Origin of the sequence: Leifsonia sp. 563 (genome assembly GCF_040545055.1) — a bacterium.
In the GTDB taxonomy this organism is placed as follows: domain Bacteria; phylum Actinomycetota; class Actinomycetes; order Actinomycetales; family Microbacteriaceae; genus Leifsonia.
In genome coordinates this window covers 279163-391647 of record NZ_JBEPLE010000003.1, presented here as the reverse complement: position 1 = coordinate 391647, position 112485 = coordinate 279163, and the positions used below count along the sequence as shown (strand labels likewise).

Here is a 112485-nt window from a genome sequence, read left to right as displayed (position 1 = left end):
GCCGGGGTCGCACCGACCGACGAGACGACGGACCAGCCGCCGCGGTCGAGGGAGGTGCCGCTCGAGATCGCGACCTCCGCCACCGACCACCATTGCGTGGACGTCCCGTTCGAGACGATCCGGAGGTAGCGGCCGTTCTTGCTGCCCTGGAAGTCCGCCTGCGTGACCCGGTTCGAGCCGTATCCACTCGCCACCTGGGTCCAGGTGGTGTTGTCGTAGGACGTGAACACGTCGTAGATGCGCGGGTAGTCGTTGGCCGTGGCCGCGCCGGCGTCGAAGAGCACCTTGTCCATGTCGACGTTGCGGCCGAGGTCGATCGTCAGACTCTGCCCGGGCGCCTGAGCGGCTCCCGTCTGCCACACCGTCGAGGTGTTCCCGTCGAGGACCATCTGCGCGGTGGTGCCGGGCGCGCTCGCCGAGGCGGTGGCGGTGTGCGTGCCGTTGAAGAGCACCGGGTCGCTGTAGAGGTTGATCTCCCCGACCGACCACGGCGTCGCCGCCGTGCCGGTCTGAGTAGCGCGCACGTACCGGGCGACCTGCGGAGTGAACTTGACGGTGGTCAGGCCGTCCGTCCCCGCCTGGGTCGCGACGCTCGTCCAGGTGGTGCCGTTGGTGGACGTCTCGATGTTCAGGGCGCGCGGCCACTGGCCGGCGTTGGCCGTGTTGTCGACGGTGAGCCGGTTGAAGAGCGTGTTGGCGCCCAGGTCGAGCCGGATCCACTCCCCGCCGGCCTGGTTGGCCCCGGTCGTCCAGCGGCTGGTGCCGGAGCCGTCCAGGGCGTTCGCGGCGGTGCCGGCCGACGCGGTCACGGTCCATCCGGTCCGGTCGGCCGCGAACGCGCCGAGCGGGGACATCCAGTCCTCTTGCGTGAGCCAGCCGCCGATGTTCGTCCCGCGGAGGTTGACGGTGGATCCGGTCCCCGACGCCTTCTTCAGGACGTTCCCGTTGGCCTTCAGGAAGTCGGTGGCGGTGAGAGCCGCGGCGTTGGCCGCGGTGACGGGCAGGACGGCTGTCGCCGCCACGGCCGCGGCTGTCACCAGCGCGGCCACTACGTATCGTTTCACGATCCTCCTTGATCGGTACGCGGAACGTCTGGTCGTTCCGTCGCACGTAGCATCGCGAGGACCGCGCCACTTTGTCAAGAGCTTAAATTAAGTCAAACCCTAAGCGGCGACGTCACGCCGAGCCTCCGGGAAAGGCCCGGAGCGCGCGCTCCGCGACCGCCATCAGCGCACGGCGGGATGCGCCGGCGGCGGCCTGCACCGCGAGGCCGGCGCTCACGGTCGAGAGGTAGCGCGCGAGCTCGGTCGGGCTCTCCCCCGGCGGAAGGTCGCCCTCCGACCGCGCGCGCCGGAAACGCTCGGCGAACCTCCGCTCGCCTGCTGCTCTGCTGTCGGCGAGGAAGCGCACGATCCGCTCGTCCTCCGGACTGCCCGCGAGGCCGCCCTGCACCGAGAGGCACCCCGCCGGCTTGCCGGGCCGGGTGATCGCCACGACGTTGCTGCGGAGGTAGTGCTCGGCGACGGCCCGTGCCGTCGGCTGGGCCAGCGCCTCGGAGACATACGCCATGTCCACCGCTGAGTAGCGCTCGACCGCGCGACGGAACGTGGCCTCCTTGTTGCCGAAGGCCGCATAGAGGCTGGGCCGTTTGATGCCCATGGCATCCGTCAGATCGTCGAGCGTCGTCCCCTCATACCCCTGGCGCCAGAACACCTCGATCGCGCGGTCGAGCGCGTCATCGGTGTCGAATCCCCGGGGGCGCCCGCGCGTCGCCGTCATCTGCGACCCCTTTCTGTACTGAGCTGGAAAAAATTATCGCTCAGACGGAATACTCGGGCAAGCCCGTGGTTTTCTGTACCAACTGGAACAGAATCCAGGACAGAGAACCGGAGGACATCATGAGCACCGCATCCACCACCGCAGCACCGACCACGCCCCTCACCCTCGCCGGCAAGCGAGCCCTCGTCACCGGGGGCTCCCGCGGCATCGGCGCCGGCATCGCCCGCTCGCTCGCCGCCCACGGCGCCGAGGTCGCGATCACCTATTGGTCGTCGCCCGAGCGCGCGACGGCTCTGGTCGATGAGATCACCGCTGCGGGGGGCACGGCTGTCGCCATCCGCGCGAACAACGGAGACGCCGCGGCGGCCCGGGAGGGCGTCCGCGACGCCGTCCAGGCGCTGGGCGGCCTGGACATCCTGGTCAACAACGCGGGAGGCGGATGGTTCGAGCCGTTCACCGAGACGCCGGACGAGCACATCGAGCACACCATCGACCTCAACGTGCGCGGCACCGTGTACACGACGCAGGCGGCGCTCGAGAGCCTCCCCGACGGCGGGCGCATCATCACGATCGGCAGCGTCAACGCCGAGCGGATCCCCTTCACCGGCGGTGCGGTCTATGGGCTCACGAAGGCCGCGATGGTCGGCTTCACCAAGGGGCTCGCGCGCGACCTCGCCGCGCGCGGCATCACCGCCAATGTGGTCCAGCCGGGCCCGATCGACACCGACGGCAACCCGGCCTCGGGCGAGGCCGGCGACTACCTCGCCGGGTTCACGGCGTTCGGCCGCTTCGGCCACAGCTCCGACGTCGGCGAGCTGGTGTCGTGGATCGCCTCCGACGCCGCGGGTTACATGACCGGCTCCGCGGTGACGATCGACGGCGGCTGGACGGCCTGAGCCGATCGGCCCGCGGCCGAAGTCGGACATCGATCGACTTCGGCCGCAGGCCTGGCGCGGGGTAGACCGCTCGGTACGATGGGGGCATGGTCGTCGACGCGGACTCGGTACAGCAGGCGGAGTTCCGGCGACAGCGGGCGCTCGCAGGCCTCGGCATCCTCGATTCGGGGCCGGAGGCACGGTTCGATCGCATCACGCGGTTGGCCCAGCAGCTCTTCGACGTGCCCATGGTGAGCATCACGCTCATCGACCAGAACCGCCAGTGGCGCAAGTCGCAGCTGGGCCTCACCACCGAGGCACCACGCGAAGGCGCGTTCTGCGATGTCACCGTGCGGCAGGATGCCGCCCTCATCGTGAGCGATGCCTCCGTCGACGATCGGTTCAGCGACAACCCGTTCGTCCTCGGCGACCCCCACCTCCGCTTCTACGCGGGCGAGCCGCTGCACGCCCCCGGCGGCGACGCCGTCGGCACGCTGTGCGTGCTGGACACCGTCCCCCGCGAGCTGAGCCCGGAGCAGGAGCGCGTGCTGCGCGACCTGGCGGACTGGGTGCAGGCCGAGCTCGACCGCGACGACGAGCTGGACCGCGCGGCCATCGCGCAGAAGGGGCTCCTCCCCCGGCGCCAGCCGCGCGCTCCCGGCTTCGACGTCGCTGCAGCATGCGAGCCGTCCCGCGGCGTCTCCGGCGACTTCTACGACTGGTACGACGTCGACGACGACTTCTGCGTCTCGGTCGCCGACGTCATGGGCAAGGGTATGGCCGCCGCGATCGTCGCCGCCTCCGTGCGCACCGCTCTCCGCAGCGCGATGGACCTCGCCGACCTTCAGGCGTCCGTCGAGGCAGCCTCGCGCGTCGTCGAGGAGGACCTCGACCAGCTGGCGACGTTCGTCACCCTGTTCCACGCCCGCGTGCATCCGGACGGAACCATCGACTACCTCGACGCCGGTCACGGGCTGGCGATCATCGTGCGGCACACCGGGCGGTTCGAGCGGCTTCCCGCCGGATCCCTGCCGCTCGGCCTGCCGGTGTTCGAGCCGCGGACGCCCGGACGCATCCAGCTCGGCCCGCGCGACGCCCTCCTGTGCGTCAGCGACGGCATCCTGGATGCACTCGGCGGCGACCACGCCCTGACCCGGCTGGAGGCCATCGTGCGCGGCTCGGCGACAGCGGCGGGTGCGGTGTCCCGCATCCTCAGCGCTGCCCGGCAAGGCATCCCGATCGACGACATGACGGCCGTGGTCGTGCGACGGAGCGATCGGTGAGGCCCGTGCTGCTGCGCGTCGTCGCGCTGCTCGCCGTCCTCGCGGGCGTGAACTACGTGGTCTGGCGGTGGCTCGCGTCGGTCAACTGGGAGGCGTGGTGGATCGCCGTCCCGCTCGTCATCGCCGAGACGTACAGCCTCGTCGACACCTTCTTCTTCGCCCTCACCATGTGGCGCATCCGCATCCGCAACGGTCCGGACGCCCCGGCCGCCGGCACCGTCGACGTGTTCATCACGACCTACGACGAGCCGGTCGACCTGGTCATGACGACGGCGGCCGCGGCTCGCCGCATCCCGTACCCGCACACCACCTGGGTGCTCGACGACGGCGACCGGCCCGAGATGCGCGCCGCTGCCTCCCGGGAGGGCGTCGGCTACATCACGCGCACCGAGGACTGGACCGACAAGCCCCGGCACGCCAAGGCCGGCAACCTCAACAACGCCCTGCTGCAGACGGACGGCGAGTTCCTGCTCATCCTCGACGCCGACCAGATCCCCGAGCCGGAGATCCTCGAGCGGACGCTCGGCTACTTCGCCGACCCGAAGGTCGCGCTGGTGCAGACACCCCAGTACTTCTCGAACGTCGACGACGCCGACCTGCTCGGCAACCAGGCGCCTCTGTTCTACGGACCCATCCAGCAGGGCAAGGACGGCTGGAACGCGGCCTTCTTCTGCGGGTCCAACGCCGTGCTGCGCCGCGACGCCCTGATGCAGCTCGGCATCTCCGGCTACGTCCGGGACGTCGAGCGGACCGTGCGCACGTCCCTGCGCGCCGCCGAGCGGATGCTCACCAAGACCGAGCGCGCCTCCCACCTCGACCCGGAAGCAGCCGCCCTCGTCGGCGAGCTGCGCGGACACGTCCACGAGGCGAGCGAGAGCCTGCGCGCCGGACAGAGCGTCGGCGAGGTGACCTTCCGGCTCCGGGAGCAGGTGGATGCGATCTCGCGCGCGGCCGTGCGCGGCCACCTGACCTCGGTCGAGGCGGACCTCGCTGCGATCGCGCAGCTGCCCGTCCAGGCCGACTCCGAGCTGCCGGCGTTCGTCGTCGACGAGGTCGCCCTCGACCGCCTGGCGGAGCGCGACTGGTCGCCCCTCGGGGCCATCGAGTCGGTGCAGAGCATCACCGAGGCCCTCGCCGTCGACCGTCCGGACCAGGCGCAGCCGGTCATGCCGATGGCGACGATCTCCGTCACCGAGGACATGGCGACGGCGATGCAGCTGCACGCCAACGGCTGGCGGAGCGTCTACCACCACGAGCTGCTCGCGACCGGGCTCGCCCCGGAAGACCTCGGGACGATGCTGAAGCAGCGCCTGCGCTGGGCGCAGGGAACGCTCCAGGTCATGCTCAAGGACAATCCGCTCCTCAAGCGCGGACTCGACGCCGGGCAGCGGCTCATGTACTTCGCGACGATGTGGAGCTACCTGGCCGGCTTCGCCGCGATCGTCTACCTGGCGGCTCCCGCGATCTACCTGCTGGCGGGCGTCATGCCGGTGACCGCCTGGAGCGTCGACTTCTTCGCCCGCTTCATCCCGTACTTCGTGCTGAGCCAGCTGATGTTCCTGATCGGCGCGCACGGCATCCGCACGTGGCGCGGCCAGCAGTACGCGCTCGCCCTGTTCCCGCTGTGGATCAAGGCGTGCTGGACCTCCGCGGCCAACGTCTGGTTCAAGCGTCCCCTCGGCTTCGTCGTGACACCGAAGGAGCGCAACGGCCGTGCGCCCGTCCCATGGCGCGAGATCTGGCCGCAGCTGACCGCGATGGCACTGCTCGTCATCGCCGCGATCGTCGGAATCCTGCGCGTCATCGCGGGGACGGCCGACGGCGTCGGGACACTGGTCAACACGGTGTGGGTCGTCTACGACCTGGTGGTGCTCAGCATCATCCCCCGCGCCGCCCTGTACCGAGGCCCCGCCGCTCACGCGGCGAGGAAGGAGAACCCCCCGCGATGAACATCACGACGACACTCCGCGACGACGGCGTCGCCGTCCTCGCGGTGGAGGGGCGGATCAACCTCGTCAGCGCCCCGGACCTCCGGCGCGCCGTTCAGAGCGTCGTGGACGAGGGCAGCGCGCGCGTCGCCGTCGATCTCAGTGCCGTCGAGTTCATCGACTCCTCCGGCCTGGGCGCTCTCATCAGCGGCCTGAAGACCGCCCGCACGGCCGGTGGCGATCTGCGGCTCGCCGCTGCGACCGAGCAGGTCACCAGCGTGCTGCAGCTGACCAACCTCGACCGCATCCTGCGCGTCTACCCGTCGCCGGACGACGCCTACCGTGACTGAGCCGTTCCGGGATGCGTTCCGGGCGCCGGCCGACCTGGAGACGATCGGTCGCGTCCACGAGAGCTTCGAGCGGCTCGCGGAGCAGCGGCCCGACCTCCCCGCGCAGGTCCGCGGGGCGTTCGAGCTGGCCGTCGTCGAGGTGGTGACGAACGTCGTCACGCACAGCGAGGACGACCGTCCGGTCCGCGTCGAACTCGTCATCCGGACCACGACCGGTGGCCTGGAGGCGATCATCACGGATGACGCACCTCCCGCCGATGTGGATGTGGTCGACCCGGCCATGCCGGAGGCGGAGGACCTCGCCGAATCCGGCCGCGGCCTGGCGCTGGTGACCATGCTCGTGGACCGCTTCGAGCACGACACTCTCGACGGGACCGGCAACCGCTGGCTGCTGGCTCTCGGCTAGGCCGCGTTCGACCGTCGCGCGGGACTCACCCTCGCGCCGGTCTCACCATCGCTGGTCTCACCGTGCGCGGGCGAGGAACGGGTCGATGACGGCCCAGGTCGCGTCCGGCGCCTCGAGGTGCGGGAGGTGCCCGGCGGCGGGAACTTCGGCGAACTCCGCACCGGGGATCGCGGCGGCGACCGCACGGCCGTAGGCGGGCGTGACGATGCGGTCGCTCTCGCCGAACACGACGAGGGTCGGAATGTCGATCGTCGCGAGCCGATCGAGGAGCGTCGGGTCGCTCATGCTCGCCCCGGCGACGGCGGCCATGGTCCGGCCGTTGGACAGCTGCACGGCACGCTGCTCGTCCGTGAGCTGGGCCGGGTCGCGGTATCCGCGGTCCGGGTCGTGCCACGCGGCCTCGGCCAGCCCGCGGGCGTCGAGGGCGAAGAAGTCGGCGACCGGCTCCCCCTCGACGACCGCGCCGACGCCGTCGATGTCGATCACCGCGCCGATCACCCCGGCACACCGTTCGTCGGCAGCGGCCTGAACGGCCATCTCGAGGGCGATCCACCCGCCGATCGACGATCCGATCAGGACGACGCCGTGCTCGCCGTCATCGAGGAGACGCGCCAGGTACGCAGCGGCGAGGTCGCGGATCGACGCGATGTCCTCCGGGCGGGCGGTTCCCTCCCAGCCCGGATGGGTCGGCGCAGAGGCGTGCATGGTGGCGCCGAGATGGCCGACGATCGGGGCGACGGTCTGCGGGCCGCCTCCGCCGTGGAGCACCAACGCGGTGCGGCCGCTCGGGTCGCCGGCCTGGAGGGTGGGCAGATCTTCGGGAAGTGAGGGGTTCATGATGCGCCTATCTAAACATGTTTATCTACGAATGTTGATACAGTAGCACCATGACCACGGATCTGGAACAGCTCGGCCTGGCGATCAAGCGCGCGCAGTACCGCAACCACCGGACGATGGACGCCGCTCTGCGCGACGTCGGCGTGAGCCTGGTGCAGTGGGACGCGTTACGGGCGATCGAACGGATGCCCGGCGCGTCCGGCCACGACCTCGCGGTGACGACCTTCCAGAGCGATCAGGCGTTCGGCACGCTGGCGAACCGCCTGGTCGAACGGGGTCTCATCTCGCGCACCGCCGGCCGCGGGCGACGCATCGAGCACTCGCTCACGGAAGCCGGGAGGGATGCGCTGCGCGCGGGGCACCGCGTCGCCGCGGACGTGCTCGAGGATCTCTTCGCACCCCTCGACGAGAGCCAACGTGCCGCGCTTGCCACCGGACTCCGGCTCCTCACGGACGAGCAGGAGGCCTCGGGGCTCGGCTAGGCGCCCATCGCCCGTCGGGCGATGGCCGTGATGACGCGGGCAGGAAGCAGCCGGATGGCGGCAACGGTCACGGCGTTCGCGGCGCCATCCACCACCGCGGGGCCGGTGCCCTCCAGCGCCCGCAAGACGGTGCGCGCCACCTGGGCGGGCTGCCGCATCCCCTTCCTCTGCGAGGTGTTCATCGGGGTCCGTGTCGGTCCCGGGCTGACGGCGACCACCCGCACCCCGGCACCCCTCGTCTCCGCCCACAGCGCCTGGGTGAACGAGAGGACGTACGCCTTGGACGCGGCGTATGCGGCCAGGATGGGCGCGGGAGCGTAGGCGCCCGTGCTGGCGACGTTCACGATCGCGCCGTGCCCGCGCTCCACCATTCCGGCCACGACGGATGCGGTGAGTTCGGTCAGCGCACCGACGTTGAGCTCGACGAGGCGGCGGAGGACCGTGGGATCCGAGTCCGCCACGAACCCCCGCGAGCTCATCCCCGCGCTGTTGACCAGGAGCTCGATCTCGATGCCGGCGTCTTCGACGGCCTCGAGCACGTGGGCGACCGCTCCCGGCTCGGCGAGGTCGACGGCGATCGTGAGCACGGCGACGCCGAACCGCGTTTCCAGGTCGGCGGCCGTGACCTCCAGCTGACGCGCATCCCGGGCGACGAGGACCAGGTGGGTTCCGTTGCGCGCGAGCTCCGAGGCGACGGCCGCGCCGATCCCGGTCGAGCCGCCCGTGACCAGGGCATGGCGATCCTTCAGCTGCATCAGTGATGTCATGACGGCTAACCTAAACATTGACGTCAATGTCAAGGTCAAGCGGAGGTGGATCGTGCGGATCGGCGAGTTGAGCACGCAGACCGGTGTCAGCACGCGAGCCCTCCGTTACTACGAGCAGCAGGGCCTCATCCACAGTCGCCGCCTCCCGAACGGCTACCGGGACTATGGCCCGCAGACCGTGGACGTCGTGCTGTTCGTCCAGGACCTCTTCGCCGTCGGCCTCCCGTCACGGCTGCTTCGCGACATCATCCCGTGCGTCGCCGGGGGCGGCACGTCCTCCCCGCCCGAGGATCTCCTCGCCCGCGTGATGGCGGTCCGCGACGACCTCCTCCGGCAGGAGCGTCGCCTCCGCGAGCGCCGGAAGACGCTCGACGACTATCTCGCCGGCCGGTTGCTCCCGTCCGGGGCCGCCGCCGTGCACGAGTCCCAGTCTGTGTAATCGTTCAGAAACACGTTCGCCCGCTCCGCGAAACAGCGGCCCCCTAGCGTCGACCCTGTCGATGGCGCCGCTCTCTCAGCCGCTGGCCCACCCCCGGGGCCGGTACTGGACCGTTCGCCGGTCGTGCTCCTCGACGCCGCGAGTCTCCCCTTCCTGCCGCTGACGGCGGTCGCATCGGCGACCCCACCCGCCCGCGAGCCCCCTCGCCCGCTCAGGAAGGCACTACCCGATGCATCACACCCCCAGGCGACTCGTGCGCCTCCTCGCCGCCGCGGCGGCCGCGCTCGCCGGCCTCGGCCTCGCGGTCGGCGCAGCGGCGCCCGCTGTCGCGGCGCCCGCGGTGACCGGCACCACGGTCTCCGCGCCGTCCGCCGTCACCGCCGGCGACTCGTTCACCGTGACCGTGACCCTGACCGGCGCGACCGACGTCTTCGGCTACGAAGCGGTACTCGCATTCGACCCGGCCGTCGTGGCGTATGTCGACGGCAGCGCGGTCGTGCCCGCCGGAGGATACGACGCCGTCACCACCTCCTCCGGCACCGTGGACGTCATCTACACGCGGCTCGGCACCTCCCCCGCGCTCTCCGGCACCATCGCGTACACCCTGACGTTCACCGCGAAGGCCGCGGGCTCGACGGCGTTCACGCTCCGCTCGCTCTCGCTGGTGGACCCCGCATCGGCCGTGACGCCGCTGTCGAACGCCGCAGTGAGCCCGGCCGTCGTGGTCTCGCCCGCCTCGGTCCCCGGCCCGCCCACCGGCAGCGGTCCGTCCACCGGGTCCTCGCCTGGCTCGGGCTCCGGCTCGGGCGCGGCGACGAGCTCGTCCGCATCCACCTCCGATGATGACCTGGCCTCGACCGGCTCCGATGTCGCTCCGTACCTGATCGCCGGCGCCGTGCTGGTCGTACTCGGCGCGGCCGTCGTCCTGATCGCAGTCCGCCGCCGCCGTGCAGGAGAAGCCCGATGACCGCCCGCCGACCCGCCCAGAGGAGCGCCACCGCCATGCACACCCGAACAACTGCCCGCCGCGCCACGACCACCGTCGGCGCGGTCGCAGCCCTTGCCGCACTCGTCGCCACCGGCGCCGTCGTCGCTCCCGCCGCAGCCGCCCCCGCGGCGAGCGCCGCCGAGCCGTTCCTCGCGCCGTATTACACGGCTCTCGACCTGACCGGGGACAAGCAGGTCACGAAGGCCGACCTCGACGTGCTGACCGATCACCTGGGCGCCACCCCTGCATCGGCGGGCTGGTCCACCGTCGCGGCTGCCGACTCCGACACGGACGGCGTCATCACCGTCAAGGACGTCGTCGCGCTGTCGCAGCGGATGATCTACGACGACGGACCGTTCGAGCTGGTCGAAGCCTCTGCTCTGGACATGCAGGCCGCCATGAACGCCGGCGTCACCACGTCCGTGAAGATCACGCAGGAGTACCTCGACCGGATCGCCGCGCTCGACCGGACCGTGGTCGACCCGGGGGCCGGCGGCCGCGCGCTCAATTCGATCATCTCGACGAACGCCCAGGCGCTGACGATCGCGGCGCAGGCCGACGCCACCCGCGCGCAGAAGGGGATGACGAGCATGCTGCTGGGCGTCCCGATCGCCGTCAAGGACAACTACGACACCGCCGACATGCCCACGACCGGTGGATGCGGCTGCTGGGACGCAAACCAGACGAGCGATGACGCGACCATGGTGAAGAACCTCCGTGCGGCGGGGGCCGTCATCCTCGCGAAGGCCAGCCTGGACGAGTTCGCGTACGGGTTCGTCTCCGAGTTCTCCTCGTTCCAGGACCCGGGCAAGACGCTGCTCGTCGCCAGCCCCCTGAACACCACCAAGACCGCCGGAGGCTCCAGCGGCGGGACGGGCGCGGCCATCGCGGCGAACCTGGCGGGCATCGGCTTCGGCACCGACACGGGAGGCTCGATCCGTGTGCCGTCGACCTACAACTCGCTGGTCGGCATCCGCCCCACCGTCGGCCTCACCAGCCGCGACGGCATCATCCCGCTCGCCCTCACCCAGGACACCGGCGGCCCGATCGCCCGCAGCGTCACCGACGCGGCGGTCGCGCTCGACGCCGTCACCGGAGTGGATGCAGCCGACCCGATCACGGCGGAGCAGCAGGGCCACGTCCCGGCCTCGTACACCGCAGCACTCGACCCGACGGCGCTGAAGGGCAAGCGGATCGGCATCGTCACCACCATGCTCGGCAGCAATGCGACGGTCCTCCGACTGTGGGCGGACGCGAAGGCGAAGCTGGAAGCGAAGGGGGCGACGGTCGTCGAGATCACCACCGTTCCCGCCGCCTTCACGGCGACGCTGAACGAGGGAAGCGGCAGCACCAACGAGTTCAAGCACGACCTGAACATCTACATCCAGAACCACCTGGCCCCGAACGTCACCGCCCGGTCGATCGACGACATCCTGGCCAGCGGGCGCAACGTCACCTCCCGCAACAGCATCTACACCTCGCGCAACAACGTGACCGACGCGCAGTACCAGGCGTGGGCGGGCCCGAGCGGAACGCACACGGCGGCGATCGCCACCGGCAACGCGACCGTGACGCAGCTGATGAACGACAACGCGCTGGACTCGCTGGTGTATCCGAGCGGATCCCCGTACAGCACCATCAGCACGAACATGCGTCTCAGCCCCAACACCGGGATGCCCGCCATCACGGTGCCGATGGGGCAGGCCGTCGCCACCGACGGAACGAACCCCGTCGTCGGCGCCAACGTCAACCTCGAGTTCCTCGGGCGCGACTACGACGAGAGCGGCATCATCGGCCTGGCCTACGCGTTCGAGCAGGCGACGCACGCGCGGGCGACCGCGCCGCTCTACGGCCCGCTGAAGTAGGGCGACCGCCCGTCCGAGACGAGCGTCCCGGCCATCCCGCCGGGGCGCTCGTCTCCCCTGGCCATCGCGGACGCCACGAGCCATAGTGAGCGCATGCGCGAAGTGATCAGCACCTCGGATGCACCGAGCTCCCCGTTCTACAGCCAGGGTGTGAAGGCGGGGGACTTCATCCATATCTCCGGCCTGGTGGGGGTCGACGTGAACACGGGGAGACCCGCCGGCCCCACGATCCAGGAGCAGACGCGGCAGGCACTCGCGAACTGTCGCGCTGTTCTCGCGGCGGCGGATGCCACGTTGGACGACGTCGTCGAGGTCGGGATCCTCCTCAGCGACCCGGCCGACTTCGCCGGGATGAACGAGGAGTACCGATCGTGGTTCCCGAGCGAGCCGCCCGCTCGGTATGCGGCGAAACTCGGCGCCGTGATCCCCGACGTGCTGATCTCCATCCGCATGACCGCGTACGTCGGCGACCGCCGGAGCGGCTCCTGATTCGTTTCTCTGCGACGCCACCTCGATAGGCTCGATCGCAGCAGCCGACCGTGAGCAGAGAGGAAGAGACGCATGCATGCCGTGCTCGAGTACACCTACGGCGACGACTACCTGACCGCTCGGGAGGCGCACCGCTCGGCCCATCTCACGGCAGCGTGGGCTGCCGTCGAGCGCGGGGAGCTCGTGCTCGGAGGCGCTGCCGGGGACGGCCCGTTCACCGGCCTCCTGATCTTCACCGGCGAGGACGCGCTCGAGACCGCGCGTTCCTTCGCCGCCGTCGATCCGTACGTCACGGAGGGCGTCGTCAGATCCTGGACCGCCCGCCCCTGGCGCACCGTCGTCGGAAACGACGCAGCCACGCCGGTGCGCCCGTAGGCGCAGCTCGGCTCTCAGCTCACCAGCTCTGATCGGCCGCGCGGACGAAGACCTCGTTGACGGCCACGCGCCGGTCGCTCGTCACGATGTACGCCACGGCGTCCGCGATGTCCTCCGGCTTCAGCCGTTCGATGGCGCCGGTCTGCGCCTCGACACCGGCCCGGAGTTCCTCTCGCGTATGTGATGCGAGTTCGGTGTCGACGTTCCCGGGCTCGACGACACTGACGCGGACCCGCTGTGCCTGCATCTCCTGCCGAAGGGCTTCGGTGAAACCGTTGACGCCGAACTTGGTGAGGTTGTAGACCGCCGTCCCCGGACGGGCGACGCGCCCGGCCGAGGAGCTGATGTTCACGAGATCCGCGGTTCGCCGCGGTGCATCGGAGGCCGCCTTCACCAGATGGGGCAATGCCGCTCGCGACATGTACAGGAGCCCGAGGATGTTGACGTCGACCATCCGCTCCCACTCGCCTTCCGGCGCATCCGCGAAAGGCCCGACGAGCATCGCGCCGGCGTTGTTGACGAGCGCATCCAGCCGCCCGAACGCTGCGACGGCCTGCTCCACGGCGCTGTCTGCGCCCGCGCGAGTGGTGATGTCCGCGACGACCGCTCTCGCCACACCACCGTTCGACTCGATCTGCTCGACCACCTGATCCAGGCGCTCGCCTCGGCGCGCGACGAGCACGACCGCGGCGCCCTCGGCCGCGAGCTTACGAGCCGTAGCGGCGCCGATACCGCTGCTAGCGCCGGTGACCAGCGCGACTGTCCCTGTGAGTGCGTTCGACATCTTCCCTCTCCTGACTGACGGCATGCGGAGCCGACTCCGGTTAATGTAGCACAAACGGAGCCGACTCCGTATACGGAGCAAAACGAGTCAGGGTCGCTGCGCCACCAGCCCGTCGATCAGGAGGGAGACGAGGCGCGAAGCGAGTTCACGCTGACGCTCGTGCTCCGCGATGAGGGTGATGCCGCCGAGCGCCATCAGCACATCGTGGGGAACGATGTCAGGACGGAGCACCCCGTCTCGCCGGCCGGCGTCGACGAGCGCGCTCACCGCACCCTCGAGGGCCTCCCGGCTCTGCGCCCTCAGCCCGTCGCGAGCGGCGAGGATCATCGGGAGGGCGTCCGACATCCCCTGTTTCGTGAGCATGTAGTCGACGAAGCGCTCCATCCACGCCCGCAGCGCATCGATCGGCGCCTGCTGTTCCAGCAGTTCTCCGGCTGCTGCGGCCAGCCGAGCGTTCTCACTCCGGTACACGGCCTCGATCAGGTCCTCGCGCGTGGGGAAGCGACGGTACAGCGTGCCGATCCCCACGCCCGCTTCCGCGGCGATCGCCTTCAGCGAGGCGTCCGCGCCCTCCCGCGTGAAGGCCGCCGCGGCGACCTCCAGCAGTCGTTCGTGATTGGCCTGCGCATCGGCCCTCAGGGGTCGAGCCACGGTGTCCTCCTTGCCGGATGGACGATGTCGTCTCATCCTCCGCCGTAAGCGGATCTAGCTCCGCTTAGATCCTAAGCGACCGACGCGGAGCTACTGCAGGCAGAACTCGTTGCCCTCCGGGTCGCGCATCATGATCACGAACTCCTCGTAGGGGCCCCAGTACCCGAGAAGGGTCTTCTCCTCGGTGGCACCGAGGGCGATCAGGCGGTCGCGCTCCGCTTCCAACTCCTCACGCGAGGCGCGGCGGTCGTCGAACGGCGTGATGTCGAGGTGCACGCGGTTGCGCTGCCGTCGCTCGCGCCGGTACCGACTGAAGTAGAACCGTTGATGCGCCGGGTTCTGATCCCACGCTTCGGCGCGATCCGCGATCTCCTCGTCCGTCATCCCGGAGGCCTTGAGCTCTGCCACATCCTCCGGGTCCCAGCCAGTCGGTTCCGGGTAGCCCATCACGGCGCTCCAGAAGCGCGCCAGCTCGGTGGGATTCTCGGCGAAGAACGTCACGTTCGCAATCCGGGCGGTCATGCGTCGAGGATAGCGATCCGCGGTCTCAGCCGCCGCGTCGTTGCAAACTGCTCGGCGACCTGATCGGCCGCAATACGAATGGAAACCGTTGCACGGCAAGCAGGGCCCGGAAGGGCTGCTCCCCGACGTCCGAGCGCAACGAGGGCCGCCGCGGAAGCGGTTCGGCGACTACTTCGCTGTGGCGTTCAACACAGCGTGAAAGAGGTAGTACAGGCGCATGGCCATCGCGAACTTGGCTTCCCACGACACCGAATCGGGATCATCGAAAAACGCTTCCAGCTCCTCCATCTCGATTCGGGCGAGCCGTGCAATGTTCTCGTGAGTCAGCTCGAACTGTGCCGTCAGCGTCTCGACGATCGCACGGAGGCGCTCATAGTCGCCGATTTCTGCCCCGCACGTCAGCTGCCCGGCAAGCCCGGAGACGCGCAGAATCTCATCCTCGGAGAATTCGTTTGCGGCTGCAGAAAGACCCGGCTCCAGATCCAAGAGCCTTTTTAGGCGTGCAGGTGCAATGCCGGTGATTGCCGTGAGGGCTTGCATAGAGATGCTTCCCTCCGCAATGAGCCGTTCCAACTCGTCCCCGACGTTCAATCCCTGCACTGTCATGGCGGTTACCCTCGCGATCTTTAGAGCAATGTGGTTCCTCGGATGCAGGGCCGACGCTACCCGAGCGCCGCCCCTGCATCGACAGCGAATCAGCGATTGGGCTACGTCTGCAGTGGAGCAGACCTGAAGGCGCCCCGCCACATCACGCCGCGGCGATCACCTCCTCGATGAGCGACGCGGTCTCCGTCCAGTCCCTTACGGCACGCGTCGGGATGCCGAGCGCGAGCACCGGGTAGTCGTTGCCGTCCGGGTCGAGACGGTCCCCGACGAAGAGCATGTCCGAGAGCGGGATGTGCGTGATCGCCGCGAGCCTCCTCATCCCGTAGGCCTTGTCCACGCCACGGCGCGTGATGTCGATGCTGGTCGAACCGCCCGCACGCACCTCCAGCCCGGGCAGCCGGGACTGCACCGCCGTGCGGAGGCTGCTGCGCCGCGTTCCGGCCGGATCCCAGGCGGACTTCTCGGCGACGGGTGCGAACTGGCCCAGCGCGGAGAACGTGATCTGCGAGCCGCGGTCCTCCATGACCGGCCCCCACGTGCCCGCCTCCCACAATCCCAGGCGGGACGCCTCCTCCTCGACGACGGCGAGCGCCTCCTCCCGCTCGGCGTCGCTCAGGTTCTCGGCGTACCTGAGGCGCCAGCGGGCTCCGTCCCAGTTCAGGTAGCGCGTCCCGCAGGTCGGCATGAGGTGGAGGCGTTCCAGCGGCGCAGACGCGGGCAGACGGGACAGCAGCTGGTCCCGGAACTGCTCGAACCGGCCTCCCGAGATCACGCACACCTCCTTCACCTCGAGGAGGAGTCCGAGCAGCGCGGCCATCCGGGGGTGGACGGGCGACTTCGACGGAGCGAGGGTGTCATCGAGATCGAAGGCGACGAGACGGGGCATCAGCGGGACCTTTCGTGGTCGAGTGGATGGGGTGGCGGGCCGGTACTGCCCCGCGCGACGAGTTCCGAGGGAGCAAGCGCGAATTCGCCGGGTTCTCCACCGCCGATGCGGTCGGCCAGGAGGCGTCCGCATGCCCGACCCCAGGCGTCGGCGTCGCTGCGTACGGCCGAGAGGGAGGGCGTGGTCGCGAGGGCAATCGGCCCGTCGTCGAGAGCGACGACCGACAGTTCCTCCGGGACGGCCATGCCCCGACGCTGTGCGGCCTGCATCCCGGTGGCCGCGAGGACGTCGCACTCATAGAGGATCGCGGTCGGCGGGACGGTTCCATCGAGGAGACCTACACTGGCGGCCGCGACGGAGGGCGAAGACGAGTCGGCACGGAACACGCGGGCGTCCACGTCGAGGAGGCGCGACTCCTCGACGAACACGGCGATCCGCCGGGCCGACCGGACGAGCGATCCGTCGGCGACCAGCGCGACCCGCCGGTGGCCGAGCGCGTGCAGGTGACGGATCGCCAGCCGCATCCCCTCCGCGTCGGCGCCGGACGCCCCCGCGTCGTCGGCCACCACGAACGGCAGACCGAGAGCCGTCAGAACGTCCGGACGCTCGTCGCCGATCCGCATGCCGAGGAGAAGGACGACGTCGACCTGGGACTCGCGGACGAATCCGGAGTAGACCTCCTGCTCCTCCACGCCCGTCGTGACGACGCGGACGACGAGGACGGCGCCCGTCGTGGCGAGCGCATCCCCGAGTCCGTGGAGGAACCCGCCCAGATCGGAGTCCGCTCCCGAACCGTCGCTGCGGATCACCACGCCCGCACTCCGCGGCCGGCGCGCCGAGAGCGCCCGGGCGCGGGAGTTCGGCCGCCAGCCGAGCTCCCGCGCCGCCCGCACGATGCGGTCGGTCGTCACCTGGCTGAGGCCGCGACGACCGTTGAAAACGAACGAGACGGCGCTCTTGGAGACACCCGCTCGCGCGGCGACGTCCGCGATGGTGATGCGCCGCTCCCCCGGCTGCTGGGCGGCGCCGAAGGCGGGATCCGGACCCGAACCGGCTCCCACCTCGGCGCCCCGTCCCCTACCGCGCCACGGCCCACGGGCCGTTGACGTCACCCGGAGCCTGGTTGCGGGTCCACCACTTCGCGACGTAGACGACTCCCTTGTAGCTGGCCCGGTCGCCCGCGGTGAAGATGCGCGACGGCGTCCACAACGCGGTGCCGTCCGGTGCGGTGGCCATCTCCTGCCACGGTCCCGTCACCGACCCCGGGACATCGCCACGGCTGTACCAGCCGGCCAGGAAGGTCTTGCCCTGGTACACGACGGCGTCACCCGCAGCGAAGACGCGGGACGGCGTCCACACGGCGGCACCGCTCTCGGTCATCGCCAGTTCCTGCCAGGCTCCGGTGTTGCTGAGCCCGGGCTGCTCGCCCTTCGTGGACCACCCCGCCTTGTAGACGGAACCCTTGTAGCTGACGATGTCGCCCGTCTTGTAGGACGTCGTCTTGCTCCAGGCGGCAGGCAGCACCACGGTGACGGTCAGCGTCGTGCTGGCACCGGCGACCGTGTCGCTGCCGCTGTAGGTCGCGGTCAGCACGTGGTCGCCCGCTGCGAGACCAGGCGGCAGGGTGAACGTGGCGACACCGCCCGTCAGGGATGCGACCCCGCGGTCCTTGTCCCCCTCGGTGAGAGCGACCTTCCCGGAGACCGGGAGCGGTGAGGTGACCGTGACGGTGACCGTCGCCGCCGTCCCCCACTTCGTGCTGACAGCGGGCGCGCTGACGACGGCGGTGGCGCGCAGACCGTCGAGAGCCGCCTTCAGCGCAGCGGTGCTCGCGTCGATCGCGGGCTGTGTGGCGTCGGCCGCCGTGAGCGTCGCCTTCGCGGCCTCCAGCGCGGGCAGCACGGGCGACCAGGTGGCCGGCGTGTACACCGTGCTGTCGAGACCGTTGGCCCGATCCACCTGTGCCTGCAGAGCGCTCGTGTCGACCGCCACCGTGACCGGGCAGCGGACGAACTCGTCCCCTGCACTGTGCACGAGCACGACGGACGTGCTGCCGGGCGCCCCGGTCTTCAGGCCGACGGAGACCGTCCCATCGGCGGCCGCCTGGGGTGCGGACGCCACCGCCGCGACGGACGGGTCGAGCGAGTACGCCGTGAAGGAGTCGCCGTCGACGAGCGGGGTGACGGTCGCGGCGAGGGTGGCCGTGCTGTCCCTGTCCGCGTTCACCGGCGCCGGGCACGCCAGGCTGTATCCGCCGTAGACCTCGAACTCCCAGATGTTGAGTCCGTACTTGGTCGCCGGCGACCCGATGACGCGGACGTACCGCACTTCCGCGGTCGGGAACGAGGTGGTGTCGCGACGGTGGTCGGCGGTGCCGGTGTTCTGCACGCGGGCCAGCGGCGTCCAGTCGCTTCCGTTCACCGATCCCTCGAGCTGGTAGTCGGTCGAGTTGCCGCTCTCCCACTCGACGACCGCCTGAGACACCGGACGGACCGTGCCCAGGTCGACCTGCAGCCAGTTGCGGTTGGTGTACGGCGCCGTGCCGGAGGGTCGGGCGGAAGACCACTTGGTGGTCTTCGAGCCGTCCGTCGCCGCCGGAGCCTGCACGTTCGCGAGGTTGTTGTACACGCTGTCCGCTGTGGTGGGCTTCCCGAGAGCGAGGTTCACCCGCCCGGCCGATGCGGGCGCAGTGGTGATGGCGCTGTCGCCGAACACCTCGAACTCCCACACCGAGACGCCGTAGGTGGTGAGCGCCCGCTTCACGGTCTGCATCCGGACGTAGCGTCCTGTCGCGTTGAGCGCGACGAGGTCGGTGCCGCCATCGCTTCCGGCGGCGGGCGTCGTGTAGGCGTCGCGCCAGGTGCTGCCGTCATCCGAGACCTGGATCTTGTACTGGCTGGCGTAGGACGCCTCCCAGAACAGCCTCGCGGCGCCGATCTTCCGCACGCTGCCGAGGTCGACCTGGAGCCACGAGGTATCCGGCGATCCGGTCCTGTCGGCGATCCAGCGGGTGGTCGCGTTCCCGTCGGTCGCGCTCGCCGGGCTCGTCCCGTCGGAGGCGGTGGTCGGCGCGCCGAGCGCGAGGTTCGCGCGGGCGAACGCCGCGAACTCGGTCACCGAGTAGGAGCCGCCTCCCGGGCCGTCCAGGGGCAGGATGCGGACGAAGTTCGCCGCGACCGCCGGGAAGTCGACGTGCTGGTGTCCTCCCGTGCCGTTCTGGACCAGCGACTGATCGGTCCAGGTCGTCCCGTCGAGAGAGGTCTGGATGAGGAAGCGCGTGGCGTAGTCGGCGCCCCAGTCGATGTCCGCGCCCATGGCGTAGGTGCCGGCGGCGAGCCGCTGGCTCAGCCATGGCGCCGCACCGGACGACTGCCATGCGGTCGTCTGGTCGGCGTCACCCGCACGCGCGGGGCCGTGGCCCGCGACCGAACCGCTTGCCGTGTAGGGCGAGCCGTCCGAGTCGTCCGCCACCAGCGGCTCCGTGACGGTCTTCCCGAGGTTCGCACCGGTGCCGAGCACGAAGGTGCCGCGCGACGCCGACGCGCCTCCGCTCAGCGCCACATCCACGAGCAGGCCGGGCTGGCTGGGGTTCGACAGACTCACGACCGGGGTGCCGGAGGACTCGTCGAGCATCACGATGCTCGGCTGGCTCACCGAGAGCGTGCGGCCGTCGCCGAGGTCGAGCGAGCCGGCGCGGTAGAAGGTCGCCATCGTCCGCTTGAGGCCGGGATGCTGCACCGCCTGCACCGAGGTGTCGTTGCGGAGGATCTTCACGGCGGGGTTCGCCGCGTAGGCCTGGGTCTGCGCTGCCGACTTCGCCGGCAGCACGATGTACTGGTATCCGGCGCCGCTGGGCGTCGTCCCGTGATCGAAGTACAGCGTGAACGCGTCGTGGCTCTCCGGCTGGTCGCCGTAGTAGCTGCCCGTCTGCGTCTTGTCGGACACCGTCACCGCCTGGTCGGACGGGAACACGTACCCGACCTTGTCGTTGTACGCCCACGACGGATCGGCGACGACCTTCCCGTCGGTGCCGGGCGCGACCTTCTGACCGTCGACCGAGGCGTTGTCCTTCGCGGCGACCTGGTTGACGGTGGTGTGGATGGGCGCGGTCGAGGACGACTGGATGCCCGCGCCGAGCGCCACCATCTCGTCGTCGAAGTAGTAGTAGCTCTTCTGCGCCTGCGTGCCCGCGCGGTCGAGGCTCTCCACGCTCGCACCGTAGGTGCCGTCCGAGACGCCGCCGGTGAACGCGCCGCCATTGGCGGAGCGGCCGTCCTTGCCGAGCGTGGTCTCCTTCACGTAGGGCACGGTCGTGCCGGGGTAGTGGTACCAGTCGAACGCCGGTCCGAGGTCGGTGTACTCCTTGTTCGTCACCTGGATCGCCGTCGTGCCTGTGCGGTTCCAGACGATCTCGTTGCCGACGTCCTTGCGGAGGGTGGAGCGGTACTCGCTTCCCACGGTCCGGCTCGAGTTCAGACCGGTCACGATGCCGTAGTCGGCCCGCTGGTGCGAGGAGAACTCGGAGCGCCAGAAGTACTTGTCACCGGTGACGCCGTTGCCGGCCGTCTTCCCACGGATGTTGTCGGCCATCTGCCGGTAGGCCGTCGCGTAGAGCGGGTCGGTGCGCGCCATCCGGTCGAGCGGGTCCAGGAAGACGGCGCCGTAGCTCGTGATCCCGTCGACCGTGGTCGCCGGCCGGTAGAGGAGGTACAGCATCTCGATCTCGCCGCGGATCAGCCAGCGGGTGCCGTCGACGATGTAGAACGCGATCGTGTCCAGCTGGTCGCGGGTGAAGGCCAGGCTCGTGCCGCGGGCGGAGTCCGCCCACATCGCCACCATGGTGAACAGGGCCATCCCGTAGCCCTCGCTGTAGAGCTGCGCGCCGTGCGCCCAGAACGTCGAGTCCGGCTGCACCGCCTCCTGCACGGTGCCCGAGTCGTCGACCGCCACCGTCTGCACCATCGTGGCGAATCCCGCCGTGATCGCGGCGGCGTCGCGGGTGGCGAGCGCCTTGTACAGGTAGTCGGAGGTGCGCCAGGCGCCGTTCGCGCCGGCCGGGTCCAGCTTGCCCTGGTTGTGCTTGATCGCCAGAGCTGCGGCATCGGCGCTCAGCTCGTCGCCGACGAAGATCGAGATGCGACCCATCGCGATCGACTCGCCGATCTCGGTCTCCCACCAGTTCGTGTTCCCCGGGTTCACCTGATCCCAGTACGCGAGCGCGCGTTCCTCCGCGGCGATCAGCGCGGGGTCGTGGTAGCCCTTCGCCGACGTCTCGCGGTAGGCCTGCGCGATGGCGACCATCCGGTAGAGCGCCTTGTAGGCATCCCACGTCTTGCCGTTCGCCGAGCTCGTCGTGTCCTGGTAGTTCACGTCCGACCACGAGCCGTCAGCGTTCTGCGAGGCGACGTAATCGAGCGCGTTGCTGGTCTGCGCCAGGTAGATGCCGTTGGCGATCTGCACCTCATCCCCCTGGCTCAGGTAGTAGTCCTGCAGCCGGGTGACGATCGTGGAGACGTCTGTCTGCAGGTCCGCCGCCTGGGCGGGCGCTGCGAGACCGGCCGCGCTCAGGAGGGCCGCGACGAGGAAGGCCACGAACGCCGAGAGGCGCGAGCGGCGGAGGAGCGTTGGACGTGGAGCGTTCGGGTCTTCGGGATGACGCGTCATTGCGTTGGACTCCTTGTTCGCTGGAGGTGGGTCAGGGGATGCGGACGAGCCGGGCGACGCAGATCCGCGTGTCGGCTGCGCCGTAGAAGACGACATGCTCTCCGTCGATCTTCTCGATCGCCGTGGGGAAGAGCACGTTCGCCACGGTTCCCGCGGTCTCGTCCGCGGTCTCCGGGGCCATCAGGGGCTCGCTCGTGCGGGCGAGCACGCGCGAGGGGTCGTCGGCGTCGAGGAGCATGGCGCCGACCACGTAGCGGACGGTGAACGCCTGGGGCACGAACGATCCGCCCGGCAGGCTGCCGGTGACGCCGTGGTGGAGAAGCAGCCAGCCCTCCGGCACGCGGAGAGGCGCGGGGCCGGCGCCGATCTTCAGGGCCTCCCACTCGTATTCGGGGCCTGCGACGAAGCGGTGGCCTCCGGGGCGGGTGAGCGCGGTGATGTCCTGCACGGCGTCGTCCACCGGCACGTAGGAGATCCAGATGCTCGCGCGGTCGTCCGTCACGCCCGCGGGAAGCGGCGGTCGCTCGTCCGGCCGGACGAACCCGAAGTCCCACATGGGCCGGTGCAGCATGGCGAAGCTCGGGCGGCCCTCCGGGTCGGGCACGACCTCCGGGAAGAACACGACGTCCTTGTTCGGAAAGAGGTTGAGGTCGGTGTCGAGGGCGTCGTCGTAGGCGAACTGGATGGGGCCGAGCCGCCTCCACTCGCGGCCGTCGGTCGACACGGCGAGAGCGGGCTTCGGTCCGAGCGGCCCGAACGCGACGTAGCTCATCACGTGGATGCCGAGGTCGTTGAGCGGGGTGATGCGCGGGTCCTCCACCCCGCCGTGGGCCGTACCGTGCTCCCATCCCCGCTGCGCCTGGAGGGCGATCTCGAGGTCCGCGACGCCGGTCGGCACACCGTCGGTCACGACGACACGCGCCCGACCGATCCGCGACACGTTCTGCTCGGCGACCAGCCGCGGGAACAGGTGCACCGTGCCGTCCGGGTCCTGCACGGTCGCGGGGTTCAGCACACCCTCGACCTGGCGCGGGTCGGCCGGGTCGGGCTCCATGACGATGCCGATGCGCTCCAGCGCGTACGGGATGGCGACGGCGGTGGTGCGGGCGGGGATGGTGGTGGACAACAGGACCTCTCTAGCGGATGGGGTGATGCGTGGACGGGGTCAGCCCTTGACGGCGCCGACGACGCCGTTGACCAGGTAGCGCTGGATGAAGATGTAGCCGACGATCAGCGGGGCGGCGACGATGAACGTCGCGGCCGCGAGCAGCGGCCACTGGTTGCCGTACGTCCCCTTGAAGGCGTAGAGCCCGACGGTCACCGGAAACTTGGTGGGGTCGGCGAGCAGGACGGTCGCGAGGATGATCTCGTTCCAGATCCACACGGCCTGCAGGATGAACACGGTCACCAGCGCCGGCCGGGCCAGCGGCAGGATGAACGTGAAGAGGTAGCGCCAATAGCCGACGCCGTCCATCGCGGCGGCTTCGTCGAGTTCGCGCGGGATGGACTTCACGAACCCGCTCAGCAGCAGGGGCCCGACGCCGACCCCGACACCGACCAGCAGGATGTAGCCGAGCTGCGTGTCGTAGAGCCCGAGCCGCAGCAGCAGCTGGAACTGGGTGATCAAGGCGTTCGGAAGGAACAGCACCAGCACGAAGACGATGGACCAGTACTTCGCGCCGCGGATGTAACCGCGTGCGACGGGGAACGCCAGCACCAGGGTGAGGAGGGTGCCGATCGCCGACCCGGCCGCCGTGTAGAGGACGCTGTTCAGGATGTACGCGCCGAAGTCGCCCTTCTCCCACGCCGTCGCGAAGTTGCCCCACTGCGGGTTGGAGACGATCCCGACCGGGTTCGCGACGAACTCGGCCTGGGACTTCAGCGCGGTGTTGAGCAGGTAGAGCAGGGGGAAGAGGAACACGACCATGAGGATGAGCGCGCAGATGTACGCGCCGATCGGCAGGCGCCGGCGACGGCGCGACACCGTGACGCGGTGTGGGCCGGATGCCTCCGGCAGCGACTCGGTCGTCGGCGTCGTCACCTGTTCGGTGGTGGTCGTCACAGTCTCGCCTCCCGTCGGCGGAGAATCAGCAGAGCGATGATCGAGACGATGGCCACCAGAAAGAATTGGACCATCGATACGGCCGCCGCATAGCCCTGCGACTGCGACAGCGTCGTCCCCGAGGCGCCGCCGAAGCCCTGCACGTAGACGAGCAGGGAGAGCACCTGGGTGGAGCGGTTGTTCGGACCGCTGAGCACGTAGATGAGCTGGTAACTCTGGAGCGCGTTGACGATGCCCAGCAGGACGTTCGCGGTGATGGACGGCGCCAGCAGGGGGATGGTGATGCTGCGGAAGCGCTGCCAGCCGCTCGCCCCGTCGATCTCCGCCGCCTCGTTGAGCTCCTCCGGAACGGCCTGGAGGCCGGACAGGAAGATGATGACCGAGACGCCGAGCACCATCCACACCTGGACGAGGATCACCAGGGCAAGCGCCAGCTTCGGGTCGCCGAAGAACGCGGAGTGCCCGCCGAAGAGGCCGAGCAGGGATGCGGCCGGTCCGCCGCTCACATTGAAGATCAGCGACCAGACCAGCCCAGTGACCGTCACGCCCAGGATCGTGGGCATGAACACCACGGCCCGGTAGAAGTCGCGGCCCTTCAGCCGGCGGTTGAGGAGCACCGCGACGGCCAGGGCGACGACGATCTGCAGCACCGTGCTCACCACGGCGAAGATGATCGTGTTGCGCAGGGCGTTCGCGCTGTCCGCCCACTTGGCGGGCGAGAAGAAGTCGATGTAGTTCTGCAGGCCGACGAAGTTGATCGGGAGGCCGGGGAGGCCGCGCAGGTCGGTGAGCGAGGCGATCAGCACGCCGACCGCCGGAACGAAGCCGAAGATGCCCAATAGCAGCATCCCGAGCCCGAAGGTGACGCGGACCGGCGTGCGGCGGGGGAAGGGGAACGATTCAGTCATGTGTCTCTCGACTCCCGGGAGGGTGGCCGGCCCGTGGTCGGCCACCCTCCCGACGGAGGGTCAGCCGGCGGCCGACCACGCCTTCTGCGCGGCCTCGGCGGCCTGCTCGGGCGTTGCGGAGCCGAGCGGGCTCAGCGCCGGGTAGTTGAACGGGAAGACCGCGTCCTGGCCCGCCTTGTTGTTGGCGAACCAGACCTGGTCCCAGGCGGGCTCGTACGACTTGGTGTAGTCGCCGATCGACTGGAGGAACGCGCTGGTGGAGATTCCGGGCTGAGCCGACGAGAAGCCGGACTTCTGCAGGAACAGCTCGTAGTTCTTCTTGTCGGAGAAGAACTTCAGCCACGCGAGCGCCGCCGTCTTGTTCTTCGCCGAGGTCGGGACGGCGAGCTGGAGCTCCGTCTTGCCGTTGAGCAGGGCGTTGTCCGCCGCGTTGTCGGAACCCGGGAACGGGAAGTACCCGTAGTCGAACTTCTTGGCGACGGCAGCGTCGATCGTCGGCTGGTCCCAGGTGCCGTCGACCGTCATCGCGAAGTCGCCCGCAGCGAAGCCCGACGGGATGGACGTGTAGTCGGCTCCCGCAGCTCCCTCCTGCGAGTTCTGCAGCACGTACTCGGTCTGCTTCAGCACCTTGACCTCGGTCGGGTCCGTGAGCTTGGCCTTGTTCGTCCAGAGGTCCTTGGCCAGCTGCTGCTTGTCGGCGAGCGTCGGATAGTTCGCCGTGACGGAGGCGAGCATCGGCAATCCGGCTGGCCAGCTGTCCTTTCCACCCATGCCGAACGGCGTGACGCCCTTGGCCTTGAGGGCGTCGACCACAGCGGTGAACTCGCTCCAGGTCGTCGGGATCGTGAGCCCGTTGTCGGCGAAGATCTTCTTGTTGTAGAAGACGCCCGTGTAGTAGCTGACGCCGGTCGGGACCGCGTACTGCTTGCCGTCGATCGCCTGCGTTTCGAGCAGGGTCGGCGTGTACTGCTTGAGGAACGACTCGCCCGTGAGGTCGACCAGGCCGCCCGCCTTGGCGAGACGCGCGTCGTCGGTGGCCGCGTCCTTCGCGTACGACGGCGTCTCCATGAGGCCCTTCACGACGAAGAGGTCGAGGTTGCCCGCCGTGAGGCGCGACGACTTTGTCGCGGGGTAGTTGTCGTTCGAGACGGTGGAGAAGACGACGTCCACCTTCGGGTACTGCTTCTCGAAGGCCTCGTTGATCGCCCGGAAGCCGGCGTCCGTGGCGTCGCTGCTCGAGACGAGAAGCTGCAGCTTCCCGCTCGGCTCTCCATCTGTCGATCCGCCGCCGCTGGAGCAGGCGGCGAGTGCGCCGATCGTGGCTGCGGCGACCGCGCCGGCGATCAGCCGCCGGCCCAGGGTCGCGCCGCGCAACCTCTTCGTTGCCATGTGTTGTCTCCTCGTCGAGTTTCGGGATGTGTGCAGGTGTATCGGGTACAAAAACGTTTCGGTTCTGCAAGCGCAGGTTACCGAAACGTTTCGGTGACGACATGGTGGCACGCCTCGGCATGCAAATGCAAGCCCGACCGAGCTCGCCGCCCGACCGCGATCAGCGCTGCGCGCGCGCCGGCCCCGTCGAATCGCGGACGATCATCTCGGCGTCGGGGATCCGGACGTCGTCGACGACGCCCTCCTCGATCAGGTCGACGAGCATCCTGCCCGACTCCCTCCCCAGCGTCCGCGGCGAGGTGTGCACCGTGGTGAGGGACGGCCGAACGTAGGTGCCGAGCCGGATGTCGTCGAAGCCGGCGACCGACAGCTGGCCCGGCACATCCACGCCGAGGTGCTGCGCCTGGGCGATGAGGCCGATGGCCGACAGGTCGTTCGCGCACATCACCGCGGTCGGCGGGTCGGCCGAGTCGAGCAGGATGGATGCGGCAGCCGCGCCGCCGAGGTAGGTGAACTCGCCGGGGACCACCGGTCCGGGCTCCAGCCCCAGCTCGCGCAACCCCGCACGCCAGGAGTTCTCGCGCTCCACCGAGTGCGTCATGTTGGGGCGGCCGCTGACGTAGGCGATGCGCCGGTGCCCGAGGTCGACCAGGTGCCGGAGGGTGGCCCGGATCCCGGCGTCAGGGTCCTCGCGCACCGCGGGGATCGGGAAGCCGCTGCCCGGGTTGATGGCGACGGCGGGCAGCCCGAGCCGCTGGACCAACGCGATGCGCGGGTCGTCGACCTCCAGGTCGTTGATGAACACGCCGTCGACGCGACGGTCGGCCGCGAGCTTCTCGTACCGCTGGAGCACCTTGTCGGATTCGGCGCTGATCTGGAGGACGAGCGCGTACCCGCGGGGATCGATCGCATCCTCGATGCCGCCGATGAACCCGCCGAAGAACGGGTCGAGCTCGAGCACATCCGGATCCCGGTGCAGGACGAGGCCGACCGTGAACGCGCGCCGCCCGGACAGGCTCTTGGCCCGGAGCGAGGGGACGAAGCCGAGTTCCGACGCGATCCGGATGATGCGCTCGCGCGTGACGTCCGAGACCCCGGGCCGCCCGTTGAGCGCGCTCGAGACGGAGCTGATCGCGACGCCGGCCTTGTTCGCGACGTCGACGATCGTCACCCGCTCATCGCCCACCGACCCGCCTCGCCTTCCGCCCTGCATCGAGCGACGGACATCCTATGCCGAAGAGGGCGGCGGGCGCTCCTCAGCCGCCGGAGGCGACGGTCATCCCTCGTGGTTGTAGTACGGCCAGGGGAGGAAGCGTCGCTCGCCTCGACGGTCCGGGCCGTTCAGCGTGACATCGCCCGTCGCGGCCCACTCGACACCACGGGGGAACATCCGTATGAACTCGATCCGGCGGAAGGTGTCGATGTCGTGGCCGATCGTGATCGTGAACGAGCGGCCCGCGCCGTACTCGTTGATCCAGGCGATCGGCTGATCGGTGTTCATGCCGGGAAGCGCGGCGACGCCCTCCGGAGGGATGGCGACCGGGTAGTGCGACATGGGCCAGACCGGCGCCTTCTCGTACGACTCGAGGTCGTCGAACGTCGTCAGCAGGACCTGCGCGCCGTCGAGGATCTCGACACCCGTGAGGATGTCGTCGCCCGTGACGGTCCAGCGAGCGCTGATGCCCTCGGTGATCGCGTGCCGTGGCTCCGTCGTGTCGAGCTGCGCCTCTCCCCAGGGACGCGGGCGTAGACCACCGCCCACCGTCAGCCGTGAGCCGCGCATCACGTTGTACTCGTCCGGGTAGCCCCAGTCGTCCTCCTGCGCGGCCGAACCGTGGAACCACACGATGCCCTTGCCGTCGTCGTGGACGAACTTCAGGAGGGCGGCATCGGTCTCCGGGCCGAAACCGGTCGCCTTCTCGTGGTAGCCGTCGCGCCCCTCGAAGACGACGATCACCACGTCGTACTTGTCGATGATCTCGGGCCCGAGTCCTCGGGGGTCCTCGACGACCCGGACCCGGAAGCGCCCGGTGTCCTCGAGCAGGGTGGTGAGCCAGACGTTGTGCTGCCGGAAGCTGCGGAACTCGTTGTCGTGCTCCCGGGTCATGTGACCCGAGAGGATGAGCGCGTCGAGCGTTTCAGACATGTTCGGGGCCGTGCCTTTCTTCATTGACGGGCGTAGCGGGAGCGACGAACGCGAGATAAGTCTGTTTCATTTTGACTTACGTCTGATTTCAGCATAACTTATCGCTCAGTCCTACCGCACGATGTCGAGTCGGTACGCTCGATGTCGCACACGATGAAGTGTTCGGAGAACCATGGCAACCACGACCGACCAGTCGAGCGCTCCCGCCGCCGTCACCGCGGCGACCGGCACGATCACCGCCGGCCCGGCGCTTCCCCTGCGCACCCGCGTCATCTACGGCTTCGGCGACATCGCCAGCCAATTCATCTGGACGATCACGAGTTCCTTCCTCGCGGTCTTCTACACGGACATGGTCGGGATCGCCGCAGGAACAGTGGCTGTGCTGATCCTCGTCGCCCGCGTCTTCGACGCCGTGATCGACCCGTTCATCGGCGCACTCGCCGAGCGCACCCGCAGCCGCTTCGGGCGCTTCCGCCCGTGGATCCTCTACGGGATGGTGCCTCTCTCGATCATGGTCGTGCTCACCTTCACGGCCCCGTTCGACGGCAAGAGCATCGGCGCGGTGATCTGGGCCGTCCTCACGTACGGGCTGCTCGGAGCCCTCTACTCCAGCGTCAATGTGCCGTACGGCGCGCTGAGCACCGTGATGTCGGAGCGGACGGCCGACCGTGTCTCGCTCAACTCGTGGCGCATGATCGGCACGAACATCGGCGGCGTGGTCCTGGGTGTCGCGATCCTCCCGATCATCCTCGCCTTCAGCGGTGGTGACGGGAGCCACCCGACGGCGCAGGGATACACCATCGCCGCTGCGGTCTTCGCCGTCGCCGCGCTCCCGCTGTTCTTCCTGGTGTTCGCGACGTCCAGGGAGGTCGTGAAGCCGGTACGCAGGGATCATGTCCCGTTCTCGACGACGTTCCGGCTCGTCCTCGGCAACGGACAGCTCATGCTGCTCTTCGTCGTGCTCCTGCTGTCGCTGACCTCCCTGTTCGGCCGTCTCAGCGTCGTGCTGTTCTACTACCTCAACAACGTGGGGAACTACGCCCTCGTCTCGCTGCTCATGGCGCTGGCACCGCTCTCGACCGTGGTCGGCATCCTGGTGTTCTCGCGGCTCGGCCGCCGCTTCGGCAAGCGGAACATGCTGATGATCTCGTTCGCCGCGCAGGCCGTCGTCCTGACCGCGCTGTTCCTCACCGGCTGGGAGGACATCGGCGTGGTGATCGGGCTCACCGCCCTCTACGGCCTGAGCTCGTACGGCATCCCCCTGGTTCTCGCGATGGTCTCCGATGCCATCGACTACGCGGAGGACAAGACGGGCATCCGTACGGACGGCACCTCCTACGCACTGACGAGCCTGGCGACGAAGATCGCGAGCGCGGTCGGCGGCGCCGTGGGCATCGCGCTCCTCGGCGCGATCGGGTACGTCGCCTCGGCGCACCAGCAGCCCGCCGAGGTGCTCCACGGCATCAACCTCGTCGTCAACATCGGCCCGGCGATCGCCGCCGCGCTCGCCATCGTCCCCCTGCTCTTCTACCGGATCAGCGAGGCGCGCTATGCGGAGATCCGTGAGCGGCTGGACACCAAGGCGCTGGCTGCGATCAAGCTCCAGCAGGAGGGCTGAGCTCCGTTCAGAGACGCTCGAAGACGGCGGCGAGGGCCTGGCCGCCGCCGATGCACATCGTCTCGACGGCCAGCGATCCGTCGAGGGCCGAGAGCTCGTGCGCGAGCGTCGCGAGCATGCGCAGGCCGGTGGCCCCGATGGGATGACCGAGGGAGATACCGCTGCCGCGCGGATTGAGCCGCGGGTCCTCGGCGTCGATGCCCCAGTCTTCGAGGCAGGCCAACACCTGGACCGCGAAAGCTTCGTTGAGCTCGATGACGTCGATGTCCGACCAGGTGAGGCCGGCGCGCTGGAGGGCGCGGTTCGCCGCGGGAACGGGCGCGACCCCGAACACGCGGGGGTCGTTGCCGGCGACCGCCCACGAACGGAGCCGGAGCAGAGGCACGAGCCCCAACTCCCCGGCGCGCTCGGGGGTGGTGACGATCGCCGCGGCGGCCGCGTCGTTCTGGCCACTCGAGTTGCCCGCGGTCACGGTCGCATCCGGGTCGTCGCGGCCCAGGATGGGGCGCAGTCCGGCCAGTGCCTCCAGCGTCGTGTCCGCCCGGGGATGCTCGTCCCGGTCGACGACGCTGTCTCCGCGCCTGCCGCGGACCGTCACGGGCACGAGTTCGGCGTCGAAGGCGCCGGACTTTTGGGCGGCGACGGCACGCTGGTGCGATCGCAGAGAGAACGCGTCCTGCGCCTCCCTCGGGATGCCGTACTCACGCCGGAGCTCCTCCGCCGACCCGACGTTGCCCTCCGGGGTCGGGAAGTTCCGGCCGCCGACCGTCTCCCGTCCCCGCGCCAGCGCGTCGTGCAGCAGGAGGCCGCCCGCCGGAACGCCGCGGCGCCCCTGCTCGGTGTACAGCGGCGCGTTCGACATGGACTCGGCGCCGAGGGCGATGAGCACCTCGCTGGCGCCGGTCTGGATCTCCATCGCCGCGTTGATCACGGCCTGGAGGCCCGAGCCGCAGCGGCGGTCCAGCTGGTAGCCCGTCGTCGTCACCGGGAAGCCGGCATCGAGGGCGGCGACCCGTCCGAACGCGGGCGCCTCCATCGTCGGGTACCCCTGCGCGCCGATGACCCCCTCGACCGCGGACGGATCGATGCCGGTGCGCTCGAGAAGCGCGCGCAGCACGGTCTCGGCGAGGTCGACGGCGGCAACACCGGCGAGCGCTCCGCCCAACCTCCCCACCGGGGTGCGGAGCGGCGAGCAGATCACGGCCTCACGCAGCTCAGGCATCGACCGCCTCCAGCGCGACGACGATCGGGGCACCGGTCGCATCGATCACCTGCTGCTCGGTCACGCCGGGCGCGAGCTCTCGGAGCACCAGCCCATCGTCGGTGACGTCGATGACCGCAAGGTCGGTGATGATGCGGTCGACGCACCCGCGCCCCGTGAGCGGGAGGGTGCACTGCTCGACGAGCTTGGGCGAACCGTCCTTGGCGACGTGCTCCATCACCACGATCACCCGCTCGGCGCCGTTCACGAGGTCCATGGCCCCGCCCATCCCCTTGACCATCTTCCCGGGCACAGCCCAGTTCGCGATGTCGCCGCTCGCCGACACCTGCATGGCTCCGAGCACCGCGGTGGCGATGCGGCCACCGCGGATCATCCCGAACGAGGTGGCCGAGTCGAAGTAGCTGGCGCCCGGCAGGACCGTGACCGTCTCCTTGCCCGCGTTGATCAGCTTCGGATCCTCTTCGCCCTCCCACGGATAGGGCCCGACGCCGAGTATGCCGTTCTCGGAATGCAACACGACATGCACGTCTTCCGGCAGGTGGTTCGGGATGAGCGTGGGCAGGCCGATGCCCAGGTTGACGTACGTGCCGTCCTCCAGCTCCCGTGCGGCCCGGGCGGCCATCTCGTCGCGGCTGCGTGCCATGTCAGGCTCCTTCGGATCGTGGGCGGACAGTGACCTTCTCGATCGGAAGGTCCGCGGACTGCTCCGGGGTGAGGGCGATGACGCGGTCCACGTAGATGCCCGGAAGGTGGATGTCATCCGGGCCGAGCACTCCCGGCTCGACCAGTTCGTCCACCTCGGCGATGGTCACCCGACCGGCCATCCCGGCCAGCGGGTTGAAATTGCGGGTCGACTTCTCGAAGCGGAGGTTGCCATGGCGGTCGCCGACCGCGGCGCGCACGAGCCCGAAATCGGTGCGGATGGCGGTCTCCAGCACGTATTCGCGCACCGATCCGAAGACGTCGAACGGTCGCAGTTCCTTGGGCGCGCTCTCCTCCGCGACGGAGCGGTCCGGAGCGTACCGGATGGGCATTCCACCGTCCGACACGGCCGTGCCCGCGCCGGTGGCCGTGAAGAACGCGGGGATGCCGACGCCGCCCGCCCTCAAACGCTCGGCGAGTGTTCCCTGCGGCGTGAGCTCCACCTCCACCTCGCCACCGAGGTACTGGCGAGCGAACTCCTTGTTCTCGCCGATGTAGCTCGCGATGACGCGGCGGATGCGTCCGGCGGCGAGCAGTTCACCCAGGCCCCAGCCATCCACGCCGCAGTTGTTGCTGACCACCTCGAGACCGCTCACGCCGCGTTCGAGCAGCGCCCGGATCGTCACGATCGGCACGCCCGACAGGCCGAAGCCGCCGACCGCGAGCGATGCGCGGTCCGCGATGTCGGCGACCGCCTCGGCAGCCGACGCATACGTCTTATCCATGAGACTCCTCTGTCTGGTCGGATTCGTCGAGCACCTCGCGCAGGACGGCCATCGCGCTGTTCGCCGCCGGGAGACCGGCGTAGAGCGCGGTGTGATGGACGACCTCCGCGATCTCCGCCCGGGTCAGTCCGTTGCGCAACGCCGCGTGCACGTGCATGCGGAACTCGTTCTCGTGCCCGCCCGTGACCAGGCTCGCGAGGGTCGCGATCGAGCGCTGCTGACGCGTCAGCTGCGGGCGCGCCCAGACCTCGCCCCAGGCGTACCGCGTGATGAAGTCCTGGAAGGCGGCCGTCTCCGGGGTGATGTTCGCGTTCGCGCGGTCGACGTGCGCGTCCCCGAGCACGGCGCGGCGCACGCGCATCCCCCTGTCGCCCGCATCCGACAGAACGACGGCGGCCACCAGCAGGTCGGCGGATGCGTCCGGGTCCTCCAGCGGGATGAGATGGGCCGCGTCGGGAAGTTCGACGAACCGTGCGCCCGGGATCCCGTAGGCGAGCTCGCGCATGAGCGTGGGGGTGGTGACGGCGTCGTGGGCGCCGGCCACGACGACGGCGGGCGCGGCGACCGCACCGAGGTCCGCGCGCCGGTCGAAGGCGGCGAGCGCCTCACAGCACAGGGCGTACGACTCGTCGTCGACATCGACAAGGGTGCGCAGAGCGCGACCGCCCGGTCCGTCCGGGTGGCGGTCGAGGTATCCCGGCGCGAACCAGCGCTCGGCGCTTCCGGCCACGACCGACGCGGTCCCTGCGGCGCGGACCTGCGCGGCGCGGTCCGCCCAGCCCTCCGGGGTACCGATCGCCGCTCCGGAGCAGAACATCGTCAGAGAGCGCACGCGCTCGGACGCCGCGATGGCCAGCTCGAGGGCGATGGCACCGCCCAGGGAGTCGCCGGCGATGTGGAACGCACCGCCGCCGACCTCGTCGACCACGTCGAGGACTCCGCGAGCGAGGTCCGCGACCGTGAAGCGGGACCGCGCCGCCGGTGACGCTCCGTGACCGGGAAGATCGATGCGCAGGATGCGCGGCCGGTCGTCCCGAGCGGCCAGCCGTTCGACCACCCCGTCCCACAGCTCTGTTGTCGTCCCCAGTGACGGCAAGAGGACGAGGAGCGGCGCCTCGACCGCTGTCGGTGCGGCCGGCGCCATGGACCCTCGCAACCGGATCGGAGTCATGAGCGGTCCCCTTCCCTCAGGCGCTCGAATCGGGCGATGGCCGCATCGACCTCGCGTGCTCCGCGCGGAGCGGTCGTCGTCGTCGCAGGGGCGCGCCGCGCCTGGATCACGAGATCGTCCGCGGCGTTCTGGAGCAGCGATGCGCTCTCAGCGGCCAGCCGGAGCGTCTCCCGCCAGGCCTGCCACTCGGCGTGCCACTCGCCGGCCGGCCGGGCGTCGTAGCTGAGCGAGGCGACCTGGAGGACCGCGACCGGTCCGCTCACGCGGAGCCCGTTCGCGACCAGGAGGACCGCATCCACCGGGTTCTTCTTGTGCGGCATGGCGGACGATGCACCGCCGTGCAGCGGCGTGGCCACTCCGTCGCGTGCCAGCAGCGCGAGGTCGCGCCCGACGCGCCCCCCGGCCGAGCAGATGCTCGCCGCCGCGCGCGCCACGGCGAGCACCGGGGAACGATCGGTATGCCAGGCGCGACCGGGGTCGGCGAGACCGAGGGCGGCGGAGATCCGACGGCGCAGGATCGCGGCGGCGTCCGGACGGCCCGCGAGCCGCGCGAACGCCTCGCCGTCGCCGACAGCGCCTCCCAGCTGGAGCGGGAACTCCGCGACATCGACGGTCTCGACGGCCGACGAGACGACGTCGAGCCAGCCCCCGATCACCGCGCCGAGCGTCGTGGTCTCGGCCTCCTGGCTGAGCGTCCGGACGGCGAAGGGGGTGCCACGGTGTTCGCGGGCGAGGGCAGCGAACACCCGCCCGGCCGCCCGCAGGGCATCGCGCGCGCCGGTCAGCGCATCCCGCGACACCATCATCAGCGCGGAATCCACGACGTCCTGGCTCGTCATCCCCTGGTGGACCAGGGTCCCGCCCTGCTGCCGCAGCGCCTGCGCGAGGCCGACGACGGGCACGCCGGAACGCCGCGACTCGCGCAGCAGTGCGTCGCGGTCGAGCGCCGTGGCGTCCAGCGTTGCGGTGTTCTCCACGTCGATCAGGCTGCTCCAGGCGGCCAGGTGCGCGCTCTCCAGCTCCACCATCGCATCCAGGATGCGGTCGTCGGACACCACCGAGCCCGCCCGGCCCGCCGGCTCGAGCAGCCCCCAGTCGAACGCGTCAGCCACGGCCGTCACCGATGAAGTCGAGGAACACCGTCTCGCCGTCGCCCTGCAGCCGGATGTCGAACCGGAAGCTCCGCTCGCCGTCCTGCTCCACGATCAGAGTGTGACGGCGGTCGGCGGGAAGGCTCGCCAGGAAGGGGTCGTCGTCCGCGAAGTACGCGCGGGTGAAGAGGTGGTGCAGCAGGCCGCGGGCGAACACCGTCACGAGGAGGTACGGTGCCCGCCCGTCCCCGGGGGCACCCGGACGCACGGTGGTGAACGTGTAGTGTCCAGCGCGGTCGACGGCCGCGCGGCCGAAGCCGGTCACCGTGTACCCGTCGCGATGGAGGCTGCCGCGTTCGCGGATAGGTCGGCCGGAGGCATCCGGACCCCAGATCTCGAGGATCGCGTCGGGCACCGGCTCGCCCGCGCCGTCGTAGACCGTGCCGTGCAGACGGATGGATGCGGGATCCGCGCGCGGAGTCACCTCCGGTCCGCCTTCGTAGGGCAGCGCGTAGCCGAAGAAGGGTCCGACCGTCTGGGAGGGGGTCTGGCCGAAGTGGGCAGCGCTTTCGATGTCGTCAGGCATGCTCGCCCTCCTCCGGCTCAATCCAGGTCGCCGTGCTGCCCGTCAGCACGATGTCCCAGCGATAGCCCATCGCCCACTCCGGCACGCTCAGGTCGTGATCGTAGCGGGCTTTGAGCCGTTCGCGCGCGGCCGGGTCGACGATGGACTGATAGATCGGGTCCAGTGCGAAGAGCGGGTCGGTCGGGAAGTACATCTGGGTGACCAGCCGTTGCGTGAAGGCCGACCCGAACACGGAGAAGTGGATGTGCGCCGGGCGCCAAGCGTTCCGGTGGTTCTTCCACGGATAGGGGCCCGGCTTGATCGTGACGAACCGGTAGGAGCCGTCGTCGCCGGTGATGGCCCGCCCGACCCCGGTGAAGTTCGGGTCGAGCGGCGCCGGGTGCTGGTCTCGCTTGTGCACGTAGCGGCCGGACGCGTTCGCCTGCCACACCTCGATCAGCTGACCCCGCACCGGCCGACCCTCGCCGTCGAGCACCCGGCCGGCGACGATGATGCGCTCCCCCAGGGGTTCTCCGCTGTGCTGGATCGTCAGATCGCTCTCCTCGGGCGCCACATCGGAGTGTCCGAACGCGGGCGAGACGAGCTCGATCTCCTCGGGGTCCGCCCGGACCAGCTCGTGCGTCGGGTGGCGCAACGTGGAGCTCCGGTACGGAGCGAAGTCGCGCAGCGGGTGGACGGGAAGCGGCCCGGCCGCCGCGGCCGCCGCGTGGGCCTCGGCGATCTCCCGTGTGATCTGGTCCTGGCTGATCTCTGGCATCGTTCCCCCTCAGAAAGGAAGGCCGGCGTACTGCTCGGCGAGCGCCGCCTGAGCATGACGGGAACCGGTCGTGTACTCGAGCTGTCCGACCTGACTGCGGTAGCGGAAGGCCCGTGCGGATTCGTCGGTGATCTCCCGGTGCACGTGAAGCATCTCGGTCATCCACTGCGAGAACTGCTGCACCTTCCACTGCCGCGACAGCGCGGACGCGCTGTAGTGGGTCAGCGGGGAGTCATCGCCGCGGTACCGCGCGGAGATCGAGCGCCCCAGCAGGGCGACGTCGGCGATGGCGGAGTTGAGCCCCTTCGCACCGGTGGGCGGCACGATGTGCCCGGCATCGCCCGCGAGGAACAGCCGGCCGTGCTGCAGCGTCGATGCCACGAAGCTGCGCATCGGGGTGATCGACTTCTCCGTGATCGTCCCCTCCTGCAGCGTCCACCCGTCGACGCCGAGGCGCCTCTGGAGCTGCTCCCAGATCCGTTCGTCGGACCACTCGTCGATGGACTCGGACGGATCCACCTGCAGGTAGAGCCGGGAGACCTCCAGGGACCGCATGGAATGCATCGCAAAACCGTCGGGGTGGAGCGCGTAGATCAGGTCGTCCGTGGAGGGCGGGACATCGGCGAGGATTCCGAGCCACGCGTACGGATAGCCGCGCTCGAGGGCGGTCACGCCGGGGATCGCCGCGCGGCAGACGCCGTGATAGCCGTCCGCTCCGACGACGAAGTCGCACTCGATGCGTTCGCCCTCGCCGGTCAGCACGGAAGGGGTGGTCGAGTCGACGTCATGAGGTGCCACTCCCTCCACATCGAAACGGACATCGGAGCCGAGCCTGTCGTGCTCGGCGAGCAGGTGCGCGACGAGCGCCTGCTGGCCGTAGACCGTGACGGTGCGTCCGATGAGGTCGACGAAGTCGATGTGGTGGCGCCGCCCCTCGTACTGCAGGTAGATGCCGTGATGCGTGAGGCCGCGCGCCGCGAGGTCCGAGTCGAGGCCCAGCTCGCCGAGGATGTCGACGGAGCCCTGCTCGAGCACGCCGGCCCGGATCCGGCTCAGGACGTACTCGCGGCTCTTCTGCTCGAGGATGACGAAGCCGATCCCGGCACGCTGCAGGATGTGGCCGAGGAGGAGACCCGCGGGGCCCGCTCCGATGATGGCGACCTGGGTGCGCATGCTCCGCCTCTCACGACGTCGGGAAGGTCTGTTCATGCTCGCCCTCATCGCGCCCCCGCGGGGCCGGTCTTCCACTCAGCGGAAAACAATCACGGAGAGTCAGGCTCCGCCCGGACCGAGCGCATCCGAGATGCCGCGCGCGGCCATCCGGACGCCCAGGGCGAACTGCGGCTCGTCCTTCCTTTCGGCCTTCGCGATGATCGAGACGGCGGCGATCACCTCCCCTCCGGGCTCCCGGATCGGGGCCGCGACCGAGAAGGCGCCGCGGGTCAGCTCTTCGACGGTCACCGAGATCCCGGTGGCGCGGATGGTGGCCAGCCGGGCGCGCAGTTCCCGCTCCTCGGTCAGCGTGTTGGGCAGGAACTTGCGCGGATGCGCGGCCAGGACCGCGTCGAAGACCTCGGGGCCCGAGTGCGCGAGCAGCACGAGTCCCACCCCGGTCGCATGCAGGGGCAGCTCAGATCCCACATCGCTGATGACCGGCACGGCGCCTTTCCCCGAGAGCCGCTCCAGGTAGACGGCGCCGAGGCCGTCCCGGATGGCGAGATGGACATGCTCTCCCGTCGACTCCAAGAGGTCGTCGAGGTAGGGGCGGGCGACGTCGCGGAGCCGCCGGGCGGTCGGCTGCCGCGCTCCGAGCCGCCACATCCGGATCCCGACGCGGTAGCGACCGTCGTCGCCCCGGACCAGGCCGCCCCACTCGACCCACTCGGACAGCAGCCGATGGGTGGTGGAGAGAGGGAGTCGCGCGCGCCGGGCCACCTCGCTCAGCGTGAGCTCGTCGCCGCGCTCGAAGGCGTCGGCGACCGCGAACACCCGGGCGGCGACGCTCCGGTGATCCGCCGCGCCTCCCGCCATGGCGTCAGCCTAGACTCAGGCGCCCAGATCGGCGATCGCCTGCCGTGCCCCGCGGACGGCGATGGCGACGCTCATCAGCGTCGGGTTCATGGTGGTCGCCGTGGGGATCAGCGCGTTGCCGCCGACGATGAGGTTCTCGTGACCCCAGACCCGCGAGTACGGGTCGGCGACCGACGTCCCGTCATCCGCCTGCCCCATGCGCATCGTGCCCTGGTAGTGCAGGCTCGACCCGTTGGGGAGCAGTCTCGGCTCGGCGACGAAGGTGCCGAGCGCCGTACCGGCACGCCGCAGGTGCTCTGTGCCGTCGGCGATCTCCGCGTTCTCGCTCTCGGTCAGCTCGTACGCGATGGTCATGTTCGGGAAGCCGCGGTAGTCCAACTCCGCGTCGTCGAACGTGACCGCGTCCTCGAACCGGGGGCTCTTGCGCATCCCGTAGCCCATGTTCACGTACCCCCAGCGGTTGCCCGCGGCGGGGTGGGCGGGCTCGAGCTGGAACGGCGGGTTCTCCGCGTACATCACCTGCAACGAGAACGGATGGTCGGGCTCCGAGAAGGGGATGCGGTTGACGGCAGCGACGGGATCGGCGGGGTTGGTCGCCCGTCGGGCCAGCTCGGCGTCCAGCTGCTCCTCGGTGGCGTGCCGGCTCATCCGCTCGCCGTCGAGTGCGACGGTCGAGATGACCACCGGGTGCTCGGTCAGGTAGTGGCCGAGGGCCGTCGGGCGGATTCCGGACGCCCAGAGGAGCTGCGGCGAGCGGAACGCATCCGCCGCGACAACGACCAGGTCGGCCGCGACGAAGGAGGTCTCGTGCGTGCGGAGGTCCTCGACCGTCACGCCGGACACGCGCGAGCCCTCGTGCTCCACGCGGCGCACGAGCGTCAGGTCGCGCAGCTCGAACCGTTCCGCGAGCTCGCTGGAGGGATCGGCGAGCGGGCCGAGGACGACATCCGCGCCCGCCCAGCGCATCGAGCCGTCGGGCTGCGGGTCGCCGGAGACGGGGAGAGTGCTCGGGCCGTATCCGTCGGGGAGCTCGGAGCCGAACTCCTCGGCGAGGATCTCCCGGATCGCCGCCCCGACGCCCGAGTCGCCGAAGGCCGACCGCTGCACGTGGAGCAGGTCCTCGGCTTTCGCGATCAGGCCGTCCCACTCGTCGTCGGGGATGAACGGGATGCGCTCGGAGAACGCCGGCGCCGGGGTCGCGCACGTCCAGTGCGCTCCCATGCCGCCGACGTTCGTCGAGGCGGCGGCCGCGGGGAAGGTCTCGGCATGCGCCGATCCCGGGCCGCCGAAGTCGAGGAGGTGTGTGCCGCCGCGCGCCGTGAACATGCCTTCGACGACCGCGGACTCGGGGATGCCCAGGGACTGGCGGAACGAGCCCGCCTGCGGCCCCTGCGAGCGCTCGCGGGCGCGCTCCTTCTCGTCCGGATCGGGGATGTTGCGCACGCTCTCGCCCGGGATCTCGGTCAGCTGCGGGCCCGCCTCGAACATGATGACGTTCGCGTCGGGGAGGTCCTCCAGGAGCAGCCGGGCGTACGTGGAGCCGATCGGCCCGCTGCCGACGATGGCGATGGTCGGTGAAGTGGTCATGGTGGATCTCCGGTGATTCAGGCGGTCAGGGATTCGGTAGCGGGGGCGACAGCGGGTTCCGGCTCGTCCGCGAGGGTGCCGGCCGGCAGCAGCAGCGCGGCGACGAAACCGACCGCGTAGGTCGCGGCCAGGGCGACGAACACCGGCACGAACACGTCGCGGTAGATGTGCGCGACGGAGTCCTGGACGCCCGGATCGGCGCCGTGGACGATGGCCGGGGTCAGCGTCGCGGGGTCGAGCCCGCTGGGCAGCAGGACCGCGACGCCGGCACCGACGACTCCGCCGATGACCGCGGTCATCACGGTGGAGCCGATCTGGCGCACCAGGTTGACCGTCGCGGTGACCGTGCCGGTCTCGCTCCTGGGAGCGCCGGACTGCACCACGGCCACGATCAGGCTCATGAAGGCTCCCGTGCCGAGGCCGACGACGGCCATCACGGCCATCGGCGCCCAGAGCGGGAGTCCGACCGGGAGGGTGGCCATGGTGGCGAGCCCGGCGGCGCCGAGGGCCGTTCCGACGATCGGGTAGACCCGGTAGTGACCCGTGCGACTCGACAACCAGCCGGTGAGGAGGTTGCTCACGAGCATCCCGAACACGGTGGCGATCGGCACGAGACCCGACACGGTCGCGCTGGTGCGGTACGCCATCTGGAAGTACGTCGGCAGATACGAGGTGATCGAGAACAGGCCGACGCCGACGACGGCCGACACGACCATTCCGGCGGCGATGGTCCTGCTGCGGAAGAGCCCGAGGGGCACGAGCGGATGAGGGGCACGCAATTCGAAGAGCACGAACGCCGAGAAGAACAGGGCCGCGATCACGAAGGCGACGGCGGCACTCGACCGACCGCCCGCCTCGCCCGCCCAGGTGACGCCGAGCACGATGGCGACCAGCGTCACGGTCAGCGTCACCGTTCCTCCGACATCGAAGCGTCCAGGTCGGCGGTCCGAGACGTGCGGGACGGCGAAGATGGCGAGGGCCAGGGCCACGACGCCGACGGGGCCGTTCACCCAGAAGACCCACGGCCATCCCCAGTAGTCCGTGATCAGACCGCCGAGCACCGGACCGAGGAGGATCGCGATCGGGAAGGCCGCGCCGATGATCGCGAGGTACTTGGGCCGCTGACGGGGTGTTGTCGCGTGAGCGATGATCGTCTGCGACATCAGCTGCAGACCGGCGGAACTCATCCCCTGGACTACCCGGGCGGCGATCAGCCAGGCCATGCTCGTCGCGAAGCCGCACGCGATCGAGGCGAGGATGAAGACCACCAGCGAGACCAGGAAGATGGCGCGGGGGCCGACCACATCCCCCAGCTTCCCCAGGACGGGGAGCAGGACCGTACTGGCCAGCGTGTAGCCGACGACGATCCAGCCCATGTGCTCGAGTGCGCCGAGCTGACCGGCCACGGTCGCGAGCGCGGTGCTGACGATGGTGTTGTCGAGCGCCCCGAGGAACGAGACCGTGAGGAGGGAGGCCACCAGGAGGCGGAGCCGGAGAGGAGAGAGCTGCATAGTCGGGTCACCCGAACGATCGGGCGGTCGACGCGACCTTGTGTGCCCCCGTTCGCTGCTTCGCGACGAGGATCGGACCATGGGCCCCAGCGTCATGTCGATTTTAGTCATACTTCAGCCGAAAATCAACATAAGCCTAGAGGCGCACTACGCGCTACGCGCTGCGGGCTGTCCGCTCCCGCGTGCGGGGACGGACCCGGGCCGCGGGAAGCGCGGGCGCCGGGACGGCAGGTCCGATCGTGTTCTCCAGCACCCCGATCCCCTCGACGCTCATCAGCACGACATCTCCCGTCTGAAGCGGAGCCGGGTCCAGTGAACCGCGGCGCCCCCACAGCTCGGCGAGACATCCGCCGTTGCCGGTGGTCCCCGACCCGAGGACATCGCCGGCGACCACCCGTGAGTTCCGCGATGCATAGGCGACCAGCTCGGGGAACGGCCATCCCATGTTCGACACCAGGTCGTGGCCGACGCTGTCGCCATTGACCTCGACCTCGGCGCGGATCGCGAGGAAGCCGTCGTCGTCGACGAAGGCGTCCAGTTCGTCCGCGGTCACGATCCACGGTCCGAGGCTCGTGCCGAAGTCCTTGCCCTTCGCCGGCCCCAGCCGCACCTTCATCTCGCGGGACTGCAGATCGCGCGCCGACCAGTCGTTCATGATCGTGTAGCCGAAGATCGCCTGCGCCGCCGCCTCGGCCGTGAAGTTCGAGCCGCCCTCTCCCCCGATGACGGCGGCGACTTCGAGCTCGAAGTCGAGCCGCTGGGTCTCCGGCGGCGCCAGTGTCTCCCCCGGACCGAGGACGGTGTGCGGGTTCGTGAAGTAGAACGTCGGCGCTTGATACCACTCGGGGACGACCTCGCTCTTGCCGTCGACCGACGCGCTCACCCCCTCCACGTGCTCCTCGAAGGCGACGAAATCCCGGATGGATGCGGGCACCAGCGGCGCGAGCAGGCGCACGGCGGCGAGCGCCTCGCCGCCCGCAACGGACGCGCGCTCGTGCAGTTCCGCGGCCGCGGCGAGGCCGCCGGCCAGCACGTCCGCGACGGCGAGCCCGTCTGGAAACGGGACGACCCGGTCGCCGATGACGAACCCTTCGCCGACGGCCCCCGCGCTCGTCCAGCGCGCCAACCTCACGACCGCACCGCCTGGGCGAGCAGTGCTGAGGCGTTCCCGCCGAGCACCGCGGCCTCGACCTGCTCCTCCAGTCGCGCGGAACGGACGAAGCCCACGGGGTCGTCCGGACCCATGTCGAACGGGAAGTCGCTGCCGAGCAGCACGCGCTCCGCTCCGACGACCTCGATCAGGTGGCGCAGACCGGCCGGATCGTGGACGACGGTGTCGAACCAGAGCCGGCGCAGATAGCTGGAGGGTGCGTCCACGCAGCCGTGCGCCTCCGGACGGACGCGCCACGCGTGGTCGGAGCGTCCGATCGCCGTCGGCAGGTAGCCTCCGCCGTGCGCGGCGACGAGCCGCAGACCGGGGTGTCGATCGAGAACCCCCGCGAAGATGAGGTGCGAGAGCGCCACCGCGTTCTCGACCGGCTGCCCGACGGTGTTGGAGAGGTAGAACCGGTCGAGCCGCTCATCCAGGCTGCATCCGAACGGGTGCAGGAAGACGATCGCTCCCAGCTCCTCCACCCGGGTCCAGAGCGGTTCGAGGCGGGGGTCCGAGAGCTCGACATCGCCGGCGAATGACGAGATCTCGATCCCGGCGAGGCCGCGCCCCAGCACGGCGTCGTCGACGAGCTCGAGGATCCGGGAGGGATGCTGGAGCGGGACGAGGCCGAGTCCGCTCAACCGGTCCGGCGCGCCGGCGACATGCTCGGCGATCAGGCGGTTGGCCTCCGACGCGATCCAGACCGCCAGCTGCTCCTCCGCCCATGGATAGAAGTGGCTCGGCGACGGGCTGACCCACTGCCGCTCGACCCCCTGCTCGTCCATGGCGGCGAGCCGCGCGCCCAGATCGGTGAGCCGCGGGAACCGCTCTCCGATCATCCGGCCGGACGCGGCCATACTCTCCGGCCCGTTGCGACGCGCTTCCAGCGCCTGGGCCTGGGCGAACGCCTCCGGTGCTCGACGCTCGACCTCCGCCTGCAGTGCGGGGAGCAGGAGGTGGGCGTGCACGTCCGTGATCGGCGCCCGCTGCTCGCCGCTCATGCCGGCTCCGCCATCCGGTGCGCGATACCGAAGATCAGGCCGGCGGCGTCCGCATCCCTGTCGCCGTCGATCTGCCATTGCCCGAGCTGGACGGATGCGTCGACGACGGCCTTGGCGCGTGGGAGTCGCCGGGCATGGAATTCGTCCCACAGCGCCTGGTCGAGGTGGTCGCGTTCGGTGAGCAGCTCGGTCAGCACGAGCGCATCCTCGAGGGCCTGCGCGGCCCCCTGCGCGATCGTGGGAGGGCAGCTGTGCGCGGCGTCGCCGATGATGACAGCGCGCCCGCGATTCCAGGGCGCGTCGACCAGGTGGGAGGTGAACCACGTGTAGTTGACCCGGGCGCCCGCCTCGAGGTCGCGACGGATCGCCTCCCACGGCCCCTGGTACGCCTGCGACTCGGCGATCATGATCCGGTTCGCCTCGGCGTCGTCCACGCCGAAGCGGTCCTCGGCCTTCTCGACCAGGAAGGCGTACATGGAGTCCTCGCCGGTGGGCGTGTAGCCCGCGATGTAGACCGGGCCTCCGTAGTACAGCTCGCTCCGGGTGACGTCGGCCGGCCGCGAGACCGAGGAGCGCCAGATACCCATTCCCGTCGGCCGGGGAGCAGTGTCGATCCCGATCAGCCCGCGCACGGTCGAGTTGAGGCCGTCGGCGCCGATCAGCAGGTCGAATCGGCCGGCCGATTCGCCGTCGACCAGCACCTCGACGGCCTGGCCGTCGTCCGACAGCCCGGTCACCTTCGACGCCCAGTGGATGCGGACGCCCACCTCTTCGGCGCGGTCCACCAGGATCCGCGCGAGATCCGGGCGGTACATGCCCATCCCGGCGGGGTAGTCCGGGCCGCCGGTCTTCACGTCGGGGAGTTCCGCGACGATCGGCGCCCCAGGGCCGGGTGCGCGAAGGTTCAGCCCCTCGAAGGGATACCCGGCGTCACGCACCGCCTCCCAGACGCCGAGCCTGTCGAACACCCGCAGGGCGTTGCCCTGGAGAGTGATCCCCGAGCCGAGAGCACTCAGCTCGGGCTTGGCCTCGAAGACGTCGACCTCTACGCCGGCCTTCGCCAGCTGGATGGCGGCCGCGAGTGCCGCGACGCCGCTCCCCGCTATGGCGACCTTGTTGACTGCGGTCATGTCAGAACCTCACTGTTCTCGTTCTCGTACCGGGCTCTGCGGAGATCAGAGCACCGCGATCGGGTTGATCGGCGACCCCACGGCGCCGGTGATGCGCAGCGGGGCAGCCGTGAGCAGGAATTCCCAGCGACCGCGCTCCGCGCACGCGGTGCTGAGACGCTCCAGATCCCAGAGCTCGCCGATCGTCAGTCCCATGTTGGGGATGGCGACCTGGTGCAGCGGCTGGAACGCGGGAACGTCGAACTCGTTCGGGCGCACTTCGAAGCCCCAGGTGTCGGTCGCGACGGCGGCGATCTCGGTCCTGTGCAGCCACCCTGCGGTCGTCAGGGAGAGGCCGGGAGCCGCGCCGCCCGCGTAGTCGCCCCAGCCGTCCCGCCGGGCGCGGGCGAGGTGGCCGGTGCGGACCAGGACGATGTCTCCGCGCCCGACGCGCGCCGTACCGCCCTGAGCGTCGATGCAGGACCGGAGGTCGGCGGCTGTGATCGCGTAGCCGTCCTCCAGCTCCCCCGTCTCCGGGCGCAGATGCCGGCCGACATCGAGCAGCACGCCGCGGGAGACGACGACGTCGGCCGCATGCTCGATGCCCGTGACCAGGTCTCCGTCACTCGTCACCACATCGCCCGCACGGCGTCCGTTCCACGCGAAGCCGTGGTCGAAGATGTGGCCGAGCCCGTCCCATTGCGTCGAGCACTGCAGGGGCATCGCGATCACGTCGTCCGCCCCGCCGAGACCGTGCGGGAACCCCTGGGTGCCGCGTTCCGCGTCCGTGCCGGTGTCGAGCATCGTGTGGACCGGGTTGGTCCGGCGGCGCCACCCCTTCTGCGGTCCATCCATGTCGAACGACTGGCTCAGCGACAGAGCGAGGCCGTCGCGCACGAGGCCGGCGGCCTCCCGTCGCTTGGACTCGTCGATGTAGTTGAGCGTGCCGAGCACGTCGTCGTCGCCCCAGCGCCCCCAGTTGCGGAACGCTTGTGCGCGCGCCGCGATCTCCGTCTCCGGGTCGTTCCGGTCGAGCAGGGCCGGGTCCTCCGCCGGCGCATCGGCGCGAACGTCGCTCATCGTGCTTCTCCTTCCGCGACACAGCGGACGACCTGCGTGCCCAGACCCTCGATACTGCCGGTCATCACGTCCCCGTCGCGCAGGAATCGCTTCCAGTGCTGCCCGTTGCCGGCAGGGCTGCCGGTGAGCAGCAGATCGCCGGGGAGCAGCGGCATGGTCTGTGAGGCGCCCGAGATGAGCGCTGGGATGTCGAACAGCAGATCGCTGGTGGAGGCGTCCTGCATCACCTGACCGTTCAAGTCGAGCCGCAGGTTCAGATCGGCCGGCTCGACGAACGGCGAGGGGACGAGGAAGGGACCGGTGGGGAGGAAGCCGGGCGCGTTCTTCGCCCGGTACCAGTCCGTCCCGATCTCCTTCATGTCCTTTCGGAAGACGAGGTCGCGGGTCGTGATGTCGTTGGCGATCGTGTATCCGGCGACGTGGGACAGGGCGTCCTCCCGGCTCACCCGGAAGGCGGGGGCGCCGATCACGACGACGAGTTCGAGCTCCCAGTCGTGCACCTCGCTGTATCCGGGGAGGACGAGCGGCACGTCGTCGCCGACGACGCACGCGGGCAGCCCGATGAAGAAGTACGGCTCGCCGTTCGCCTTGCGCTTGTCCATGAGGTCGGCGGCGAACGCTCGCGCCTCCTCCGGGGTGCGGGAGCCGTCCTGAGTCAAGCCTGCCGCCACGAGCTGGATGACGTGCTCACGGTAGTTGGCGCCGGTCTGCAGCACCTGGCGCGGCTCGACCGGCGCTCCGAGCGTGACCTCCTCGATGGGGCGCCACGGCCCGTCCGACGCCGCGAGCGCGCCGAGGCGATCCCAGTCGGGCGCCGCGAGGAAGTCGTTCAGCCCAGGTGCACCCAGGTCGTCCGCGTCGAGCGGGCGGATCCGCTCACCGGCGACCAGACCGAGACGCAGGGAATCCCCGTCGCGGAATCGTGCGAGCGCGAACGGGGCGGTGAGTCGGTTCGTCGTCATTGAGGTCCTTCTCCGATGGTGCAGATGGTGCGGGGCTGGTATCGGGGGCGGCCGCGTGGATGGAGTGGAGCGGCCGCCCCCGGGTGGGGGTCGCGTCAGCCGCGTCCTTCCTTGGCGTACGGGTTGAGCAGCGCGTCCTTGATCTCGTCCGGAACGCCCTCCTCCGTCGCGCTGGGGCCGTCGGCGGGCGGGAACGATTCGGTCATCGACATGGGCATGGCGCCGTTGCGGTAAAAGTTGTTTGATCCGAGCGACGGCTTCCAGGTGTTCGGCTCCCAGTCGGGGACGTAGTTGCGGTAGCCGCCGGTGTTCAGCTCGATGCGGAGGGTGGACGGCTCGCGGTAGTAGAGGAAGTTCTGCTCGCCGATGCCGTGGATGGAGGGACCGTACTCGATCGGGATGCCGTTCTCCATGAGGACGTCTGCCGCGATGAGCAGCTCCTCACGGGTGTCCACCCAGAACGCATAGTGGTTGACGCGGCCGGCGCGGCTGGAGCCGTCGAGCACGACGCCCAGGTCGTGCGACTTCTCGTTCGTAGTGAGGACGGAGAACACCGAGATCGGCGCCTCGTCCAGCACGGTGCGGGCCATGATGCGGAAGCCGAGCACGTCGTTGTACCACTTCGCGAACGCGTCGACGTCGCTGGTGGCGATCGTCACGTGGTCGAGCTGCCGAGGAGCACCTGCCACCGGGCTGCGCTTCTCCGGGCGGTCGGGATAGATGGAGGCAACGTGTCCAGGCGCCTGGTGGCGCATGACGTCCCAGTGCAGGGTCATGCTGTGACCCCACGGCCCCGTGAAGCGGTAGGCGCGACCGATCTGGTGCACGTCGACCCATTCGCCGTCGATGCCGGCCGCCTCGATGCGACGTGCGGCCTCCTCGAGCGCCTCGGCGCTGGAGGTCCGCCAGGCCATGGTCTCGAGCGACGGCTCGTCGCCGGGCACCACCACGACGGAGTACGCGTAGTAATCGCCCCAGCAGCGGAGGTACACGCGGCCATCGACCCGGTCGACGACGGTGAGACCCACCTGGTTGACGTAGAACTCCACCGATGCTTCGACGTCCGGCGTCGTGATCGCCACGTACGAGAGATGGGAGAGAAGCTTGATCATCTTCGATCCTTTCCGAGAGGGCGACTGTTCAGCCCTGGCTCTCTACTATTCGTGGACGGGTGGGTATCAGGGAAGCGCATATTGCCTATCCCCGGGATCGGACTGATTTATGTCCTCGCGTCGACCGCTCGCCCGGCGAGGAGCGCCCCCGCGAGCGCCGCATCGGCCCTCAGTGCGTCGAGTTCGTCTCGGGGGACGCCGCTCTCGACGGCATCGACGGCACGTCGCAGAGCGACACGCTCGGCGCGTTCGAAGCGCTCCGGCGCGCGGAGCCGGCCTTCGCGCGTGAGCGTGTCGACGGTGATCCGGCTCGCCGCGAGATCGACCCCGATCTCGCTGCGCACGACCCCCAGCACGGTGATGCGCAGCATCCCGCCGTCCGCGGCTCCGCGCTGCGCGACCCACCCGATGCTGACCGGCGAGTCGTCGGCCGCGCGTAGCGAGGCGAGGCCGGCGCCGGCGGTCGCGTGAGATTCGTCGAGCCGGATGTCGCTCGCAGCGAGGGCACGCACCCACCCGATGGCGTCGACCAGCATCGCCGGTAGTTCGGTCGCCGCTGCGACGCATTCCACGACGATGGCGGTGTGGGGCGAACCGCCGCGTCCTGCGAGGACGTCCTCCAGCACGTCGGGACGGAGCCAGCGGCGCTGCACGATGACCGAGCGGCCTGCGCCGCCTTCGATGCCCTCTGTCTCGGCACTCCCGAGGATCACGGCCTCGGCCCGTGGCGCCGCGGAGCGGGTCGACGGGGGCGCGCCGTCGCCCACGACCACGATGCGGGCGTTGTCCGCAGAATGCGCGTGCCGGGTCCGCGCGGGCAGTTCGGCGATCGCGGCACGGTAGCCGCGGTCCGCAGCGAAGACCGCGATCCTGGAGTCGCTCATGCCGCCCCTCCCGACCGAACGAGGTCGCTGGCCGCGTCGGCGAGTTCGATCGCATAGTGCGCGTCGGCGCGGATGTCGTCGTATTCCACCGGATCCGTCCCGTCGACCAGCCGCGCGAACGCCTGCCACTCGGCCACGTAGCCGTCCTGATCGTCGTGCCGGTACTCCGTCAGGCGGCCGTTGTGGTCCCGGACGGTGACGGCGGCACTGCCGGCGTGGACGAAGGCGGGCGGGAAGTCGACGTCGACGCGGTCGCCGTCTGTCGTGATGGTCAACCGCCACAGCGCGTCGTGGCCGTCGGGCAGCATCGTCAGCACGAGCTGCACGATGACACCGCTGGCCACGAACCCCACCGAGTAGCCGATGGGAGGAGCGAGTCGGGCGTACAGCACGCGCTCGATCCGAGGCGCGAGGTCCCGAACGGCCGGCATGTCGTGGACCGCGAGGCCGGTGAGCAACTGGCGGAGGACGGCGGCCGCGACCACCGGGTCGGCCAGGTCCGGGCGTCCGCGGTCGGGAGACGGGAACGGTCCGGCGTCCGACACCACGTCGTGGTACCGGTAGTTGGGCGGAAGGGCCAGCGTGAGCGCGACGCTCTGCACCGCACCGGAGCCGGCGGTCAGATGATGGGTGGCCCGGCCCCACGCGGCGTCGTGCAGGTGGTTCGTCCCCACCAACAAGGGGATGCCCGCACTGCGGCACGCGTCGACCACGATGTCCACATCCGCGTGTTGCGTGGCGAGCGGCTTCTCGCAGAAGATTCCCCTGACGCCTGCGGCGACCGCCGCGCGGATCTGGCGCGCATGCTGATCGGGGGGCGACACCAGTGCGACGACCTCCACCGCCGGGTCGGCGAGCGCCTTCTCGATGTCCACGGAACTGCGGGCGCCCCAGAGGGCGGCCAGTTCGGCTGCACGGCCGCTTCCGCTGTCGGTGATGTGGACCAGCGTGAACAGGTCCTCGAGCGCACCCAGTGTCGGGATGTGCAGAGCGCCCGCTCCCGGGCCTGCGCCGATGACGGCGACCCCGTATGGCATCATTGCCTCCATTTTGTCGTTATTATGCCAAAGTCCGAGGCTTCTCGTCCATAGTGGGCGCCGGTCGCCGCTTTTCGCTGTGCCTTGTGTCAGAATTAACCATGGCCACAGGATCAGCGCTGCGCTTCGGCGCACAGACGGACGAGGTCACGAGCCTCCTGCGGATCGTCAATCTCGTCCGCACGGGCGAGGCGGACACCCGCCCCGAGATCGGCCGCGTCACCGGCCTCGGCCGCGGCGTGGTGACCCAGCGCGTCGAAGCCGCGATCGACATGGGGTTCCTGGCGGAGGGGGACGTCGGCCCCTCCTCGGGAGGGCGGGCACCGCGCACGCTGCGGTTCCGCTCCGACCAGGCCGTCATCCTCGTCTGCGCCCTGGGCGCGCTCCACATCCGGGTCGGCCTGTCCGATCTCGACGGCAACATCCTCGCCTCCGACCACCGCCCCTGGGACATCGCGAAGGGCCCGGAGGCCACGCTCGCCGCCGCGACGGCGATGCTCGACACCCTGCTGGCCAACGGGGGCGACCCCGAGATCTGGGCCGCCAGCGTCGGCGTACCCGGCCCCGTCGACTTCGAGACGGGCACGCCCGTCGCCCCGCCGATCATGCCCGGCTGGAACGGCTTCGACCTCCGAGGGGTCTTCCAGGAGAAGTACGCCGTGCCCACCTGGGTGGATAACGACGTCAACCTGCTGGCCCTCACCGAGCGGCGGCATCGGAAGGACGAGACCGTCGACCTGATCTACTGCAAGGTCGGCACGGGGATCGGCGCCGGGCTGGTGTCGAAGGGCCGCATCCATCGGGGGGCCAATGGGGCCGCGGGTGACATCGGCCATGTGCGCGTCCACGACTCGGTGACGGTGTGCCGCTGCGGCAAGGTCGGGTGCCTGGAGGCGGAGGCCGGCGGCTGGGCCGTCGTCCGCGACGCGCAGCAGGCGATCGACGACGGCGCCTCCGGCATCCTCGCTTCGCGCGTCCGGGAGGGCGCCGACCTCACTCCCGAGGAGATCTCGATCGCAGCCATGGACGGCGACGCTCTCGCCATCTCGCTCGTCCAGAAGTCCGCGCGACTGGTGGGCGAGTCCATCGCCGCACTGGTCAACATGTTCAATCCCAGCGTGATCGTCATCGGCGGCGCCATGTCGTCGGCGGGAGAGGTCTTCCTCGCCGAGGTGCGCCAGCGGGTCTACGAGCTGTCCCTCCCGCTGGCCACGCGCGATCTCAGCATCGTCCGCTCCATCGGCGATGAGGACGAGCCGCTGCTCGGCGGCGCCGAGCTCGCGATCGAGCAGTTGTTCGAGACGACCTTCCCGCGCTGGTTCGCGGACGGACGCCCGACGGTCGAGGGCATCCACCTCGCGGCCTGATTACTTCTTCCGCTTTTCTGCTTAAGTCGGTAGCTTTAGCGCTTATGACCCTTCACATCCTTCGGGATGATGCGCTCACCGTCGACGCAGACCGGTTCGAGCTCCGCATCTCGCTGCCCTGGATCCGCTCCCTGCCCGTCTCGAGCCTGCACGACGTCTCGGTGACGATCGACGGAGAGCACACTCCTTCCGCACCACGGTTGGGCGACTCCACGTCCTGGTGGTTCATCCAGGACCGGGTCGTGGTCGACGGCGCGCATTCCCTCGACGACGGCGCGCACGACGTCGAGGTCTCCTTCGACCTCGTCATCCCCTACCTCCCCGCGGGCCCGGACCGGCCGTTGACGCTGCCGTTCCGGGAACGTCGCGAGCTCCGCCCAGGAACCCGGGTCGCCTCCGTCTCGAAGGACGTCGCATGAACGCCGCGCTGCCGACGGGATGGACGCTGAGCGCGAGCGTCTTCAACTGGACGCCGGAGATCATCGACGCAGAGCGCGATGCCGCCGAGATCGCCCTGGACGTCGTCCGCAGCGGCGTCGCCGACACGATCGAGCTCGAACTCGGGCAGCTGTGGCGCTCCTTCCCCGTCCTGGCCGGCGAGGAACTCGACGCGTTCCGCTCCGAACTGGAGAGCGCAGGCGGCCGGGTCAGCATCGTCGGCGCCAACATCGACGACTGGGCCTCACCGACGCGGCGCCGGGATGACGACGAACGCTACGGCTTCCTGCTGCCGCAGCTGCAGGCTGCTGCCAGGCTGGGAGCGACCGGAGCCCGGCTTCCGATCGGTCAGGCGGGCACGGCGCTGCTCCAGCGCATCCGGCCGGTCCTCGATGACCTCGACCTCACCCTCTACGAGGAGATCCAGGGGCAGCAGCATCCCGGATCGGCCTCCGCCCCCGCCATCGATGCCATCGCGGAGTTCGACGACCCCCGCATCCGCCTCCTCATCGACATCAGCATGCTGATGCCGAGCCTGCCGCCCAGCTACCTGCGCCGACTCGCGGTCGCGGGGGTTCCCTCGCAACTCCTCGACGCGCTCGCAAAGAACTGGCGCGAACCGGAGACGGCCGACGAGGTCGTCGCATACCTGCGGTCCGGCGCGGTGCCGCCCGACGTGCATACCCTCTACATGAACCTGCTCATCCGGTTCGGCCGCTCCACCGTCGACGACCTACGGCCGGTGCTCCCGCTGACCGGAGGCTTCCACCTCAAGTTCTGGGATCTCGACGACGGCGACTCCCGAGTCTCCGCGCCGATCCGTCAGCTCGGCACCGCGCTCGCGGGCACCGGGTTCACCGGGACGTTCTGCAGCGAATGGGGCGGCCACGAGTGGCTCGACGACGAATCGCCGAGCGACATCACCCGCCGCCAGCTCGCGCTGGCGGACCGCGCCCTGCAGGCCGGGGTCGCGGCCGCCTGAACCGCGCCCCTACCTGGTCGAGAAGGCCGCGTCGAAAGCGGCCTCGGACGGCTCGTAGGTCGACAGGCGACGGACGAACTCGAGCGCCTCCGGAGCACCGACGAGCCGGTTCATCCCCGCGTCCTCCCACTCGACCGAGAGCGGACCCGCGTAGCCGATCGCGTTGAGCATGCGGAACGCGTTCTCCCAGGGCACGTCGCCGTGACCGGTCGAGATGAAGTCCCAGCCGCGGCGCGGATCGGCCCACGGCAGGTGCGACGACAGCCGGCCGTTTCGGCCGTTGCCGAGGCGCTTCTTCGTGTCCTTGCAGTGCACGTGGTAGATCCGATCCTGGAAGTCCCAGAGGAAGGCGACAGGGTCGATGTCCTGCCACACCATGTGGGACGGGTCCCAGTTCAGCCCGAACGACTCGCGGTGGCCGATCGCCTCGAGTGCCCGGACGGTCGTCCAGTAGTCGTAGGCGATCTCGGACGGATGCACCTCATGAGCGAAGCGGACGCCCTCCTCCTCGAACACGTCGAGGATCGGGTTCCACCGGTCGGCGAAGTCCTGGTACCCGCGTTCGACCATCGCGTCGGACGCCGGCGGGAACATCGCCACGTACTTCCAGATGGACGATCCGGTGAAGCCGGTGACCGTCTTCACGCCGAGCTTCGCTGCGAGGCGGGCGGTGTTCTTCAGCTCCTCGGCCGCACGCTGCCGCACGCCCTCCGGTTCGCCGTCGCCCCAGACCGAATCCGGAAGGATGTCGCGGTGCCGCTCGTCGATGGGGTCGTCGCAGACGGCCTGCCCCTTCAGGTGATTGGAGATCGTCCAGACCTTCAGGCCGTTGCGCTCCAGCACATCCAACTTGCCCTGCACGTAGGCGTCGTCGTCCCAGCGCGCCGGGTCGAGGTGATCGCCCCAGCAGGCGATCTCCAGTCCGTCGTATCCCCATTCGCCGGCGAGCCGGGCGACCTCCTCGAACGGAAGGTCGGCCCACTGGCCCGTGAAGAGTGTGATCGGTCGTGCCATCGTCGTTCCTCTCTTATGCGCGTGCCGGGACGGCGTCGTCCACCCGCACCCATGCCGAATCGTTCGCCGCGCTGTCCTCGACCGCGGCCAGCACCCGTTGTACCCGCAGACCCTCCGCGAAGCTCGGGTCCGGATCGGTGCCCTGCACGATCGCCGTGACGAAGTCGACCACCTGGTGCGAGAACCCGTGCTCATAGCCGAGCATGTGGCCGGCGGGCCACCACGCCGACACGTACGGATGCTCGGGCTCGGTCACGAGGATGTCGGTGAAGCCCTGCAGCTCCGCCGGGGCCGTGCGGTCGTAGTGCCGGAGCTCGTTGAGACGCTCCAGGTCGAACGCCAGGGCGCCCCTCTCCCCCGAGACCTCGATCGTCAGGGAGTTCTTGCGCCCGGTGGCGAACCGCGTCGCCTCGAACGATGTCAGCGCGCCATTGGCGAGCCGGCCGGTGAAGACGGCGACGTCGTCCACGGTCACCTCCCCGTACTCGTGGGACGCCGTCCCGCCCAGGCCCGCGCGCTCGGCCAGGATGGGCCGCTGCTTCACGATCGTGTCCACCGTTCCCGAGATGGCCGTGACGTCGAGGCCGGTGACGAACTGGGTCATGTCGATGATGTGTGCGCCGATGTCCCCGAGCGCGCCCGACCCGGCGTGCTCCTTCTGCAGCCGCCAGGCCAGCGGAACGTCCGGGTCGACGAGCCAGTCCTGGCGGTACGCGGCGCGCACCTGGCGGACCTCGCCGATGAGCCCCCGCGCGATGAGGTCGTGCATGAGGGTGACCGCCGGGACGCGACGATAGGTGAACCCGACCATCGACCGGATGCCGTCCGCGACGGCCCGTTCGGCAGCCTCGGCCATCGCCTCGGCCTCGTCGACCGTGTTCGCGAGCGGCTTCTCGCACAGCACGTGCTTGCCCTCCCCGAGCGCGGCGATCGCGATCTCGGCGTGCGAGTCGCCGGGGGTCACGATGTCGACGATGTCGATGTCGTCGCGGGCGATCACCTCGCGCCAGTCGGTGGCCGCCTCCGCCCATCCCCACCGGGCTGCGGCGTCGGCGACCGCGTCCGCGTTGCGCCCGACGACGACGGCCATCTCCACGTCGTCCGGGAGGTCGAACACCCGGGGCGCCTGCCGCCAGCCGACCGAATGGGCGGCCCCCATGAAGCCGTATCCGATCATGGCGACGCGCAGGGTCACGACAGCACGACCTCTCGCTCCACCGGAACGCGGTTCGTGACGTAGCGGCCGGGGCCGCCGTCCGTGCCGGGCATGATCTGCATGTAGAGGAGACGCATCGTCAGCACGACCTCGACCGTGAGCTCCTCGCCCGCCTGCGGGTCGTGGCCGAGCCGGATCACCACGTCGGGCCGATCGGCGACGAACCACAAGGTCTCGGACTGCTCGGGCAGCTCCTCGATGCGGTAGCTGCGGCCGTTCAGCTCGAAGCGCAGATCGTCCCGAGGGATCGGGACGCCGTTCACGGTCGCGGCGACATCGTCGACGGCCGACAGCCACAGGCTGCGGTACCAGGGGAGCTGCACCGAGACGGCGATGCCGTCGTCCGTACGGCGGACATCCTTCTCAGAGAAGAGGGAGTTGTGCGTTGCCATGTTCTGAATCCCTTACTTGAACGTGTCGGTGAAGGTCGGGTGCGCGACCGGGGGCACCGGCTCGAGCGTCTGAACGGTGCTCGGGCTGTACGGGTGGTTCTCGGTCGGCACGGGTTCGTCGGCCGGCGGCATGAACACCGGCTTGCCGTCGTCGCCGAAGTACATGAGATCGAGATCGAAGGCGGCCTGGTTCTTCTCGCCGAAGCTCACCCAGTTCTCCTCGAAAGGCGCCCGTGCGAGCTCGTAGCAGCGGAACTTCCAGATCTTCCACTCGCCGTCCTGGCGGAGGAAGTCGATCGCGTACTTGCACCAGACCCAGTGGGCCCACACCTTCTTGCCCTGTACCTCGCCGGGCGAGTACATGAAATCCGGGCTGTTCTTGGCGACCTCCGGGTCGGTGAGACCCGACTCCGTCCCCGCCATCAACCAGACGCCCTTGGCGGTCTCGCCATCCGCGGCCACTTCGATCACCGGCGTGGTGGTGGCGTGCAGGATGAGCTTGCCGACGGGCGCCGGCCGGCCCCGGTGGTAGCGGATGACACTCTCGTACGTCGTGTACTGGCCGGCGTTGGTGTACCGGGCACGGATTCCTTCCGTCCCCTCCTTCACCCAGAGCGGGATGATCTGCTCGTCCTGGAACGCGTTGTGCAGGTACATGTAACGGCTGAACAGGTTCTCGATCTCGCCGCGGTCGGCGGCACGACGGGCGAGGTCCTGCGCAGCAGCGACCTCGCCGCGGAGGCGCGCGACCTCCGCGACGAGGTCCGACAGGGTGGCTTCGGCGGTGGTGTCTGACATCTTCTGGACTCCGTCCGTATCAGGCCGAGGGCACGCCGCTGGTCACGGCGTCCTCGATGGTCCGGCGCATCAGGGCGTGCTGCTTCTTGACGAGGTCGATCGGGTCGGACTCCCCCAGGTCGGAGAAGGCGTGGCCCTCCCACTCGCTGGAGAGGTACCCCGTGTAGCCGCCCTCGACGAACTGCCGCACGATGCGCGGGATGTCCATCGCCGGCTCCTGACCCTCCGCGTCGATGTCGTAGAACTTGGCGTGCACGTGGAAGATCTGCGGCATGATGTCCAGCCACTCCTCCGGTGGCACCAGCCCGTGCATGTTGAAGGCGAGCCGCGTGAACGGTCCGAACCGGGTCGGGTCGACTCCCTCGCCGCGCAGGTAGTCCTCGAACTTCTGGTTGCGCACATGCATCGGCGTCGGCTCATGCCAGATCTCGTCCATGACGGGGAAGTGCTTCTCGTCGAGTCCCATCTGGCCGAGGGTGCGCAGCAGGGTCGGCGAAAGGCTGTGCATGGTGGAACTGAAGTCGGCGGTGAAGCCGAGCCGGTCGCTCCCCAGCTCCTCATACACCTCGCGGATGCCGACGACGGTCGGGTCGTTGGGGCCGGAGGGCGCGTGGATCTCGTAGCCGAGCTTCTGGTCGTACTTCTCCGCGAGGGGCAACAGCCGCCGCAGCAGCTCCTTGCCGGCCGAGCGGATGACGATCTTCCGGAAGCCCAGGGCGTTGGCCGTCGCGAGCTGCCGGGCGAGGAAGTCGAACTCCTCGTCCGGTGTCATGTCACGATCCTTGCGGCGCCCCATGTCGAGGTTCGTACCCACGGCGCTCGGCTCCAGCCCGTACTTCTCGGTGCTGTCGCGCCAGAGGCGGACGAAGTCCTCGTCCACGTCCGGGTAGGTGCGCAGCATCTGGGCGATGTTGAACTCGATCCCCGGGCCGAGGCCCTCGTCGTGGACCGCCTTGATGAGTGTCTCGGGTGTGTAGAGCCCGGCCGCGAATTCCGAGGTCAGGGAGTAGAGGGTGATGCCGAGCTTGATGCCCGTTCCGGCGATGCCGTTCTCTTCGGTCATGGGGTGGCTCCTTTCAGGCCTGTACGGGCTGGGCGAGGTGGGCGGCGAGCTGGGCGCGCGCCTCATCGGCATCCACGATCATCCGGGAGCCGGCGGACTCTGCGGCCGAACGCTGCACGGCCTGCTCGCCGGCGATGATGTCGAACGGGCTCTGCCAGTAGTTCCAGTGCCAGCCCTCGTACTCGCTGGAGATCGCGCCGTCGTAACCGTTCTCCACCAGAAGTCGGATGAGGTCGCGGACGGGCACGGACGGCTCCTCGCCGTTCTCGTCGATGCCGAAGAACTTGCCGTGCACGTGGCGGATCCACGGCATGATCTCGAGCCAGTCGTCCACCCGGGCGGGCCCGAACAGGCCGGTGCCGTTGATGGCCATGTCCACACCCAGATCGGGCCGGCCGTTCTGCGCGGCCAGCGCGATGAACGCTCCGAACCGCTGGCCGTGATCGGCCTGATCGGCCGGCGGGCCGGCCCGGTAGAAGTCGTTCCACAGGTCCACGACGCGGGTGAGCAGCTCCTCGGAGGCGCCCCGACGGCGGTACGCCTCGATCAGCGATGGCGCGAAGCCGGACGTCGTCGCACCCCAGTCCGCGGTGAAGCCGAGGTACGGCGATCCGACCTTCTCGTAGCGGTCGCGCAGGGCGAGGATCCGCGGGTGAGACGCGTACTGGTCGGCGTGGACCTCGAGCGCGAGCGTGACGCCGAACTTCTCCGCGATGGGCGCCAGCCGCTCCATCGAGTCCGGCTCGATCGAGATCTGCACGCGTGCGATCGGGAAGCCCAGTCGGGCGGCCGCCTCGATCTGCAGGGTCATGTAGTCGACGAGCTCGTCCTGGTTCAGCAGCCGGTCGCGGTGGATGCCGATGTCGGCGTTGATCGCGAGCGAGGTCTGCACCAGCCCGGTCTCGGCGACGAGGTCGCGGAACCAGCCGACGTACGAGTCGTCGAGGGCCGGGAACCCTCGGAAGCTGGAGAACCCGATGATCTCGAGTCCGGGGCCGTAGCCGTCGGAAGCGACCTTTCGGATCAGCTGCTCGAGGTCGTACTCCCGCCCGTGGAACGCGCGGGTGAAGCTGTAGAGGGTGACCCCCTGGATCGGCTTGCCGAGCTCGCTCATGCCGCCACCGCCTTCATGGTCTTGCTGTCGTGCTCCTCGATGCGGAGCACCTGGTCGTTGTCGATGATGATGTAGGGGATGTAGAGCTTGAGCTCCACCTCCACCGTGTGCTCGGCTCCCGGTTCGTCGACCGGGATGTCGCCGGAGACGACGGCGGAGTCGAGGGGGAACCACCACTCCTCGGTGTCGTCCGCCAGGTCCGGCAGACGGAACGTCTTGCCGTTCATCTCCCAGCGGATCGAGTCGGCCGGCGCCGGGATGCCGTCGACCGCGAGCGACACGTCCGAGATGCACGAGGCGGGCAGGGCCCGATACCAGGGGATGCGCACCTCCACGGCGGCGCGGGCGCCCTGCGTCTTCAGCGTTCCCTGCTCGATGATGCGATCCGGGATCATGCGTGAACCTCCTTGTCGTGGGTGCGCTCGCGCGCATCCGTGTTCTCAGTGATGTCTTTCGCGATGCTGCGAGCACCGCGCACGGCCAGGGCCACGCTCGTCAACGTCGGATTGCAGGCCATCGGCGTCGGGATGACTCCGTTGCCTGCGACGAAGACGCGGGGCGCGATCCACACCTCGCTGTCCGGGCTGCACACGCTCGTGCCATCGTCGGTCGCGCCCATCCGCACGCTGCCCTGGTAGTGCAGCGACGAGCCGAGCGGGAGGGTGAACGGTTCGGAGCCGATGGGGTCTCCGACGGCCTCGGCGAGGCGGACGATCTCGGCGCGCGCGCCCGCGATGGCCCGGCGGTCGGCGTCGGTGAGCCGATAGTGGATGCGCATGGCCGGCATCCCGTAGGAGTCGACTTCGTCGTCGGCGAAGGCGACGCGGTCGTCCCACTGCAGGTCCTTCGCGCAGAACAGCCCGAGTCCGACGATGGACCCGGGGACGACGGGATCGTCGTCGGCCAGCGGGATCGGGGACGCATCGAGCTGCATGACCTGTCCGTGGTACGGCACATCGTCGGTGTACGGCACCCAGCTGACACCGCTCTGCTCGCGCAGCGTGCCGGACTCGGCGACGTCGACCCCGGGCGGAGGAGCGACATCGCGGAGCCGGGAGGCGTAGACCACCTGGGTCTGATCGTTGAGCATCCGGCCGAGCGCGTCCGGACGGATGCCGGAGGCGTAGAGCACCTGCGGCGTGCGCAGCGCGTCGGCCGCCACGACGACGTAGCGGGCGGCGACGCTGTGCACCTCTCCGGTCCGCAGGTCCTTCACCTCGACGCCTGCAGCCTCGCCGCCCTCCAGGAGCACGCAGGTGACGAGCGACTCGTCGAACAGCGTGAAGTTGCGGTTGGCGCGGGTCTCGTCGCCGAAGACGACGTCCGAGCCGGACCACACCAGGCGGCCGTCCTCCCGGCGGTGGACGGCGAGCGGCATCCGCTGGACGCGCTCTGCCGCGCTCCGGCCGTGGTCGACCACGGCGGCGAGGAGGTCGCGCACCAGCTGCGAGTAGGGCGCGCCGTCGAAGGCGTCGGTGGTGACGCCGAGCACACGGCGGGAGTCCTCGAGGAGGTCGTCGAATCCGGGCACGAAGTCGGGGCGCTCCTTGCCGCCCGGCGCGGGGCAGGCGCCCGTCCAGTGCACGCCCATCCCTCCGACGTTGCTGGAGAAAGCCGCGACGGGCAGGCCGTCCTCGCCCTCCGCCTGGTAGCCGTCCTGCAACAGATACGTGCCGGGCCTGCCCGCGCGCGTGCCGGCCGTGACGGCCCCCGGGGAGTCCACGGTGGCCGCTCCGGCGCCCGGTCCCTCCGAGCGCTCCTGCGCGAGGGCACGCTGCCGCACGTCCTCGATGTTCTTCACGTGCGCACCGGGCGGGTTGGAGACCGTCGGGCCCACCTCGAACATGGCGATCGTCGCCTCGGGCGCCTCCTCGGAGAGGATGCGCGCGTAGGCGGCGCCGGTGGGTCCGCTGCCGACGATCACGACGTCGACGGCGTCCGGGTAGCGGCGATCGTCGGTCATGCCGAGACCAGCCTGCGGATGTACTCGACGGAGGCGGCGGACTCGGTCGTCGGGTAGTACTCGAGCCCGATCGGGCCGTCGTATCCCGACTCGCGGAGGATCCCGAGGGCCTCCTCCCAGTCGATGGCGCCCGTCCCCGGTTCGCCGCGGCCGGGGGCGTCCGCGATCTGGACGTACCGCACGAGGTCGCCCGCGTTGGCGAGCTCCGCCCGGACGTCCTCACCCTCGACCGTCGAGTGGTACAGGTCGTACAGGATGCCGAAGAAGGGCGAGTCGACGGCGCGCGCGACGTACGCGGACTCGGCCGTCCGGTCCAGCAGGGAGCCGGGGTGGTCGACGCGGATGTTGACCGCCTCCAGCACCAGGGTGATGCCTGACCCCTCGATCTGGGCGACGGCCTTCTGGTAGATCTCGACCAGCTTGTCGAGCTGGACCTGCCGCTTCCACCCGCCGAACCCGGTGCCGCTGCCCACGACGATGCGCGGGCAGTCCAGTTCGTTCGCGATGGCGACGCCCTCGTCGAGCTTGCGGTAGAACTCCGAGTGGTCCCACGGCGGGATCATGAACTGGGTGCGCGGTTCGGCCAGCTGTGCGGTGAGCACCGTGTCGGTCTCCTGCAGCGCCGCCTTCAGCGCCGGAAGGTCCTTCGGCTTCGCTGGGGCGTCGACACCGGTCGGCCCCCACATCTCGACCGCGGTGAATCCCGCCGCGGCGGCAGCGCGCACGCGGTCCTGGTAGTCGCCCGCCTCGGTGAAGAGCAGTTCGATGTTGGGTGCGAGTTGGTACATGGCTTCCTCCGGATCGGGGACGGGCGGTATGGTGCGGGCGTCGGCGGCGCTCATCCTTTGAGTCCGCCGGCGAAGCCCTGGATGAAGCGCTTCTGCGCGAACAGGTAGAAGAGCAGGATCGGGACCATCGAGATGATGACGATGGCGAAGATGGAGTTCCACTTCGAGACCAGTGCGCCGATGAAGAAGTACATCGACACCGGAAGCGTCTGGTTCGCGGAGCCGCCCAGGAAGATCAGCGCGGTGAAGAAGTCGTTCCAGACGATCAGCCCGGCGAGGATGGCGACGGTGCCGGTGGCAGGCGACATCAGCGGGAGCACGATCCGGAAGAAGATCTGCGTCCGGCTCGCGCCGTCGATCGCGGCCGCCTCCTCGTACTCCGTGCCGAGGCCGCGGAAGAAGCCGGCGTACAGGAAGATCGCGAGCGGCAGCAGCATCCCCGAGTAGAGGATGATCATGCCCCAGATCGTGCCGGTGAGGCCGATCGAACGGGCGCCGATGTAGAGGGGGACCGTTCCCAGCTGGGTCGGCAGCACGATCGCGATGAGGAAGAGATAGTAGATCCCGCGGCTCCACCGCCGGGTGCTGCGCGAGATGACGTACCCGGTGAGCGATCCGAGCAGCACCAGGATGAGCACGGCGCCGGCCGTCATGATGACGCTGTTCATCAGGCCGACCAGGATGTTCGACGGGCCCTGCCCGGAGAGCGCGGCCCCGAAGCTGTCGAACGTCGGACTCTTCGGCCAGGCCAGCGGCGAGGTCGAGTAGAGCTCGCCGTCCGGCTTGAGAGAGGTGGCGACCAAGAAGTAGAAGGGCAGCAGGAAGACGATCGCGACGATCCAGAGGCCGATCTCGCGGAACAGGGTGAGCTTGGTGTACCGGAACACGTCAGGACTCCTCGGGCCGGGCGTTCGTCAGACGCTGCTGGATGATGGCGAAAATTAGGATGATGACGGTCAGCAGGAGCGCGAGCGCGGCGCCGTAGCCGAAATTGCCGAGCGAGAAGGCCTGCTTGTAGACCTGGGTGGCCAGGGTCTCCGTGGCGCCGGAGGGCCCGCCGGCGGTGAGCGCCATGATCTGATCGAAGATCCTCAACCCGTTCACGAGCCCGAGCGTGGTGGCGATGGCGACCGATGGGCGGATGGCAGGGAGCACGATGCTGCGGAACCGCTGCCACAGGCCGGCTCCGTCGATGGCCGCCGCCTCCTCGACCTCGATCGGGACGGACGCCAGGCCGGCCAGGTAGATGACCATCGCGAAGCCGGTCTGCTGCCAGACGATCACGATGAGGATGGCCCAGATGGCGAAGTTCGGATCGCCGAGCCACGCCTTTGCCATCGAGCCGAGCCCGGCGGACTTCAGCACCGCGTTGATCGGCCCGTTGAAGTCGAAGATGAACTTCCAGATGTAGGCCGTCGCCAGCGGGCTCAGCACGACCGGCATGAAGAAGAGGACGCGGAGGGTGTAGCGGGTCTTGACCAGCCGGTTCACGCCGAGAGCCAGCACGAGGCCGGCGACGTTCGAGAGGATGACGGACGCGAAGGCGAGGAACAGCGTGTTCCAGAGAGCGCCGATCTTGCTCGGGTCCTGGAAGATCTTGACGAAGTTGTCGAGTCCGATCCACTGGAACGCGCCGATGCCGGTCCAATTCGTGAAGGCGAAGAAGCCGCCGACCGTCGTCGCGACGTAGTGGATGGCGAGGACGAGGAGGACGCCGGGGATCGCCCACCACCAGTAGCCGAAGCTGAGATTGCCGCCCTTGCGCGGCTGGGCGTCGGTCCGTCGCCCGCGCCTGGTGCGCTTGGGGACGATCAGCTCCTCGGATTCCGAGTAGAGGGTGGTGGTGCTCATGGTGTCCTCGAGTTCTCACATCGTCGTCATCGTCGTGCGGAGAGGGCGGGCCGCCCGTGCCGCGCGGGCACGGGCGGCCGCTCGATCACTGGCCCCAGGCCGAATCCATCGACTTCAGGACGTCGTCGACCGTCTTCTGACCGGTCAGCAGGCCCTGCACGCCCGAGCCGAGTGCGTCATAGACGTTCGAGTTCGGCCAGGACGAGTTCGGCAGCGGGATGTAGCTCTTGTCCTTGACGATCTGGGAGACCGGCTCGAACACCGTGCCGGCGAAGTCGCTCGAGGTCGGCGGCATCCCCCCGCCCGCCTTCGCGAAGGTCGACTGACCCTTCTCGGTGGCGGTCCAATCGACGAACTTCTTGGCCGCGTCGGCGTTCTTCGTGTTCTTCGCGATCGAGATGGCGTAGTCGGCTCCGGCGATGCCGTAAGCCTTGCCGCCGGACGCCGGGGGCACCGGCTGGATCAGGAAGTCCTGGTCCTTGGCGTTCTGCTTCAGGTCGGCCGCCGCGCCGCTCGGGATGAAGGCGGCGACGGAGGTGCCCTGGATGATGCCCTGCGTGATGGCGTCGAAGCCGCCGCCCTCGACACCCGGCTGGAAGCATCCGGCCTTGTTCATGTCGACGATGTCGTTCAGCGTGTCCTTCCACCCGGCGGTGCCGGCGAAGGTCGTCTTGTCGGCGGCGCGGTCCTCGTTCCACTTCGGGTTCTCCGCGTAGACGCGGGTGGCAGAGATGCTGAGGGCCATCAGGCCGGTGTTGGGCGGAGCGGCACCGGCGAGCGCGTAGAGCGACTTGCCCTTGCCCTTCAGCTCCTTGCAGGTGGAGATCAGGTCGGCCCAGGTCTTCGGGTAGTCGACGCCGGCCGCCTTGGAGGCCGTCTCGTTGCTGACGGCTCCGACGAAGGTCATGCCGAGCGCAGAGCCGTAGGTCTTGCCGTCGACGATGAACTGGGAGTCGGACCCTTCGGGGATCACCTTGGTCGCGGAGTCGGAGAGCGGCATCAGCAGGCCGGCCTTGGCCAGCGTGAGGATGCTGTAGGTCTGCCCGACACCGGGCGCGGCCTGGAAGACGTCGGACGAGTTGCCGGCGTTGAGCTGGGTGGTGAGAGTCTGGCCGTAGGTGTCGTTCGGAACCTCGTTGTACGTGATCTTCACGTCCGGGTTCTCTTTCATGTACTCCTCGGCGAGCGCCTTGTACGGCGCGGTGACGGCGCTGTTGGTGACGGCGTAGGAGAGGGAGAAGCTCTGCGAACCGGAGCTGCTGGTGCCGCCGGAGCCGGAGCATCCGGCGAGGACGAGGGCTCCTGCGGTCGCGAAGGCCACCAGGCCCGCTCGGGCGACGCGGGAGCGACGGTGCTGTGTCATGTTGAGCCTTTCTGACTTCGTTGTCTGCGACTCGTCGGGTAAGCGACGTCGCTGTCCGGACCAGTATCACGCAGTTATGTCGGAAACGCACATAACTCTTTCGGATAGACGACATAACCGGGACTGCGGCAGTCGAAAGCCGCGGAATGGCGGAGCATGGACGTGCATAACGATCAGCTATGCAATCCGCGAATGCCATCGGCGAGCCTTATACTCTGGGCAATACTGGCTTCGCCCGAAAGGTCACATGGACGTGTCCGATCAGTCCCCGCTGTACCGCCTCGACTTGAACCTGCTCGTCTCCCTCGACGCGCTCCTGACCGAGCGCAGCGTCACACGCGCCGCGGAGCGACTGCACCTCAGCCAACCGGCCCTCAGCGCTTCGCTCTCGCGCCTGCGCACCCACTTCAACGACCCGATCCTGGCCCGCCGCGGCAACACGTACGAGCTCACCCCCTTCGCGATCCGTCTCACCGACCACACGACGACGGCGCTGGAGGCGGCCCGGCGGGTCTTCGAGAGCCAGGCGACCTGGGCCCCGACCGAGTCGACACGTGAGTTCGCGATCTACGGCTCCGACTACGGATTCGTCACCATCGGCCGGATCGTCTCCGACCTCGCCGCGCAGCGTGCTCCGGGCGTCCGGTTCCGGTTCATGCTGCACAACCCGACCATCGTCGAGGACGCCGCGACTCGGCTGCGTTCGGTGGACGGGATGGTCATCCCCCACGGCCACGTCACCGACCTGCCGTTCCTGGACCTCTGGCATGACCAGTGGATCGCGATCGTGTCCGAGCACAACGACACCGTCGCGGACGAGCTGACCATGGAGGCCATGTCCGAGCTCCCGTGGGTCATGACGTATCAGTCGCGCTCGGCCTACACGTCCGCCGCCCGCCAGGTGCAGCAGCTCGGCGTGGAGCCGCGCATCGAGGTCGTCGTCGAGAGCTTCCTCGCCGTGGCCCACTTCGTGGCCGGGAGCCGCCGGATCGGTCTGGTGCAGGCAGCCCTCGCCCCGGCCGTGCTCGCCGTCGGCGGCGTGCGCATCGTGCGCTTCCCCTTCGAGCCGACGCCTCTCACCAACGCGCTGTGGTGGCACCCCGTCCACACCCAGGATCCCGAGCACGCGTGGATGCGTGGCCTCTTCGAAGAGGCCGGCCGGGTGGTGGAGGACGACGTCCGCGCCACCACCCGGGACGACGTGGCCTAGACCGAGGCGAGCGCCGCACGCATGCTCGCGCGGATGAGGTCGTGCTGCTTACGCACGAGCACCAGCGGGTCGACCTCGCCGATCTCGGCGAAGGCATGGCCCTCCCACTCGCTCGACCAGTAGCCGCGGTAGCCGCCCTCGACGAAGACGCGCGTGAGCTCCGGGTAGTCGATCGCCGGCTCCTGCCCGCTCTCATCGATGTCGTAGAACTTGGCGTGGACGTGCAGGATCTGCGGCATGATGTCGGCCCATTCGGTCGGCGCGACATGCCCGTGCATGTTGAACGCGAGATGAGCGAACGCGCCGAGACGCCCCGGGTCGAAGTCGCGGCCTTTCAGGTAGCCGATGAACTCCTCCTGACGCTCGCGCATGGATGCGTCGGTCGCCCAGATCGACTGCAACCGATCGATCGCCTCGTCGTCGAGCCCGGCTCGCCGAACCGCCCGCAGCAGGGTCGGCGACATGCTGTGCATCGTCGACGAGAAGTCGGCCACGAAACCGAGCAGCGGCGAGTCGAGCTCGGCGTACACGTCACGGACCGCGAGGATCTCGGGCGAGTTCGGCCCCAGCGGCGCGTGGATCTCGTACGCCAGCTTCAGCTCGAGCTCCTCGGCGATCGGCAGCAGGCGACGCAGCAGCTCGGGCTTCGCGCTCTGGATGCGCACAAGTGGGAAGCCGAGCTTCTTCGCCCCCCGGAAGAGGGTCTCGCTGAACGCGAACTCTTCGTCCGGCGTCATGTCGCGGTCGCGGCGCCGGCCCATGTCGAGGTTGGCGCCGAACGAGCTCGCCTCGAACCCGTGACGGTCGAACGCCGCGCGCCAGGTCGCGACAAACGCGTCCGAGACGACGGGGTACGTCGGCAGCACCTGGGAGGCGACGATCTCGATGCCCGGCCCGATGCCGAGCTCGGCGACGCGGTCGAGCAGGCCGTCGAAGTCGAACCATCCGGCCCGGAACTCCGCGCTGGCCGAGTACAGCGTGAGGCCGAGCTTGAACGGGTCCTCCTCGGCGGCGGCAGGCGGCGCCGCGATCCCGGTCTCGAGGACGGGCGGCTCGGCATCCCGGTCGGTCGCCGTGAGCGTCAGCGCTTGGTGCACGACGTTCGGGACGTACAGGCCGGGCCCACCGTCGTCGCCCGGCTTGATCTGCATGTACGGCAGTCGCAGTTCCCCGTACACGTCGATCTCGTGCGTCTCGCCGAGCCGGACTGCGGGGTCGCGGCGGACGACGAGAAGGGGATGCGCTTGCAGGTACCAGAGCGTCTCGGACTGCTCCTTCAGCTCCGCGATGCTGTAGTGCACGCCGCCCAGCTCGAAGGCGACGTCCTCCTCCGGCACCGGCACGCCGTCCACGGAGAGCCGGATCCTGGTCACCGACGAGAGCCAGAGGCTGCGGTACCAGGGAATGGTGAGGGCGAGTGCGAAACCATCCGGGTGCACCCGGAGTGCGGCGTCGTCGATGAGTCCGTTGGGCATGGTGCCTCCTGATGGTTCGTTGTTCAGCCGAGCGAGTCGGCGATGGTGCGGATGAGGGAGTGCTGGCGGCGGACCTGCTCGATGGACCGCCACGGTGCGCGCTCCCCCTCGTACTCACTGGAGAGGTACCCGGTGTACCCCGCCTCCTTCAGCGCCTTCAGCACGGGACGCCACGGGATCTGCTGATCCTCGAGGTTCTCGTCGATGTCGTGGAACTTGGCCTGGATGAACACCACGTACTTCGCAATGGCCAGGAAGTCCGCCGGGTCGACGCCGATGCCGTCCAGGAACGCCGGACGCGTCTCCCGCGTCTCGCCGTCGCGCAGCGGTATCGGCCGGTCCTGGAAGATCCCGGTGTCGATGAGCAGGCCGAAGTGTTTCGTCCCCGTGCGCTCGATCAGCGCGATGTAGTCGTCGACCACCGGGTGCTTGATGGGCGTCGGGGAGTGGATCTCGGGGCAGATGATCACGTCGAGCTCTGCGGCGAGGTCGAGGGACCACTCCACGGACTCCGTCCAGATGGGGTCGGGGATCAGGTCACTGGAGACCACGCCGATCTTGGGGCGGACCGTGGTGAACCCGAGACGTTTCGCGAGCCGCAGGTCCCCCTGCAGCTTCTCGGCACCCTCGCGGGCCGTCATGGGACGCGCGTTGGGTCCGCTCGAGTGCAGCCGCGTGTCGATCCAGGAACCGTAATTGGTGGGCTGTAGCGAGTACTTCTCGAGCAGCTCGAACCAGCGGTCGATCCACGCGCTCGTGGGCTCCGGGTAGTTCTCGACGTGGCCCTCGCCGAGGATCTCGACACCCGTGGCGCCGACGTCGGCGACGGCACGCAGCGCGCTCTCCAGGTCTAGCACCGTGCCGAAGTCCGTCATGAAGCTGTACAGCGAGACGCCGTACTTGAAGGGCGCGCCGCGTCCTTCGGGCGACAGCGTGACGTGCTTGGTCTCCCGGAAGACGGACGGCTGGTGCTCCTCCGGGATGTACGACATGCGCAGGCGCAGATCGATGGAGACCTCATGGACCCCTTGCGGCAGTCCGCCCTCGAACGGCACCGTCACCACCGCAGCATCTTCCAGCTGCCACCGGACCCCGTCGCTGTCCCACAGCTGCTGGAGCGTGTAGGTGCGGTCGCCGAACGTCCACAGCGGCACGTCCGCGGGAATGTCCACGAGTCCGCCGACTCTCACCGCGACGCCGTCGATCAGCGATGCCGCGAGGCCGCGGTAGTTCGGCATGCGGAGGCGCAGCTGGAATCCGACGATCCGGTCACCTTCGCGCACATTGCGGAAGCCGACGGACTGGATGAGGTCTCTCTCGAGAAGCATCGTTGCTCACTCTCTCTGGGGATGTGTCGAAGGCCGATTCCCCATTCTGTCGCTTTTCGACAGAAGAATGCAAGACGCTAACAAAACCTCCGTGGCCGGTGAGCGAGCCTCCCTCAGCCGCGCCGCGGCTTGCGCGGCGGCCGGTCGTCGTCCTGCCACGAGCCGGACCGGCTGCCGCCTCGCCCGCGATCGGGACGGAGCTGGATGAGCTTCCCGCCGATCCGCGTGCCCGAGAGCCGGGACAGCGTGTCGCCCGGCAGGTCGGCCGGCAGCTCGACGATGGAGAAGTCGGGCATGATCCGGATGTGCCCGAAGTCCTCGCGGCTCAGGCCGCCCTCGTTGGCGAGTGCGCCGACGATCTGGCGCGGCTCCACCTTCTGACGCTTGCCCACCTCGAGGCGGTACGGCGCCATGGGGGTGTCGTTCCGCTCCCGGCGCCCCGGACGGTCGGAACGGTCGCCGCGAGCGCCCCGGCCACCCGCGCGGTCGGCGCCGCCGGCCCGGTCGCCGCGCGTCTCGCGCTCCACCGGCTGCGACAGCTCGTCCCGTTCGCTGAGCAGGAGCGGCTCGTCGCCCTGAGCGACGACGGCGAGCGCCGCCGCCACATCCGTCTCCGGCACATCGTGGTGCTCGACGTAGTGGGCGATGATCTCGCGGAAGCGCGAGATCCGGTCCTCCTGGGCGAGCGCCTGGGTGATGGCGTCGTCGAAGCGGGCGAGGCGGGTGACGTTCACGTCGTCGACGCTGGGCAGCTGCATCTGTGTCAGCGGCTGGCGCGTGGCCTTCTCGATGGCGGTCAGGAGCCGGCGTTCGCGGGGCGTCACGAAGCTGATCGCCGCGCCGCTCCTGCCTGCGCGTCCGGTGCGGCCGATGCGGTGCACGTACGACTCGGTGTCGACCGGGATGTCGAAGTTGACGACATGGCTGATGCGCTCGACGTCGAGGCCGCGCGCCGCGACGTCGGTGGCGACCAGGATGTCCAGCTTGCCGGACTTGAGCTGGTCGACCGTGCGCTCCCGCTGGGCCTGCGCGACGTCGCCGTTGATGGCCGCGGCCGAGTAGCCGCGTGCGCGCAGCCGCTCCGCGAGCGTCTCCGTCTCGTTCTTGGTGCGGACGAAGATGATCATCCCCTCGAAGTTCTCCACCTCGAGGATGCGCGTGAGCGCGTCGACCTTCTGCGAGTACGAGACGACGAGGTAGCGCTGCGTGGTGTTCGCCGACGTCGTCGTCTTCGACTTGACGGTGATCTCTTCCGGATCGTGCAGGTACTTCTTGGAGATGCGCCGGATCTGCGCGGGCATCGTCGCCGAGAAGAGGGCGACCTGCTTGTCGTCCGGGGTGTCGGCGAGGATTGTCTCGACGTCCTCCGCGAAGCCCATCTTCAGCATCTCGTCGGCCTCGTCGAGCACCAGGTACTTCAGCTGGGAGAGGTCGAGGGTCCCCTTCTCCAGGTGGTCCATGATGCGCCCGGGCGTTCCGACGACGATGTGGACGCCGCGGCGCAGCGCGGACAGCTGCACCCCGTATCCCTGCCCGCCGTAGACCGGCAGCAGGTGCACCCCCTTCAGGTGGGTCGCGTAGCTCTCGAACGCCTCCGCCACCTGCAGCGCGAGCTCACGCGTCGGGGCGAGCACGAGCGCCTGCGGACTCTTCTGAGACAGGTCGAGGCGCGACAGGATCGGCAGCGCGAAGGCCGCCGTCTTGCCGGTTCCCGTCTGCGCGAGGCCGACGACGTCGCGGCCCTGCAGCAGCGGCGGGATGGTGGCGGCCTGGATGGCAGACGGCGTCTCGTAGCCGACATCCTTCAGAGCCTTCAGGACGGCCCCATCCAGCCCTAACGACGAGAAGGTCGGAGCATCGTCGGCGGTTTCGGAGCCGCTGTGTGCGGAATCTGGCGTGGTCACTGTCCCACGGTAGTCCCCGGGGGCGGATTCTCGGCGTGGCGAAGCACGCCGAGCGGCGTGCGGCAACCGCCGAGGCAGGGGCTTCCGGGTGGGGCCTAGGCGAGCTGACGCGCCAGCGCCGCCGCCTGGTGCCGGTGCCCGATCGTCTCGTATCCGACCACGACGACCGCGGGCGACAGGGCGATGACGACGAGGCTCACCCCGATCGGAGCCCCCGCGGCCGCCAGCCACACCGACGCGACGAGCGCGACGACCGTCCCCGCGAACAGCCCGATGTGGAACGGGTCCCCTTCGTGAACGAGATACGTGTACAGCAGGAACAGGACCACCGAGAACACGAGCACCGGCACGGCCACGCTCGCCACAGCACCGGCCACGCCGAGTTCCCCGACCCCCTCGATCTCGTACGCGACGACGTGAAGCCCCGCCCCGGTCGCTGCGATCGAGGCGAAGAGCAGGATGTGGCTGTAGCCCCACGCCACCGCGCGCCGGCGGTGCCGTCGGAGGATCTGTGACGACGGGATGATGAAGTACGTCCACCAGAGCCCGAAGGTCAGCCCGACGCCAGCCACGGCGATCAGGGCGGCCTGGATGCTCCATCCCTGCTTCTCGACGAGCGCCGCGACCGACGTGACCGTCCCGAACAGCACCTCGCCGAGCGCGATGATCGTGAGAAGGCCGTAGCGTTCGGCGATGTGGCCGGCGTTCCAGGGCGTCCCGCCGAGCCGCACCTCGGCGAGGACGGGGCCGCCCAGCTCCACAACATAGAGCAGCGGCGCCACCAGCAGTACCGTCTCGAAGCTGGGCCGCGCGAACGCCAGCAGTACCCAGCCGATCTGGGCCGCGGTGACGAAAGCGGCGTAGACGAGGGCGGTGCGCCGCCGGGCGGCATCCTGTGCCGCCGCGCGCAGCCACTGGGCGACCAGGGCGATGCGCATGACGACGTAGCCCGCCACGAGCACACCGACCTCGAACTCGCCTCCGGCGTCGACCGACGCGAACATCTCCGGCAATCCGAGCGCCAGGATAACAACGCCGACCATCTGCACCATCGTCGTCACTCGATAGAACCAGTCGTCGGTGTCGTAGGCCGACGCGAACCACGAGAAGTTGATCCAGGCCCAGCAGATCGCGAACATCGCGAACGAGAACGCGCCGATCGCCGGCCACACGTGTCCTTCCGAGAGCAGGTGTGCGAGCTGGTCCCCCGCCTGCCCGAAGGCGACCACGAAGGTCAGATCGAACAGCAGCTCCAGCGGTGTCGCCGCGCGGTGCGCCTCGCCCGGGTCCCGGCCGCTCATACGCAGCAGCCGGTGACCGAGGTCGTCTCGCGTGGTCTCGGACATGTCGCCTCCCGAATGGACGCCCGGCCCCCGCGGCCGGGTGGCCCTATTCTGCGCCGGGTCTCGTCGGTTCGGCAGGTTACGATGGTCGCCCAACGCCGGGTTCCGCACCGTCGCCGTCCGCGACGCCGAATGACGAGGAGAACCCCATGACCTCCGACACCGATCAGTACACCCCAGCCGAGTCCGTTCCGGACTGCTGCGCCCCTGCAGCTGCCGGAAGCGATGGCCCCTCGGACGACCGCGGATGACGGACGACAAACGCTTCCCGCGGTCCGTCTTCTCCAGTGGCGACGAGCCGGATGCGCGCTTCTCCCTCGCCAACGAACGGACATTCCTCGCCTGGCTCCGCACCGGCATCGCCCTCCTCGCCGGCGGTGTCGCGCTCGAGGCCCTCGGTTTGGGCATCCACCCCGGGTTCCGCCTCGCCGCGTCCCTCCTGCTGCTGATCGCCGGCGCGGCCGTGCCTATCCAGGCCTGGTACGGCTGGAAGCGCACCGAGTCCGCCCTGCGACACGGGACCCCGCTGCCGTCGGCACCATTGACCGTCGTCCTGAGCGTCGTCGTCACCGCGGTCGGCGTGCTGGTCCTGGTGGGCGTCCTGCTGCGATGAACGCCCCGTTCGACCCGGGCCTCCAACCCGAACGCACCGCTCTCGCGTGGCGGCGGACCGGGCTCGCCCTTCTCGTCGGATCGTTCGTCGCCGCACGCATCCTGCCCGAGCTGCTCGGCGCCTGGTCGGCGCTCCTCGGGCTGACCGGCGTGGTGATCGCCGGCATCCTGCTCGCCATGATCCATCGCCGCTATCGCGGGCACCACGGACAGCTCACCGCCGCCGGCGATCGTGCACCGATCGCCGAAGGTCGCCTCATCGCGGCCACCGCGGCTTTCGTCTTCGGCGGCGCTCTCGTCAGCATCATCGTCGTGATCGTGCTCGCAGTGAGCGGTGCCCTCGGCGCCTCGCTCCCGCGATGAGGTCGGACGCACCCGCGGAATAGGGTGGTCCGCATGAGCGCAGTCCATCCGCGAGGCGGGACCTCGTCGGTGCCGGAGACGATCGCCCTGATCGGCCCCGGCGCGATCGGCACCACCGTTGCCGCGGCGCTGCAGGAGGCGGGCACCCCCGTTCAGCTCTACGGACGCACGGCTCGAGACCAGCTCGTCCTTCATCGCGGAGATCACGACATCGTGGTCCCTGGACCCGTCATCACTGATGTGTCGCAGGTCGCCGGTCCGGCAGATCTCGTCTTTCTCGCGGTGAAGACCACCCAGCTCGAGGCCGCGTCACCGTGGCTGGCGGCACTGGTCGGGCCGCAGACCGTCGTCTGCGTGCTGCAGAACGGCGTCGAACAGGAGGCGGCGCTGGCGCCTCTCCTCCCGGAAGGACGTGTCGTCCCCGCCGTCGTGTGGTTCCCCGCCGAGACGCAGCCCGACGGCTCCGTACTGCTGCGCGGCGACGCGCGCCTCACCCTGCCGCATTCCCCGGCAGCGTCGGTCGCGGCCCAGGCGCTGAGCACCACGTGGTGCGAGGTCGAGCTGTCCACGGACTTCACGTCGGTCGCGTGGCGCAAGCTGCTCCAGAACGCCGTCGCCGGTCTCATGGTGCTGACGGGCCGCAGGGCGGGGATGTTCCGGCGAGACGACATCGCCGGACTGGCGCTGGACTACCTCCACGAGTGTCTCGCCGTCGCGCGGGCCGAAGGGGCTGCGCTGGACGACGATGTCCCGGCCCAGCTGCTCGCGCGGTTCCAGTCGTTCCCCGCCGACCTGGGCACCTCCATCCTCGCCGACCGCGAAGCGGGTCGCCCTCTGGAGTGGGACGCACGGAACGGTGTCGTGCAGCGCCTCGGCCGCGCTCATGGCATCCCGACGCCGATCAGCGATGTGCTCGTGCCCCTTCTCGCCGCAGCGAGCGATGGAACGGGAAGCGACGCCGGGCCCGCGGCGGTCACGCCCGGCTGATCGAGGTGAGCCCCGAGAGCATGACGTCGATCGCGAAGTCGCGCCGACGGCGCTCGTCCGCTCCGGTCAGCGCCGGGGCCAGCCGCCGGACGCGCGGGAACAGCTCGGGGTCCGCGGTCGAGTAGACGGCGAGAGCATCCGAATCGGGGATGTCGGCGACAGCTGACCGATCGCGCACGGTGCGTTCGACGGCGGTGGACGCCGCGAACTGGGCGATGAGGTCGACGGCGAGCGCGGCATCCGCATCGGGGATGCCGCCGGCCTGCATGAGCGCGAGCTCGTGCTCTGCGAGACGCAGTGCCCCCGGAAGCGTCGGGATGGTGCCGAGCGCCACCGCGCCCAGGCCCGGGAACGACTCGAGCGCGTCTACTGTGTTGACGACCGTGGCCGCCAACGCCGCCCGCCAGTCCCCGTCGACCGGATTGACGAGCTCGATGCCCGCGTAGACGTCGTCGAGCGCGTGATCGAGCAGCACATCCCGACCCCCGAAGTACGCGTACAACGACGCCGGGCCCGTGTTCACCGCCGCGGCGACGTCGCGGAGCGTCACGGCCTCGACTCCACGTTCCCGGATCAGCCCGAGGGTGGCGTCGAGGATCGAGCGCCGCGACAACGGCGGCTTCGCCGGGCGGTCACGGCGCGAAACGGGCTCAGCGGGCAGCGGCATCCCCCCAGTGTAGCGAATTGACACGATCGCCATTCTCTACGAACATTGTTCGCGAACACTGTTCGTCATCACGTGAGAAGGAGAACCCATGTCGGTGCTGGTAGTCGGCGCGAGCGGGGCGGTCGGCGGCCTGGTGGTCGCCGGGCTGCTGGAGCGCGGAGAGCGGGTGAGGGCGACGAGCCGGCGACCGGAGAAGCTGACGCTGCCGGAGCGGGTCCAGGTGCTGGCCGCGGACCTGAACGACCCACCGACGCTCGGGCCGGCGCTGGCGGGCGTTGATCGCGTGTTCCTGTACGCGGATCTCGACGACCCGGAAGCCGTGGTCGCCCAGCTGGCGGGCTCGGAAGTTCGGCACGTGGTGCTGCTGTCGTCCTCCGCCGTGACGTTCCCCGGGGCCGAAGAGGACTTCAACGGTGCGAGGTTCCTGCGCGTCGAGCGGGCGATCGAATCATCCGGGCTGAACTTCACGTTCCTGCGCCCGGGTGGATTCGCCAGCAACGCGGCGCGCTGGAGCTGGAGTGTGAAACGCGAGAGCGCGGTGCCGCTGCCCTACCCGGACGCCGTGCAGGTCCCCATCCACGAGGCGGACATCGCGGAGGTGGCCGTGATCGCCCTCACCGGAAACGCTCTGCTGAACGCGACCCCCGTGCTCACCGGCCCGGAGCGGCTGACCCTGCGCCAGCAGGTCGAGACGATCGGCTCGGTGATCGGCCGACCCGTCGCCGTGGTCGAGCAGACGGAGGCGGAGTCGGTCGCGATGTTGTCGCAGTATGTGCCGGAGGTCTGGGTGACGCAGATCGTCACGGACTGGCGGGAGGCCGTCGGAACCCGCCCGGACGTGTCACGCGAGTACACCCGCATCACCGGACGCCCATCCCGCACGTTCCGCACCTGGGTCAGCGACCACGTCGAGCTGTTCCGCTGACCGCCGCCCACCCGGGGAGCGCATCCCGAGCGCGCTCATCACGTCGCGCGCTGCGGGCTCCGTCCCCGAGCGCGACACCGCGGGGTCGGTGTCCACGATGCCGAAGGGCCCACGAAGGTTCCACAGCGCCCAGCCGATGCCGTGGTCGCCGAGCACGCCGGTGACAGCCTCCAACCACGCGAGCCGGACTGCGGGCGGCAGTGTCGCGTAGGCCCCCATCTCGCCGACGTGCACAGCGGCGCCGGCGTCCGCGAGCGCGATCCACGGCTGCAGCACCCGCTCGATGGCGGCCGCATCCCACGTCGCCGTCGTCTCGCCGGGCAGCGGCACGTACCCGTCGCGGCGCGCCGCATCCACATCGATCTGCAGCGGCCAGTGCGGCTCGGCCGTCGTCGCGGCGACCCACGGCGCTCGGTGATGCGTGATCTCGAAGGGCTTGTACAGGTGCACGGAGGTCACGACCCGGGGATGCGCCGACCACTTCGCAGGAGGTGGCTGCATTCCCGCATCCCAGCCCTCCAGCACCACCAGGCGTTCGGGCGAGATCCTCCAGATCCCCTCCGCCGTACGGCCGAAGACCTCGTCGAAGGTCGCCTCGTCGGTGCGCGGTGGCTCATTGAGCAGGTCGAAGCTCAGCTCCTCCGGCGGTACATCGGCGTACCGCCTGGCGAAAGTCGTCCAGTAGTCGCGGAACAGCCGCTGACGGTCGGCGTCGCGGAAGAGGTCCCCGGGTTCCGGCACGTCGAACTGCGACAGTGAGTTGACGCAGTACCCGGGGGCGCGGTGGAGGTTGAGGCTCACGTGGATGCCGTACTCGCGCCCCAGTTCGACCGCACGGTCGACGAGAGCCAGGCGATCCGGATCGATGGACTGCCCGCGCGGGCCGGTGCCGAACCACAGGTACGACAGCGGGATGCGCGCGAAGGTCATCCCAAGCTCCGCCATCATGGCGAAATCCGACTCCTGGATTCCGTGCCCCAGCCGGATCGGGAAGAGCTCCATCCAGCGCGCGCTCGTCGAGAAGAGCTCGATCAGATTGGCGCCTCGCCAGTGGGAGGCAGGGGATGTCGTCGGCATTCACCCTCCTTCGCATGCGCAATCGTTTGCGTCGCGCAGGCAATGCTACTTGCGCACCGCGGACATTTCCAGCAGAATCGCGATGAACAAGCATTTGCGCGCTTTGCTCAAAATGCATTCCAGGACGACCATGAGCATCGTCCAAGACCAAGGAGTTTCAAGGATGAAACCAACGCGGAAGCTGGCTGTGATCACCGCCACCGGCCTCGCCGTCGCCGCTGTGCTCGCCGGCTGCTCGAGCTCGCCGAGCTCCGACAGCGCGAACGGCGCTGTGAGCATCACCATCGGAGACCGGCCGGCGTCGTCGGACGCGGACAATCGGGCCTACTACGACAAGCAGGTGAAGGCGTTCGAGAAGGCGAACCCCGGCATCACGCTGAAACCCGTCGAGACCAAGTGGGACGCGACGACGTTCCAGGCCCTGGTCGCCGGCGGGAACCTGCCCGACGTCCTCAGCGTCCCGTTCACGGAACCGCAGGGCCTGATCGCGCGAAAGCAGGTCGCCGACCTGACCGACGTGCTCAAGTCCTCCGGTCTCGCCGACGAGCTGAACCCGACGGTCCTCAAGGTGGCTCAGGCCGACAACGGACACACCTACGCCGTCCCGACGTCGGCCTACTCGGTCGGCCTCATCTACAACCGTGAGCTATTCGCGAAGAGCGGCCTCGACCCCGACAAGCCGCCGGCCACCTGGGACGAGTTGCGGGCCGACGCGAAGCAGATCACCGAGAAGACCGGAGTCCCCGGCTACGCCCAGCTGACCACGAAAGGCCAGGGTGGCTGGATGTTCACCACCCAGACGTACGCCTTCGGCGGCACGGTCGAGAACGCTGAAGGCACGAAGGCCACCTTCGATGGGACACCGTCGCAGGAGGCGCTGAAGGCGCTGCATGAGATGCGGTGGACCGACGGCTCGATGCCGTCCACGGCCCTCTACGATCTCGACGGCATGGCCCAGGCGTTCGCCGGCGGCAAAGTCGGCATGTTCATGTCCGCGCCCGATCAATACCGCGCCTCCATCGTGACCAACGGCATGGACCCGAAGAACTTCGGTGTCGGGGGGCTGCCGCAGAACGGCGGCGACCACGGCACGCTCTCCGGAGGCTCGGTGCAGGTGGTGAGCCCGAAGGCCACCGCGGACCAGCAGAAGGCCGCGCTCAAGTGGATCCGCTTCTTCTACCTCGGCCCGTACGAGAATCAGAAGGCGGCGGTCGACCAGGCAAAGGCACAGGCGGCGGACAAGCAGCCTGTCGGTCTGCCCGGCCTGCCCGTCCTGAGCGCGGAGAAGCAGGAGACGTACAACGGCTGGATCAAGCCCTACGTCAACGTCCCCACCGCGAACTTCGCACCGTATGTGGCGGTCGCGAAGGACCAGAAGATCATCCCGGAGCCGTCGTCGCACGCGCAGGAGGTCTACGCGGCGCTGGACCCGGTGGTGCAGAGCGTGCTCACCGACCAGAACGCCGACATCCCGGCTCTGCTGTCGCAGGCGGCGAAGACCGTGCAGGGCAAGCTCGGACGCTGACGCCCCGTGGTCCGGCGCAGGGCGGGGAAGCCACGCGCCGGACCACCGCGTCCGGAAGGAGAGATCATGGCGCTGAGGGAGCAGACCCCGACGCTGAAGGAGGCGCCGCCGGCGGCGACGTCCGGAGTGAGGGATGCGCGGCGCCGGTCGGCGCCGGCGAGGCGGCGCAACCGTGTCGTGGCGTGGTACCGGAGCGGCGGGCTCACCGTCGTCCTGTTCGCCGTGCCGATCGTCCTGATCTTCCTCTACTTCTCGTGGGGGCCGATCGTCAGCGGGCTCGTGATGAGCCTGCAGCGAACGAACCTGGTCGACCCCGCGACGTGGGTCGGGCTGGACAACTTCGCGTACGTCCTCTCCGATCCGGGACTCGGCCAGGCGGCGATCAACACCCTCTACTTCACCGGCCTGGCGATCCTCCTCGGCTTCCCGCTGCCGATCCTCCTCGCGGTGTTCATCGCCGAGCTGCGCGGCCGGTCGTGGATGTACACGACGCTCGTATACCTGCCGGTGATCGTCCCGCCCGTCGTCTCCATCCTCCTCTGGAAGGTGTTCTACGACTCCTCGCCGAGCGGGCTGTTCAACTCGATCCTGGGGGTGTTCGGCATCCCGCCGCAGCCGTGGCTCGACTCGCCTGCGACCGCGATGCCCTCGATCGTGATCGAGGCGACCTGGGCGGGAGCCGGCACGGCGGTGATCATCTACCTCGCCGCCCTGACATCGGTGCGAACGGAGCTGTACGAAGCCGCCGAACTCGACGGCGCCGGCATCTGGTCCCGCGTCTGGCACATCACCCTCCCGCAACTGCGCGGCGTGATCCTCGTGATGCTGCTGCTGCAGGTCATCGGCACCATGCAGCTGTTCACCGAGCCGTTCCTCTTCACCGGGGGCGGTCCGCAAGGGTCGACGACGACGATCCTCCTCCTCATCTACAACTACGCGTTCGTCAGCGGCGACTACGGCGCGGCCACGGCCCTCAGCGTCCTGCTGGCCGCCGGGTTGTGCCTGCTGTCGGCGATCTACCAGCTCGCGACGCGGAAATGGAGCAGCGACTGATGAGCGCACCGCTTCCCACCGGCACCCGGCGCCGTAGTCGTCCGGCCGCCGAGCGCAGCGTGATCTCCGACAGCGACCGCAGGCGACCGGCGGTGCGGATCCCGCTCACCGTCGTCCAGGTCCTCATCCTGATCGGTCTCATCGTCGCCGGCCTCGGTCCGCTGCTGTGGCTGCTCAAAGCAGCCCTCTCCCCCACCCAGGACATCCTGCGCGACCCGCTCGCCTTCTTCCCGTCCGGCGTCGTCGAGTGGGGGAACCTCGCGACGGCCTGGAACCAGGGACACCTCGGCTTCTACCTCGGCAACACGGCCATCCTCGCCCTGGGCTCGATGATCGCGAATCTCTTCGTGTGCGCCACCGGCGCCTACGTGCTGAGCGTGCTCCGGCCCAAGTGGGGACCCGTGCTCTCCGGTGCCATCCTGGCGACCCTGTTCATCCCGGGGATCGTCTCACTCGTCCCGCTCTATCTGACGGTGCTGAAGCTCCCGCTCGTCGGCGCGGATCTCACCAACACGTACTGGGCGGTCTGGCTCCCAGCCGCCGCGAACGGCTTCAACGTCCTCGTCATCAAGCGTTTCTTCGACTCCATCCCGCGCGAGTACTTCGAGGCCGCCCGCATCGACGGCGCCGGCCATGTGCGGGTGTTCACCACGATCGTGCTCCCGCTGTCCCGCCCCATCCTCGGCGTGGTCGCCCTCCTCGCCGTCATCGCCTCCTGGAAGGACTATCTGTGGCCACTCCTCGTGCTACCGAACCCGGATCTCCAACCGGTCTCGGTCGCCCTGCCGAAGATCGCGCAGTTCAGCCCGCTGAACATCCAGCTGGCGGGCCTGTTCCTGGCCCTGCTGATCCCGGTGGTGCTCTTCATCGTCTTCCAACGCTCGTTCCTGCGCGGCGTCGGGATGTCCGGAGGAGTGAAGGGATGACGGAGCTTCCCCGCCGCGTGCTGGTCACCGGTGCCGACGGCGCGATCGGCCGAGCCACCACGGAGCAGCTGGTCGCAGACGGCGTCGCCGTCACGGCGCTCTCTCTGAACTTCGATGGCGACAGCGCAGCCGACCGGGTCATCGCCGGCGACGCGCGCGACGAGGCCACCGTCGCGGAGGCGCTGGAGGATGTCGACGCGATCGTGCACCTGGCCGCGATCCCGCATCCGTCGCTCGGGACGCCGGCGACCGTCTACGGAACGAACGTCGTCGCCACGTTCACGGTGCTCGCTACCGCCGCCGAACGCGGCGTCCGGCGCGCCGTCGTGGCGAGCAGCATCAACGCGTTCGGCGTCCCGATGAACAGCAACGACGTGGAGCCGGCGTACTACCCGATCGATGAGGAGATCCCCACCGACATCGCGGACGCGTATTCGCTCTCCAAGACCAGCGACGAGACGACCGCGCGCATGATCTGGCGGCGCTGGGGCATGGACGTCGTCTGCCTCCGCTTCCCGCTGATCAAGGATCGCGCCACCCTCGAGCGCGTCGCCGCCGAGGTCGAGCTCGACCCGGCGTCGATGGCGCGGGAGGGCTGGGCCTACCTCGACCTGCGCGACGGCGTGCGGGCCATCCGCTCCGCACTGACCTCCGCGCCACCCGGACCTCACGTGGTCGGCCTCAGCGCCGACGATGTGCTGCCGGCCATCCCGGCCGCCGAACTGCTGAGGAGGTTCGCGCCCGCTGTCCCGGTCCGCGGGCCGATCGCCGAGCACGGACCACTCGTCGACACGTCGCGGGCACGGGAGCTGCTGGGCTTCACCCCGCTGTACTCCATCCATCACGCGGACCCGCTCGAGGATCCGCTCGCCCTGGGAGCCGTGAATGCCTGAGACCGCCGTACTCGACCCCGTCGCCGACCGCGACTTCCGCACTTTCGACCAGCCGTGGCCCGCGCGGGAGGATGTCCGGATCACCGGCGTGCGCGCCATCGTGACGGCGCCGGAAGGCACACCCCTCGTGGTGGTGCGGGTGGACACGGACACGGACGGCCTCTACGGGCTCGGCTGCGCGACCTTCACGCAGCGCTGGCACGCGGTGGTCGCCTTCGTCGAGCAGCACCTCGCACCTCTCGTGGTCGGCCGCTACCCGGGCGACATCGGCGACCTCATCCGGCTGGCGCGGTTCTCGGGCTACTGGCGGGAGGGCCCCGTCGGCAACAACGCCATCTCAGGGCTCGACATGGCGCTGTGGGACATCGCGGGCAAGCGGGCGGGGGCGCCCGTGCACGAACTGCTCGGCGGCAAGGTCCGTGCGGCGGCCGACACGTACATCCATGCAGGAGGGGCGGGCGTGGAGGACACGCTCGACCAGGCGGAGGAGTTCCTCGCCCGGGGGTGGCGGCACATCCGGCTGCAGTCGGGCCAAGCCGGTATCGGCACGTACGGAGCCCCGCCGATCGCGGGCGTCCCGCGAGCCGGGGCGCCGTACCCGCGCGGCTGGAATGTCGGCGAGTACCTCGCGGCCGCCCCGCAGCTCTTCGCCCGGGCCAGGGAGCGGCTCGGTGACGGAGTCGAGCTCCTGCACGACGTCCACTCCCGGCTGACACCGAAGGAGGCGGTCGTGCTCGCGCGATCGCTGGAGCCCTACCGGCTCTTCTTCCTGGAGGACGTGGTGGCGCCCGAGCACTGGGACCGCCTGCCGGACGTGCGCGCGCAGTCGCCCGTCCCGCTCGCGGTCGGTGAGCTGGCCACGTCGGTGTCCGATGCCGCACGGCTGATCACTTCGGGCGGCGTCGACTTCATCCGCTCGCACATCTCGGCCGTCGGCGGGCTCACCCCGGCCAAGAAGCTCGCCGTGCTGGCGGAGTTCTTCGGGGTGAAGACCGCCTGGCACGCCCCAGGCGACACCTCGCCGGTCGGCGCGGCCGCCAATGTGGCACTGGATGTGACCTCCGCCGCCTTCGGCATCCAGGAGGGGCACGTCTACAACGACGCGACCCACGAGGTGTTCCCCGGCACCCTCCGCATCGTGGACGGCTGGCTGCGCCCGAACGAGGACCCGGGATGGGGGATCGACATCGACGAGGCCGCGGCAGCGCGGTTCCCGGCCGGGTTGTCGGGACACGACGAGTGGGCTGCCGGGGTCCGCGGGCTCGACGGCGGCCTGATCGCACCGTGACCCCGGCCGACGCGCACCGTCGTGGATGGCGCGTACAGCGACCACCTCGTCCGGTGCGGTGCGTCATGCCATCATGAGGGAGCCGATCCGTCGGGACGGCCCACAGGAGGAGGACAGGGATGGGTGACCGCGCGAGCATGAGCGATGTCGCGCGCGCGGCAGGCGTCTCGGTCTCGACCGCCTCACGCGCGCTGCGCGGCATCGGCCGCATCTCCCCCGAGACCCGCGCTCGCGTGATCGACACGGCCGCCCGCCTGCAGTTCGAGCCCGACATGATCGCCCGCTCGTTCGTGACCGGCAAGAGCTTCATCGTCGGCGTGCTCGCCGAGAACGGCTTCGGCCGATTCAGCATGCCGCTGATCATGGGGGCCAGCAACCATCTGGGCCGTGAGAACATCGCGGCCGTCGTGCTCGATGCGCAGGGGCGCCCACGGGTGCTGGCCAGCTACCTGAAGCGGCTGCGCTCGCGCCGCATCGACGGCATCCTCGTGGTCGGCGACGACCCCAATCGGGCCAGCCTGGTGCTGTCGGAGGAGTTCTCGGTGCCGGTGGTGTTCGCCTCCTCATCGGCCACGCCGGAGACCGACTACGTCGTCGCCCCCGACAACCGCGAGGCGGGCCGGGTCGCGGCGGAGCACCTCATGGGTCTCGGGCGGCGCCACATCGCACACGTCACGGCCACGCTCGGGGAGCCCGCGGTCGCCGCGCGCTCCTCCGGCTTCACGGACGCCCTGCGCGACGCCGGCCTCCAGCCGGCCTTCGACGCCCCTCTCTTCGGCAGCTACCTACGCGAGTGGGGTGCCGAGTCCGCGCGGCGCATCCTGGCCGGGGGCGCACGGGTGGACGCGGTGTTCGCCGCGAACGACGAGATCGCCGTCGGCCTCTTCTCGGAGTTCCACCGGGCGGGGGTCCGCGTGCCCGATGACATCGCGATCGTCGGCTACGACAACCGGATGGGCGAGGTCAGGCGCCCCGACCGTCCCCTCACCTCCTTCGACCCGCTTCTGGGCAAGGTCGGGGAGGAGGCGGCGGCACGCCTCCTCCGCGTGCTGAACAGCGACGACGAGGCCGGGATCGAGTACGTACAGCCCGAGTTCATCGTCGGTCGCTCCACGGTCGGGCCGACGCTCGAGCCGTACGACCTCCTCTGAGCGCGACTTCCCCGCCGGATCAGACGTCCGGGTGGGCGGCGACGAACGAGCGGTACGCCGAATACGGCGGGTCCATGTGCGTTCCCGCGTCGTCGACCAGCCCCCACTGCGTGCCGCCGTCGAGTTCGTAGAACATCGACGACAGGAAGCCCTCGGTGTTCCGTCGCGGCCCGAACTCGGCGAGCTGCGCGGCGATGTAGGAGGCCCGGTGACTCTGCGACTGATTGGGGTCGGAGTTCCACTCGGTCAGCAGGAACGGCACGCCATAACGGGCCTTGCAGTAGATCGGCAGATCGAAGGACGGGCCGGCTCCGTCGGTGCCGATGCGGAAGATGTCACCGTCACCCTCGTAGTTGTGCCACGTGGTGAGGTCCCAGCGGACAGGGGGATGGCCGATCGAGCCGTCCGGCTGCCACCCCTCCCACAGCCCGTCCGCGGCGGCGACGTCCGACTTGCAGAAGTTGATGCCGCACTGAGCGCCCGGCTGCACGCTCTTGACGCCGTCGATGAGCCCGCGCATCAGCCCGCGCATGAGCGGCCAGTTGTCGTTGTCGAAGTCGACCAGTTTGGTCCCTGCGTCCGCCTCGTGCTCCGGCAGGATGATGGCCGAGTTCCTGGTCAGTTCGTTGCCGCACTCGAACATGGTCACTCCGTGCGGTGTCAGAGCATTCGCGACGGCTTCCCCGATCGAGCGACCCGAGGCATAGGCGGCGTCCTCGGAGGCGTACAGCGCCCCGCTCGAGTCCTCCAGGCCCGAGTCGATGACGGGCAGGACGGTGATTCCCGAGGCGCCGAGGGACTGCGCGAGTGTCGTCACCGGCCCCAGGCTCGCCGGGTCGTCCGTGCAGTTGACCCGATACACGGTGCACCCCAGGTCGGTCATCAGGCTCGCGATGAGCGCGGGACTCTGGGGGGTGTCGTGATGCCCGTTCATCCCGTAGAGCATTCCGGCGGGAACGGACAGCGGAATGCGGGGGTCGGTGCAGTGCAGCCAGGCGTCGTTCCAGCCGGCGTACCACTGGCCGCTCGTGTTGACGCAGTAGATCACTCCGCCGTACCAGAGCAGGAGCGCGACGTCGTAGGTCACGCCAACGGTCGAGCCGTTGCGGTAGATGACCCCGCCCGACACCGTCCAGACATCGCCGCCGTTATCGGTGATCGAGGTTGCGGAGGGGATGGTGGTGCCGTCCGGAGACGCGTTCGGCGAGTCGCCCATCCGGAGCCTGGGGGTCGGCGCCGCGAGGACCGGCCCGACGTCGAGGGCGCCGAGAACCGCTCCCGCGGTCAGTGCCGTCGCGCCGAGGAAGACCCTCCTCGACATGCTGCGTTCGTTCATCCTGAGCCTCCATCGCCTCACACCTGATGACATCTGCGCAATCGCTTGTGCACCACAAGAGTGCACCGACGCCGCGATGCCGTCAAGAGCCCGAGAGAAGCGATTGACACTCCATCGCGCGGCCACTAGTCTGACCGCGCCGCGAGATATGGCGGCACATCACCTTCTCGAACGATGGAGTTCCGCGTCATGAAGAAGCATCCGCTGTACCTCCTGGCATCGACGGCCGCCGCCGGCGCGCTGCTGATAGCCCCATCTGCGCAAGCCTTTGCGCACACCAACCCTTCGACATCGCCGACCGTCCGCGCGGCGACCTTCACCCCGTCGGAGTGCCCGGCCACCACGCCCAACCCGACGACGGACAATGTGAAGGACTACCAGCTCGCGTCCAACACCATCGGCCCGGGTCGCTGGTCCTACGAAGCACTGAGCGACACCGGTGCAACCCTGCTGCAGAAGGGCGGCTCCGGCGCCTTCGCCGCCGACGAGTGGGCGCTCGATCTCACCAAGCCCGAGCACGCGTGGTACGTCAAGGCAGACGGCTCGATCGGCACCGACTGGCGGCCCATCGCGCAGACCTACACCGTCCCGGATGAGGCCGACGGCAAGCCTGTCCACCTCACCGGATCGTTCACCTCTCCCGGCGGCCGCTTCCGCATCCTGCTGGCGCACGACGGCGACAGCGCCGCCATCGCCGGCTCGCTGCAGGAGCTCTTCACGTACACCGGTACGTCCACGAATTTCGATAAGACCTTCACGGCCGCGAAGGGCGACGACATCCTCTTCGTCAGCGACTCCGTGCAGACGTGGTGGGTGCCAGGCAAGCTCCAGGCCGACATCACCTCGGAAGTGAATCAGCCTGCCGCGCCGGTCACTTCGTTGCCCGCGCCCGGCACCATCGACGTGAGCACGCCGGTCACGCTGACGACCAAGACCGCCGGCGCCTGCATCCGTTACACGACCGACGGGAGCGACCCCGCCACGTCGGCGACGGCCATCACCTACACCAAGCCGGTGCCGATCACTGCAGACACCGACCTCAAGGCGGTCGCGATCGGGGTGGGCGGCGCGCCCAGCACGGTCAGCGACCTGCCGTTCGTGCTGAACGAGCCCTTCCGCGCCTTCGCCGGCGTCAACCAGGGACCGACGTCGGCCGCCAATGTCGCCGACATGCAGTGGGGCCGGCAGGACTTCGACTGGGGCACGATCGAACCGGAGAAGGGCAAGATCGACCAGGCCGCCCTGGACAAGTACGTGCAGCAGTTCACGGACGCCAAGGCGCACGGGGTGACCATCCTCCCGGTGCTCGCCTACACCGCGGGCTGGGCGGCGAACCGAACGGGCTACAGCTACGAGTTCCACGGCAAGACCTATCAGTACGGTCCCGTCACCGGCACAGAGGGCTGGAACTTCATCCGCCAGCTGAAGGTCACGGACTCCTCCGGAAAGGTGATCTCGGACGCGTCGGTGCAGACCAACATCGGCCGCACTCCCCCGCAGGATCCGAAGGACTGGGCCGACTTCGTGAAGCTCGCCGTCGACACCCTGAAGCCGCTCGGCATCACGTACTTCCAGGTGTGGAACGAGGCCTACCCCGGCTCGGGCTTCTGGGAGGGCGGCATGGACCAGTACATGCAGGACATCCAGCTCCCCGCCGCCAAGATCATCCACGCGGCAGGCATGAAGGTGGTCTACGGAGGCTGGATCTGCGGCGCCCCGCTCAGCGAGTACATCGCACTGCTCGACAAGTGGAAGGCCTGGAAGAGCATCGACGTCTACGACATGCACTACATGCCGATCGGTACGATGCAGACGATCTACGCCGCGGCGCAGAAGCGCGGCATCAAGAATCCGTCGGTGTGGCAGACGGAGATCGGCTTCACCACCGAGGACAAGTTCATCGCCGACATCTACCCGCGCGTCTTCCACTGGGCACTGTCCAAGGGCGGCAGCAACCCCGACCAGGTCAAGCTGATCTACTTCGCCGACTGGTCGCCGAACGACCCGGCCGCCTTCGGCTACAACCGCACGATCAAGAGCGGCGACGGGCTCAGCACCAAAGGCAAGACGCTCGTGACGCTCGCCGACCTGCTCCGCGGTTCGAAGGCGACGACCTACGACAGCTTCACCACGGATCCGGGCCTCAAGCCCGAGCTGAACGAGGCGCTGTCGACGGCGAACGGGTTCCTGCTCGACGGCAAGCGGATCGTGCTGGCCATCGATCTGAAACGCCAGAACCAGGCCGACATCTTCGAGGACCAGAACACGGGTGACACCATCCACCTGGACTTCGGCGAGCCGACCATCACCGTCACGCTCCGCAACGTGCACAACGTGAAATCGCTGGACCGGGTCGATCTGCTCGGCAACCGGACGCCGCTGACCTGGACGTCGGCCGGCCGGAACGCCATCCAGGTGCAGGTGCCGATCCGGGACACCGACCCGACGGTGCACGACCTGAACCAGACCGAGAACGAGGACGTGTTCTACCTCTCCGTCAACCAGGGCTGAGGCCCAGCGGCGCGCCCGTGTCGATCCCCGATACGGGCGCGTCGCAGCCCGGGAGAAACCATGCACCGCCTCATCATCGAGACCGACCTGTTCAGCGACGTGGACGACGTCGGTGCCCTGGCCATTGCGCACGCTCTCGCCGACGATGGCCGGTGCGAGATCCTCACCGTCGGCGTCAACACGCCGAGCATCTACGGCGTCCCTGCCGCACGCGGCGTCAACGGGTTCTTCGGGCGACCTGGCATCCCTGTCGGGCGCTTCCCCCTGCAGGACGAGTCCGTGTCCGAGCCCGACTATGCGAGGTTCATCACCGAGAACTACGTGGTTCCTCGGGCCCAGGACGCTGAGCTCGCCGTGACGGTTCACCGCCGCGCACTCGCCGAGGCGGCGGCCGCATCCGTCACCGTCGTATCGATCGGCTTCTTCGGCAACCTGCGCGACCTGATCGAGTCGCCGCCGGATGACATCTCCGACCTCGACGGCAGATCGCTGGTCGCGGGTGCGGTCACTCGGCTGATCGTCATGGGCGGCCGGTTCCCCGAGGGTCACGAGTTCAACATCGCCCACGACCCGGTCGCCGCGGCTTTCGTGCTCTCTCGGTGGCCGACACCGGTGGAATTCGTCGGCTGGGAGACCGGCTTCGAGGTCGTCACCGGCCGGGGGCTGTCTCGGGACAGCGAGCACAACCTCGTCGGCGCCGCCTACCGGAGATTTTCCGGAGAGGGCTCCGGCCGCGCGAGCTGGGACCTCATCGCGATGCACTACGCCGTCGTCTCCGACCCGGACCTGTATGTGCTTTCGCCGCGGGGAAGGCTGACGGTGGGGCAGAACGGGTGGACCCGCTTCGTCACTGACGACCTCGGCCCCCACCGCCATATCTCGCTCGCCGCCGAACCGGCGAGGGTGGGCGACGCCCTCGATGCCCTCCTCGAGCGGTCCACCCGCGCGAGACGACTCCCTACTCGAAGACCGGCGTGAGGAAGCGGCGCTCGTACCGTCGGATGCACCCGGTGTCGCGGGCGAACTGGAAGGCCTCCTGGCACTCGGGGTCCGATGCGGACGCCTCGCGGTAGCGCTCGTAATCCGCCAGGGACGGGAAGGTGAACAGGGCGAAGGCTTCGTCGCTGTCGCCTTCGCTGGGCATGAAGTACCCGTGGTGGGTCCCGCCGAGCTTGTTGACGAGGCGGATCCAGCGCTGCCCGTACTCGGTGAAGTCCGCCAGCTTGCTGTCGTCGATCTCGTAACGCAGGTGAACGGTGATCACGGATGCTCTCTCTCGTCGGTCAAAGGGGCGAGCCCATCCTGGCAGAGGGTGCGGCCGGTGCGGGTCGGCGGAGCTAAGGTGGCTCGCGTGAGCGCCCACGCACTCCCCGCTCGTGTTCCGGCGGTGGTGATCGGGGCCGGCCCCGCCGGTCTCGCCGCTGCCGCCGAACTGAAGCGCGCGGGCGTCGACGCTGTCGTCATCGACCGGGCCGACCGGGTCGGGGCGAGCTGGGCCGGACATTACGACCGCCTCCATCTGCACACCGCGCGCAGGCTCTCCGGACTGCCCGGCCTCCGCATCCCGCGCCGCTACGGTCGCTGGGTCGCGCGCGACGACGTGCTGCGCTACCTCGCCCAGTACGCCGCTGTGCACGATCTCGACATCCGACTGGGAGTCGCCGCTCTGTCTGTCGAGCGGTTCGAAGACCTCTGGCAGGTCGCCTGGAGCAGAGGCGACGAGCGCGGCGTCATCGCGGCCGGCACCGTCGTCGTCGCGACGGGCTATAACCACAGCCCGAAGACGTCCGACTGGCCCGGGCTCGGCGCCTACTCCGGCACGGTCCTGCATTCGAGCGCGTACCGGAACCCCGCGTCGCTCGGAGCTCGCGACGTGCTCGTCGTCGGACCGGGAAACAGCGGAGCGGAGATCGCCGCCGACCTCGCTGAGGCGGGTGTCGCCGTCTCGCTGGCAGTGCGTACTCCGCCCAACATCGTGCGACGCGCCGTGCTGGGCATCCCCAGCCAGGCACTCATCCTGTCGATGGCGCCGCTCCCGCTGAGGGCGCAGGATGCGCTCGCCGGCGCGCTTCAACGAGTGGCCGTCGGCGACCTGCGGGCGTACGGCATCCCGAGGGCGCCACGCGGGATCGCCACCCAGCAAGCCCGCGACGATGTCACGCCGACGCTCGACGTCGGTCTCCTGCGGGCCCTCAGGGCCGGTCGCGTCACGGTCGTGGCGGCCGTCTCGAGGTTCACTCCGGATGCCGTGGTTCTCGCCGACGGCACCGAACTGCATCCCGACGCCGTCGTCCTCGCGACCGGGTTCCGCCGCGGCCTCGAGCCGCTGGTCGGCGGCCTCGGCGTTCTCGCCCCCAACGGTCGTCCGCTGATCAACGCGGAGGCGCAACTGCCCGCATACCCGGGCCTGTTCTTCCTCGGATACTCGAATCCGCTGACCGGCAACCTCCGCCAGCTCGGGATCGACGCCAGAAAGATCGCCGCTGCGACGACGAGCACCATCGAGTCGGACCGGTGAGCAGCAGCGGGATACTGTACCGTTCTGGTCATTGCATGTCGCCTCGGGGGGAGCGCTGTTTCATGTCATCGTCACGTCATGGTCCGACGTCTGTGAGTCCACGCGGCCGAGCCGAGTCACTCGTCATGGGAGGGGCGCTGGGCTTCGCATCCGGAGTCATCGGCCTCCTACCCTGGCTCGTGACGGGCGGCCGCCTTCCGCTGCAGAACCTCTGGCAGACCGACACGCCGCCGGACGAGATGCCGTTCGCACTGCTGCCGGTGAGCCAGTACTCCGCCACGACGCTCCTGGTCCTGCTCCTGGTGGGCGGGGTGCTCGCGGGCGGCGCGACCCGGCTGCTGCATCGGACCGGACAGGTGGAGGCGTGGAGCGTCTCCATCGGACTGCTGCTCCTCCAGCTCGCCGCCCTCCTGCAGGCGTTCGTGGTGATCGCCGACGGGTTGGGCATCGGGCGGCCCGGCGTCGATAGCCGCGCCTCGCTCTACTTCGCCGGGATGCTCGGGGGCGCGATCGTCTCTGTGCTGTTGGCTCAGGGACTGTTCTGGCTGGTCTCCCGGCGCGCCGTCGGTCCCGCGGCGCTGGGCCTGGTGCTGGCGGCGGTCCCCGTCACCTCCTGGATCGTCGGCGCCGTCACGGCGTTGGTCGACCCGTACAGCGTCGCGCTCGCACTCGGGTCGATCTTCCGCTGGCTGCCCGCCGTCATCGTCGGTGCCGTGCTCGGGTGGTGCGGCGTGGTCCCGCTGCGCCGCCTCGGCGTGTGGGTGGTGGGGCTGATCGCGCTCTGGGTGACGCCCGCCGTCTTCACGGCCGTCTCGAACGCGCTCGGCATGCGGGTGCTCGACGGCGACCTCCGAGAGATGGCGCAGATCGCCGTCAAGATCTTCCCCGCCGCACTCGACATCGGCGTCGGCCCGGTCATTCTGGCGGCGCTTCTGGGGGCGGCCATCGTCGTCGTCCGCTGGGCCGTCGCCCGCGGTGGACGCAGACGTGAGACGCTCGCCGAGCCCGAGGCCTGAGAACGCCGGTCACGAATCGAACGAGTACCCCAGGGCGTCCGCCACCTTCAGGATCACGCCGTCGCGACCGCCGTTCCGGTCGGAGCGGACGATCTCCCGCTTGATCACCGCGACCGCCGCCGATGCGATCGGTTCCGGCGGGATGGGGAGCGGTTTGGTCCGGACCAGCCGCGTCCGGGTGATCTCGGTGTCCGCGCCGTCGAGCAGCTCGAGCATCACCTTCGCCGCAAAGCGGGTGGCCGCGACGCCGAGGCCGGTGAAGCCGCTGCTGTAGGCGACCTTGTCTCCCATCGCCGTGCCGTGGAAGGCCACCAGCCGACTGGACATGTCGATCATGCCGCCCCACGCGTGCGTGAACGTGATGTCACCGAGCTGCGGGAACGTCCGCAGGAAGTGGTCGGCGAGGCGCCGGAACGTCTCGTCCCGCACGTCGTACGACGGCTTGATCCGGCCGCCGGGATGGTACACGGCGTCGTAGCCGCCCCAGAGGATCCGGTTGTCGGCCGACTTCCGGTAGTAGTGGAACTGGCGGGAGGAGTCGGTCATCCCGAAGCGCTCCGTCCAGCCGATCGCCTCCAGCTGCTGCTCGCTCAGCGGCTCCGTCATCAGCGCATAGTCGTAGACGGGGATGGTGCGGAACCGGTTCCGGCGCAGAAGCGACGGGAAGCCGTTGGTGGCCAGCACGACCCGTCGCGCCGACACGACACCCCCGGTGGCCGTCGCACGCACGCGATCGCGCTCGTCCGACAGCCCGCGCACCGGAGTGCGCTCGTAGATCTTCACGCCAAGACTCAGGCACGCCTGCTTGAGTCCCCACGCCAGCAGCGCGGGATGGACCAGGGCCTCGCCGTCGCGTTCGAAGAGTCCCCCGCGGAAGAGCGGCGACGTCACGTAGCGCCGGAGCGCACCCTCGTCCAGGAACTCGCTGTGCTCTCCGGCCGCCTCCCGGAGCGCGGAGACCTGATGCGGTTCGGTGGCGACGGTCAGGACGCCGGTCGCTTCGTACTCCGCCTCGATGCCGTGCCGCTTCAGGTCGGCGGCGAATTCGACCCAGTTCTCCATCCCGAGCCGCTCCAGGGTCTCGAGTTCGGCCGGGAAGTACCGTTCGCCGTTCTCGGAGCCATGCGTGAGGCTCGCCTCGACGAAACCGCCGTTGCGTCCGCTCGCGGCCCAGCCCACCTCCTTGCCCTCCACGAGGACCACCTCGAGGTCAGGCTCGCGCTCCTTCGCCAGGAGAGCGGTCCACAGGCCGCAGTAGCCACCGCCCACGACCAGGAGGTCGGCGCTGACGTCGCCCGACAGCGCCGGTTGCGCGGCGGGCCGGCGCGGGTCGTCGAGCCAGAACGAGACGTTCTTCGCACCGCGGAGTGCGCGGTCGATGACGGCGGGGTCGCTGCGGAGGTCGAGGTCGTAGGCGGGAATCGGTGCGGACACGGGGTCTCCTGTGGAAGCGGTGGCGCTGGACGCTCTGCCCACCTTCCACACTAGGAGAACGCATCCCGTGGAGGCTCGGACAGTGCGTCAGCATTCTGCGTCGGCCGCAACAGGTTGTCGCGGCGCACGCCTGAAGGCAGCGTTGATCGATGCGTTGCTGAGCGACGTGGCCTGACTGCTCAGCGCGTGACGCGCACCCCGGAGGCGATCAATGGGCCGACAGCCCGCGGTGCAACACCGAGATGTTGGCGGAATGCTCGATTGAGGTGCGAGAGGTCGCTGAATCCCCACTTCGCTGCCAGAGAGGTCAATGTCGTGCGACCTTCCATGGACACGATGTCATCGGCGCACTTCTCCACCCGCAGACGCATCACGGTTTGGCTGAATGTGAGGGGCGCACTCTCGTAAATCTGATGGAGCTTCCGCACGGAGATTGCGAAGTGATGGGCGATCGCGCCAGGCGAGGTGTCGCCGTATTGAAGATGCCGTACGACGAAGTGCTCGATGCTGCTGCGTAGCGCCTCGTCGCGAGCGGGTTCTCCCGTGAAATCGTCGGACGGCTTCGCCTCAGCCAACACGCCGACGAGCGCCGCGATCGCTGTGCCCGCTGTGGTCGCCTGCGTATCGGTCAGCTCCGCGGCCCGCGCCCATGCTGAGCGCATCGTGTCGGCGAGCACCGCTCCGATCCCGCGCCCGGCCGAGAAGGGCCGCGCAATCACGTCGTCGGTGATACCGCCGGGGATCCGCGCGGATGGCACGCGGAACGAGATCGTGCGCCAGGGGTCGATGTAGTCGAGACGGAACGGGCGCGTTGCATCGACGATCGAGAACGTTCCGGGGCCCGACATCGTCTCCTGCGACCCCTGGCTGACCAGACAGCGACCGCGCAGCATCAAGTTGATGAACACCACCCCATCGGAGACGCGCGCGACCTCCTCGTCTCCGTGGCGCATAGTCTGCACGCACGTGCCGATCTCCGCCCCGTTGACGGCGCCGAACGCGTGAGAATCGACCCAGCCCTCGAGGCCCGCCTCCCGCCAGGAGTCCCGCGAATCTCGGGCAGTCGGCCGAAGTGGGGTGAAGGCCTCGCATACAACTTCGCGCCAATACGCGTATTGCTCGGATGCGGGTCGGTCGGTCGTGTTCCACCGTTGCACAACTCCACTCCCTTCCGCCGTCTGCGGACCCTGTGCGATGCGAGGGCTACAGAACCAGCAGACCAATCCAATGTTTCCGTTTGCTTCGTCGCGAGTTTCCGCGCTGTAACCGATCGCTCACATTCCCGTCGTCTGCACTGTCATCCCACCCGCACTGCACGCTCATACAATTCGCCGCATGTTCGAGCCTGGGACGCTACCCGAACCGATCCCGACCCAGCAGAATTGGAGCCACCCCGATGCCCATCGATTTCACACTCTCCGAAGAACAACTCGGTCTTCGTCTCCAGGCGCGCGAGTTCGCCGAGACCGTTCTGAAAGGCGTCGAGAGCGCTATTGCTCCGGCAACCGATCCCCTGGTCCGATTCCGCTTGCTCAAACCCTTCTACCAGCAGATGGTCGATGCTGGATTCGTCAGCGGTCTTGTCCCCGCCGAGAACGGCGGGAACCGCTTCAGCAACCTGGAGTTCGCACTCGCTTGTGAAGAACTGGCCAGGGTGGACGTCAACGTTCCATCGGCCATCCTCGGCACCGGTCTCGGGCTGTTTCCGATTATCGCGGCAGGTACGCCCGAGCAGAGGGAGCGCTTCTTCGCCCCCTTCCTGGACGGCAGCCCGGCACTCGCCGCCATTGCCTTCACCGAGTCAGCGGGCGGCGCGAACTTCGATCACCCGGATCCCCGGTACGGAGTTCAGACCTTCGCCGTCCAGGATGGCGACGAATGGGTCATCAACGGCAGCAAGGCTTACACCACGAATGCCTCCGGGTGGGACGACGGGGGCGCGGACCTGATCAGCGTGGTGTGCCGGATCGACGAAACGAAGCCTCCGGAGGAGTCGCTGGCGATCATCGTGGTGGAGAAGGGGACGCCGGGAGTGGAGATCACCGGGATCATCGACACCGTCGGCCACCGCGCAACCAACTCACCGGTTGTGGAGTTCCGGGACGTGCGCGTGCCGCTCTCCAACCTGGTCGGCGCGCCCGGCGACGGTCTCAGCCTGACGAAAGGCTCCTTCTCCTGGACATGCTCGAGCATCGGCGCGGCAGCCGTCGGCAAGATGCGTGCCGCCTTCGAGCTCGCGTATGACTTCGTCAAGACCGAAAAACGATCCGGAAGCGTGCCGGTAATCGAGCACCAGAACGCGGGCTACATGCTCGCCGACATCAAGACCCGGATCGAGGTGGGACGCTACTTCGCCTGGAAAGCTGCCGACCACTTCGATAAGACCGGAGGGCTCGATCGGGAGCTGTCGAACATGGTGAAGATCTACAACTCGGAGCTTTCGGTGCAGACCGTCTACGACGCGATGCGCTTGGTCGGCGTCGACTCGTACGGAGATCGCTCGGAGCTCGGTGGAATCATGCAGGATGTCCTCTGCTTCCCGGTCTACGACGGCGGCAATATGGGCGTCCGCCGGCGTCACCTGCACGAATTGCTTCGCAACCCCCGCTACGACCACCTGGCGGCGGGCGAGAACCGTCTCTCAGCCTAGGTCGACCGCTGGCGGTGAGCACGGGGCTTGTGCTTGCCTCATGTAAACAACATGTGACTTTTCCGTCCGCGAAGAAGCTCGCCGGATCGGATCTTCCTATGCTGCCTCCATGACCACTTCCCCCACGGCAGGGATAGCGCCCGCCGACGCGCAGCATGTCAGCGTCACCAGCGTCGAATCGGGCGGCATCGAAGCCATTCCGCCGGAGCGCCGGCACGGTTCTCCATGGCAGCTTTTCGCCACCTGGACCGCCCCGAATCTCGAGTTCGCGACGATCTTCGTCGGCGTGATAGCGGTGGCGTTCTTCGGGCTGGGCTTCTGGCAGTCGATGACCGCGCTCGTCTTCGGCACGGCGCTAGGCGCCCTCACCCAGGGCATCCTGTCCACCTGGGGTCCCCGCGAGGGGCTCGCCCAGATGGTGATCGGCCGCACGGCATTCGGCAGCCGCGGCAACATCCTGCCGTCGGCCCTGAACACGGTGATGGCCGGGCTCGGTTGGTTCGCGGTCAACTCCGTCAGCGGCGCTTTCGCACTCACCACACTGACCGGGATGCCCGCCGTGCTGTCGCTGCTGATCGTCGTCGTCGTCGAGGTGGTCGTCGCCTTCATCGGCCACGACCTGGTGCAGCTCTTCGAGCGGTACGCGACCTACATCCTGGGAGCGATCTTCCTGGTCGCGACGATCACCGTGTTCGCGCATGCGAACCTCGGCGCTCCGGTCAAGGGCGGCGGCTTCAGCTTCGCCGGCTGGACTCTGACCGCCGCTGCCGCGTTCGGCTATGCCGCGGGCTGGAACCCCTACGCGTCCGACTACAGCCGGTACCTTCCGGCGAACTCCAGCCGCCGGGCGATCGGCTGGGCGGCCGGTCTCGGCAACTTCATCAGCTGCGTCGTGCTCATGGCCGCGGGCGCGGCGGCGGCGACGATCGCGGGATTCAACCCCGACGATCCGACGGCCTCATTCACCGCCCACATGCCGGTCGTCATCCGCGACCTCACCCTGCTGGCCATCGCCGTCGGAGCGATCGCGGCGAACGCGCTCAACATCTACTCCGGGGCGATGTCGTTCCTCGCCGCCGGCATCAAGATACCGTTCGCCTGGCGCCGTGCGATCGTCGCGCTCGGCTTCGGCGTCATCGGGTTCTTCATCGCATGGAGCGCTCTGCCGGACGCGGGAGCGAAGTACGAGAACTTCCTCCTCGTCATCGCCTACTGGATCGCGCCGTGGCTCGGCGTCGTCCTCACCGACCGACTCCTGCGCCGTGGCACCGAGATAGCGAGCCTGGTCACGAGCCACGCGAACTACCGCAACCCGGCGGGTTGGATCTCGCTCCTGGTCGCCGGCGCGGTGTCGATCTGGCTGTTCTCGGCTCAGACGTTCTATACGGGCCCAGTCGCAGCGGCAGCGCCGATCGGCGACCTGACGCCGCTCGTCGGGTTCGTGCTCGCGGCCGCGCTCTACTGGATCCTGTTCCGCGCCTTCAAGGTCCGGCTCGGCGCCTCTCTCGCGACGGAGCCGTCGGTGATCGTCGGGGTGGACGCCGCGGACACGGTCGCGTGAGCGCCGCCGAAGCGGATGGCCGCATCTATACGACAGACGCCGAGAAACTCTCCGTCGCGACGGCGGAGGCGCGGCGCGGCGCGGGGGCCGGTGGCATCCCGATCGGCGCCGCGCTGTTCGACGGGGAGGGCAGACTGCTCGGCAGCGGTCACAACCGCCGGGTGCAGGACGGCGACGCCTCCATGCACGCCGAGACGAACGCCTTCCGAAACGCCGGACGCCAGCGCAGCTACCGCGACACGGTCATGGTCACCACCCTGTCGCCGTGCTGGTACTGCTCCGGCCTGGTCAGACAGTTCGGCATCGGCCGCGTGATCGTGGGCGACGACCGCAACTTCCTCGGCGGCCAGGACTGGCTGGCAGAGCACGGCGTGGAGGTCACGGTCGTCAACGACCCGGAGCTGGTCGCGATGATGGGTGCATTCATCGAGTCCAACCCCGAGCTGTGGAATGAGGACATTGGCGAGGAGTGAATGAGGCGGGTCGCACCTCCTCCCCCGAGAACGAAGAAACCGGTGTTTCGAGTCTCTTGACATTCGTATGTTACCGAACGACAATCGTTCGGTACCGAATCGATAGGAGCAGAACATGACCGGAGAACGCATCGCCCTGATCACCGGGGCGAATCAGGGGGTCGGGTTCCAGGTCGCGAAGGAGCTCGTGGCGAACGGCGTCACGGTGCTGCTCGGCTCTCGCGACCCTGCGCGCGGACAGGCCGCGGCTGAGCAGATCGGGGAGGGAGCACACCCGATCCAGATCGACGTGACGGATGCCGCCTCGATCGCCACCGCCGCCCAGCGCATCACGGACGAGTTCGGGCGGCTGGACCTTCTGGTCAACAACGCCGGCATCTCCCGCGCCCGAAGCAGCGATGGGGACTTCCTCGGCGACTATGCCGCGGCGAACAAGGCCAGCACCGCGTCCATGGACGAGATCCGAAAAGTGTGGGAGACCAACGTCTTCGGCACTCTCGCGGTCTACCAGGCGATGCTGCCGCTCTTGCGGAAGTCGGCCGATGCCCGCATCGTCAACGTGTCGAGCGGGGTCGGGTCGCTGACAGCCAACGCGGACCCGGACTACCCGTACCATTCGATGTTCGGACCGGTTTATCCGGCGTCCAAAGCGGCCCAGAACGCGATCACCCTGGCGATGATGGTCGAGCTGGAGGCGACAGACATCAAAGTCAACCTGGTCTCGCCGGCCTTCACCGCCACGAACCTGAACAATTTCGCGGGGACCGAGTCTGTCGAGGACGGCTCCCGCGAGGTGGTGCGGGTGTGCCTGTTGGGACCGGAGGGTCCGAGCGGAACGTTCACGCGTTGGGAGAACACACCTATCCCCTGGTGAATACTGAACGCATGACCGAGCCCGTTTCCGAGCCAGAGACCGTCGGCACCTGGGCCAAACGGTATTACTACGCCAACCGCGGCGCCGTCGATCGCGTTCTTCGACCGAGAGGCATCGGCTCGACACAGTGGGCAGTGCTCTACCAGCTCGCCACCAGCGGACCGACCTCACAGCGCGACCTCGGCCGCGCACTGCACATCGAACGGGCGAGTCTCAGCGGCATCATCGCGACGCTCGTACGCAAAGGCCTTGTCGAGCAGGCCCCCTCTGCGACGGATCAGCGGCAGCGGCTCGTCACCCTGACCACCGACGGTCGCGCCCTGTGGAGCACCCTCCCCGACCCGTTCGCTGAAGTACGCTCCGTCGCGCTCGTCGGCATCGACCCCGACGACCTCGCAACGGCCATTCGCGTGCTGCGCACAGCGACCGAACAGGTCGAGGCCCACACCTTCGGAGGCTCATGAGCCAGCAAGACGTTGGAGTGCGTCCGCGTTGCGCGCGAAACCCTCCGCAAACCACAGAACGGCGGCTGATGATCAGCCGCCGTTTCCGTGTTTCAAGAACCTGTAGCGAGGGCGGGACTCGAACCCGCGACACCACGATTATGAGCCGTGTGCTCTAACCACCTGAGCTACCCCGCCGTGGCATCCCCACGTCGAGCGAGCCAGTCGCAGGACGGGAGACGGAGCCCCCTGTGGGAATCGGACCCACTACCTCTTCCTTACCAAGGAAGTGCTCTACCAATGAGCTAAGGGGGCGGAGCCGTGACGGCCGGAGGCACGTCGTTTTCGGCAACCGTTCGAGGATACCACCCACGACAGGGTGCTCCGTACCATTGCGGACGCCCGGCAGCGGCGGCCCCGCCCCCTGCGAGGGTCAGGCCGCCTTGGCCGCCTCCGAGGCTCCGGCGAGCGCCTCCAGCTCGTCGCCCGTGAGCTCGAGCTCGACGGATGCGAGGAGGTCCGGCAGCTGCTCCGTGGTGCGCGCGCTGGCGATCGGGGCGGTGATGGTCGGCTGCGCGGCCAGCCAGGCGAGGGCGACCGACGCGACGGAGGTGCCGTGGGCGGCGGCCACCTCGTCCAGGGCCGAGAGGACGGCGCGGCCGGTGTCGACGAGGTACTTCGCGGCACCGCCGGCGCGAGCGCTGTCGACCGTGACGCCGTCGCGGTACTTGCCCGTCAGGAAGCCGGCCGCGAGAGCGAAGTACGGCATCACACCGAGGCCCTCGCGCTCGGCGATCGGGCGGTACGTCGTCTCGTACCCGCGCTCGACCAGGTTGTAGTGGGGCTGAAGGGCGACAGCGCGGTGGAGCCCCTCGCGCTCGGTGATCCGGAACCACTCCTCGATGCGCTCGGGCGAGTAGTTCGAGATGCCGATGTAGCGGACCTTGCCCGCATCGACGAGGCCGGAGAGCGCCGCCACCGTCTCCTCCAGCGGCACCGTCTCGTCGTCGAAGTGGGCGTAGTAGAGGTCGATGTAGTCGGACTTCAGCCGCTCCAGCGAGGCGTCGGCCGCCCGACGGATGTTGTCGGCGGCGAGTCCCTTGAAGTCGGGGTGCTGGCTCACCTTCGTGGCGAGCACCACCTGGTCGCGGTTGCCGCGCGCCTCGAACCACTCGCCGAGGATGCGCTCGGAGTCGCCGCCCGTGTTGCCAGGGACCCACGCCGAGTAGCCATCGGCGGTGTCGACGAAGTTGCCGCCCGCCCCGGTGTACCCGTCGAGGACGTCGAACGATGTCTCGCGGTCGGCCGTCCAGCCGAAGACGTTACCCCCCAGAGAGAGCGGGAAGACCTCGAGGTCGGACGAACCGATCGTGCGGCGCGGTGCAGTCATGCTGTTCTCCTTCGTTGTGTCGTTCTTCCACGCTAACGCGGTCGGCCCAGGGCTATTCCGTCTCTTCCTGAGGGTGTGGAAAGGTTGCGGCTGCCCCGTACTGTGGACGGGTGCGCACCGCTGAAGACCCCCGCCGCGAGCTGAGAGCCGACTGCTCCCGGTGCGTCGGACTCTGCTGCGTCGCCCTCGCCTTCGCGCGCTCCGCCGACTTCGCGTTCGACAAGCCCGCCGGCGACCCCTGCGTCAACCTCGACCACGACGACCTCTGCACCATCCACCCGAGGCTCCGCGAGAGCGGCTTCCGCGGCTGCACGGTCTTCGACTGCTTCGGAGCCGGCCAGCAGGTGACGCAGCACACCTTCGACGGGATGGGGTGGCGCGACGACGCCGACCGCCGTCGCGAGATGTTCGCCGTCTTCCCGCTCATGCGCCAGCTGCACGAGCTCCTCTGGTACCTCGAGGAGGCGCTCGCACTGCCCGCGGCAGCCGGGATCCATCCCGCGCTCCGCCGTGCGCGTGCGGAGGTGCTGGAGCTGACAGACGCGCCGAGCGCGGTCATCGTCGACTCCGACATCGACGACCTGCGCGCACCGGCCGCCGAGCTCCTCCGCGAGGCCGCTCGGCTCACCCGCGAGGCCGGACCCGTCAGCACCGGGCCCCTCGGTGCCGGCAGGAAGCGCACCGCGCGTTCGCGCATCCAGCCGGGCGCAGACCTCCTGGGCGCCGACCTCCGCGGTGCGGACCTCCGGGGGGCGGAACTCCGCGGCGCTCTCCTGATCGCCGCCGACCTCCGCGACGCCGACCTGTCCCGCGCCGAACTGATCGGAGCCGACCTCCGCGACGCGCGCCTCGACGGTGCCGACCTCCGCGAGGCGATCTATCTGACGCAGGTCCAGGTCAACGCCGCGACCGGCGACGGCCGCACCCTCCTGCCACCGACGCTCGACCGCCCCGGCCACTGGGCGTGACCGCATCGCGTCACAGAGTGCAAACGCTTCCACCCCACTCGCTATACTGCCGCTGTGCGCGGCCGACCGCGGGACACCGGCGGACGCAAACGCTTCCACCGCATCAGACACGACGCGAGACGCAGGAGGTGGGATGCCCGGGATCGACGATGTCGCGCGTCTCGCCGGCGTCTCCACGGCCACCGTCTCCCGCGCGCTGAGCGGCAACGGCCCGGTCTCCGACCGCACACGGGCGCGCGTCGTCCAGGCCGCGTCCGAGCTCGGGTACGTCGTCTCCTCCGACGCGTCGAGCCTCGCCTCCGGTCGCACGCGCAACATCGGCGCTGTCGTCCCGCACCTCAACCGCTGGTTCTTCACCTCCGTCATCGAGGGCGCCGGGCGCGTCCTGCTTGGACAGGGCTACGACCTCACGCTATACAACCTCAGCGGGGACGGCGGCGAGCGGCGTCGCGTCTTCGACCACCACCTCCTGCGCAACCGGGTGGATGCCGTCTTCACCGTCTCGCTGGAGCTCGCGGAGGAGGAGGTCGGCCGGCTCCTCGCGCTCGGAAAGCCCGTCGTCGGCGTGGGCGGCCCCCTTCCCGGGGTCAGCACCCTGACCATCGACGACCTGGCCGTCGCCCGCCTCGCGACCGATCACCTGATCTCCCTTGGGCACACCCGCATCGCCCACATCGGCGGCTCGCAGGAGTTCGACCTCGACTTCCACATCCCGACCAGCCGGCGCCTGGGATACGAGCAGGCTCTGCGGGATGCGGGTCTCCCCGTCGACGAGCAGCTGCACCGCGCCTCCGACTTCACCCTCCCCGGCGGTTACGACGCGGCGAAGCAGCTGCTCGGTTCGCCGCACGAGCGCCCGACGGCGATCTTCGCGGGCTCGGACGAGATGGCCATCGGCGCCATCCTCGCCGCACGCGACCTCGGACTCTCCGTGCCCCGCGACGTCTCCATCATCGGCATCGACGACCATCCTCTCGCCGACTTCTTCGGGCTGAGCACGGTCGCGCAGCATCCCGACCGGCAGGGCGAACAGGCCGCCGCCCTGCTGCTCGACGCCCTCCAGGCCGCGCGGGCCGCTCCGACTCGAGCACGCCCCGAACCCCTCAGCCACACCGCTCCGGCGGATCTGATCGTGCGGTCCAGCACCGCCGTCCACCCCTGACCATCGCAACCGACACGAACACGAGGTGACCACCATCGCCGCTCCGACCCCCCTCCCCCACACCGAGCTCACGCCGTCGGCCCCCGGCCGCGAATGGTGGCGCTCCGCCGTCATCTACCAGGTGTATCCGCGCTCCTTCGCCGACTCGGACGGCGACGGGATGGGCGACCTGCCCGGCATCACCCACCGCCTCCCCGCTCTCCGCGAGCTGGGTGTGGATGCCGTCTGGCTGTCTCCGTTCCAGAGCTCACCGCAGCGCGACGCCGGGTACGACGTCTCCGACTACTGCGACGTCGACGTCCGCTTCGGCACTCTCGCCGACTTCGACACGATGCTCGCGACCGCGCACGACCTCGGTCTGCGCGTGATCATCGACATCGTCCCGAATCACTCGTCGAGCGATCACCGCTGGTTCCAGGAGGCGCTCGCGGCCGGTCCGGGAAGCCCCGAGCGGGCGCGGTACATCTTCCGCGACGGCAAGGGCGAGGACGGCGAACTGCCGCCGAACAACTGGGAGTCGATCTTCGGCGGCGCTGCGTGGACGCGCATCACCGAGGCCGACGGTCGTCCCGGCCAGTGGTACCTGCACCTGTTCGACAAGTCGCAGCCGGACTTCGACTGGGAGAACCCGTGGGTCTGGGAGCAGTTCCGTGACATCCTGCGCTTCTGGCTGGACCGCGGTGTCGACGGCTTCCGGGTGGATGTCGCCCACGGCATGGTCAAGGAGGCCGGCCTCCCCGACTACACCCCGCCCGCGCACATGGGCAGCATGGGCGGAACTGCGTCGACGCAGGAGACCGGTGGCATCCCGCTGGAGCCGGAGATCGCGGCGCACGCCGACGGCGAGCCGCCGACGCCTCCCTACTTCGCTCAGGACGGCGTGCACGCCATCTACCGCGACTGGCACAAGGTCCTGGATGAGTACACCGGCGACCGTGTGCTGTGCGGCGAGGCCTGGGTGGAGCCGCTCGACAAGCTGGCCCGCTGGGTCCGGCCGGACGAGATGCAGCAGACCTTCAACTTCGCGTACCTGGAGACCCCGTGGAACGCGTCCGCTCTCCGCAGCGTGATTGACCGCTCGATCGCCGCGTTCAGCAGCGTCGGCGCCCCGAGCACCTGGGTGCTGTCGAACCACGACGTCGTCCGCCACGCCACGCGCCTCGCTCTGCACGGCGAGAACCTGCAGGGGCACGGCATCGGTCCGAAGACCACCGGGCTCCCGGACCCGGTCTTCGCTCTCCATCGGGCGCGGGCGGCGACGGCGCTCATGCTGGCCCTGCCCGGTTCCGCCTACCTCTACCAGGGCGAGGAGCTCGGGCTGCCCGAGGCGATCGACCTGCCGGACGACGCGCGCCAGGACCCGACGTGGTTCCGCACCAACGGCGAGCGGTACGGCCGTGACGGCTGCCGCGTCCCCATCCCGTGGGAAGGCGCCGAGGCGTCGTACGGTTTCGGGCCCACCGCCGCGAGCTGGCTGCCCCAGCCGGCGACCTGGGCGGCATACACCCGGTCGTCGCAGGCGGGCGTTCCGGGTTCGACGCTGACGATGTACCAGGACGCCCTGGAGGCCCGCCGACGCTACGACCTGGCGTTCGGCTCCCCCGAGTGGATCGATCTGGGCGGCGACACGCTCGCCTTCCGCTCCGGCGAGGTCACCGTGGTGGTCAACTTCGGGGAGGAGCCGGTGGAACTGCCCGAGGGCGAGGTCGTCCTGGCGAGCGGGGCGCTCGACGGAGGCACGCTTCCCCGCGACACGACCGCCTGGCTGGTCTGAGCCGCGCTCGGCGTCACTCCCAGTCGGCGTAGAAGCGCTCGACGCGGGGGTGCAGCTGCTCGAAGAGGTCCGGCGCGGCCGCCACCGTGAGGCGGCGGTCGGCCGGGCCTCCGCCGATTCCGGCGACGCGCGCTCCGGCCTCCTGGGCGATCAGGGCGCCGGCGGCGTGATCCCACGGGTTCAGTCCGCGCTCGTAGTACCCGTCGAGCCGACCGGCGGCGACGGAGCACAGGTCGAGCGACGCGGCGCCGATGCGGCGGATGTCGCGCACGTCGCCGATCAGCTCGGCGACGAATCCCGCCTGCCGGCGCCGCACCTCGGCGTCGTAGCCGAAGCCGGTGCCGATGAGGGCGAGCGGCAGCTCCACCCCTTCGGTGACGTGGATGGGCTCCCCGTTCAGCCGCGCCCCTCCGCCGGTGTACGCGGTGAAGACCTCGCCGGAGATAGGGTTCACCACGGCACCGGCGAGGGCCTTCCAGGTCGCGGGTTCCGGGTCTCCCTCGACGACGGCGATGCTGACGGCCCAGGCCGGGATGCCGTAGAAGTAGTTGACCGTCCCGTCGATCGGGTCGACCACCCACGTCAGTCCGCTCTGGCTGCTGCCGCCGCCGGACTCCTCCCCGAGGAACCCGTCGCGCGGGCGTGCGGCCGAGAGCGCGTCGCGGATCAGCTGCTCCGTCTCGCGGTCGGCTCGCGTGACGATGTCGCTGAGCGACGACTTGGACGCGGCGATCTCCACCCCGTCCTGACGGCGCTGCAGCGCGAAGGCGGCGGCGCGGCGGGCGACGGTGGCGGCGATCTCGAGCAGCTCGGCGTTGGAGGTCATGCCTCCAGCCTGTCAGACCTGTGTGGCATGCGTCTCATGACGAAAGCCCCCGGCCGGTGGCCGAGGGCTTTCGCGAAGCGTTCTGAACGCGGTGGCGAGTGAGGGATTCGAACCCCCGAAGTCGTAGACAGCTGATTTACAGTCAGATCCCTTTGGCCGCTTGGGTAACTCGCCATTGGCGCTTTCGACCACCAGTTCACTCGTGACCGAAGGCGCCACACAAGAATACTCGGCGGGCGGCTGCAGACGAAATCAGCGCCCGCTCAGCGGCCACACGGCCGGCGTCAGGCGGCGAGCGCGACGACGCCGGAGGTCTGCGCGGTGCCGCCGACCGCAGCGGACTGCAGCTCCAGAGTGGATGCGGGCTCGCGCTCGATCTCCCGCTCCGGCACCAGGGTAAGCACCTGCGCCCCCGCGAACTCGGCCGCGACGCGGGTCAGGAGCTCGCCCTCGCTGATCCCGAGCACGCGGCACAGCGCGGCGAGGATCTCGGACGACGCCTCTTTGCGGCCCCGCTCGATCTCGGAGAGGTACGGGACCGACACCCTGGAGGTCTCGGAGAGCTCGCGCAGCGTCGTCCCGCGCTCCGTCCTGATCCGGCGGAGCACCGATCCGATCGCATGCCGTACGAGCATGCCGCCAGCCTATGTCGGCTCGGCCGCATCCGCGCCCGTCGATTTCGGCGGTTCTGCTCTGGGCAGAATCACCGATAGACAGGTATCGGGCCCAGCCGCCCGCGCATCCACTCAGGAGGACCCGACCCATGATCGCAGCAGCAGCGACCGAAGACCATGTGCGACGCGCGATCCAGGTGTCTGTCGACGCCCGCGCCCACGGCAACCACCCGTTCGGCGCGATCCTCGTCGCTCCCGACGGCACGATCTCCCTCGAAGCGGAGAACACCGTGGTCACCGAGAACGACATCACCGGCCACGCGGAGACCAATCTGGTGCGGAAGGCGTGGGAGGCCATCCCGCACGCCGAGCTCCCCGGATACACCCTCGTCACCTCGTGCGAGCCGTGCGCCATGTGCAGCGGCGCGATCTACTGGGCCGGGATCGGCGCGGTGGTCTACGGCCTCTCCGAGCAGGGTCTGCGCACCCTCACGGGCGACCACCCCGAGAATCCGACGCTGGACCACCCGTGCCGCCTCATCTTCGCCGACGGGAGCCGCGAGGTCACCGTCCTCGGCCCGGTCCTCGAAGACGAAGCGGCCGATCCGCACCGCGGCTTCTGGCACGACTGAAGGCCGCGATCGCGACACCCCGACGGGCCTGCGGCCGATGTCGGTGGTCGGGCGCACAATCGGGGGCATGAGAACGTTGGAGATTTGCGAACGGTGCGACGGGACCGGGGCCGACCCCGCCCAGCGCAGTGAGGAGATCACCCTCTGCGTCGAGTGCAACGGTGACGGCTGCCACGTCACCTACTACGCCGAGCTCGCGCAGACGGCCTGATCCCGGCCGCGATCGATGGCATCGCCTCGATCGGGCGGCCCCGCCGACGCTGAGCGAGCACGGGACGCCGCGCTCCGCTTCTGCGATGCGGAGTACCCCGAGGCCACCACGGTTATCCTGGGCGGCAGCTCTTCAACCGGGAAACGGACGCCGACCAGCGACATCGACATCCTGCTGATCGCGCCACCATCGACCTTCGAGCGGCGAAACGGCAGCCCGACCTCCGAGGCCCGCGTCACGCACCACGACGGCGAGCGCTTCGATGTGTTCGCCTACACGGTCGAAGGATACCGCGAGTGGGCGGAACGCGACTTCGCCTCGCTGCGCCCGGTCCTGCCCGTCCTGCTGACCGAGGGCATCCCGTTGCGCACGGGCGACGAGTTCTCGGAACTGCGTCGCTGGTCGGCTGATCGCCTGGCGCCGGGTCCGCGGCCGACCGCGCATCAGCTGGCGCTCCGACGCTACGCGGTCACGGATCTGATCGACGACCTGACAGATGCGATGGACGAGTTGGTGTCGGCGGCCATCCGCGCCGATCTCCTCCGCGGCCTCGGAGAGCTCGCCCTGCTCAGTTCCGGCGCGTGGCTGGGTAGCGGCAAATGGCTTAGCCGTCGGCTTCGTGCATTCGACCCGGAGTCGGCCGATGCACTGGCCGCTTTCGCCCGCGAGCGGGACCATCGTGAGGCTGTCCGTGTCGCCGCCGCCCTGCTGGACCGCCTGGGCGGCCGCGTCGACGAGGACTTCGTGCGCTGAGACCCTGGATTCGCCGAAAGGCGGGTCAGCGTCAGGCGGCGGCCTTCGCCGTCGCCAGGTCGTCGAACAGTTCCGTGTTGAAGCGGAAGGCCAGCGACACCTCGCCGATGACGCGGTCGCGCTCCTCCTCGGTCCACTCGACCGCATCCAGCTGCGACCGATAGGTGTCCTTGAACAGCTTCGGCTTGGCGATGTCGGCGAACAGGTAGAACCCGACGCCGTTGGTCTCGAACCCGTACTGGCGCTGGAGCAGCGTGCGGATGATCTGGCCGCCGGACAGGTCGCCGAGGTATCGCGTGTAGTGGTGCGCGATGAAGCCGCCCGGCCAGGTGCGCCCGACCTCGCGGATGCGGGCCGTGTACCGCGCCGTCGAGGGCAGGGGCGCGATCCGCTCGCGCCAGTCGTCGCCGAGCAAGAAGGCGAGGTCGGCCTCGATCGCCGGCAGGCGCGTCAGCTTGGGGCTGATGAACAGGGCGGCGACCGGGTCTTCGCGCATCCACACGGCCGCCTCTTCGAGGGCCTCGTAGATGAAGTAGTGCTGCGAGAGAAGCTGGATGTAGTCGTCGCGGCAGCCCCGCCCGCTCATCAGGTCTTGCATGAACCCGGCGCCCTCGCTCTCCTGATGGACACCCCGCGTGCGTTCGCGGAGGGCTTCGGAGAAGGGGATCAGATCAGCCATCGGGTCTCCTGACTTAGGGGAGGCTTGCCTAAGCCTCTCCTACCCGCGCGACTCCCGTCAAGACGGCCTGCCGCTGCTCTGCCGACACACCGGGCGAGCGAAGTAGACCGAGGCAAGCAAGGATCAGCACGGCGCCCACGACCCATCCCGCCAGCGCCGACCCGGAGACCAGAATGAGCAGGACACCGCCGGCTCCCGCGGCCGCGGCGCACACCGCACGAACCGGCCTCGCGACGCGCCATCCCATCCCAGCGCCCGCGTCGGACCGCCGGGCCTCGAGCCGCCCGGCGACCGCCGCGACCCCGGCCACCGCCACCCCGGCGGCGGCCAGCCACAGCGGCCGCGTCAGCCACCACCCGGCCGACAGAGGCTGAGGCAGCGACTCGCCGCCCACCACGAGCAGCACACCCGCCAGCAGGACCAGAACGAGCATGTGCCACGAGTACACGGTCATGGCGCGCCGGTTCATGGCGGCCACGTACCGGCCGAGGATGCGACCCTCCGCGAGACGCGCGAGCCGGGTGCGAAGGAGGGAGAAGACGGCGAGCTGACCGACGCCGAGGAGCACGAGGGCTCCGGTCGGCGGATTGAGATTAAGGTAGAGGTCGGGAGAGTAGACGCCGGCGGCGCACAACACGGCCAGAGTCCCGAACGCGGCGACGGCCATCCACCTCGCACGACGCGCTGACCATCCGTCCCGGGGAAGCGTTGCGAGAACGAAGCCCAGCTGCTGGACGAGCAACCACACGAAGAGCAGGTTGATCAGGCCCACGGCGGCCACGCCCGTGGATGCGCGGACCACGTCCACGGCGAGCACCGCTGCCCCCAGACCCGCGAGCGCAAGCAGGGGACGACGCCGATGCAGGGCGGCCAGCAGAGGCAGCGCCGCCGTGCACACGACGTAGACGCCGAGGAACCACAGCGGCTGGCTGAGCCGGAAACCCGCGGTCGCCACGATGTCCTCCGGCACGCCGGCCAACTGCAACAGGGCCAGCACCACCACGATCGCGAGTACCGCCGCGACCGCCGGCACGAACAGGCGCCGCAGGCGACCGGCGAGCTGCGCGCCGTACCCGTCACCGCGCACGCGTGCGCGCTCCCACTGCAGGAACCCGGAGAACCCGCCGAGCACAAAGAAGAGCGGCATCACCTGGCCGAACCAGGTCAGGATGCCGAACCCGCCCCAGTGCTCCATCGCGTTCTGGAGCAGCGGCCCGTCCGCCGTAACGGAGACGCCGACCATCAGAGCGTGAAGGGCGACGACGACGGTGAGGCACCAGGCGCGGGCCACATCCACTGCGGCGTCGCGCCGAGAGGACGGAGCGCGGTCGGGATGCGGACCCGTAGCGGTTCTCGCCCGAGTCGGCGGGGAGTCGGGCGCGAGCGTGGCGGCTGCGAGAGACATCGGACGTTCCTTCCGTCCGGTCGGGGTGACCGGTCGGTACGAGCGTCTCGATGCGGTGTCGGCCGCCGCGTCCCTCCACAGAGCCAACCCCGGGCACTACCGCGGTAGGGGTGGCGTCAGCGGCCCAGCGCTGCCAGCGCTGTCGCCCCTGTATGTGGCGTTACGGCGCCGGTTCGACGAGCCCGGCATCGAAGGCCAGGATCACGGCCTGCACCCGGTCGCGTAGGCCCAGCTTGGTGAAGATGCGGCTCACGTGCGTCTTCACGGTCTGCTCCGCGATGAAGAGCTGCGCCGCGATCTCGGCGTTCGACATCCCCCGCCCGATGAGCACGAGGATCTCGCGCTCGCGCTCGGTCAGGTCGGCGAGCAGGAGAGCGCGGCTGGAGGTGGCGGGCCGCTGGGTCGCGAACCGCTCCAGCAGTCGTTTGGTCACGCGCGGAGCGAGCAGCGCCTCCCCGGCCGCGACGACACGGACGGCGTGGACGAGGTCGTCCGGCGGCGCGTCCTTGAGCAGGAACCCGCTCGCACCGGCGGCGAGCGCGTCGTAGACGTACTCGTCCGCGTCGAACGTGGTCAGCACGAGAACGAGCGGTCGATGCGGCTCACCGCGCGACGGATGGACGAGCTCGCGCGTCGCGTCGATGCCGTTCATGCCGGGCATTCGCACGTCCATGAGCACGACGTCCGGTCGCAGGCGGCGCGCCAGTTCGACACCCTCAGCGCCGTCCGACGCCTGGCCGAGCACGTCGATCCCGTCCTGGGCCGCGAGGATGGCGGCGAAGCCGGCGCGGACCATCGCCTGGTCGTCGACCACGAGCACGGAGATCGTCACGGCGTTCCATTCTTCCCGGCGAGCGGGAGGACCGCACGCACGAGGTACCCGCCGTCGGGTTGGGCGGCGGCGGTCAGCGTGCCGCCGAGCAGCTCCGCCCGCTCCCGCATCCCGCGGATGCCGTGCCCTCCGCCGTCGGGAGCAGGCGGTGAGGCGGGGCGACCGGGGGCCGGGGCATTGCGGACCTCGATCGCGAGCGAGTTGTCCACCCGGTCCAGGCGGACCACGGTGGCGGCGTCGGTCGCGTGCCGCGCGACGTTGCTGAGCGACTCCTGCACGATCCGGTAGGCGGCGAGAGAGGTGATGGCGTCCATGCCGCCGGTGTCGACGTCGGTGCCGACGAGCTCCACCCGTCCGCGCCGCGCCGCGTCGGCGACCAGCGCCGGGATGTCCGTCACGCCAGGCTGCGGCGCCGTTTCCACCCCGGCGTCGTCGCTGCGGAGCACCCCGAGCAGTCGCCGCATCTCCCCCATCGCGGTGCGCGCGGTGGCGGCGAGGTCGTCGAACTCGGCGACCGCTTCGTCCGGAAGCGACGGGATGCGGTACTTCGCGCTCGACGCCTGCACCTGGATCGCCGACATCCCGTGCGCCACGATGTCGTGCAGTTCGCGCGCGATGCGGGTCCGCTCCTCCGCGACCTCACGCCGTGCGAGCTCCCCCGCGGAGGTCTGCCGTTCGCGCACCAACTGGCGGCGAACATCCTGCCAGCGCGAAACGAGCAACGCCCCGAGGAGCACAGCTCCGCTGACGGACGCGAACACGATCAGGTCGGCGGTCGCGGCGCCGTCGACTTCGCTCGCCGTGCCGGCAGCAGCGCCGCCCACCACTCCGATGGTCACCGCTCCCGCGACCGCGACGGCCCACGCCACCAGTCCGGGACGCCAGGCGCCCCGCACGACGACGAGGGCGATCGTGGCCGAGAACGCGACGATGGATGGGGCCGACACCGGCCACGGAGCGGACGCCGTCGTGGGTGAGACGACGGCGAAGCCCAGCAGCGAGGCCGCGGCGGCAGCGGCCGCGACGCGCGGCCAGAGCAATGCGCCGACGATGGACGCCCCCTGGAGGAGCGCTAGAAGCAGGGCGAGAGCGACGGGCACGCGGTAGACGGCCGGTCCGATGGAGGCGGCGACCGCGACGATGGCGACGGACGCTGCGGACGCTGCGATCCACAGCACGAGGAGCCACCGGTCGACCCGGGCGGTGGTGGGGAGGCTGTTCGCAGTCATCGGCGTCCTCCCTCCAGCGCGGCGCGTCGCGCTCCGGTCTGCGCAGGTCGGGATGCGACGGCGGCAGGCGACTCGACGCCCGCCCGCGACGCGCGCCGGCGAGCGGAACGCCGTAGGAGCGCATCCACCACGACCCCCGTGCCGACCCCGAGTGCGATGCCGACGACCATCGCGAGGAACGCGTTGCCGTGCAGCCACTGGGCCGCGACCACCCCCACTGTAACGGAGTAGAGCGCCCACGAGACGCCCGCGATGACCGACAGCCCGACGAACCGGCGCCACGCCAGACCGGACGCCCCGGCCACCAGATTCACGGCCACCCGACCGACCGGAACGTATCGCGCCGACAGCACCAGGACCCCGGCGCGGGCGTGGATGCCGCGCCGTGCGCGCTCGACGGCGGCGGCCATGCGTGGCCTCCGCAGCACCCGGAACCGGTCGAGCCCCAACGTCCTCCCGAGCGCGAAGGTGAGGTTGTCGCCCACGATCGCCCCCGCGGCGGCGCATGCCAGCACCAGGGGCAGGTTCGGGACGCCGACGGCGACCGCCGCAGCAGAGGCGCCGATCACGACAGACTCGCTCGGAACGGGCGGGAAGAAGGCGTCCACCAGCACGACCGCGAAGACGACGAGATAGACCCACGGAGATGCGGCCGCTGCCGCGATGAAGTCGTTGATGGCGTCCATGGTCCCGACGATAGGAATCGGAGCGCCCTCCGCGCGTCCCCCGGGAGTACCGGTCCGACCCCTACCGCGGAGGGACTTGTCCCGCCTCGTAGACTGGGAGCAGCTCACTACGGGAAGGACGGACACCATGGCAGACTCCTCGTTCGACGTCGTCAGCAAGGTCGACAAGATGGAGGCGGACAACGCCGTCAACCAGGCCCGCAAAGAGGTGGATCAGCGCTACGACTTCAAGAACGTCGGCGCATCCGTCGAGTGGAGCGGCGAGAAGGTCCTCCTGAAGGCGAACACCGAAGAACGCGTGAAGGCCGTGCTCGAGGTCCTCGAGTCGAAGTTCGTCAAGCGGGGCATCACCCTCAAGTCGCTCGACACCGGCGCGCCGTACGCGTCCGGCAAGGAGTTCCGCATCGAGGTCGGACTCAAGAACGGCATCGAGCAGGATGCGGCCAAGAAGATCAACAAGCTGATCCGCGATGAGGCGCCCAAGAGCGTGAAGTCGCAGATCCAGGGCGACGAGCTGCGGGTCAGCTCCAAGAGCCGCGACGATCTGCAGGCCACCATGGCGCTGCTCAAGAACGCGGACCTCGACGTCGCCCTGCAGTTCGTCAACCTGCGCTGAGGTACCCGCGCATCCACTGCGTGATGGATGCGTACGCCGCCCGGCGCACCGGCGGTCGCGACAGGAACACGTCGTGGAGGGCGTCCTCCAGCCACGACACGGTGACGGTCGGCCCGAGTTGCAGCGCGCGCTGAGCGATGTCGCGGACGACGAGCACCACGTCCGAGGTCAGCATGTCCGGCGTCCAGTGCGGCAGCAGCGTCGAGCGCTCGGACAGCAACGTGAGCACGGGCGCGTCGATGTGCAGGCCCGCAGCGACACGCGCGTGCCCGGCCAGCACGGCCACCAGCCAGGCGGGGTGGACCGGGAAGCCGCGGATCGGGCGCCAGGCCAGGTCGTAGTCCCACTCGCCGTCCATGGTGCGTGACACCGTCCGGCTGTAGAAGCCCAGGTCGACGTTGGGCATCGCCGCTTTCGGGTCGATGCGCGCGTGCAGGTCGATGAGCGGCGTCAACGCGGCGCGACCCGCCGACCGGGCTTGGAACTCGAGCCAAGGGCTGTTCAGGATGAGCGCATCCGCTCGGCCGGGGTGGCGGTCGGCCCACAGGCTGAGGGTGAGACCGCCGGTCGAGTGGCCCAGCAGGATGAGGCGGCGCGACCGCGGGCGGTGTGCCCCCTCCGGGTCCTGCGGCTCACCGTGGCCGATCGCGTCCAGCGCTGCCGCGATGTCCTCGTCGTAGACGGCCAGGTCGTCCACGAACCCCGGAGTCTGCCCCTGGCGGAGACTGCGGCCGTACTTGCGCAGATCGAGCGCGTGGAACCGAGCGCCCTGGTCGTGCCAGAACTCGGCGAGCTCGGTCTGGAAGAAGTAGTCCGACCAGCCGTGCACGTACAGGACGTCGGTGTCGGCGGCGGGCCGACGGTGCAGGTGGAGGCGCGGCGGCGGCGAATATCGCACGAGCGTGGCGACGACGTCGCCCTCCGCGTCCGGTCGCAGCGGAAGCGTCAGCTGCTCGAACGGCTCCCCGAGGATGTCGGGGACCCACTCGCGCGCGT

At 69.5% G+C, this 112485-nt stretch carries 109 protein-coding genes and 3 tRNA genes (2 of these 112 cut by a window edge); 42 read left to right on the top strand and 70 right to left on the bottom strand.

Annotated features, from left to right (window positions below):
- Both ABIC47_RS12405 and ABIC47_RS12400 read right to left on the bottom strand, forming a co-directional pair.
- Positions 1-1064 carry the 5' portion of a discoidin domain-containing protein gene (locus tag ABIC47_RS12405; protein ID WP_354480768.1) on the bottom strand. It extends 1774 nt beyond the left edge of the window, so 1064 of the gene's 2838 nt are visible here — the first part of the coding sequence; it begins with the start codon at positions 1062-1064; its stop codon lies beyond the left edge, outside the window.
- Positions 1065-1176: 112 nt separating this feature from the next.
- Complete coding sequence (locus ABIC47_RS12400) at positions 1177-1779, bottom strand: TetR/AcrR family transcriptional regulator (protein ID WP_018189545.1); 603 nt, start codon at positions 1777-1779, stop codon at positions 1177-1179.
- A gap of 119 nt (positions 1780-1898) precedes the next feature.
- Between ABIC47_RS12400 and ABIC47_RS12395 the strand changes: the two genes are divergently transcribed.
- From ABIC47_RS12395 to ABIC47_RS12375, 5 genes are all read left to right on the top strand, one after another.
- On the top strand, positions 1899-2675 hold the full coding sequence (locus tag ABIC47_RS12395) for an SDR family NAD(P)-dependent oxidoreductase (protein WP_089880339.1): 777 nt from the start codon (positions 1899-1901) through the stop codon (positions 2673-2675).
- An 86-nt stretch (positions 2676-2761) separates the two neighbouring features.
- Positions 2762-3937 (top strand): PP2C family protein-serine/threonine phosphatase, encoded by a 1176-nt coding sequence (locus ABIC47_RS12390; RefSeq protein ID WP_354480766.1) that lies wholly within the window; start codon positions 2762-2764, stop codon positions 3935-3937.
- Entirely contained in the window at positions 3934-5886 is a 1953-nt protein-coding gene (locus ABIC47_RS12385; RefSeq protein WP_354480764.1) for a glycosyltransferase family 2 protein, read from the top strand. Before ABIC47_RS12390 ends, ABIC47_RS12385 begins: the two co-directional genes overlap by 4 nt.
- Positions 5883-6215 carry an STAS domain-containing protein gene (locus ABIC47_RS12380; protein WP_018189541.1) on the top strand — a complete coding sequence of 111 codons (333 nt, stop codon included), beginning with the start codon at positions 5883-5885 and terminating at the stop codon, positions 6213-6215. Before ABIC47_RS12385 ends, ABIC47_RS12380 begins: the two co-directional genes overlap by 4 nt.
- Positions 6208-6621, top strand: a complete 414-nt coding sequence (locus ABIC47_RS12375) for an ATP-binding protein (RefSeq protein ID WP_089880332.1) — start codon at positions 6208-6210, stop codon at positions 6619-6621. Before ABIC47_RS12380 ends, ABIC47_RS12375 begins: the two co-directional genes overlap by 8 nt.
- A 57-nt stretch (positions 6622-6678) precedes the next feature.
- On the opposite strand, the gene ABIC47_RS12370 is transcribed toward ABIC47_RS12375, so the two are convergent.
- Positions 6679-7458, bottom strand: coding sequence for an alpha/beta fold hydrolase (locus tag ABIC47_RS12370; protein WP_354480762.1), 780 nt, complete (start codon positions 7456-7458; stop codon positions 6679-6681).
- Positions 7459-7508: 50 nt separating this feature from the next.
- Here ABIC47_RS12370 and ABIC47_RS12365 point away from each other — a divergent pair, with 50 nt between their 5' ends.
- Positions 7509-7940, top strand: coding sequence for a MarR family winged helix-turn-helix transcriptional regulator (locus ABIC47_RS12365; RefSeq protein WP_354480760.1), 432 nt, complete (start codon positions 7509-7511; stop codon positions 7938-7940).
- Here ABIC47_RS12365 and ABIC47_RS12360 read toward each other — a convergent pair.
- Positions 7937-8707: an SDR family NAD(P)-dependent oxidoreductase gene (locus ABIC47_RS12360; RefSeq protein WP_354480759.1), complete on the bottom strand. Its 771-nt coding sequence runs from the start codon at positions 8705-8707 to the stop codon at positions 7937-7939. The genes ABIC47_RS12365 and ABIC47_RS12360 overlap by 4 nt on opposite strands.
- Here ABIC47_RS12360 and ABIC47_RS12355 point away from each other — a divergent pair.
- The 5 genes from ABIC47_RS12355 (at position 8706) to ABIC47_RS12335 (ending at position 12863) form a co-directional block, all read left to right on the top strand.
- Positions 8706-9146, top strand: a complete 441-nt coding sequence (locus ABIC47_RS12355; RefSeq protein ID WP_354480757.1) for a MerR family DNA-binding transcriptional regulator — start codon at positions 8706-8708, stop codon at positions 9144-9146. The two genes, ABIC47_RS12360 and ABIC47_RS12355, sit on opposite strands and share 2 nt — an antisense overlap.
- A 229-nt stretch (positions 9147-9375) precedes the next feature.
- Positions 9376-10113 (top strand): cohesin domain-containing protein, encoded by a 738-nt coding sequence (locus tag ABIC47_RS12350; RefSeq protein WP_354480755.1) that lies wholly within the window; start codon positions 9376-9378, stop codon positions 10111-10113.
- Positions 10110-11999: an amidase family protein gene (locus tag ABIC47_RS12345; protein ID WP_354480753.1), complete on the top strand. Its 1890-nt coding sequence runs from the start codon at positions 10110-10112 to the stop codon at positions 11997-11999. Before ABIC47_RS12350 ends, ABIC47_RS12345 begins: the two co-directional genes overlap by 4 nt.
- A gap of 93 nt (positions 12000-12092) precedes the next feature.
- Complete coding sequence (locus ABIC47_RS12340) at positions 12093-12488, top strand: RidA family protein (protein WP_354480751.1); 396 nt, start codon at positions 12093-12095, stop codon at positions 12486-12488.
- 72 nt (positions 12489-12560) lie between these two features.
- Positions 12561-12863 (top strand): YciI-like protein, encoded by a 303-nt coding sequence (locus tag ABIC47_RS12335; protein WP_020075822.1) that lies wholly within the window; start codon positions 12561-12563, stop codon positions 12861-12863.
- Between the two features lie 19 nt (positions 12864-12882).
- On the opposite strand, the gene ABIC47_RS12330 is transcribed toward ABIC47_RS12335, so the two are convergent.
- The 13 genes from ABIC47_RS12330 to ABIC47_RS12270 all read right to left on the bottom strand — a co-directional run bounded on the left by ABIC47_RS12330 (position 12883) and on the right by ABIC47_RS12270 (position 28481).
- Positions 12883-13647, bottom strand: a complete 765-nt coding sequence (locus ABIC47_RS12330) for an SDR family NAD(P)-dependent oxidoreductase (protein WP_354480749.1) — start codon at positions 13645-13647, stop codon at positions 12883-12885.
- A gap of 87 nt (positions 13648-13734) precedes the next feature.
- Entirely contained in the window at positions 13735-14298 is a 564-nt protein-coding gene (locus ABIC47_RS12325) for a TetR/AcrR family transcriptional regulator (RefSeq protein WP_354480747.1), read from the bottom strand.
- A 90-nt stretch (positions 14299-14388) separates the two neighbouring features.
- Entirely contained in the window at positions 14389-14820 is a 432-nt protein-coding gene (locus tag ABIC47_RS12320) for a VOC family protein (protein WP_089880306.1), read from the bottom strand.
- A 168-nt stretch (positions 14821-14988) separates the two neighbouring features.
- A complete protein-coding gene (locus ABIC47_RS12315; RefSeq protein ID WP_354480745.1) occupies positions 14989-15426 on the bottom strand; it encodes an HTH domain-containing protein in 438 nt (145 codons plus the stop codon).
- A gap of 142 nt (positions 15427-15568) precedes the next feature.
- Complete coding sequence (locus tag ABIC47_RS12310) at positions 15569-16312, bottom strand: HAD-IIB family hydrolase (protein WP_354480744.1); 744 nt, start codon at positions 16310-16312, stop codon at positions 15569-15571.
- Entirely contained in the window at positions 16312-17373 is a 1062-nt protein-coding gene (locus ABIC47_RS12305) for a LacI family DNA-binding transcriptional regulator (RefSeq protein WP_354480742.1), read from the bottom strand. Before ABIC47_RS12305 ends, ABIC47_RS12310 begins: the two co-directional genes overlap by 1 nt.
- A 16-nt stretch (positions 17374-17389) precedes the next feature.
- Complete coding sequence (locus ABIC47_RS12300) at positions 17390-21976, bottom strand: polysaccharide lyase family 8 super-sandwich domain-containing protein (protein WP_354480740.1); 4587 nt, start codon at positions 21974-21976, stop codon at positions 17390-17392.
- A 31-nt stretch (positions 21977-22007) separates the two neighbouring features.
- On the bottom strand, positions 22008-23102 hold the full coding sequence (locus tag ABIC47_RS12295; protein WP_354480739.1) for a glycoside hydrolase family 130 protein: 1095 nt from the start codon (positions 23100-23102) through the stop codon (positions 22008-22010).
- 39 nt (positions 23103-23141) lie between these two features.
- Positions 23142-24038, bottom strand: coding sequence for a carbohydrate ABC transporter permease (locus ABIC47_RS12290; protein WP_354480737.1), 897 nt, complete (start codon positions 24036-24038; stop codon positions 23142-23144).
- On the bottom strand, positions 24035-24946 hold the full coding sequence (locus ABIC47_RS12285; protein WP_354480735.1) for a carbohydrate ABC transporter permease: 912 nt from the start codon (positions 24944-24946) through the stop codon (positions 24035-24037). The genes ABIC47_RS12290 and ABIC47_RS12285 overlap by 4 nt, the downstream gene beginning before the upstream one ends.
- A gap of 60 nt (positions 24947-25006) precedes the next feature.
- The gene (locus ABIC47_RS12280; protein ID WP_020075833.1) at positions 25007-26335 is read right to left on the bottom strand and encodes an ABC transporter substrate-binding protein; all 1329 of its coding nucleotides are present in this window, start codon (positions 26333-26335) and stop codon (positions 25007-25009) included.
- Between the two features lie 160 nt (positions 26336-26495).
- Positions 26496-27521 carry a LacI family DNA-binding transcriptional regulator gene (locus ABIC47_RS12275; protein ID WP_018189518.1) on the bottom strand — a complete coding sequence of 342 codons (1026 nt, stop codon included), beginning with the start codon at positions 27519-27521 and terminating at the stop codon, positions 26496-26498.
- A 90-nt stretch (positions 27522-27611) separates the two neighbouring features.
- The gene (locus ABIC47_RS12270; protein WP_354480733.1) at positions 27612-28481 is read right to left on the bottom strand and encodes a ThuA domain-containing protein; all 870 of its coding nucleotides are present in this window, start codon (positions 28479-28481) and stop codon (positions 27612-27614) included.
- Positions 28482-28653: 172 nt separating this feature from the next.
- Between ABIC47_RS12270 and ABIC47_RS12265 the strand changes: the two genes are divergently transcribed.
- Complete coding sequence (locus tag ABIC47_RS12265; RefSeq protein WP_354480732.1) at positions 28654-30099, top strand: MFS transporter; 1446 nt, start codon at positions 28654-28656, stop codon at positions 30097-30099.
- A 7-nt stretch (positions 30100-30106) separates the two neighbouring features.
- On the opposite strand, the gene ABIC47_RS12260 is transcribed toward ABIC47_RS12265, so the two are convergent.
- The 19 genes from ABIC47_RS12260 to ABIC47_RS12170 form a co-directional block, all read right to left on the bottom strand.
- Positions 30107-31321, bottom strand: coding sequence for an acetyl-CoA C-acetyltransferase (locus tag ABIC47_RS12260; protein ID WP_354480730.1), 1215 nt, complete (start codon positions 31319-31321; stop codon positions 30107-30109).
- Complete coding sequence (locus tag ABIC47_RS12255) at positions 31314-31964, bottom strand: CoA transferase subunit B (RefSeq protein WP_354480728.1); 651 nt, start codon at positions 31962-31964, stop codon at positions 31314-31316. Before ABIC47_RS12255 ends, ABIC47_RS12260 begins: the two co-directional genes overlap by 8 nt.
- Position 31965: 1 nt before the next feature.
- Positions 31966-32748 carry a CoA transferase subunit A gene (locus ABIC47_RS12250; RefSeq protein WP_354480726.1) on the bottom strand — a complete coding sequence of 261 codons (783 nt, stop codon included), beginning with the start codon at positions 32746-32748 and terminating at the stop codon, positions 31966-31968.
- Positions 32741-33892 carry a bifunctional 3-oxoadipate enol-lactonase/4-carboxymuconolactone decarboxylase PcaDC gene (pcaDC, locus tag ABIC47_RS12245; RefSeq protein WP_354480724.1) on the bottom strand — a complete coding sequence of 384 codons (1152 nt, stop codon included), beginning with the start codon at positions 33890-33892 and terminating at the stop codon, positions 32741-32743. The genes ABIC47_RS12250 and pcaDC overlap by 8 nt, the downstream gene beginning before the upstream one ends.
- A 23-nt stretch (positions 33893-33915) precedes the next feature.
- The gene (locus ABIC47_RS12240; protein ID WP_354480723.1) at positions 33916-35040 is read right to left on the bottom strand and encodes a lyase family protein; all 1125 of its coding nucleotides are present in this window, start codon (positions 35038-35040) and stop codon (positions 33916-33918) included.
- Positions 35024-35596: a protocatechuate 3,4-dioxygenase subunit alpha gene (pcaG, locus tag ABIC47_RS12235; protein WP_354480721.1), complete on the bottom strand. Its 573-nt coding sequence runs from the start codon at positions 35594-35596 to the stop codon at positions 35024-35026. The genes ABIC47_RS12240 and pcaG overlap by 17 nt, the downstream gene beginning before the upstream one ends.
- On the bottom strand, positions 35589-36353 hold the full coding sequence (gene pcaH, locus ABIC47_RS12230; protein WP_354480719.1) for a protocatechuate 3,4-dioxygenase subunit beta: 765 nt from the start codon (positions 36351-36353) through the stop codon (positions 35589-35591). Before pcaH ends, pcaG begins: the two co-directional genes overlap by 8 nt.
- 9 nt (positions 36354-36362) lie before the next feature.
- The gene (locus ABIC47_RS12225; RefSeq protein ID WP_354480717.1) at positions 36363-37526 is read right to left on the bottom strand and encodes a 4-hydroxybenzoate 3-monooxygenase; all 1164 of its coding nucleotides are present in this window, start codon (positions 37524-37526) and stop codon (positions 36363-36365) included.
- Between the two features lie 99 nt (positions 37527-37625).
- Positions 37626-38384, bottom strand: a complete 759-nt coding sequence (locus ABIC47_RS12220; protein WP_354480715.1) for an IclR family transcriptional regulator — start codon at positions 38382-38384, stop codon at positions 37626-37628.
- Positions 38385-38399: 15 nt separating this feature from the next.
- A complete protein-coding gene (locus ABIC47_RS12215; protein ID WP_354480714.1) occupies positions 38400-39971 on the bottom strand; it encodes a GMC oxidoreductase in 1572 nt (523 codons plus the stop codon).
- Positions 39972-39988: 17 nt separating this feature from the next.
- Positions 39989-41482 (bottom strand): MDR family MFS transporter, encoded by a 1494-nt coding sequence (locus tag ABIC47_RS12210; protein WP_354480712.1) that lies wholly within the window; start codon positions 41480-41482, stop codon positions 39989-39991.
- 154 nt (positions 41483-41636) lie between these two features.
- Positions 41637-42614, bottom strand: a complete 978-nt coding sequence (locus ABIC47_RS12205; protein ID WP_354480710.1) for a fumarylacetoacetate hydrolase family protein — start codon at positions 42612-42614, stop codon at positions 41637-41639.
- Positions 42611-43636: an amidohydrolase family protein gene (locus ABIC47_RS12200; protein ID WP_354480709.1), complete on the bottom strand. Its 1026-nt coding sequence runs from the start codon at positions 43634-43636 to the stop codon at positions 42611-42613. Before ABIC47_RS12200 ends, ABIC47_RS12205 begins: the two co-directional genes overlap by 4 nt.
- Positions 43633-44766 (bottom strand): FAD-dependent monooxygenase, encoded by a 1134-nt coding sequence (locus tag ABIC47_RS12195; protein WP_354480708.1) that lies wholly within the window; start codon positions 44764-44766, stop codon positions 43633-43635. The genes ABIC47_RS12200 and ABIC47_RS12195 overlap by 4 nt, the downstream gene beginning before the upstream one ends.
- A 45-nt stretch (positions 44767-44811) precedes the next feature.
- Complete coding sequence (locus ABIC47_RS12190) at positions 44812-45825, bottom strand: cyclase family protein (protein ID WP_354480706.1); 1014 nt, start codon at positions 45823-45825, stop codon at positions 44812-44814.
- Positions 45822-46787, bottom strand: coding sequence for a fumarylacetoacetate hydrolase family protein (locus ABIC47_RS12185; RefSeq protein WP_354480704.1), 966 nt, complete (start codon positions 46785-46787; stop codon positions 45822-45824). Before ABIC47_RS12185 ends, ABIC47_RS12190 begins: the two co-directional genes overlap by 4 nt.
- Positions 46788-46882: 95 nt before the next feature.
- The gene (locus ABIC47_RS12180; protein ID WP_354480702.1) at positions 46883-47899 is read right to left on the bottom strand and encodes a VOC family protein; all 1017 of its coding nucleotides are present in this window, start codon (positions 47897-47899) and stop codon (positions 46883-46885) included.
- Between the two features lie 107 nt (positions 47900-48006).
- Positions 48007-48783, bottom strand: a complete 777-nt coding sequence (locus tag ABIC47_RS12175) for a hypothetical protein (RefSeq protein ID WP_354480700.1) — start codon at positions 48781-48783, stop codon at positions 48007-48009.
- The gene (locus ABIC47_RS12170) at positions 48780-49823 is read right to left on the bottom strand and encodes a Gfo/Idh/MocA family oxidoreductase (protein ID WP_354480699.1); all 1044 of its coding nucleotides are present in this window, start codon (positions 49821-49823) and stop codon (positions 48780-48782) included. Before ABIC47_RS12170 ends, ABIC47_RS12175 begins: the two co-directional genes overlap by 4 nt.
- Before the next feature lie 98 nt (positions 49824-49921).
- Here ABIC47_RS12170 and ABIC47_RS12165 point away from each other — a divergent pair, with 98 nt between their 5' ends.
- Genes ABIC47_RS12165 through ABIC47_RS12155 form a run of 3 tightly spaced genes read left to right on the top strand, consistent with a single transcriptional unit; the run spans position 49922 to position 52607 of the window.
- Positions 49922-51187, top strand: coding sequence for an ROK family protein (locus ABIC47_RS12165; protein WP_354480697.1), 1266 nt, complete (start codon positions 49922-49924; stop codon positions 51185-51187).
- Positions 51188-51231: 44 nt separating this feature from the next.
- Entirely contained in the window at positions 51232-51606 is a 375-nt protein-coding gene (locus tag ABIC47_RS12160; protein WP_354480695.1) for a hypothetical protein, read from the top strand.
- Positions 51603-52607, top strand: a complete 1005-nt coding sequence (locus ABIC47_RS12155; RefSeq protein ID WP_354480694.1) for an apurinic/apyrimidinic endonuclease family protein — start codon at positions 51603-51605, stop codon at positions 52605-52607. Before ABIC47_RS12160 ends, ABIC47_RS12155 begins: the two co-directional genes overlap by 4 nt.
- 9 nt (positions 52608-52616) lie before the next feature.
- On the opposite strand, the gene ABIC47_RS12150 is transcribed toward ABIC47_RS12155, so the two are convergent.
- From ABIC47_RS12150 to ABIC47_RS12095, 12 genes are all read right to left on the bottom strand, one after another.
- A complete protein-coding gene (locus ABIC47_RS12150; protein WP_354480692.1) occupies positions 52617-53621 on the bottom strand; it encodes a sugar phosphate isomerase/epimerase family protein in 1005 nt (334 codons plus the stop codon).
- Positions 53622-53634: 13 nt separating this feature from the next.
- Complete coding sequence (locus ABIC47_RS12145) at positions 53635-54798, bottom strand: Gfo/Idh/MocA family protein (RefSeq protein WP_354480880.1); 1164 nt, start codon at positions 54796-54798, stop codon at positions 53635-53637.
- A 14-nt stretch (positions 54799-54812) separates the two neighbouring features.
- Complete coding sequence (locus ABIC47_RS12140; RefSeq protein WP_354480690.1) at positions 54813-55229, bottom strand: C-glycoside deglycosidase beta subunit domain-containing protein; 417 nt, start codon at positions 55227-55229, stop codon at positions 54813-54815.
- Positions 55230-55241: 12 nt separating this feature from the next.
- Positions 55242-56027: a nuclear transport factor 2 family protein gene (locus tag ABIC47_RS12135; RefSeq protein WP_354480688.1), complete on the bottom strand. Its 786-nt coding sequence runs from the start codon at positions 56025-56027 to the stop codon at positions 55242-55244.
- A gap of 19 nt (positions 56028-56046) precedes the next feature.
- On the bottom strand, positions 56047-57090 hold the full coding sequence (locus tag ABIC47_RS12130; protein WP_354480686.1) for a sugar phosphate isomerase/epimerase family protein: 1044 nt from the start codon (positions 57088-57090) through the stop codon (positions 56047-56049).
- A 13-nt stretch (positions 57091-57103) separates the two neighbouring features.
- Positions 57104-58204, bottom strand: coding sequence for a sugar phosphate isomerase/epimerase family protein (locus ABIC47_RS12125; protein WP_354480685.1), 1101 nt, complete (start codon positions 58202-58204; stop codon positions 57104-57106).
- Positions 58201-58599 carry a C-glycoside deglycosidase beta subunit domain-containing protein gene (locus tag ABIC47_RS12120; protein ID WP_354480684.1) on the bottom strand — a complete coding sequence of 133 codons (399 nt, stop codon included), beginning with the start codon at positions 58597-58599 and terminating at the stop codon, positions 58201-58203. Before ABIC47_RS12120 ends, ABIC47_RS12125 begins: the two co-directional genes overlap by 4 nt.
- Positions 58596-60167 (bottom strand): c-glycoside 3-oxidase CarA, encoded by a 1572-nt coding sequence (gene carA, locus ABIC47_RS12115; RefSeq protein ID WP_354480682.1) that lies wholly within the window; start codon positions 60165-60167, stop codon positions 58596-58598. Before carA ends, ABIC47_RS12120 begins: the two co-directional genes overlap by 4 nt.
- Entirely contained in the window at positions 60164-60955 is a 792-nt protein-coding gene (locus ABIC47_RS12110; RefSeq protein ID WP_354480878.1) for a TIM barrel protein, read from the bottom strand. The genes carA and ABIC47_RS12110 overlap by 4 nt, the downstream gene beginning before the upstream one ends.
- A gap of 50 nt (positions 60956-61005) precedes the next feature.
- Positions 61006-61842 (bottom strand): carbohydrate ABC transporter permease, encoded by an 837-nt coding sequence (locus tag ABIC47_RS12105; RefSeq protein WP_354480680.1) that lies wholly within the window; start codon positions 61840-61842, stop codon positions 61006-61008.
- 1 nt (position 61843) lies between these two features.
- The gene (locus ABIC47_RS12100; RefSeq protein ID WP_354480678.1) at positions 61844-62806 is read right to left on the bottom strand and encodes a carbohydrate ABC transporter permease; all 963 of its coding nucleotides are present in this window, start codon (positions 62804-62806) and stop codon (positions 61844-61846) included.
- A gap of 85 nt (positions 62807-62891) precedes the next feature.
- On the bottom strand, positions 62892-64169 hold the full coding sequence (locus tag ABIC47_RS12095) for an ABC transporter substrate-binding protein (protein ID WP_354480676.1): 1278 nt from the start codon (positions 64167-64169) through the stop codon (positions 62892-62894).
- Positions 64170-64422: 253 nt separating this feature from the next.
- Here ABIC47_RS12095 and ABIC47_RS12090 point away from each other — a divergent pair, with 253 nt between their 5' ends.
- Positions 64423-65379, top strand: a complete 957-nt coding sequence (locus ABIC47_RS12090; RefSeq protein ID WP_354480675.1) for a LysR family transcriptional regulator — start codon at positions 64423-64425, stop codon at positions 65377-65379.
- On the opposite strand, the gene ABIC47_RS12085 is transcribed toward ABIC47_RS12090, so the two are convergent.
- From ABIC47_RS12085 to ABIC47_RS12070, 4 genes are all read right to left on the bottom strand, one after another.
- Positions 65376-66854, bottom strand: coding sequence for a C-glycoside deglycosidase beta subunit domain-containing protein (locus ABIC47_RS12085; RefSeq protein WP_354480673.1), 1479 nt, complete (start codon positions 66852-66854; stop codon positions 65376-65378). The genes ABIC47_RS12090 and ABIC47_RS12085 overlap by 4 nt on opposite strands.
- Positions 66855-66877: 23 nt before the next feature.
- Complete coding sequence (locus tag ABIC47_RS12080; protein WP_354480671.1) at positions 66878-68182, bottom strand: C-glycoside deglycosidase beta subunit domain-containing protein; 1305 nt, start codon at positions 68180-68182, stop codon at positions 66878-66880.
- 113 nt (positions 68183-68295) lie between these two features.
- Positions 68296-70086 carry a DEAD/DEAH box helicase gene (locus ABIC47_RS12075; protein WP_354480670.1) on the bottom strand — a complete coding sequence of 597 codons (1791 nt, stop codon included), beginning with the start codon at positions 70084-70086 and terminating at the stop codon, positions 68296-68298.
- Between the two features lie 95 nt (positions 70087-70181).
- Positions 70182-71432 carry a low temperature requirement protein A gene (locus ABIC47_RS12070; protein WP_354480668.1) on the bottom strand — a complete coding sequence of 417 codons (1251 nt, stop codon included), beginning with the start codon at positions 71430-71432 and terminating at the stop codon, positions 70182-70184.
- Positions 71433-71676: 244 nt separating this feature from the next.
- On the opposite strand from ABIC47_RS12070, the gene ABIC47_RS12065 reads away from it, so the two are divergent.
- The 3 genes from ABIC47_RS12065 to ABIC47_RS12055 are packed head-to-tail and all read left to right on the top strand — an operon-like array spanning position 71677 to position 73391.
- Positions 71677-72042, top strand: coding sequence for a YidH family protein (locus ABIC47_RS12065; RefSeq protein WP_089880252.1), 366 nt, complete (start codon positions 71677-71679; stop codon positions 72040-72042).
- Positions 72039-72404 (top strand): DUF202 domain-containing protein, encoded by a 366-nt coding sequence (locus tag ABIC47_RS12060; RefSeq protein ID WP_354480667.1) that lies wholly within the window; start codon positions 72039-72041, stop codon positions 72402-72404. The genes ABIC47_RS12065 and ABIC47_RS12060 overlap by 4 nt, the downstream gene beginning before the upstream one ends.
- Positions 72405-72437: 33 nt before the next feature.
- Entirely contained in the window at positions 72438-73391 is a 954-nt protein-coding gene (locus tag ABIC47_RS12055; RefSeq protein ID WP_354480665.1) for an oxidoreductase, read from the top strand.
- Here ABIC47_RS12055 and ABIC47_RS12050 read toward each other — a convergent pair.
- Positions 73378-74058, bottom strand: a complete 681-nt coding sequence (locus ABIC47_RS12050; protein ID WP_354480663.1) for a TetR/AcrR family transcriptional regulator — start codon at positions 74056-74058, stop codon at positions 73378-73380. The two genes, ABIC47_RS12055 and ABIC47_RS12050, sit on opposite strands and share 14 nt — an antisense overlap.
- An 88-nt stretch (positions 74059-74146) precedes the next feature.
- Here ABIC47_RS12050 and ABIC47_RS12045 point away from each other — a divergent pair, with 88 nt between their 5' ends.
- Positions 74147-74983, top strand: coding sequence for an SDR family oxidoreductase (locus ABIC47_RS12045; protein ID WP_354480662.1), 837 nt, complete (start codon positions 74147-74149; stop codon positions 74981-74983).
- Here the strand turns inward: ABIC47_RS12045 and ABIC47_RS12040 are convergent.
- Positions 74900-76060 carry a glycoside hydrolase family 5 protein gene (locus tag ABIC47_RS12040; RefSeq protein WP_354480660.1) on the bottom strand — a complete coding sequence of 387 codons (1161 nt, stop codon included), beginning with the start codon at positions 76058-76060 and terminating at the stop codon, positions 74900-74902. The two genes, ABIC47_RS12045 and ABIC47_RS12040, sit on opposite strands and share 84 nt — an antisense overlap.
- Positions 76061-76223: 163 nt before the next feature.
- On the opposite strand from ABIC47_RS12040, the gene ABIC47_RS12035 reads away from it, so the two are divergent.
- From ABIC47_RS12035 to ABIC47_RS12010, 6 genes are all read left to right on the top strand, one after another.
- Complete coding sequence (locus ABIC47_RS12035; protein ID WP_354480658.1) at positions 76224-77585, top strand: extracellular solute-binding protein; 1362 nt, start codon at positions 76224-76226, stop codon at positions 77583-77585.
- Between the two features lie 66 nt (positions 77586-77651).
- Positions 77652-78638 (top strand): carbohydrate ABC transporter permease, encoded by a 987-nt coding sequence (locus ABIC47_RS12030; RefSeq protein WP_354480656.1) that lies wholly within the window; start codon positions 77652-77654, stop codon positions 78636-78638.
- A complete protein-coding gene (locus ABIC47_RS12025) occupies positions 78638-79564 on the top strand; it encodes a carbohydrate ABC transporter permease (RefSeq protein ID WP_197674298.1) in 927 nt (308 codons plus the stop codon). Before ABIC47_RS12030 ends, ABIC47_RS12025 begins: the two co-directional genes overlap by 1 nt.
- Positions 79561-80457 carry an NAD-dependent epimerase/dehydratase family protein gene (locus ABIC47_RS12020; RefSeq protein ID WP_354480654.1) on the top strand — a complete coding sequence of 299 codons (897 nt, stop codon included), beginning with the start codon at positions 79561-79563 and terminating at the stop codon, positions 80455-80457. Before ABIC47_RS12025 ends, ABIC47_RS12020 begins: the two co-directional genes overlap by 4 nt.
- On the top strand, positions 80450-81745 hold the full coding sequence (locus ABIC47_RS12015; RefSeq protein ID WP_354480652.1) for an enolase C-terminal domain-like protein: 1296 nt from the start codon (positions 80450-80452) through the stop codon (positions 81743-81745). Before ABIC47_RS12020 ends, ABIC47_RS12015 begins: the two co-directional genes overlap by 8 nt.
- A gap of 119 nt (positions 81746-81864) precedes the next feature.
- Positions 81865-82896, top strand: coding sequence for a LacI family DNA-binding transcriptional regulator (locus tag ABIC47_RS12010; protein WP_354480650.1), 1032 nt, complete (start codon positions 81865-81867; stop codon positions 82894-82896).
- A gap of 19 nt (positions 82897-82915) precedes the next feature.
- Here the strand turns inward: ABIC47_RS12010 and ABIC47_RS12005 are convergent, their stop codons facing one another.
- On the bottom strand, positions 82916-84232 hold the full coding sequence (locus ABIC47_RS12005) for a hypothetical protein (RefSeq protein WP_354480648.1): 1317 nt from the start codon (positions 84230-84232) through the stop codon (positions 82916-82918).
- A 189-nt stretch (positions 84233-84421) separates the two neighbouring features.
- Here ABIC47_RS12005 and ABIC47_RS12000 point away from each other — a divergent pair, with 189 nt between their 5' ends.
- Complete coding sequence (locus tag ABIC47_RS12000) at positions 84422-86743, top strand: chitobiase/beta-hexosaminidase C-terminal domain-containing protein (RefSeq protein WP_354480646.1); 2322 nt, start codon at positions 84422-84424, stop codon at positions 86741-86743.
- Between the two features lie 60 nt (positions 86744-86803).
- A complete protein-coding gene (locus ABIC47_RS11995) occupies positions 86804-87721 on the top strand; it encodes a nucleoside hydrolase (RefSeq protein ID WP_354480644.1) in 918 nt (305 codons plus the stop codon).
- Here ABIC47_RS11995 and ABIC47_RS11990 read toward each other — a convergent pair.
- Complete coding sequence (locus tag ABIC47_RS11990; protein ID WP_089880213.1) at positions 87702-88007, bottom strand: NIPSNAP family protein; 306 nt, start codon at positions 88005-88007, stop codon at positions 87702-87704. The genes ABIC47_RS11995 and ABIC47_RS11990 overlap by 20 nt on opposite strands.
- A gap of 87 nt (positions 88008-88094) precedes the next feature.
- Here ABIC47_RS11990 and ABIC47_RS11985 point away from each other — a divergent pair, with 87 nt between their 5' ends.
- Together ABIC47_RS11985 and ABIC47_RS11980 are read left to right on the top strand one after the other, a co-directional pair.
- On the top strand, positions 88095-89261 hold the full coding sequence (locus ABIC47_RS11985) for a flavin-containing monooxygenase (protein WP_354480642.1): 1167 nt from the start codon (positions 88095-88097) through the stop codon (positions 89259-89261).
- A 125-nt stretch (positions 89262-89386) separates the two neighbouring features.
- Positions 89387-90277, top strand: coding sequence for a hypothetical protein (locus ABIC47_RS11980; RefSeq protein WP_354480640.1), 891 nt, complete (start codon positions 89387-89389; stop codon positions 90275-90277).
- A gap of 9 nt (positions 90278-90286) precedes the next feature.
- Here the strand turns inward: ABIC47_RS11980 and ABIC47_RS11975 are convergent, their stop codons facing one another.
- Complete coding sequence (locus ABIC47_RS11975) at positions 90287-91711, bottom strand: NAD(P)/FAD-dependent oxidoreductase (protein WP_354480639.1); 1425 nt, start codon at positions 91709-91711, stop codon at positions 90287-90289.
- Positions 91712-91890: 179 nt separating this feature from the next.
- Positions 91891-92868: an AraC-like ligand-binding domain-containing protein gene (locus ABIC47_RS11970; protein ID WP_354480637.1), complete on the bottom strand. Its 978-nt coding sequence runs from the start codon at positions 92866-92868 to the stop codon at positions 91891-91893.
- A 239-nt stretch (positions 92869-93107) separates the two neighbouring features.
- On the opposite strand from ABIC47_RS11970, the gene ABIC47_RS11965 reads away from it, so the two are divergent.
- The 5 genes from ABIC47_RS11965 to ABIC47_RS11945 all read left to right on the top strand — a co-directional run bounded on the left by ABIC47_RS11965 (position 93108) and on the right by ABIC47_RS11945 (position 97733).
- Positions 93108-94361, top strand: coding sequence for an acyl-CoA dehydrogenase family protein (locus tag ABIC47_RS11965; RefSeq protein ID WP_354480635.1), 1254 nt, complete (start codon positions 93108-93110; stop codon positions 94359-94361).
- Positions 94362-94470: 109 nt separating this feature from the next.
- Positions 94471-95922 carry a purine-cytosine permease family protein gene (locus ABIC47_RS11960; protein WP_354480633.1) on the top strand — a complete coding sequence of 484 codons (1452 nt, stop codon included), beginning with the start codon at positions 94471-94473 and terminating at the stop codon, positions 95920-95922.
- On the top strand, positions 95919-96395 hold the full coding sequence (locus tag ABIC47_RS11955) for a nucleoside deaminase (RefSeq protein ID WP_354480631.1): 477 nt from the start codon (positions 95919-95921) through the stop codon (positions 96393-96395). The genes ABIC47_RS11960 and ABIC47_RS11955 overlap by 4 nt, the downstream gene beginning before the upstream one ends.
- Before the next feature lie 115 nt (positions 96396-96510).
- Positions 96511-97269 carry an SDR family NAD(P)-dependent oxidoreductase gene (locus ABIC47_RS11950; RefSeq protein WP_354480629.1) on the top strand — a complete coding sequence of 253 codons (759 nt, stop codon included), beginning with the start codon at positions 96511-96513 and terminating at the stop codon, positions 97267-97269.
- A gap of 11 nt (positions 97270-97280) precedes the next feature.
- Entirely contained in the window at positions 97281-97733 is a 453-nt protein-coding gene (locus ABIC47_RS11945) for a MarR family winged helix-turn-helix transcriptional regulator (RefSeq protein WP_354480627.1), read from the top strand.
- A 103-nt stretch (positions 97734-97836) separates the two neighbouring features.
- Here the strand turns inward: ABIC47_RS11945 and ABIC47_RS11940 are convergent.
- The 3 genes from ABIC47_RS11940 to ABIC47_RS11930 form a co-directional block, all read right to left on the bottom strand.
- A tRNA-Met gene (locus ABIC47_RS11940) sits at positions 97837-97910 on the bottom strand.
- A 45-nt stretch (positions 97911-97955) separates the two neighbouring features.
- Positions 97956-98027, bottom strand: a tRNA-Thr gene (locus ABIC47_RS11935).
- Between the two features lie 118 nt (positions 98028-98145).
- A complete protein-coding gene (locus ABIC47_RS11930) occupies positions 98146-99102 on the bottom strand; it encodes an aldo/keto reductase (RefSeq protein WP_354480625.1) in 957 nt (318 codons plus the stop codon).
- Between the two features lie 110 nt (positions 99103-99212).
- On the opposite strand from ABIC47_RS11930, the gene ABIC47_RS11925 reads away from it, so the two are divergent.
- The 3 genes from ABIC47_RS11925 to ABIC47_RS11915 all read left to right on the top strand — a co-directional run bounded on the left by ABIC47_RS11925 (position 99213) and on the right by ABIC47_RS11915 (position 103006).
- Positions 99213-100070, top strand: coding sequence for a pentapeptide repeat-containing protein (locus tag ABIC47_RS11925; RefSeq protein WP_354480623.1), 858 nt, complete (start codon positions 99213-99215; stop codon positions 100068-100070).
- 133 nt (positions 100071-100203) lie between these two features.
- Positions 100204-101232, top strand: coding sequence for a LacI family DNA-binding transcriptional regulator (locus tag ABIC47_RS11920; RefSeq protein WP_354480621.1), 1029 nt, complete (start codon positions 100204-100206; stop codon positions 101230-101232).
- 25 nt (positions 101233-101257) lie between these two features.
- Entirely contained in the window at positions 101258-103006 is a 1749-nt protein-coding gene (locus ABIC47_RS11915) for a glycoside hydrolase family 13 protein (RefSeq protein WP_354480619.1), read from the top strand.
- A gap of 13 nt (positions 103007-103019) precedes the next feature.
- Here ABIC47_RS11915 and ABIC47_RS11910 read toward each other — a convergent pair whose 3' ends face one another.
- From ABIC47_RS11910 to ABIC47_RS11900, 3 genes are all read right to left on the bottom strand, one after another.
- Positions 103020-103832, bottom strand: coding sequence for an inositol monophosphatase family protein (locus ABIC47_RS11910; protein ID WP_018189436.1), 813 nt, complete (start codon positions 103830-103832; stop codon positions 103020-103022).
- Positions 103833-103924: 92 nt separating this feature from the next.
- Positions 103925-104006 (bottom strand) — tRNA-Tyr (locus tag ABIC47_RS11905).
- A 110-nt stretch (positions 104007-104116) separates the two neighbouring features.
- Positions 104117-104467 carry a helix-turn-helix domain-containing protein gene (locus ABIC47_RS11900; protein WP_018189435.1) on the bottom strand — a complete coding sequence of 117 codons (351 nt, stop codon included), beginning with the start codon at positions 104465-104467 and terminating at the stop codon, positions 104117-104119.
- Between the two features lie 128 nt (positions 104468-104595).
- On the opposite strand from ABIC47_RS11900, the gene ABIC47_RS11895 reads away from it, so the two are divergent.
- The 3 genes from ABIC47_RS11895 (at position 104596) to ABIC47_RS11885 (ending at position 106042) form a co-directional block, all read left to right on the top strand.
- On the top strand, positions 104596-105078 hold the full coding sequence (locus ABIC47_RS11895; protein ID WP_354480617.1) for a nucleoside deaminase: 483 nt from the start codon (positions 104596-104598) through the stop codon (positions 105076-105078).
- 67 nt (positions 105079-105145) lie between these two features.
- Positions 105146-105289, top strand: a complete 144-nt coding sequence (locus ABIC47_RS11890; protein WP_166645306.1) for a hypothetical protein — start codon at positions 105146-105148, stop codon at positions 105287-105289.
- Between the two features lie 15 nt (positions 105290-105304).
- The gene (locus ABIC47_RS11885) at positions 105305-106042 is read left to right on the top strand and encodes a nucleotidyltransferase domain-containing protein (protein ID WP_354480614.1); all 738 of its coding nucleotides are present in this window, start codon (positions 105305-105307) and stop codon (positions 106040-106042) included.
- A 31-nt stretch (positions 106043-106073) separates the two neighbouring features.
- Here ABIC47_RS11885 and ABIC47_RS11880 read toward each other — a convergent pair whose 3' ends face one another.
- From ABIC47_RS11880 to ABIC47_RS11860, 5 genes are all read right to left on the bottom strand, one after another.
- The gene (locus tag ABIC47_RS11880) at positions 106074-106721 is read right to left on the bottom strand and encodes a biliverdin-producing heme oxygenase (RefSeq protein WP_018189432.1); all 648 of its coding nucleotides are present in this window, start codon (positions 106719-106721) and stop codon (positions 106074-106076) included.
- Between the two features lie 28 nt (positions 106722-106749).
- Positions 106750-108126 (bottom strand): acyltransferase family protein, encoded by a 1377-nt coding sequence (locus tag ABIC47_RS11875; protein WP_354480612.1) that lies wholly within the window; start codon positions 108124-108126, stop codon positions 106750-106752.
- Between the two features lie 160 nt (positions 108127-108286).
- Complete coding sequence (locus ABIC47_RS11870) at positions 108287-108958, bottom strand: response regulator (protein ID WP_020075885.1); 672 nt, start codon at positions 108956-108958, stop codon at positions 108287-108289.
- The gene (locus ABIC47_RS11865) at positions 108955-110187 is read right to left on the bottom strand and encodes a sensor histidine kinase (RefSeq protein ID WP_354480610.1); all 1233 of its coding nucleotides are present in this window, start codon (positions 110185-110187) and stop codon (positions 108955-108957) included. Before ABIC47_RS11865 ends, ABIC47_RS11870 begins: the two co-directional genes overlap by 4 nt.
- Positions 110184-110873 carry a DedA family protein gene (locus tag ABIC47_RS11860; RefSeq protein WP_020075887.1) on the bottom strand — a complete coding sequence of 230 codons (690 nt, stop codon included), beginning with the start codon at positions 110871-110873 and terminating at the stop codon, positions 110184-110186. Before ABIC47_RS11860 ends, ABIC47_RS11865 begins: the two co-directional genes overlap by 4 nt.
- Before the next feature lie 127 nt (positions 110874-111000).
- Here ABIC47_RS11860 and ABIC47_RS11855 point away from each other — a divergent pair, with 127 nt between their 5' ends.
- Positions 111001-111489, top strand: a complete 489-nt coding sequence (locus ABIC47_RS11855; RefSeq protein WP_018189427.1) for a YajQ family cyclic di-GMP-binding protein — start codon at positions 111001-111003, stop codon at positions 111487-111489.
- On the opposite strand, the gene ABIC47_RS11850 is transcribed toward ABIC47_RS11855, so the two are convergent.
- Positions 111476-112485: the 3' portion of an alpha/beta hydrolase gene (locus ABIC47_RS11850; protein WP_354480607.1), read on the bottom strand. It continues 7 nt past the right edge of the window; the window shows 1010 of its 1017 coding nt (coding positions 8-1017); its start codon lies off the right edge, out of view — the gene reads right to left on this strand; its stop codon occupies positions 111476-111478. The two genes, ABIC47_RS11855 and ABIC47_RS11850, sit on opposite strands and share 14 nt — an antisense overlap.

Bases quoted from the DNA above. Each gene is read 5' to 3' on its own strand.
- ABIC47_RS12400 (WP_018189545.1), bottom strand. From the start codon at position 1,779: ATGACGGCGACGCGCGGGCGCCCCCGGGGATTCGACACCGATGACGCG.
- ABIC47_RS12395 (WP_089880339.1), top strand. From the start codon at position 1,899: ATGAGCACCGCATCCACCACCGCAGCACCGACCACGCCCCTCACCCTC.
- ABIC47_RS12390 (WP_354480766.1), top strand. From the start codon at position 2,762: ATGGTCGTCGACGCGGACTCGGTACAGCAGGCGGAGTTCCGGCGACAG.
- ABIC47_RS12380 (WP_018189541.1), top strand. From the start codon at position 5,883: ATGAACATCACGACGACACTCCGCGACGACGGCGTCGCCGTCCTCGCG.
- ABIC47_RS12370 (WP_354480762.1), bottom strand. From the start codon at position 7,458: ATGAACCCCTCACTTCCCGAAGATCTGCCCACCCTCCAGGCCGGCGAC.
- ABIC47_RS12365 (WP_354480760.1), top strand. From the start codon at position 7,509: ATGACCACGGATCTGGAACAGCTCGGCCTGGCGATCAAGCGCGCGCAG.
- ABIC47_RS12355 (WP_354480757.1), top strand. From the start codon at position 8,706: ATGACGGCTAACCTAAACATTGACGTCAATGTCAAGGTCAAGCGGAGG.
- ABIC47_RS12360 (WP_354480759.1), bottom strand. From the start codon at position 8,707: ATGACATCACTGATGCAGCTGAAGGATCGCCATGCCCTGGTCACGGGC.
- ABIC47_RS12350 (WP_354480755.1), top strand. From the start codon at position 9,376: ATGCATCACACCCCCAGGCGACTCGTGCGCCTCCTCGCCGCCGCGGCG.
- ABIC47_RS12345 (WP_354480753.1), top strand. From the start codon at position 10,110: ATGACCGCCCGCCGACCCGCCCAGAGGAGCGCCACCGCCATGCACACC.
- ABIC47_RS12340 (WP_354480751.1), top strand. From the start codon at position 12,093: ATGCGCGAAGTGATCAGCACCTCGGATGCACCGAGCTCCCCGTTCTAC.
- ABIC47_RS12335 (WP_020075822.1), top strand. From the start codon at position 12,561: ATGCATGCCGTGCTCGAGTACACCTACGGCGACGACTACCTGACCGCT.
- ABIC47_RS12330 (WP_354480749.1), bottom strand. From the start codon at position 13,647: ATGTCGAACGCACTCACAGGGACAGTCGCGCTGGTCACCGGCGCTAGC.
- ABIC47_RS12320 (WP_089880306.1), bottom strand. From the start codon at position 14,820: ATGACCGCCCGGATTGCGAACGTGACGTTCTTCGCCGAGAATCCCACC.
- ABIC47_RS12315 (WP_354480745.1), bottom strand. From the start codon at position 15,426: ATGACAGTGCAGGGATTGAACGTCGGGGACGAGTTGGAACGGCTCATT.
- ABIC47_RS12310 (WP_354480744.1), bottom strand. From the start codon at position 16,312: ATGCCCCGTCTCGTCGCCTTCGATCTCGATGACACCCTCGCTCCGTCG.
- ABIC47_RS12300 (WP_354480740.1), bottom strand. From the start codon at position 21,976: ATGACGCGTCATCCCGAAGACCCGAACGCTCCACGTCCAACGCTCCTC.
- ABIC47_RS12285 (WP_354480735.1), bottom strand. From the start codon at position 24,946: ATGACTGAATCGTTCCCCTTCCCCCGCCGCACGCCGGTCCGCGTCACC.
- ABIC47_RS12280 (WP_020075833.1), bottom strand. From the start codon at position 26,335: ATGGCAACGAAGAGGTTGCGCGGCGCGACCCTGGGCCGGCGGCTGATC.
- ABIC47_RS12270 (WP_354480733.1), bottom strand. From the start codon at position 28,481: ATGTCTGAAACGCTCGACGCGCTCATCCTCTCGGGTCACATGACCCGG.
- ABIC47_RS12265 (WP_354480732.1), top strand. From the start codon at position 28,654: ATGGCAACCACGACCGACCAGTCGAGCGCTCCCGCCGCCGTCACCGCG.
- ABIC47_RS12260 (WP_354480730.1), bottom strand. From the start codon at position 31,321: ATGCCTGAGCTGCGTGAGGCCGTGATCTGCTCGCCGCTCCGCACCCCG.
- ABIC47_RS12255 (WP_354480728.1), bottom strand. From the start codon at position 31,964: ATGGCACGCAGCCGCGACGAGATGGCCGCCCGGGCCGCACGGGAGCTG.
- ABIC47_RS12250 (WP_354480726.1), bottom strand. From the start codon at position 32,748: ATGGATAAGACGTATGCGTCGGCTGCCGAGGCGGTCGCCGACATCGCG.
- pcaDC (WP_354480724.1), bottom strand. From the start codon at position 33,892: ATGGCGCCGGCCGCACCGACAGCGGTCGAGGCGCCGCTCCTCGTCCTC.
- pcaG (WP_354480721.1), bottom strand. From the start codon at position 35,596: ATGCCTGACGACATCGAAAGCGCTGCCCACTTCGGCCAGACCCCCTCC.
- pcaH (WP_354480719.1), bottom strand. From the start codon at position 36,353: ATGCCAGAGATCAGCCAGGACCAGATCACACGGGAGATCGCCGAGGCC.
- ABIC47_RS12225 (WP_354480717.1), bottom strand. From the start codon at position 37,526: ATGCGCACCCAGGTCGCCATCATCGGAGCGGGCCCCGCGGGTCTCCTC.
- ABIC47_RS12220 (WP_354480715.1), bottom strand. From the start codon at position 38,384: ATGGCGGGAGGCGCGGCGGATCACCGGAGCGTCGCCGCCCGGGTGTTC.
- ABIC47_RS12215 (WP_354480714.1), bottom strand. From the start codon at position 39,971: ATGACCACTTCACCGACCATCGCCATCGTCGGCAGCGGGCCGATCGGC.
- ABIC47_RS12210 (WP_354480712.1), bottom strand. From the start codon at position 41,482: ATGCAGCTCTCTCCTCTCCGGCTCCGCCTCCTGGTGGCCTCCCTCCTC.
- ABIC47_RS12200 (WP_354480709.1), bottom strand. From the start codon at position 43,636: ATGAGCGGCGAGCAGCGGGCGCCGATCACGGACGTGCACGCCCACCTC.
- ABIC47_RS12195 (WP_354480708.1), bottom strand. From the start codon at position 44,766: ATGACCGCAGTCAACAAGGTCGCCATAGCGGGGAGCGGCGTCGCGGCA.
- ABIC47_RS12190 (WP_354480706.1), bottom strand. From the start codon at position 45,825: ATGAGCGACGTTCGCGCCGATGCGCCGGCGGAGGACCCGGCCCTGCTC.
- ABIC47_RS12185 (WP_354480704.1), bottom strand. From the start codon at position 46,787: ATGACGACGAACCGACTCACCGCCCCGTTCGCGCTCGCACGATTCCGC.
- ABIC47_RS12180 (WP_354480702.1), bottom strand. From the start codon at position 47,899: ATGATCAAGCTTCTCTCCCATCTCTCGTACGTGGCGATCACGACGCCG.
- ABIC47_RS12175 (WP_354480700.1), bottom strand. From the start codon at position 48,783: ATGAGCGACTCCAGGATCGCGGTCTTCGCTGCGGACCGCGGCTACCGT.
- ABIC47_RS12170 (WP_354480699.1), bottom strand. From the start codon at position 49,823: ATGATGCCATACGGGGTCGCCGTCATCGGCGCAGGCCCGGGAGCGGGC.
- ABIC47_RS12165 (WP_354480697.1), top strand. From the start codon at position 49,922: ATGGCCACAGGATCAGCGCTGCGCTTCGGCGCACAGACGGACGAGGTC.
- ABIC47_RS12160 (WP_354480695.1), top strand. From the start codon at position 51,232: ATGACCCTTCACATCCTTCGGGATGATGCGCTCACCGTCGACGCAGAC.
- ABIC47_RS12155 (WP_354480694.1), top strand. From the start codon at position 51,603: ATGAACGCCGCGCTGCCGACGGGATGGACGCTGAGCGCGAGCGTCTTC.
- ABIC47_RS12150 (WP_354480692.1), bottom strand. From the start codon at position 53,621: ATGGCACGACCGATCACACTCTTCACGGGCCAGTGGGCCGACCTTCCG.
- ABIC47_RS12145 (WP_354480880.1), bottom strand. From the start codon at position 54,798: ATGATCGGATACGGCTTCATGGGGGCCGCCCATTCGGTCGGCTGGCGG.
- ABIC47_RS12140 (WP_354480690.1), bottom strand. From the start codon at position 55,229: ATGGCAACGCACAACTCCCTCTTCTCTGAGAAGGATGTCCGCCGTACG.
- ABIC47_RS12135 (WP_354480688.1), bottom strand. From the start codon at position 56,027: ATGTCAGACACCACCGCCGAAGCCACCCTGTCGGACCTCGTCGCGGAG.
- ABIC47_RS12130 (WP_354480686.1), bottom strand. From the start codon at position 57,090: ATGACCGAAGAGAACGGCATCGCCGGAACGGGCATCAAGCTCGGCATC.
- ABIC47_RS12125 (WP_354480685.1), bottom strand. From the start codon at position 58,204: ATGAGCGAGCTCGGCAAGCCGATCCAGGGGGTCACCCTCTACAGCTTC.
- ABIC47_RS12120 (WP_354480684.1), bottom strand. From the start codon at position 58,599: ATGATCCCGGATCGCATCATCGAGCAGGGAACGCTGAAGACGCAGGGC.
- carA (WP_354480682.1), bottom strand. From the start codon at position 60,167: ATGACCGACGATCGCCGCTACCCGGACGCCGTCGACGTCGTGATCGTC.
- ABIC47_RS12110 (WP_354480878.1), bottom strand. From the start codon at position 60,955: ATGTACCAACTCGCACCCAACATCGAACTGCTCTTCACCGAGGCGGGC.
- ABIC47_RS12100 (WP_354480678.1), bottom strand. From the start codon at position 62,806: ATGAGCACCACCACCCTCTACTCGGAATCCGAGGAGCTGATCGTCCCC.
- ABIC47_RS12095 (WP_354480676.1), bottom strand. From the start codon at position 64,169: ATGACACAGCACCGTCGCTCCCGCGTCGCCCGAGCGGGCCTGGTGGCC.
- ABIC47_RS12085 (WP_354480673.1), bottom strand. From the start codon at position 66,854: ATGCCCAACGGACTCATCGACGACGCCGCACTCCGGGTGCACCCGGAT.
- ABIC47_RS12080 (WP_354480671.1), bottom strand. From the start codon at position 68,182: ATGCTTCTCGAGAGAGACCTCATCCAGTCCGTCGGCTTCCGCAATGTG.
- ABIC47_RS12070 (WP_354480668.1), bottom strand. From the start codon at position 71,432: ATGTCCGAGACCACGCGAGACGACCTCGGTCACCGGCTGCTGCGTATG.
- ABIC47_RS12065 (WP_089880252.1), top strand. From the start codon at position 71,677: ATGACGGACGACAAACGCTTCCCGCGGTCCGTCTTCTCCAGTGGCGAC.
- ABIC47_RS12060 (WP_354480667.1), top strand. From the start codon at position 72,039: ATGAACGCCCCGTTCGACCCGGGCCTCCAACCCGAACGCACCGCTCTC.
- ABIC47_RS12055 (WP_354480665.1), top strand. From the start codon at position 72,438: ATGAGCGCAGTCCATCCGCGAGGCGGGACCTCGTCGGTGCCGGAGACG.
- ABIC47_RS12050 (WP_354480663.1), bottom strand. From the start codon at position 74,058: ATGCCGCTGCCCGCTGAGCCCGTTTCGCGCCGTGACCGCCCGGCGAAG.
- ABIC47_RS12045 (WP_354480662.1), top strand. From the start codon at position 74,147: ATGTCGGTGCTGGTAGTCGGCGCGAGCGGGGCGGTCGGCGGCCTGGTG.
- ABIC47_RS12040 (WP_354480660.1), bottom strand. From the start codon at position 76,060: ATGCCGACGACATCCCCTGCCTCCCACTGGCGAGGCGCCAATCTGATC.
- ABIC47_RS12035 (WP_354480658.1), top strand. From the start codon at position 76,224: ATGAAACCAACGCGGAAGCTGGCTGTGATCACCGCCACCGGCCTCGCC.
- ABIC47_RS12030 (WP_354480656.1), top strand. From the start codon at position 77,652: ATGGCGCTGAGGGAGCAGACCCCGACGCTGAAGGAGGCGCCGCCGGCG.
- ABIC47_RS12025 (WP_197674298.1), top strand. From the start codon at position 78,638: ATGAGCGCACCGCTTCCCACCGGCACCCGGCGCCGTAGTCGTCCGGCC.
- ABIC47_RS12020 (WP_354480654.1), top strand. From the start codon at position 79,561: ATGACGGAGCTTCCCCGCCGCGTGCTGGTCACCGGTGCCGACGGCGCG.
- ABIC47_RS12015 (WP_354480652.1), top strand. From the start codon at position 80,450: ATGCCTGAGACCGCCGTACTCGACCCCGTCGCCGACCGCGACTTCCGC.
- ABIC47_RS12010 (WP_354480650.1), top strand. From the start codon at position 81,865: ATGGGTGACCGCGCGAGCATGAGCGATGTCGCGCGCGCGGCAGGCGTC.
- ABIC47_RS12005 (WP_354480648.1), bottom strand. From the start codon at position 84,232: ATGAACGAACGCAGCATGTCGAGGAGGGTCTTCCTCGGCGCGACGGCA.
- ABIC47_RS12000 (WP_354480646.1), top strand. From the start codon at position 84,422: ATGAAGAAGCATCCGCTGTACCTCCTGGCATCGACGGCCGCCGCCGGC.
- ABIC47_RS11995 (WP_354480644.1), top strand. From the start codon at position 86,804: ATGCACCGCCTCATCATCGAGACCGACCTGTTCAGCGACGTGGACGAC.
- ABIC47_RS11980 (WP_354480640.1), top strand. From the start codon at position 89,387: ATGGGAGGGGCGCTGGGCTTCGCATCCGGAGTCATCGGCCTCCTACCC.
- ABIC47_RS11965 (WP_354480635.1), top strand. From the start codon at position 93,108: ATGCCCATCGATTTCACACTCTCCGAAGAACAACTCGGTCTTCGTCTC.
- ABIC47_RS11960 (WP_354480633.1), top strand. From the start codon at position 94,471: ATGACCACTTCCCCCACGGCAGGGATAGCGCCCGCCGACGCGCAGCAT.
- ABIC47_RS11950 (WP_354480629.1), top strand. From the start codon at position 96,511: ATGACCGGAGAACGCATCGCCCTGATCACCGGGGCGAATCAGGGGGTC.
- ABIC47_RS11945 (WP_354480627.1), top strand. From the start codon at position 97,281: ATGACCGAGCCCGTTTCCGAGCCAGAGACCGTCGGCACCTGGGCCAAA.
- ABIC47_RS11930 (WP_354480625.1), bottom strand. From the start codon at position 99,102: ATGACTGCACCGCGCCGCACGATCGGTTCGTCCGACCTCGAGGTCTTC.
- ABIC47_RS11920 (WP_354480621.1), top strand. From the start codon at position 100,204: ATGCCCGGGATCGACGATGTCGCGCGTCTCGCCGGCGTCTCCACGGCC.
- ABIC47_RS11910 (WP_018189436.1), bottom strand. From the start codon at position 103,832: ATGACCTCCAACGCCGAGCTGCTCGAGATCGCCGCCACCGTCGCCCGC.
- ABIC47_RS11900 (WP_018189435.1), bottom strand. From the start codon at position 104,467: ATGCTCGTACGGCATGCGATCGGATCGGTGCTCCGCCGGATCAGGACG.
- ABIC47_RS11895 (WP_354480617.1), top strand. From the start codon at position 104,596: ATGATCGCAGCAGCAGCGACCGAAGACCATGTGCGACGCGCGATCCAG.
- ABIC47_RS11890 (WP_166645306.1), top strand. From the start codon at position 105,146: ATGAGAACGTTGGAGATTTGCGAACGGTGCGACGGGACCGGGGCCGAC.
- ABIC47_RS11885 (WP_354480614.1), top strand. From the start codon at position 105,305: ATGGCATCGCCTCGATCGGGCGGCCCCGCCGACGCTGAGCGAGCACGG.
- ABIC47_RS11880 (WP_018189432.1), bottom strand. From the start codon at position 106,721: ATGGCTGATCTGATCCCCTTCTCCGAAGCCCTCCGCGAACGCACGCGG.
- ABIC47_RS11875 (WP_354480612.1), bottom strand. From the start codon at position 108,126: ATGTCTCTCGCAGCCGCCACGCTCGCGCCCGACTCCCCGCCGACTCGG.
- ABIC47_RS11865 (WP_354480610.1), bottom strand. From the start codon at position 110,187: ATGACTGCGAACAGCCTCCCCACCACCGCCCGGGTCGACCGGTGGCTC.
- ABIC47_RS11860 (WP_020075887.1), bottom strand. From the start codon at position 110,873: ATGGACGCCATCAACGACTTCATCGCGGCAGCGGCCGCATCTCCGTGG.
- ABIC47_RS11855 (WP_018189427.1), top strand. From the start codon at position 111,001: ATGGCAGACTCCTCGTTCGACGTCGTCAGCAAGGTCGACAAGATGGAG.